Below are 111,734 nucleotides of genomic sequence, written 5' to 3'. Positions count from 1 at the left end.
ACGCTTCACTCTCAACTCCTACCTCTTCACTAGGCCCCTGCCCCGCCTGCAAAACCGGCCACATCCTGCGCGGCAAAACGGCCTTTGGCTGCGCCCGCTTCCGCGAGGGCTGCCAGTTCCGCCTACCCATCGAAATACTCGGCAAGAAGCTAACCGACCCGCAGGTGAAAAGCCTGCTGGCCAAAAGCCGCACGCAGCTGATAAAAGGCTTCGTGACTGGCGCGGGCGAGAAAATAGACGGCGCGCTGACCCTCGACGCCAACTTCCAGCCCGAGCTGGTGCCCGCCGCCGAAAGCAAGCCCACCACCGCCACCGACCCCGGCCAGATTCCGTGCCCCGTGTGCCGGCTCGGCATCCTACTCAAGGGCAGTAGCGCCTTCGGCTGCTCGCGCTTCCGCGAAGACTGCCAGTTTCGCGTGCCCTTCGAGTGGGGCGGCAAAAAGCTGACCGATACGCAATTGCGCCAGCTCCTGCGCCGCGGCGAAACGGGCGTCATCAAGGGCTTCCTCTCGGCTAAAACCGGCAAGAAGTACGATGCCTCCCTCAAGATTGACGAGGGGCGCGTGGTGCCAGTATTTGGGTAGCGTGGTTTCATTCGCCAGAGCGCCCGGCCGGCGAAGCCCGCCCCGCGGCCGCGCCAATAACCCGAATGGTTGAGGGTAAAGACGCGGCCGAGCGGCTGACTTCATTAGCCGGACCAGTCTTTAATTTTCGATTTCCCGCTCCCGGCACCTACTACAGCGGTTTTCAGGCCAGTGTTTTAGAGCAGCTCCCAAGTCGGTGTATAAGGCGGGCTGCTGGCTGTTCGCTCGCTGCCAGACCGAACGGCGCGCCCGACGAGCGGACTGTGTCTTGGGCTTTTCTGCTAATTACCTACGCCACCGTGCGCTTATTGGGGAAAAGTAGTGAGCAGTAACAAACTGTTCATTATTCACTGTTTTTGCCACATCGCCAGCTTAACTAAGCATTCGTATTCGGCGCGAGTCAGCAGGCCGGAGGCAAATTTGACCAACGCAAACGATAGGGATAGGCGACCTATCTTATGTTAAAGATTTGTAAACCAAGCTGGATGTAGCTCAACTATCTCAACTAATTCGGTTTGAACACCAAGTTTAAACTCCTTTAATTTTTCGCACAATAATTCTCCATCGATTAAATCAATAGGTGGCGCACCGTCTCTCGTGGCCTCTTTAGTTGCCTCGCGGCTGAAAGTGCCAGTGGTAATAAACAACCCCTTATCAGCACGACCTTGCATAGCTCCACGGAAGTCACGGATTTGTCCAGAGCTGATAGAACCTTTATAGCGCTTGCATTGAAATATTACGTGGAAGCTTAAAAAACCACTAATACGCACGATGCCTTTGCCATCAATACCGCCATCGTTAGTTTTACCTGTTACTTCAACTTGTACGAAACCACTTTCGCGTAATAGTCTCTGAGTCAATCTCTCAAAGGCATCGGGTGGAATATTAAGAAGAATAATTAGAAGTCGCTCTTGCCAGTTAGGTGCTTCGTCTATGACTTCTTCAATAATTGGAACTTCAGCGTCGGCAGGTAGAGCACTACTATTTCTCTCGCCAGTCTTTTGTCTTGCAAGCTTCGTTATTTCAGCTGAATTGAGTTCACTAGCCCTCGTATTCGTTCTCACGAGTGCCCATACCTTGCGAGCTGAGTTTGTAATGATACCAGCTGCTTTCAAATGAGTTCTAGCCCAAGCTAGCCTGTACTCAATTTCGGAGCGACCATCTGCCCCATGTTGGATTTGTAGAGTCTGAGTCCCGAGTTCTAAAAGACTGTATACCTTTTCGTTAATTTCCTCGATAGTCCCTGAACCACCGAGTTGGATAAGTGCCTCAATGACTGGTTTGAGAAGATTGTCAGTGGTTGGAACATCAATATGTTTGCGGCGAGCCATCAGCAACCAAATATTTTGTAGTGACGCAGTAAGCTGTAAAGCTACTGTTAGTTTTGTGCCTCGTTGTTCATTGACAAAATGACCTGGCCGCAACTCCTCTCTACTCGCCGCTACCCCGACCGACCGGCCGAGGTGCCCATGCCCGGCCGCTCGCCCTACCTCGCTGATTATGACCGGGTAGTATTTTCGTCGGCCTTCCGGCGCTTGCAGCGCAAAACGCAGGTGATGCCGCTGCCCGAAACTGATTTCGTGCACACCCGCCTTACGCACTCACTCGAAACGGCCTGCGTGGGCCGCTCGCTGGGCCGCCTCTCGGCCCGCCGGGTGCTGGAAAATGACCCCGAAATTGCCCGCGCCCTGCCCGACTTTGCCGAGGACTGCGGCGACATTGTGGCCGCCGCCTGCCTGGCCCACGACATCGGCAACCCGCCCTTCGGTCACTCCGGCGAGGATGCCATTTCGGCCTACTTCGCCAGCCGGGCCGCCGAGCGCTTCACCACCGGCCTCAGCGCCGCCGAGCTGGCCGATTTACTGCATTTTGAGGGCAATGCGGCCGGCTTCCGCATTCTCACTCACACCTACCCCGCGCTCAGCAGCGGCTCGGCCGGGCTGGGGCTGACCTACGCCACGCTGGGCGCGTTCACGAAGTATCCGCGGCCCTCAGTTATTAATCCTGAGAAAAAGCAAAACGGGGCCAGCGAGAAGAAATACGGCTATTTTCAGGCCGAAAGCCAGCGCTTCCGGCTCGTGGCCGACGAGCTGAATCTATTGCCCAAAGACGTGGCGGCCGGCTTCTACCACCGCCACCCGCTGGCCTTTCTGGTAGAGGCAGCCGACGATATATGCTACCGCATTATCGACTTTGAAGACGGCCTCAAGCTGGGCCTCATCGACCACGAGCGCGGCCTGGCCCTGTTGCGCGAGCTGCGTGCCACCGCCCCCAGCGTTTCTCCTGCCCGCCCCAAAAGCAGCAGCAGTGGCGGCTTGCAGTGGCGCGCCTGGCAGGAGGAGCTGGGTTACCTGCGCGCCACGCTCATCGGCCAATTGGTGGACGAAACCGCCGGCCGCTTCGCCCAGCACGTACCTGCCATCCTGGCCGGTACCTACGACGCGCCGCTGGTGAAGGAGCTGCACGGCTACGCGCACCTGCAAGAGATTCAGCGCCTGAGCATTGAGCGCCTCTACCGCTCGCGCCCGGTGCTCGAAATCGAGGCCGCCGGCTTCGAGGTGCTCGGCGGCCTGCTCGATGCGTTTCTGTGCGCCATTTTCGATAAGCAAGTCAACCACCGCTCGCGTAAGCTGCTCGATTTGCTACCCCCCCAGTTCCGGGCCATTGGTCCGCAGGCCGGCGCGTCGGCTTATGAGCAGATTCTCTTGCTCACTGACTACGTAGCGGGTCTGACCGACCAGCACGCGCTGAGCTTGTACAAAACGATTAAGGGAATTGAGCTGCCCAGGGGGCTTTAAAGTACTTTATTGAAAGTAGGGTGCGGGGCTTGTGCCCGCCCGTCGTTGAACGAAACAGGCGCAAGTCGTTCAACGACGGGCGGGAGCAAGCCCCGCACCCTACTCACAGCAGCAGCACGTCGATGCGATGAGCATGAACCAGCTGCAATTCTTCTGACCATGAGAAGACGGTGAAATTGCCGTCCTGCGAGGCGACCAGGGCCAGGCTGTCGGGCTGGTCGTGCACGAACTGGGCGGCGGCCAGGTGGCGGGTGCCGCCGTTCTGGGCGGGGGGTAGGAGGGTAGCCTGATTACCCAGCACGGGCTCGGTGAGCAGGATTTGGGCCACGGACGAGCCATCGGCGCGGCGCGTTACCTTGGCCCCGAAGGCCAGTAGTGCGAACTGCCGCGTCACCACCGTGGCCCCGTCCACGGCCGTGAAGCCGCCGAGCACCTCAATGGCTTCGAGCAGGTTTTCGGGCCAGTCGGGGCGGTGGTGGTCGGGCTCGGCTAGTAGGCTGGCAATGAGGGCGTAGGGCGGCACCACGGGGTAGCTCAGGGGCTCCACAATGGAGGCGCGCCAGGCCTCGGAGCCGGGCGGCACCACCAGCAGCAGGCCGCCGCGGCCGTGCGCCCGCATGGCGCGGGCCAGCTCCAGGCGCACGTCCACGGCCGGGCCGTCGTGAGCGGCAGCCACTCGCGCAATGTTCGGCAGCGAGGCGCGCAGGGCGGGGTAGTCGGCCAGGCCCTGGGTTTCCTCGTCCACCACCCGCACGTGGTCGCCGCGCAGCACGGCCACGTTCACAAACTTGCCGAAGCCGTCAGCCCGGCGGTGCTTGGCCACCAGCAGGCCGGGCTCCACCACTTCCAGCACAAAGCACACCGGCGGCACCCGGCTGGCCGTGCCCCACAGGTAGAGGCCCTCCTCATCGTACCCTACCCCCAGGTGCACGCCGGGGTGCTCCACGGCCGGCGCTAGCTTGATGAGCGACTGCGGCGTGAGGCGCAGCCGGTGCCCAAACCGCAGTGGCTGCTCGGCCTCCTCGGGCGTGAGCAGCGCCAGCGAAATGCGCGGCGGCCGGCCCTCCTCGCGCCGCAGGCTGGCCCAGAAGGCCACGTCAATCAGGGCTTCAAGCAGGGCGGCGGGCGGAGTGGGGGGTAGGGCCGGGGCATCGGGCAGCAGCAGCGCCGCCGCCCGGTGCTGGGCAAAGTGCGTTTCGAGGTCTGGGGCCACCATGCGGGCGGCCAGATAGGTAGGTTCGGAGAGCATGGAAAAAAGCGGCAACCAGCGGCGTGTGGCCGGTGAATAAGCACAACCGGGAAAGTAGGCCGAGGGCTTGGCAAGGGCCAGAAAAATAATTAGGCAGAAGGTAAGCAAAGCCGTTCGTCATGGTGAACTGGCATTGCGCGCATCAAGCCGCGTTCAGCGCACCCACACGATGCTCGCGCTGGTCGGTTCGGGTGCGAGGGAGCCTTGATGCGGACCAAGCCATTGCGCCAGACCTACCCACTACAGCGGTGCTATCTGCGCGTTTCGGGTGCGAATAGCTTCTTCGGTTTTGGGGACGAAAAAAGTGCTCAGCATCGTGACGGCGGTGGCTTGCGTTTCCTCCACAAACGGCCGCAGCGCGTGGTTGTACGCTTGAAACGCCGCGTCAAAATTACCGTCGTGCGTTGCCAACGCATCCGCTACGGCCACGGCACCAGTCATGGCTAGCGAGGCCCCAATGCCCGCCGCGGGCGACGCACAATAGCCGGCGTCGCCCACCAATGCCACGCGGCCTTTGGTCCACGAGGGCATCTTTATTTGGCAGAATTTATCAAAGTAAGAAATGCCCGCCTCCGCTACTTCTGCCAGTAATTCAGCGGTTCGCCAGCCCATGCCGGCAAACTGTCTCAGCACAATTTCTTGTTGCTGCGCGGCATCCCGGTAATTGTATGGAATTTCTTGCTCGGAGAAAAACCAAAAAATAATGTCGGTTTTCCCATTGTACGCATTTAGCAGCACGCCCTTGCCCGGCGCACTATACAGTTGGGCGGTGTTTTGTGCTAGCAACAAGTGGTTGACGATGGTGAGCGACGCATAGTGCTCCATAAAACAGGAGTATTCCGATTCGTGCCCAAACCATAGCTGTCGCACGCCAGAATGCAGCCCATCGCAGCCAAATACCAAGTCGAAGGCGCGGGGGGAGCCTTGTTTGAACGTCACGTGGATAGCGTCGGCAGTTTCGCTCAGCCCCGTGATGCGGTTGTCAAACAGGAAATCAACCGTATTCTGGAGCGCACCCAGGAGAATAGTTACCAACTTATCCCGCTCAATCTCGATTTCTTCGGGGTCGTCGTCCGAAAGCAATTCGGGCCCCTCTGGAGGTAGCAGCGGGTTTTCTGTCACATCGTCGGCATTTTTAAATTCAAACTGCAAGGGTGGTAAGCGATAGGCTTTCAACTGCTCAAAAATGCCCATGCGCCGGGCGCTAGCCAGGGCTGCGCCCTGCACATTAATGGCCGCCCCGCCCAGGCGGGGTTCGCTGGCCAATTCTATCACCGTCACGTGGTAGCCCAACTTATTCAGCCAGTAGGCGGTGGAGAGTCCGGCGATGCTGGCACCCGCGACGAGTACTTTTTTTTCGTTTGCTGATTCCATTTTCAGAGGATTTTTGTGGGTTTACTACTTGCTTGTTTACCTCACAAAAGTCCGGCAGGCCCCGGTTTCAGGCTAGAACAAACGCGACAAAATCGGTGCTGACCGCCTGCTGCCAGCGCGTGGCTTTGCGGGCGAAAGCCGCCGGCGTCGTGCCGCAGTAGCGTTTAAATTCCCGGCCCAGGTGCGACTGGTCGGTATAGCCCAGCTCCTGCGCTAAGCCGGCCAGGTTAGCCGCCGGGTGCCGCCAGAGGTGGCGGCGGACCTGCTCAAAGCGCAGCAGGCCCGACACATCTTTCACCGTATGGCTCGCCGCCTGCTTGAACTTCCGCTCCAGGGTCCGCACCGTGGCATGGGCCGCCGCCGCTACTTGGCTCACCGGCAGGGTGCCGTTGGCGGCCCGCATCGCCCTGCCCGCTTTGCTCAGCGTGCCGTCAGGCACACTCGGCGACTGGGCCTGCCCGAAATACTGCGCTACCTGCGCCAGCGCTTCCGCTACGTTACCCGCCTGCAGCCACTTCGCCAACGGAGCTTGCAGCTGGGCGATGGGATGCTCCAGGATGCGCACGCCGTCTTTGCCAGGGGGTAGGCCGAGCAACTCGAACACGGTCCAGGGAAAGCACCGGATACCAAGTAGTTCCACCTGGTTTTTTGCATAAAAATAAACTGGCTTATGGAGCAGCCCCACTAGAAAAGGGGAGGGTAAGGGCTGCCCGCTGCCAGTAGTCAACAGGCTATTGGCGCTCCCGAAATGAAAGATAATCTCCGCGTAGCCATCTGGTACTACCTCAAAGCTTGTCAGCAATTCGCCAAAGTCCTTGCCAGTGTACCAAAAGCTCTGGATGGTAGCGCGGAGTTCTTCAGGCGGTTCAATTTCTTGGTGCTGCATGAGGAAAGATAGCTTACTGAGCTGGGTTAGGTACTATTTTTGACTACTTCCCTTTAAGGGCAAGCTTGCAGCAGCTGCTAGCAGTTGGCCTTCGTCAGGGCTATCAGCCAAAAGCTAGCAGCTTAGATACGGCGGCTGTATGTTTGCCCGCGCTAACTTCTTCTTTCACTTGCTCCTATGAACCCTCTTGTTAAACCCGTGCCCCAGGGGCCATCCGCCGCTTTTATCGGGGCCTCGTGGGTGGCGCTGCTGGCCGGCATGGCGGCCTACAACATCGGCCTCTGGAACGCCACGATGGGCCTCAATGAGAAGGGCTATTATTTTACCATCCTCATGTACGGGCTGTTCTCGGCCGTATCGGTGCAAAAGAGCGTGCGCGACCGCCAGGAAGGCGTGCCCGTTACCAATATTTACTACGGCCTGAGCTGGTTTTCGACCCTGCTGGCGATTCTGCTGCTCACGGTGGGGCTCTGGAACGCTACCCTTACGGCCAGCGAGAAGGGCTTCTACGCCATGTCCTTTTTACTGAGCTTATTCGCGGCCATCGCCGTGCAAAAAAACACCCGCGACGGGCAGCTGGTGGATAAGCCCGGCCGGGAGTTGGTAAATGAGTAGCTGCTGTTACGCAGCGATGAGTAGCGCGAACTTTGTAGTTCGCGTCCCCGCACCGTTAGAATGGCTCTAACGGCGCGGGGAGGCTTGCTTACAGAATATTCACCTCCGGGTGCAGCTCGATGCCGAACCGCTCGCGCACGGCCCGGATAATCTCCTCGGCCAACTCGCGTAGCTCTTGGCCGGTAGCACCACCGTGGTTTACGAGCACCAGCGCTTGCTGCGCGTGTACGCCGTGGGTGCCCGCGCCCGCCCCGCGCCGTAGCCCCTTGAAGCCCGCCTGCTCGATGAGCCAGCCGGCGGGCACCTTCACCCCGCCCGGCAGGGGGTATCCTGGCAGGGCGGGGTAGCGGCCTTTTAGCTCGTCAAACTTGCCTTGCGACAGCTCGGGGTTCTTGAAAAATGAGCCCGCGTTGCCGATTTCGGCCGGGTCGGGCAGCTTCGCACGGCGGATGCGTACTACGGCGTCGCGCACGTCGCGGGGGGTAGGGGCCTCGATGCCCAGGTCGGCCAGCGTCTCGCGAATGGCCCCGTAGCCCACGTTGGCCGGGCGGCCGGCGCTGGCGCGGTGCAGCCGCAGCACCACCGCCATCACCACAAACTGGCCCTTCAACGTGCTTTTAAATACGCTTTCGCGATAGCCGAAGCCGCATTCTTCCTTATTGAAAACCCGTAGCTGCCCGGTAGTCATTTCCAGTGCCTCCAGCCGCTCAAACGTGTCTTGCAGCTCGGTGCCGTAGGCCCCGATATTCTGGAGCGGGGCCGCACCCACCGTGCCGGGGATGAGCGACAGGTTTTCGACCCCGCTCAGGCCCTCGTCCAGGGCATACTCCACCAAGCCGTGCCAGCTTTCGCCGGCCCCGGCCCGCAGCAGCGCGGTGTGCGTGTCCGCCTCTTCACTGCTAATTTCCAGTCCTTTAATCTCGTTTTTCAACACCACGCCTCCAAAATTCTGCGTTAGCAGCAGGTTGGAGCCGCCGCCCAGAATCAGCAGCGGCCCGGCCTGCACTTCGGATAGGGCCAGCAGCTGCCGCAGCGCATCGGCCGAGGCGAAGCGGGCGAAGTAGCGGGCCATCACCTCCAGGCCGAAGGTGTTGAAAGGACGGAGCGAAACGTGTTCTTCGAGCAAGGGCATGGCGCAAAGGTCGGAAAGTAGCGTGGACTCTGCGAGTCCGCGCGTGGAAACGTTGTTTAGTTTAACGGCACCACGCGCGCACTCACAGAGTCCACGCTACTTTCTCGTAAGCTACTTCACGTTCGCCTTCACGTTGAAGCGCGAGTCGGCGCGCACTTTCGTATCCTGGGGCAGAGATTTAGCCAGCTCGGCGGTGGTGAAGAGCGTGTAGTTGCCGCTGCGCAAATACAGGTCGAGCTTGTTGCCGCTGGGTGTGAGGCTGATGGTCGTCTGGCCGGTGGGCACGGGGCTGAGCGAGGCGAGCAGCGTCTTGTTGGTACCGGCCGCGTCGGTGGCGATGTAGAGGCTGATACTCTTCAGAAAATCAAACGTTTGGGTACTCGGGTCGGTGGTAGTCAGCGTGAGCTGGTCAAGGGTCACGTCCTGCACGTAATCGGCAGTCGTGTTGTTACCCGCGTAGGTGCTCGACGAGTTCGACGACACCGCAATGCCCGGCAGCACAAGCGCCGTATTGACCAGCGGCCCCGTGGCCGGAATGGTAAAATTGGTGGAGTCGTTAATTTTGAAATTAAGCAGGCTCACGAGCTTTTTGCAGCCGATAGTCCCCAGCAGCAGCAGGGGTAGGAGCAGCCAGATTTTGGAGGATAAGATATTTTTCATGGGCAGTTGCTTAGCAATAGTCGTGCACGATTGCCACTGGACTTGGGCGGCTGCAAGAGAATCGGAGCATAGTTAAACTTATTCGTTACTGTGAGCAGTGCGAAGTAGCGGCGAATAATTTTGCGTAAGCCTTATTAATCAGCAAATTTGCGCTTCCCACCCGCTGCCCTACCCCATGAAAAACCTCTTACTAAGCGTCGGCCTGCTCGGGGCTAGCCTCGCCGCTGCGGCCCAGCCCACGCCGCGCCAGCTCTACCCCGGCCTGTTTGAGGCAGTGCAGCTCCAGCGCGTGTACCCCGATGGCAAGACCTTCGTGGATGCCCTACCCACCGCCGCACCCGCCGGAATCGTGGCCACCTACGAGCAGCGGCGCAGCCGGCCGGACTTCGACCTGAAACTCTTCGTGGGGCAATATTTCACGCCGCCCGTAGCGGCTACCGACTTGTACCACAGTAACATCCAAGCCGGTATCCGGGCGCACCTAGATACGCTGTGGACGGTGCTGAGCCGGCCGGCCGCCTTGCAGCCGCCGCCCAATTCGTCGCTGCTGCCGCTGCCCCGGCCCTACGTGGTGCCGGGTGGGCGCTTTCGAGAGATGTATTACTGGGACTCGTACTTCACGATGCTGGGCCTGCGTGCGGCCGGCCGCACGGCGCTGGTGCGCGACATGGTGGCCGATTTTGCCTCGCTCGTGGACCGCTACGGGCACATCCCGAACGGCACGCGCACTTACTACCTCACCCGCTCGCAGCCGCCGTTTTTTGCCCTCATGGTGCAGCTGCTGGCGCAGGCCGAAGGGGGTAGCAGCCAGTCGTATACCCAGTTTCGGCCCCAGCTTTTGAAAGAATACGCCTACTGGACTGCCGATGGGGCCAGCCCCAAGCCCGGCACCGCCCAGCGCCTGGCCGTGCGGATGCCCGGCGGCGAGCTGCTGAGCCGCTACTGGGACGACAGCGACCAGCCCCGCGAGGAGTCGTACCGCGAGGACGTGGAGGCCGCCAAAACCAGTGCCCAGCCGCCCGCCGAGTTTTACCGCAACGTGCGCGCCGCCGCCGCCTCGGGCTGGGACTTCAGTACCCGCTGGTTTGCGCCGGGCCAGGGGCTGGGCACCATCCGTACCACCCGCCTCGTGCCCGTGGACCTCAACTGCCTGCTGCTGACCCTGGAGCAAACCCTGGAGCTGGCCGCCCGCCAGGCCGGCGACTCCCTAGAAGCGCCCCGGTTCCGGCAATTGGCGCGGGTGCGCGCCGCCGCCATCCGCCGCTACTGCTGGGATGAGCAGGCCGGTTTTTATTCAGATTATGACCTCGATACCCGGCGGCCTACTCCGGCCCGCACGCTGGCAGCGGTGTTTCCGCTGGCCTTTGGGGTAGCCACGCCCGTGCAGGCGGTGCTGGTGGCCGGGCACCTGCGGCGCGAGTTTCTGCGGCCCGGCGGCCTGCTCACTACCCCCCTCGCCAGCGGCCAGCAGTGGGACGCCCCCAACGCTTGGGCCCCGCTCGAATACCTGGCCATTCTGGGCCTGAACCGCACCCAGCAAACGGCCCTGGCCGACACCGTGGCCGCCCGCTGGGTGCGCGTGAACGTGCGCGGCTTTCAGCAAACCGGCAAGCTGCTGGAAAAATACAACGTGGAAGCCACCGGCCCCGCCGCCGGCGGGGGCGGCGAGTACGCGCTGCAAGACGGCTTCGGCTGGACCAACGGCGTGCTGCTGACCCTGCTCGATGCCGCCCGCACCGATAAGTACATCGGGGACCGGCCGGCGCAGCCGTTGCCAGTGCTTCGGCCTAAGAATAAGGTGGTTAAGCCGGCGCAGTAGCCTTTAGTCTTACGCAAGAGACGTTTGTCATTGCGAGCCCTGCGCTCGCAATGACAAACGTCTCTTGCGTAAGTCCCAACTATTTAACCAGCTTTCCCCTCACTCGCTTTTTGAAAAGCGGGCGCGAACACGGTGCGGGCAAATTCTTCGAGGGTAGTGGGCGTGGCGCTGCCCGGCAGGCGCTCATCGGGTAGGGCCGTGCCGTTGTTCTGGCGCTGAATCATGTCGTCGAAGAGGTCGGCCATGCTTGCGCTCATGCCGGCTTTCAGCAGGCCGGCGCGGGATTCGTCGTAGCTGAGCTGCTGGAAGGGTAATCCCGGCTGGCCGATGGCCTGGCCCAGAATGGTTGTGGCCTCCTGCATGGAGTAATTGCGCGGGCCGAGCAGGTAGTGCACCGAATGGTTCTCGAACGTAGTCGCGCCGAGTAGCGCGGCGGCTTTGGCGGCAATGTCCTTTGTCGCCACCATCGGCATACTGATGTCGGGGCGCATGGGCGAGGCCACGGCTCCGCGAAACTGAATCAGGCGCACGTTGCTGAGTAGGTTTTCCATGAAGAAGGCCGGGCGCAGGTGGGCCACCGTGAGGCCCGCAATGCCGTTGAGGCGCGCTTCCTGCGCCAAAAACAGGGGACCGTTGTTGGCGGGCTGGTCGGCGCGGGCGCTGCTCAGGTTCACTACCCGGCGCAGGCCGGCGGCCTGCACGGCCTGGGCCAGGGTTTTGTTCACTTCCGCGTGATGGGCCAGCACGTCGGCGGCTTTCACGTCGGGCGGGGCCATGAGGAAAGCGGCCTCGGCCCCGCGTAGGACCTGGGTGAGAAAATCGAGGTTGGTGAAATCGCCGGGGGCGATTTCGGCCCCGGCCTGTCGCAGTGCGTCGAGGCGCGGGCTGGGGTTGGCCACGGCCACCACGCGGTGACCCTGGCCGAGCAGGGCGTGCACAATCTTGGTGCCGATGTGGCCCGTGGCCCCAGTAATAACTAGCTGCTGCTGAGACATAAGTAGAATTTGTTAAGAATTAGTTGCAAGTCGGAGGCTTAAATAGATGCTCGTTAAACGACTACAAAGGTCCGGCCCTATCCCCTTCTCCCCTTAGGACGCAGCCGCGTTTGGCTGGTACATTTCGCGGGTAGCTGCCCGGTAAGCCAGCGGCGCGAGGCCGGCATCGCGCCGGAAGAAGCGCCCGAAGTACGACGGGTCCTCAAAGCCCAGCGCGAAGCCGATTTCGGCCGCGCTCAGCTGGGTGTGAAACAGGTAGCGCTTGGCTTCCAGCGACAGCCGGGCGCGGATGTGGGCCAGGGCCGGTTGCCCGCTCAGCTGGCGCACCCGCTCGTTGAGGTAGCCGGGGCTCAGGTGCAGCAGCTCAGCGTACTGCGCTACCTGGTGCCGGGTGGCGTAGTGGGTTTCGACCAGGGCCGAAAACTCGGCGAGCAGGCCCGGCTCGGGCGCGGGCGGGCCGGCAGCCGGCAGCGGGGGTAGGCGGCTGAGGTGGATGAGCAGCGCCCGCAGGTCGGCGCGCAGCATGTCGAGGTGCCAGGGACGTTGCTCCGCGTACTCGGCCAGCATGTGGGCCAGCAGGGGTTCCAGAAAGGCGAGGTCATCGGCGGCCAGTTGCCGGGCGAAGCCGGGGGCACCGGGCACCAGCAGGGGTAGGGGCGCGAAGCTGGCCGGATGGTCGAGGCCCAGAAACTCGGCCGTGAAGCCCAGCGCGGTGCCGGCCACGGGGGTTTCGGCTTCCAGCAGCCGCACTTGGTGCGGAGCCGTGAGGTAGAGGGTATTCGCCCGCAGGTCGTGGGGCTGCATATCCACCCAGTGCCGGCCGCCATCCCGCCGTAGCAGCACCAGGAAGTAGAAATTTTTGCGATGCGGGGCCAGAAACTCCGCCCGCGGCACCGGCCCGGCCGCGTCAGTCGGCACGATGTAAAAATCCGCGTGGCCCGCCGCGTTGCACTGCGCCAGGGAATAAGAAGGAATGGCAGGGGCGCTAGGCCAGGTAGCGAACATACGGGGGGGGTAGGCTTTTTTGCAAAGCTCAAAGAAGCTGCCGGGTAGGGTGTGGGGCTTGCCGCCATCCGTCGTTGAACAATTCTCCGGTAAGATGTTCAACGACGGGCGGGGACCAGCCCCGTACCCTACCGCACCCGGTACCCGCTCAGCGCGTAAAAAAGCAAATACACGTAGCACAACGCCGGCACCAGAAACGCCACCCGCAGCCCGCCGCCGCTGGTCGAAATCAAGCCCATAAGCGGCGGAATAATGGCCCCGCCCACAATGGCCATTATCAAAAACGAGGAGCCTTGCTTAGTGAATGGCCCCAGCCCGGTGATGGCCAGCGGAAAAATAACGGGCCACATAATGGAGTTCATCAGCCCGCAGAGCACGATGAGCCACAGCGCCGCTTCGCCCTGGCTGAGCACCGACGCGCCCACCAGCGCCACGCCCGCCGCGCACACCGCCACCAGCAGCGCCCGGTTGTGGAACCGCAGCAGCAGCGGAATACCCAGCAGCCGCCCCACCAGCGAGCCAAACCAATACGAGGCCACCAGCACCGCGCCCACTGCCTTAGTAAAGCCCGCCGAAGTGTCAATCGGCGAAGGGCTTTGGCCGAATAGCTCACCGGCGAAGTTGGTAGCCACGTTCAGCCCTCGCACCAGGCTTTGGGTGAAGGGCGACAGCGCCCGAATGCCCTGGCTCTCGCCGTAGCGAATGAGGAACGAGCCGAGCCCCACCTCCACGCCCACGTACACGAAAATGGCCCCGATGCCCAGCACCAGATGGCGGTAGTCGAGGGCCGAGTGCCGGCCGGCCGCCACGGGCTGGTGCTCCAGTAGTTCTTCCTCGGGCAACGCATCAATATCGGGCAGGCGCAGCATAAAAAACACGCCCGCCAGCACCGCCAGAAAGGCCGCCAGGCCCAGGTACGGCGCTTTCACGAGCTGCGCCTCGCGCGTGAGGCGCTCGGCCAGGGGTAGGGCCGCCAGCTGCGTCTTCAGCGCCACCGAGCCGCCAAACAGCAGCAGCCCGCCCACCAGCGGCGACAACGCCCCGCCAAAATTATTGGCGACCCCCACGATGCTGACCCGCGCCGCCGCCCGCCGCGCCGGCCCCAGCACGCTCACGTAGGGATTGGCCGCCACTTGCAGCAGCGTGATGCCCGCCCCCAGCACCGCCAGCGCCGCCAGAAACAGCGGAAACTGGCGCGTATTGGCGGCCGGCACGAACAGCAGCGCCCCGCCCGCCATCACGAGCAGCCCCGTCACGATGCCGCGCTGGTAGCCCAGCCGCTCCAGCACCTTGCCCGCCGGCAATGACATGAGAAAATACGCCCCAAAAAACGCCGACTGCACCGCCGACGACTGCAAATCAGTGAGCTGGCACACGTCCTTAAGGTAGGGCATGAGCACGTCGTTGAAATTCGTAACCGCCCCAAACAGCAGAAACAGCAGCGTCATGAGCACCATCGGCCCCGCGTAGGAGCGGGCACTAGTAGCTTGCGCAGTGGGGGTAGGGGTAGTAACGGGAGTAGCCATACGGGGCGGAAGATACAAAAAAGCCGGCCTTGGGGGCCGGCTGAGGATGAAAAGTAGATTGTTTTAGTTTTTGCTAATCCTCATCCGCAAACCAAGCTATACCAATCTTATCAGTATCACAAATAATAATTCCTGAATCAAATGTTTCATCTGTCAAGGATGTCCAAGATGATAAGCCAAATTCAAAGTTCTTATCTTTCCCTTTGTATTCATTTTTATTCCAAGTTGAATTTGAAAAATATACAGCTTGGCTACTAAATAATGAAATAAACGAATCAGCGAGAAGGCGGGCCTTTTCCAATGATGTTATTTCTGCATTATAAGCAAGGTCATGATGCAACAACTCGGTTAGAATATCGCGGGCAAGCTTACTGGCATCTACTTTAATTAAAGAATCCTTAAAATTATCTGGTAAGGCTCCTGCCATTGGGAAGAATCGTAAAACAGATAGTTCCCATTCAGAATGGGTTGGCTTTTCGTACACTACCAAGTAGGTGATGCCAGATGTCCTAGCAGTTCGTATTTCTTGCAGCAATTTATTTGGGTTCATGCACTCAGCATTTATTTTTAAATTTCATAAATTATTTGATTTAAAATTATTTGTAAAATCATGGCTTAATCCGAATAATTTTCTCCTCACGCATCACTACGACCTCACTATTTTTCTGTCGCTTAAATTCCAGCATTCGCTCGTAAGCTATTTTCAAACCGGCTGCAATTTTTGCTTGGCGCTCAAGCTGCTCTTCTAGATTCATAACTATTTTTCAGTTGACTATACAAAATTTCGCTTGTCGTTTGAAAACTAACGGTAGGCTTGCTCGTGGGAATAAACTATTTAACCCATCTGTTTCATCCTTTTCAATGCCCTCCTAACAATGGTTTATACTATTGATTTTACGCTGTTATTACATGGGGAAAATAATAGAATACACATCAATTTTATAAACTTGCTCGTCTTTTTAATGTATCAATATTAAACCCGTAGCTTTGGTTTTTAATACAAATGAATTTAAATTTAATAGTGAAAAATTTCTTCTTTACTAAAAAATCTGTTTGGTTATTATATTTAAGCAAAGTATCACCTATTTGTACAATCTGCTTCATTGGCAGATACATGCCGCCTTCATCTTCATAATAGGATTTATGACCGGTGTTTATGTCAACACCTGAATAATCGATAATACGACCACTAGGGCCAGTATCCTTTATGACAAGAGATGCGTGTTTTTTTAATAAATTTTTTGTAACTTCCTCACAAGAAAATTCATGCACGTAACCAAGTAAGGTGCAGCTAATGATAAAGATGGCAAGGTTTTTTATTATTACCTGCATAAAATTCATCTCAACGCGTTTTGGTATTGATGTCTCCAAAATAAAAATTTTAACTGCACGAGTTATGTTGCGCGAAACTCGCACCAGCGTGGTGGCCAGCATAAGCGCAAGGTAAGGCCAGGAGATAATAAGGAAAGGCTTCGCCCGCCAGGCCCGACCTTTGCCGGATGCACCTTACCGCCACCACCCAGTTTGGCCTCGAAGAAGTATTAGCCGACGAGCTGCGCCAGCTCGGGGCCACCATTGAGCACATCGGCAGCCGCGCCGTGGAGTTTAGCGGCGACAAAAAGCTGCTCTACGAAGCCATTCTCTGGAGCCGCACCGCCATGCGCCTGCTGCGCCCCTTCGCCGATTTCTACGCCCCCGACGAGCGGGCGCTCTACGACGAAGTATATGCTGTTGACTGGGAGCGCTTTATTCGCCCCGGCCAGACGTTCGCCATCACGGCCGTGGTCCATAAATCGAGCTTTGAGCACTCCTTGTATGTGGCCCAGCTCACCAAGGATGCCATCGTGGACCAGTTTCGGGAGCGCACCGGCGAGCGCCCCAGCATCGACACCCGCAACCCCGACATCCGCATTCACCTGCGCATGCTCGAAAACGACGTGATTCTGAGCCTCGACGCGGCCGGCGACTCGCTGCACCGCCGCGGCTACCGCCGGGGCACCAACGAGGCCCCGCTGAACGAGGTGCTGGCGGCCGGCCTTATCCTGCTCAGCGGCTGGGACGGCAAATCTTCGCTCATTGACCCGATGTGCGGCTCGGCCACTATCCTCACCGAGGCCGGGCTCATTGCCCAGCGCATTGCGCCGGGCCTGTTTCACCAGGGCAAGTTCGGCTTCGAAAACTGGCCCGACTTCGACGCCCAGCTCTGGGCCGACCTGCGCGCCGCCGCCGAAGCCCAGCGCCTTGAAGAGCCCCAGGCCTACCTGTCCGGCTCCGACCTCGACCCCAAGGTTATCCGCGATGCCGCCGCCAACGTGGAGGCCGCCGGCCTCGACGAGTGCATCCGCCTGGCGGTGCGCGACGTGCGCGACGCCTACCCCCCCCAAGACCAGCCACCTGGCCTCGTCATCACCAACCCGCCCTACGGCGAGCGCATTGGCGAGGAGGCTCAAATGGACGCCCTCTACAAAACCATCGGCGACGCGCTCAAGACGAATTTTCAGGGCTTTGAGGCGTTTATTTTCACCGGTAATCTGGAGGCGGCCAAGGCGATTGGGTTGAAGGTGTCGCGGCGTATTCCGCTCTTTAATGGGCCGATTGACTGCCGGCTGCTGAAGTATGAGCTGTATCGGGGGTCGCGGCGGGCACCGGTAACCGACGCGCCGCAATCTTAAGCCAAAAATCCCCGATGAGTTACCAGCGAACTGCTTTTTCAGAAATAAAACACCTCCTCCCGCCTGATGCTTGGGCAGCTTGGCGAAACGATTTGCACAAAGGGGAGTTTGAAGCAGAATCAGTGCTGGTTTTCGAAAACTCAACGGAGTTAGAAGAACTAAATTTGGACGCACCTTTTGATGAAGTTGAACACGTCTTTTTGATTTTGGTAAAAGGAAATCTGACGATTCAGCGCTTTGTCTATAACGAGGATACTGACGGCGCAACGGGCCTGATAGTACTGGGTGACTTGCAGGCTGCTACTATGCTCGTTGGTGGTCAGGAAATCTATATTACAGGAAATCTGCTGGTTAGTGAGCTATTTTGGGGCGATTACAACCACGGCGATTTGCGGGTTCTGGGTAACGCTACGGCAGGTGTTTTTGTGGAAACTGACCAGTATAGTGTTTCCATCGCACAGCGCGTCACAATAGGAACTCACCTCACACCTTATAGGGAAGATGGTAATTGGCGCGGCTTGGACGCCGACCTCGCACGTAAGTTGCTGGTCGATGAACTTGTAAATGTCGAAGACGATGAAATTGTGTTAGTTCGTGACGAAGCGATACTCAGCCGCTTACAAGCTGGTCAATCATTACTAAAGAGCAGACCGACTCAGCTTGACTAAATTTATTGGAACTTCGCTCACGCGATTGTTATTTTAATCTTCTGACCGAAGTGCCCTATGTCTGCTGCTATTGCCCCTGCTGCTACTCTCACTGCCGCCCGCCAGGCCCTCAAGCGCTACTACGGCTACGATAATTTCCGGCCCATGCAGGGCGATATCATCGAGCATATTCTGGGGGGTAAGGATACCGTGGTGCTCATGCCCACCGGCGGCGGCAAGTCGGTGTGTTTTCAGATTCCGGCCGTGGTAAGCGAGGGCGTGTGCGTGGTAGTGTCGCCGCTCATCGCCCTCATGAAAGACCAGGTGGAGGCCCTGAAAGCCAACGGTATAGTGGCGGCCTACCTCAACAGCAGCGTGGGCCAGAGCGAGGCTAACGACATTGCCCGCGCCGCCGTGAGCGGCCACCTCAAGCTGCTCTACGTGAGCCCCGAAAAGCTGCTGAGCGAAGGTTTTTTGCAGTTTTTGACGCGAGTTAATATCAGCATTTTCGCCATTGACGAGGCGCACTGCATTTCGAGCTGGGGCCACGATTTTCGGCCCGAATACACGCAGCTTGGCGCGTTGCGCACGCACTTTCCGAGCGTGCCCATTATCGCGCTCACGGCCACGGCCGACCGCCTCACGCAGCGCGACATCCGCACCCAGCTCAACCTGCACGAGCCCAGGGTATTCCTGTCAAGTTTCGACCGGCCCAATATCAACCTGGTGGTGCGCCCCGGCCAGGACCGCATCGGCCAGATACTCGACTATATTCAGCGCCACCCCACCGAGTCGGGCATTATCTATTGCCTCTCGCGCAAGAGCTGCGAAACGATTGCTCAAAAGCTTCAGCAAAAAGGAGTTAAGGCTGGCTACTACCACGCCGGCATGAGCCCCAACCAGCGCGCCGAAGCCCAGGAAAAATTCTTGCAGGATGACTTACAAGTGATTGTGGCCACCATCGCCTTCGGCATGGGCATCGACAAGAGTAATGTGCGCTGGGTGATGCACTACAATTTGCCCAAAAACATTGAGGGCTATTACCAGGAAATTGGCCGCGCTGGCCGCGACGGTACCGATGCCACCGCTTTGCTCTTTTACAGCTTCGCCGACGTGATGTCGATGCGCGAGATGGTGACCAAGGACGTGCCCGCCCGCCAGGCCCAACTCAATACTGCCAAGCTGGAGCGCATGCAGCAATTTGCCGAGGCCGCCAGCTGCCGCCGCCGCATCCTGCTGCACTACTTCAGCGAAGACCTAGGCCATGACTGCGGCAACTGCGACATCTGCCGTAACCCGCCCATTACCTTCGACGGCACTTTATTGGCCCAAAAAGCGCTCTCAGCCAGCACCCGCGCCCAGCAGCGCGTGGCTATTAACTTGCTGATTGACATCCTGCGCGGCATGCGCAACCAGGCGGTGCTGCAAGGCGGCTACGACCAGCTCAAAACCTACGGCGCGGGCCAGGACCTGCCCTACCTCGACTGGTACAGCTATGTGCACCAGATGCTCAACGACGGCCTCTTTTACATTGCCTATGAGGAAGGCTACGCCCTCAAAATAACGGAGCGCGGCCAGCAGGTATTGAAGGGCCAGCTACCCGTGTCGCTCAAGAAATTTCAGGTGGCCGAGAAGGCCGAAAAGCAAACCCGCGCCTCCAAAAAAGCCGCCGCCGATGCCGCCGCGGCCGGCGCCGGCACGCCCGAAGCCAAGCTCTTCGAGCGCTTGCGCCAGCTGCGCAAGCAAATTGCCGATGAGCAGGGCGTGCCACCCTACGTGGTATTTACCGACACTACCCTCCAGGAAATGGCCCGCGAGCAGCCTACTAGCCGGGTGGCCATGCTCTCGGTGTCGGGGGTAGGCATGAAGAAATTCGAAACCTACGGCGAGGCCTTCATTGAGGCTATTATCCAGCACGGCCCGCCGCGCCCCGTGCCCACCACCGAGGATGCCGAGGACTTTGCCCCAGCACCGCGCACTGGAACCCAAAAGGCCGCCGAACGCGACGTGAACGGCACCGAGGAAACCACCTTTCAGCTGCACCGCCAGGGCCTCAACCCGGAGCAGATTGCCGAGCAGCGCGGCTTGGCCGAGAGTACCATCAAAAGCCACCTCGAAAAGGTTTATGCTAAAGGTCTCGACCTGCGGGTGACGGATTTTCTGTCCGATTCGCAGCTGGCCGAAATCGCGGCTGCCCGCGCCCAGCTCGGCGGCGCGCCCCCGCTACGCGACTTATTCGACCACCTGCGCGAGCAGTACGACTACTTCCAGCTGCGACTAGCCAGCCTTTGGGAAAAACGGAGGGGGTAGGAGTTTATTAAAATAAAAATGAATAATTACTGAAATAAATACGTACTTGAGCCGTGTTATTGCTAGCCACGAAGTGATGCTGGGCAAGCCGGTCATCCGCGGTACGCGCCTGATAGTGGAATTATTGCTGCGCAAAATGTCGGAAGGTGCCACGGCCGCCAACCTGCTCACAATGTATCCGCAACTGGAAGCCGCCGACGTGGCCGCCGCGCTGGCCTACGCTACGGCGCTGCTGGCCCAGGAAGAGATTATCGGGCTGGCGGCGTGATTTTGGCGGATGAGAATATCGACCATTCTATCATCTGCAATAGAATTCTACCCCCTGCCTAGCGCCAGCCGCCGCCCAGCGCATGGTAGAGGTCGGTCACGGCCTGGCGCTGTTGCAGCTGGTCATTCACGCCGTTGAGCTGGGCTTGCAGCAAGCTTTGCTGGGCCGTGAGCACGTCGGTGTAGTTGGCGAGGCCAGCGCGTAGCAGCTCGTGGGTGTAGTCCACGGCCCGTTCGAGGGCTTCGAGCTGGCGGGCGCGAATCTGAATTTTATCGGCGGCGCTCTGGTAGGAGAACAGCGCATTGGACACCTCTTGCCCGGCCGTAAACATCGTTTGCTGGTAGGTATACAGGTATTCCTGTTGCAAGGCCAGTGAGCGGTTCAGTCGCAGGCGGTTTAGGCCCTGATTGAAGACGGGTTGGGCCAGGCCGCCCACCACGCTGGCAAAGATAGCCGTGGGCGAAAACAGATTCTGCAGCGTAATGCTGGTGAGGCCGCCATTGGCCGTAACCGTGAAGCTGGGGTAGAAATAGGCGCGGGCCGCATTGCTCTGCTCAAAGGCTGTGGCGAAGGTGTACTCGGCCTGCACCACATCGGGGCGATTGCGCAGCAGCTGGCCGGGCACGCCCGTGAGTAGGGCCGGGGCTGGGTCCTGGCCGGCCAGCGTGCCGCGCTCGATGGGGCCGGGCGCGCGGCCGAGCAGGGTAGCCAGCAGGTTTTCGGCCTGCCGAGTGCTGCGCTGTAAGTCCGGTATCGTCACCTCCACGGCGTAGCGCTGGGCCTCGCTCTGGGCCACGTCGGCCCCGTTCACCACGTCGCCTTCCAGCAGTAGCTTCAGCACCTCCACGTCGTGAATGCGGTTTTGCACCGTTTGACGGGTTATTTCGAGTTGCGAATCAAGGGCTAGTAGCGAGTAGTAGTTGTCGGCAATGTCGGCGATGAGCTGGGTTTGCACCACGCGCCGGTAAGCTTCACTCTGGCGCACGTTAGCAACGTAGGCGCGCCGGGTGCTGCGCAGCTTACCCCACACGTCAGCCTCCCAGCTGCTGCTCAGGCCCAGCAAGTACTGGTGGGCCGCCCCGCCCGTCACGATGGTCGACTGGTCGGTAGTAGTGGTGCCGGTGGTGGGCGTGCTGCCCGGCGCGCCGGGCGTGGTGGGTGCCCCCGGCGTAGAAGGCACGCCGGGCGTGCCGGGGCTGGTAGTGCCGCCCGTGCCGGTGGTGGTGGTGGTGCTGCCCGTGCCCGTGCTCACAGCGGCCCCACCCTGCCGCGAGAGGGTCGTGGTAGCCCGCCCGTTGAGACTGGGTAGAAAAGCCGCCCGGCTCTGGGCCAGCAGTGCCTGCGCCTGGGCAATGCGCGCGTCGGCCACCTGCAGGTTGCGGTTGTTGGCCAAACCCTCCGCAATCAGCTTTTGCAGCAGCGGGTCGGTAAATAAAAGCTGCCAGGGGCGGGCGGCCAGCGTGGTGGTATCAGTGGTGGCCGCGTCACGGTAGAGGCCAGCGGTCGGCGCGTCGGGCTGGCCGTAGGGATGCATAACGCCGCAGCCGCTGGCCGCCAGCAGCAGGGGGGGTAGGAGCAGCCTGAAAAAAGAGCGAACGGTCATGGTAGAAAGCATAAGGCAGGGACGCGGGGGTAAGAGCCGCTCAGGCCTTTTCATTTATCAATTCTTCAATCGGCTCGGGGCGCGATTGCGGGGCTTCCTTGGGCTGCGGCTCGCCGGGCTTGGGTTTGGCCTGGGGGCCGCCCTCGGCCTCTTCTTTCTCAATTTGCTCCTGCGTTTTGGGCGGCCCGCTGATGCGCTCCTGCAAGCCTTCAAAAACGACGAACAGCACGGGGATAAAAAATACCCCCACCAGCGTGCCAAACAGCATGCCGCCGATGGCACCCGCCCCGATGCTCTTGTTGCCGTTGGCCCCCGCGCCGCTGGCAAACAGCAGGGGTAGGAGGCCAAACACAAACGCGAACGAGGTCATCAGAATGGGCCGCAGGCGGGCCTTAGCGCCTTCCAGCGCCGCATCCAGGATGCTCAGGCCGTGGTCGCGCCGCCGGGCCAGCGAGAATTCGATAATCAGAATCGCGTTTTTGGCCAGCAGGCCGATGAGCATGATGATGGAAATCTGGAGGTAAATGTTATTGTCGATGCCGAAAATCTTGGCAAACAAGTACGTGCCGCTCAAGCCAATCGGAATCGAAAGCAGCACCGCAAAGGGCAAAATGTAGCTCTCGTACTGCGCGCTCAGCAGCAGGTACACGAACACCAGCGAGAGGGCAAAAATGTAGAGCGACTGCCGGCCGCTACCCTCCTCCTCGCGGCTGATACCCGAAAACTCGTAGCCGTAGCCGGCCGGCAGCTGCTTGGCCACCTCCTGAATAGCAATCAGCGCTTGCCCCGAGCTGACGCCTTCTTTAGGGTTACCATTTACCGAAATGGCCGTAAACAGGTTGAAGCGCGACAGGCTTTCGGGGCCGTAGATGCGGGTCAGGGTCACGAACTCAGTGATGGGGGCCATCAGGCCGGTGGCGTTGCGCACAAATATCTTGTTCAGGCCCGATGGATTAGCGCGATAGGAGGTGTCGGCCTGCACCATCACGCGGTACTGCTTGCCGAACTGGTTGAAGTTGGAGGCGTAGGAGCCGCCGTAGTATACCTGCATGGCATTCAGGATATCGGCTTCCGTCAGGCCGGCTTGCTTCACCTTGGCCACGTTCACGCTCAGCTGGTACTGCGGAAAGCCGGGGTTGAAGGCCGTGCTGGCAAACTGAATCTCGGGCCGCTGGTTGAGCTTGGCCAGGAAGTCCTGCGCCACCTTGTAGAACTGGTCGGTGGTGTGCCCGCCCTTATCCTGGAGCTGAAACGTGAAGCCGCCCGTGGCCCCAAAACCCGTGATGGTAGGCTGCGAAATACTGCGAATCTCGCCCGCCCGAATGTGCGCCGTAAGCTCGGTTATTTTCTTGATAACAACCTGGTTATCCATCTTGGGGCGCTGGTCCCAGGGCTTGAGGCGCACAATCACCATGCCGTAGGCGCTGCCCGCGCCGGCCAGGAAATTCTGGCCCGTGATGCGCAGCGTGCCCTGCACCGCCGGGATGGTCCGAATCAGGCTATCAACCTGATTATTCACCGCCGTGGTGCGCTCTAGGGTCGAGGCGGGGGGTAGGGACACGTTGACGAAGATGGTACCCATATCCTCGTTGGGCACGAAGCTGCTGGGCGTGGTCGTCATCAAAAAGTACAGCACCACGCCAAAGCCCGCCACGCCCGCCAAAGCCAGCCACTTGCGACTCATCAAAAACCGCACGGCGCGGGTGTACTTGGCCACTAGCGCGTCGTAGGCGGCATTAAAAGCCACGCTAAAGCGCTGCATCAGGGTTAGTTTGGGCGCGTCCGGCGCGGGCTGGCCATTGCTGGCGGCCGCGCCGTTAGCGTTAGTCTGGTGGTGGGGGGGTAGCAAGAACAGCGCCGCCAGCGCCGGGCAAAGCGTGAGGGCGTTCACGGCCGAAATCAGAATCGCAATGGCCAGCGTTATCCCGAACTGCTTGTAAAACACGCCCACCGAGCCCGTAATAAACGTGACGGGCAGAAATACCGCCGCCATTACCAGCGTGATGCTCACGATGGCCCCGGTTATCTCGCTCATGGCATCAATGGCGGCCTTGCGCGGCGAGGTGTAGCCGCTCTCCAGCTTGGCGTGCACAGCCTCCACCACCACGATGGCATCATCGACCACAATGCCAATGGCCAGCACCAAGGCAAAGAGCGTCAGCAGGTTAATGCTATACCCAAAGAGCTTGAGAAAGAAGAACGTGCCGATAATTGACACCGGTACCGACACGCCGTGAATAATGGTGGACCGAAAATCCTGCAAGAAGATAAAAATTACCAGGAACACCAGCGCGAAGCATTCTACCAGCGTGTGAATTACCTTGTCAATGGAGGCATCCAGGAAGTCGTTGATATTCACCAGATTAGTGTAGTGAATGCCGGCCGGAAAATCCTTTTCCGCCGTTTTCAACACCGCAATCGACTTCTCAATCACCTCACGGGCGTTGGAGCCCGGCGTCTGGTTCACCGAAATGCCCACCGAAGGCTTGCCGAAGGTGGTGCTGTTGCTGCTGTAATCCTGGGCACCCAGCTCGATGCGGGCCACGTCTTTGAGGTGCAGCAGCTGGCCCTGAGCCGTGCCCTTGAGCACGATATTGCCAAACTGCTCGGTCGTAATGAGCTTGCCGGTGTACCGGATGACGTACTGAAAGCTCTGGTCGCTGTTCTGACCAAACTGGCCAGGCGCGGCCTCCACGTTCTGGTCGGCCAGGGCGGCCGTCACGTCGGCCGGCGTGAGGCCGTAGATGGCCATTACGTCGGGCTTGAGCCACACCCGCATGGCGTAGTTGCGCGAGCCAAAGGCATTGGCCGCGCCTACCCCATTCACCCGCTGCAGCTGCGGAGTAATGTTGATGAGGGCGTAGTTCTGCAAAAATGTCTGGTCGTAGGCGGGGTTATCGCTGTAGAGCGCAAAAATCAAGAGGTTGCTACTCTGCTGCTTGCGCACCGTCACGCCGGCCAGCGTCACCTCCTGGGGTAGCAGACTGGTGGCGCTGGCCACGCGGTTCTGCACGTCCACGGCCGCCTGGTCGGGGTCAGTGCCCACGTTGAAATACACCTGAATGGTGCCCGAGCCGGTATTGGTAGCCGAAGAAGTCATGTAAGTCATGCCTTCCACGCCATTTATCTGCTCCTCCAGCGGCACAATCACGCTCTTGAGCACCACGTCGGCATTAGCTCCCGCGTAGCTGGCCGACACCTGCACCGTGGGCGGCGAAATATCGGGGTACTGCGCAATGGGCAGCGACAGCAGCCCTAGAATGCCCAGCAGTACCAAAATAACCGAGATAACGGTGGAGAGCACGGGCCGCTCAATGAATATTCTTAGCATAAATGATTTCCTATGTAACGCACTGTATCAAAGCCATTCCTAGGTGGAGTGCGGCAATCTTTTCTGGTCGTTCGCTTCACTAGGGGAGTAATTCTCACGTGAAGGAAAGATTGCCGCGCTCCACTTCGCCCTTACTTAATGCGCAACATGCTCGCAAGGACAACCGATTCTAACTGAATCAATCTGTTTAGCTACCCCGACATCTCCGTTTTGGTATCCTTTGTCACTTTGGGCTTGATTTTCATCCCATCTTTCAGCCCACTAATACCTTCCAGCACCACTTGCTGGCCGGCTTTCAGGCCCTTCTGTACTACGAAGGAGGTGCCGTCGGGGGTAGGCACCACGGTGAGGGGAGCCGCGTAGGCGGCCGTGTCGCGGCCCACCACGTAGGCAAAGCGCTTGCCCTGAAGCTCATACGTAGCACTCTGCGGAATGATGAGCGCATTCTTCACGGGCTGGAAGGTGCGCACCGAGCCGCTGCTGCCGCTGCGCAGCAGGCCCTGCGGATTCGGGAACGTGGCGCGGAAGCTGCTGGCCCCGGTTTCGGTATTTATCTGGCCGATAGCCGTTTCGACGCGGCCGGAGTAGGTGTAGAGGCTACCGTCGGCCAGTACCAGGCGCACGTCGGGCACGTGTGCCAGCTTATCCTGCAAAGTGTTGCCGGGCCGGCGGCGGGCGAAGCTCAGCAGCGCCTTCTCGCTCAGCGAGAAATACGCATACACGCTGCCGATGCTCGAAATTGTGGTCAGCGGGTCGGCCGAAGTGCTGCTCACCAGCGAGCCGATTTTGTTCGGAATGGTGCCCATCACGCCGTTTACCGGGCTCGTAATAGTGGTGTAGTCGAGGTTGGTCTCGGCATTGACGAGCGCGGCGCGGGCTTGGGCCAGGGCGGCTACCTTACTTTCGAGGGTATACTGCGCGGCCTCCAGCTCGTACTTGCTGATAATGCCACGCGCCACGAGCGGCTGCACCTTGCGCACGCCCATGCTGGCGGCGTCCACGTCGGCCTGGGCCGTTTTGATGCCGGCGGCGGCCGTGCGCACGGCCTGCTCATACTGCGGTGCCGAGATGTGAAACAGCTTCTGCCCCTTCTTCACGCTGGCCCCCTCATCCACATAAATGGCCTCCACGAAGCCATCGACTTTGGGCCGGATTTCCACGTTTTGCTGGCCCTGAATGGTGGCCGGGTAGTCCTGAAAGAGCGTCACCGTATCGGGCCGCACCACCAGCACGGGGTAGATTTTGGTTGGCTGCGGGCCGCCCTTACCCCCTTTGCCATTGGCAGTATCGTTTTTTTTAGTGCCGCAGGCGGCCACACTCAGCAGGGCCAGCAAGCCGGCCGCTAGGCCCGGTAGTCGAGTAGTCATTCGCATAGAACGCAGAAAGCCGGCGTGAGGTAACCCGCGGCCGGCCCCCAAAAGACCAAGCCCCCGAGTGTCCCGGCAGACGCCCTTATACGGCCGATAGGCCTAGTAGGTGGTGGGTAATAAGCGGTGGAAGAACGTCATGCTGACGAAGGAAGCATGACGTTCTTCCACCGCTTATTACCCACCACTCCCATCCACTCAGTGATGATGCCCGTGGGGGGTAGGCTTGCCGAATAAGTTGACCAGCGCGCCCACCACAAATAGCGCGGCCCAGCACACGTAGAGCCAGCCGTAGCCGGCGGGTAGGGGCCGGCGCACCAGGTAGCGAATCAGCAACTCGGCTCCGCCGCTCATCAGCAGACCCACGAAGGCAATGAACTGCCAGGAATTGAAGCGCGTGGGGCGGTAGAGCTTGGCGAAATCCATAGGGGGTAGGGAAGAAAACGAGACAAAAGAAACCAGCCGGGTGGCGAAATGGGGCCAACTTCGGCCCGGCCGGCGCGTACAACTCAAGGGTCCCGCCCGGCTCCCTTTTTACGTAACCCATTCCCTCCCCGATATGATACTGAGCGACGAGATTTTTGAAGATGACGATAATAAGACCCAGCCTGCGAGCAAAAAAGTGGATGCCCCCAATCAGAACCCGGTGATTACCATCCCTGAGGCCCACAACGAGGAGCTAGCCAAGCAGCGCGACTATAAGCAGGACCAGAGCAATAATAAGCTCAGCAACGACGCCAGTGCCGCCCGCAACACCGGGGCCAACGGCTACACTCAGCGCAGCAACCAGAAGGACCAGCTCGAAAACCTGCACATTGGCGGCTCCGAGACCGAGCCCCAGGGTGGCAACAACCACACCACTGCCGGTGAGCAGGCCCAGGGCCCTGGCTTCACCGAGGAAGGCAGCTACGAGCTGGGCGCGGGCATCCGCATGAAGGACCAGAAGCTCGGCGACGACCACACCAGCGGCCCCGCCAAAAAGCCGCAGGACGAAACCAGCAACTAGCTTCCGCAACGGAAGCTTACCCCTCTAAAAGCCTCCGGCTGCTCAGTATTTTAACTGAGCGGCCGGGGGCTTTTGGCCGGATGCCGGGTAGGAGTGTAATTTGCGCCGGGCTGCTGTCGTAGCACCCTTTCCCGCCCTCCCAACCTATTCTATGCCAGTACGCTTAACTTCTGCAAAAACTTCTTTTGGCCCCGGTGCCGTGCCGCGAAAAAATACCTGGTGCGGCTGGCTGTTTGCGCCGCTGCTGGCCGTTGGGCTGGCAGGCTGTGGCCAGGCTGGCGAAACCACCGCGGCAACCCCCCAAACTACCGTGGTTGTTCCGCCCCCCATGCCGGTGGTAGCGGTGAGCCCCACCGCCTCGGAAGCGCCCACCGCCCCGGTCATCGAAACCAAGAGCCCGCCGGCCAGCGGTACTCCGCGGGTACTTGCTGCGCGCCGCGCCGCGCCCGCGCCCCCGGAAGCCGTCCCCGCGCCCGAAGCCGCCCCGGTGCCCGAAGCCGCCCCGGTGCCTGAAGCCGTAGCTCCGGTTGCGGCCCCGCCCGCCACCCGCACTCAGGCTGGCCGTGTGCTTGACGAGAACGGCCGGCCGCTGATAGGAGCCACCATCATGCTCAAAGGCAGCACCAAGGGCACCAGCACCGATGCCACCGGCAGCTACTCGCTCGAAGTGCCCGGCGGCGATAATATCCTGGTGGTAGGCTACGGCGGCTACCAGGACGAAACCGCCACCGCCCACGACGGCCAGCCCCTGAACGTGACGCTGCTACCCACCCCCGGCAAAAGCAAGCCGCGCCGGAAGTGAAATGGTGGGGTAGTGATTGAATGAATTAGGGGGAGAAGTGCGCTAATTCCCTCAATCACTTAATCACTTCACCCATCTTCCGCCCAAACAGGAAGTACACCGGTAGGCCCAGCGCCACCAGGCCCAGGCCGTAGCGCGAATATTCAGCCGTGTCGGGGGCGATGAGCAGGATGACGCAGAAGGCCGCGGCCAGCACCACGTAGAGGCCCGGCAGCAGGGGGTAGCCCCAGGCGCGGTAGGGCCGGGGCGCATCGGGCCGGGTGCGGCGCAGTACAAAAATGCCGATTATCGTGATGAGGTAGAACAAGATAACCGAAAACATGACGTAGTTAAGTAGCTGCCCGTAGCTGCCGCTCAGGCAGAGCAGGCAGGCCCAGAGGCACTGCACCCATAGGGCCCGGCCCGGCACCCCGGCCCGGTTGAGGCGGGCCAGCGAGGGGAAAAACAGCCCGTCTTTGGCCATTGCAAAATACGCCCGCGCCCCGCTCAGGATGATGCCGTTATTGGCCCCGAAGGTGCTGAGCATGATGAGGATAGCCAGCACGTAGGCCCCGGCCTGGCCCATCACCGATTCGGCCACGGCGGTGGCCACGCGGTCGTCGGTGGCGTACTGGATGCCGCGGCCGGCCAGCGTGGCCGCCTCGGGCGAGCCTTGCAGGGGTAGGACGAGCAGGTACACCACGTTTATCAGGATGTAGAGCACCGTGACGATGGCCGTGCCGATGGCCATGCTGCGCACCAGCGTGCGCTCGGGGTTCTGAATTTCCTCGCCCGCGAAGCCGATGTTGTTCCACGAATCGGAGGAAAACAGCGAGCCGGTCATGGCCATGCCGATGCCGATGACCAGGCCGCCCGCGCTCAGCGGCAGCACCGCGCCGCCTACCCCCGGCGCGGGCGAGCGTGTGGCGTGCCAGAGGTCGTGAAAATTGGCCTGCACCGCGTCGGCATTCAGCCCCAAAAACAAGCCAAACAGGATAAGCAGCGCCAGCGCCACCAGCTTCGTGGAGCTGAGCACGTTCTGAATCAGCTTGCCCGCCTGCACGCCGCGCGCATTCACGGCCGTGATGGCCACGATGAGGATAATGGCCAATAATTGCACCGAGCTGAACGGGAACGGGCCGAGATTAAACAGCACGTTTTTGACCGAAAACCACGGCACCATGACCCCGGTAAACTTGGCAAACGCCACCGCCACGGCCGCGATAACGCCGGTCTGAATCACCAGAAACAGCGTCCAGCCATACAAGAAAGCCACCAGCCGGCCGAAGGCTTCGCGCAGGTACACGTACTGCCCGCCCACCTTGGGGAACATGGCCGCCAACTCGCCGTAGCTGATGGCCCCGGCCATTGTGATGAGGCCCGTGAGCAGCCACACCACCAGCAGCCAGCCCGCCGAACCCACCTGCCGGCTGATATCGGCCGACACCAGAAAGATGCCCGAGCCAATCATGGAACCCGTGACGAGCATCACGGAATCAAATAACGTCAGCGCCCGCTTGAAGTGCGGCGCGTCGGCGGTAGCGGGAGAAGAGGGGGGTAGGGCGTCGGGCATAAAAGCGGGGGTAGGGCAGTTTTTTGCCAAAGAACGGGCCGTGGGCGCGAATGCAACTTTTGGGCAGGCGCGCGGCTCCTACTTTTGTTCATCCTTTTTAAAATTTAGTATATGCGGGTTTCTTTCCGCCTGCCGCTGCTCGCCGTCGTTTTATTCTGCCTGACTTCGATGAAGGGCTGCCCTAATGGCGAGCCTAAAGGACAATTTACCGTAGCGCAGGGCTACGTGATAAACCGCCGTACCAACCAGCCGCTGCCGGGCATCCGAATGGCTATCGTGTCCGCTCCCACGACCTTGAAATACTACGACTCAGTAGTGGATACCGTGCTGACAGACAGCCAGGGCCATTACGAACTCAGCTTCACTAATTCTAAAGGATTGTTCTACGGTATTAATTGTGAAGTGCTGGATACTTACAACAATTTGCGTCCCAGTACCCTGGACTTCCCCGATTCACTTATAAACGGCCTGAGTGGCTACCCCTCTTTGGCTACCGTAGACTTGGCGCTGGGCCGCACCAATAATGTGAAGTTCTGGCCTTCTCCCCGCCGCGTGTGGCTAGTGCAGTTGAACACGCTTACCACCGGCTACGAGTGGCTGTATTTCGTGCCCCTCTTCAATCAAAGTATGATACGGCCTCTGCCAGCCAATAATCAGCACCGCCAAGTGGTAGTCTATCAATCGGTCCCGTTTACTTCGGCCGCGCCACAGAACTTCTATCAGCCGCCGGGTGTGCTTCTGGAGGGACGCTTCTCCACAGAGTTAGCCACCGGCGGCGCCCGTGACACGCTCGTGCAGCTAAAGCTACGTACGCCTCCAACCGGTGACACCGTGCGGGCCGCCCTCAGATTTGGGCACTAAGCGGCCGGCCGGCCTACTTTTGCCGGCATGTCCCGCAAGCTTCTGGCCCTGCTGGCGGCGGCGCTGGTGCTGCTCTCGCTGGCCACCTACGTTTACTACCGCCGCACGCTGGCCGCCCGGCCCGTGGACCCCTACGCCCTGGTGCCCGCCGATGCCGTGCTGGTGCTGGCCACCCGCGACCACCCCGCCCTGGTGCGCCACTTGCAGGAGGCCGGCGTGTGGGACAACCTCACCGGCGTGCGCTACTACCAGCAGGTGGCCGGCCAGCTGGCCCTGGCCGATAGCCTCGACACCGGCGGCCGGCCCGCCACCGCCCGCCGCCGCGGCCTGCTCGATTTGTTGGGTAATAAGCTGGTATTGACCTCGCTGCACGTGACCGGGCCGGGCCAGGTAGACGTATTATACCAGATTCCGCTGGCCAGCGTGCGCGAGTACCGCCAGGCCCGCGGCCTGCTCGAAACCCTGGCCCGTGACCCCCGCTACACCCTGAGCACCCGCAACTACGAAGGCTATGAGCTGGAAGAGCTGACGGCCCGCGCCGGCGGCCGGCTCACGGTGCTCAACTACCGTAATCACTTGCTACTAAGCACCCACGCCCCGCTGGTGGAAGCCGTGGTACGCCGCCTCGGCCACCCCGGCGCGCCCACCGTGCGGGCGAATTTCGCCAGCCTCGACCTGCTGCGGCTGCCCGACGTGGACGCGACCCTGCTGGTGAGCTTCCGGCGGGTGCCGGCCCTGCTCGACGTGCTGTTTCGGCCCGGTACCCACGCCCAGCTCGACCAGGCCCTGGCTCTGGCTCAGGATGGCCTGTTGGGCCTGAAATTCGGCCCCGGCCAACTCACCCTTACCGGCTTCGCCAACCCTGAAACGGCCGCCGGCGCGGGGCCGCCGGGCGGCGCGCTCGCCCCGCCCCTGCACGCCCTGGCCGACGTGCTACCCCTGCGCACGGCGCTGGTGCTGGCCGTGGCCGGCTGGCCAACTCCGGCTCGCCCGCTGGCCCCTACCCCCTCCTTAGTCCCGGACTCGGCTGCCCGCCCCGTCGCCTACGAGTTTGCCCTCGACAGCCTGCGGGCCAGCCTGCTACCGGGCGGGGCGCTGGCGTATCTGGCCGCGCCCGCGCCCGGCGTGTTGCCGGCCCAGGTGGTGGTGGTGCGGAGCCGCGCCCCGGCCCGCACCGCGCACTGGCTGGCCCGGCTGCGGCGGCTGGGGGGCGCGTCGCCAGCTTTTGGCCGGGTAGGGAGCTACGAGGTGCAGGCGGCCGGCTTCGAACTGACGGCGCTGCTGGGCACGCTGGCCGAAAGGGGGGGGGTAGGTCCGGCCCCTGCCCTGCACACGGCGCTAGTAGATAACTTCTTGATGATGAGCGATGAAGCTGGCCTGCGCCGCTACCTGGGCGACCTGGCGGCTGGGCAGGTGTGGAGCCAATCGGCAGCCCAGGTGGCTTTGCTTCAGCAAACCCTGCCCGCGGCCCGCCTCACGGTGCTGGCCGACGCCCGCCAGGGCTGGAACACGCTGCTCAGCTACCTGGCCGAGGACCGCCGCGCCAGCCTGTTGCGCAACGAGAGCCTGATTCAGCACTTTCCGCAGGTGGCCTGGCAGCTGCTACCCCCCGGCCCGGCCGCCACCTCTGGGGCCGGGGCCGATGCCCAGTATTTTGCCCAATTGCTGCTACGCCACCCCGGCCGCGCCCCGGCCACCGACTCGGCCACCGGCGGCGTGGGCACCCGCTTTGGGGCGGCGCTGGCGGGCCAGCCGCTGCTGCTGCCTGCCGCTGAGGGTGGCGCGCCCGGCCCCGTGCTGGTAGCCGACTCGTTGGGGGTGCTGCGCCTGCTGCCCGCCAGCTCCGCCGCCCTGCTCTGGGCCGATAGCCTGCCCGGCCCCGTGGTGGGCCTGGCGCGCCTGGCGCGGGGCCGCCTGCTGCTGGCCACCGCCCACCGCCTGCACTGGCTCAGCCCCACCGATGGCCAGGAGGCCCCCGGCTTCCCGCTTAATATGCCCGATTCGGTGACGGTGGCCACCGTGGTGGCGGCCGGTGGCACGTCGCCCCGGCTGGTGGTGGCCACGGCCAACCAGCAGTTGTGGCTCTTTGATACCAACGGCCGCCGCTACCCCGGCTGGCCCCGCCGCCTCGAAGCGCCGCTGGCCGGCCCGCCCCTGCTGCTCACCGTGGGTGGGCGCGACGTGGTGGTGGCCGCCCTGCGCAACGGCTACGTGTATGCCTTCGACCAGGCCGGCGAGCGCTACCCCGGCTTCCCGGTGAGCGCTGGCGCGCGCCTCGACGGCCCGCTACTGGCTACGGCCGGCCCCACCCTGGCCCGCAGTCAGGTGCGCCTCGTGAACCAGCACGGCGAGCTGGTGACCATTAGCCTCAGCGGCGACCTTATCAGCCGCCGCCGGGTGGCTACCTGGAGCCGCGGGGCCAGCTTCCGCCTCGTGCCGGACGAGGGGGGTAGGGCCGGCTCCTTCGTGGTGGTGCGCCAGGACGGCGGCCGGCTCGACGTGTTCAGCCCCGGCCGGGTGGCCCCGCTGCTGAGCCGGCAGCTGCTCACCTCGGGCGACAAGCCGGTGCAGTGGTTCGACTTTGGCCTCACCCACCAGGTGCTGGCCCTCACCGAGCCGCTGCCGGGCCAAGTAAGCCTCTTCGACGGGTTGGGCCGGCCACTGGGGGGCGGCTCTACCCCCGCTCCGGCCGCCCAGCCCAGCACCGGCACCGGCGTGGCCCTGCGCTACGATGCCGCCCGCCGCCGCTACCAGCTGCTGCGCTACGTGGGCCGCGAGCTGCGCCAGGACGAGGTGGGGGCGGAGTAGTTATCCAAAATGCCGATATTTACTGCAAACCTCTTTAGCAAGCCATTCCAGGCTTAGTAGTTATGGCCGTCTACACGTATCCCGTTACTGATAAATTCCAGGCCCGCGCTGTCACGGAGCCGGACTTTGAGCCGGACTTATTTGGGGATGGGGGTAGCGAGAAGCAATTGTACGTGAATTTTGATGACGTGCGGGGTACCGACTTTCGGTCGGATGTTTTTTATTCCTTAGGGGTGGAAAATTGTCGGTTGGTAGCACCCACCGATGACTACCTCAAAATTATCTGCTCGGGCCACCGCGGCTGCGGTAAAACTACTGAACTCCGCCGTCTGCACGCCGACTTAAATCACCCTGACCGCTATTTCTCCATCTTCCTGAGTATTGAGGACGAGATGGAATACGGCTCCCTTCAGCCCGAAGACATCTTTGTTTGGATTCTACTCAAGCTAGTGGAGGCAATTAAGCAGTATGATATTCCGACCAGCCACTCCGGCTTCAATGATTTGGCGCACCAGCTTCTGTCGGGCGAGGCCATTGAGAAAGAATTGAAGCACACGTTTGACACCGAAGTGAGTGCCGAAACGGGTGGGGCACTCAACTTTCTGAGCCTGTTTAAGCTAGGACTGGCGGCCAAGGCGGTGTTTGGGAGCACCAACGAAACTTCGACCAAAATCAGGGAGGAGGTGCGTAAAAACCCCTTAGCCATTATCACTAAGATAAACGCCTCGTTGATGGCTATGCGCCAAGCTGTGCGCGACCAAGGGCTGGGAGCCGATATTCTCTTCATCATCGACGGTTCCGAAAAGTTGCGCTTCGAGGTGTACGAGTACTTGTTTATCAAAAACCCCAACTTGTTGCAAACGCTCGCGCTGAACATGATTTTGGCGGTGAGCATCGACTCCTATTATAAAATCGAAACCGGGCCGGGCCAGAATTTTTCGCACAGTCACATCATTCCCATGATTAAGCTGGAAGGCCCTGGTAGTGAGGCCGACCAGTGTTTTCGCCAGGTAATTGAGCGCCGCCTAACTACGGACTTATTCTTCGGCCCCGAAGTGCTGGATGAATGCGTGCGGCGCTCGGGCGGTTGCATGCGCCAACTCCTGCGCATAGTCAACGCCGTGATAGTGAAGGCCCAGGGTGGGCTGGCCTCGCGGGCAGTGGCCGATAGTGCCATCCGAGGCCTGGGCAACACCATGAACCAGCTACTCACCAGCAAGCACCTCGAAACCCTGGGTAAGGGCCTGCATACCCTGCGCCCTGGCGATGCCGAAGTGCGGGAAATGTTATTTCAATTAGTCCTGTTAAAATACAACGGTCACCTGAAACTCAATCCGCTCCTGGAAGGCATTATCAGCGTCCCCGCATGAATACTCTGGCCGCCCCCTACAATGAAACCGCTACCACCGAGGAGTTAGTCTTCGCCCTGGCTCGGCGCGACCAGCCTACCGTGGCCTTTGTAGAGTGCGCCAGCCTGGCGAAGCGCAACGAGCTAGAAACTCTGCTTGCCGCCCGCCTCCCCGAGTATCAGTTTTACACCCTCGATGTTACGCCCTTACCCGTGGTATCGCTGTTGCGCACGCTGGGCGAGCAGTTGCCGGCTGCCGTGCGGGAGTCGCCTTCCGTCAGCTACGTGGTCAACGTCCACGGCCTGGAAAACAGCCTGCTTATCAGCCAGGATGGCCAGTTGGTACCCTCGCTGCTCACCGCCCAACTTAACCTGGAGCGCGAATTACTCTTCCATAACGTACCCTATATCATTATCTTATGGGGAGATGCTCATTTCTTCCGCACCCTTCAGCGCGAAGCTCCTGACCTCTGGCACTGGGTCGCCTACCATTTTCGCTTCTAGGACCATACCGCCCGCCCGGTGGATTCTTTTCCTCCTTTGCCGCCCGAGCGGTTGCCGCAAAGAGGAAATATCGAGGAAAGGCAGGTGCGGATTACTGAGTTGGAAGACCGGTACGCGCACTTGTTACTGGATAATAGCGATAAGAAGCGGCTATTGAAAGACAAGGCTAATATTCAAAAATTACTGGCAGAGGAGTATACAGAAGCATTTGCTTACGACAAAGCAGTGGAAGCTTATAAAAAAGCTATTGCTTTACAAAAGATTCTGCTGGCGAATAATGAAATACAAGGAGAATTACTGTTTAATTTAGCAATGGTATATCATCGAAATCAGCAATTCGATAATTCCCTGGCTCTCTTCCAAAATTGTAAATTAATTTCTACCGAAGAAAATTATGGTGTTATTTACCACGGGATAGGAGTGGTTTACGCAGAGCAAAGGAGCTGGTCATTAGCTCTACTAAACTATCGGCAAGCATTAAGTTGGAATAAAAAAGTTGGTAAACTCCAAGGGCTAGGAACTACCCATTTTCAGATAGGGATTCTTTACGTGGAGCAGGAAGAATGGGTGCTAGCGCTGTACCATTATCGTAAATCCATAACTCTAGACCAGGAAAGTGGCAACGAATATATGAGGGGCAGTACTTATAGTCAGATAGGTAAAGTATATGCAAAGCAGTATCAATGGGGCTTAGCATTAGAAAACTTTAAACAAGCAGTACTTTGGAAGCAAGAGCATGGAAGTGAATTTTCTGTAGGTATTACGTATTATCAAATAGGTCAGGCGTATCAGGAGCAAGGAGAAAGTAACTTAGCGTTAAAGGCTTATCAAGATGCGCTCGAATGGGACACGAAAACGGGTAATGATATACAGTTGGGTACTATTTGCTTTCAAATAGGAACTGTGTATGAGCTGCAAGAGAAGTTTAGTGAAGCGCAAGAATGGTATGAAAAGGCTATGATAAATTTGGCTCGTTATGACCATCCTGCCCATCCTATCGCGGCGGCTGCGCTAGGTCGCGTGTGGGAGGCGCAGGATTAAAAGGCAGCTCCAGCACCCGCGTTACGCTGCCGGGAATGTCGGCCGCGTGGTGGCTCACGTACACCAGCGCCACCGGGCTCAGGGCGCAAATAACGTCCAGCACGGCCCGGAAATAGGGCTGCTGCGCGGCATCGAGGCCCTGGCCGGGCTCGTCGAGCAGTAGCAACGGTGGGTTTTTGACCAGTGCGCGGGCTACCAGGCACAGGCGCTGCACGCTGGCTGGGGCCTGGCGCAGCGGCTGGGCCGCGTGCTCGGCCAAGTGCAGCACGGCCAGCCACTGGCGGGCTTCGGCCAGTTGGGTGGGGGTAGGGCGGCCCGGCCCCAGCGTATCGGCGAAGCCCGAGGCCACCACTTGCAGGCAGGTGGGCTGGCCGGGGAAATACTGCAGCAGCTCGGGCGAGGCGTAGCCGATGCGCCGCTTGATAGCCCAAATGCTCTCGCCCGTGCCCCGCCGCCGGTCGAAGAGCGTGATTTTTTGGCTGTACGCCTGCGGGTTGTCGCCATTCAGTAAGCTGAGTACCGTGGACTTGCCCGCGCCATTTGGCCCCAGCAGCGCCCAGCGCTCGCCGGGCTTGATTTCCCAATTCAGCTTATCCAGAATCAGCCGCTCGCCGTAGCGCACGGTCACGTTTTCGAGCTTCACGAGGGTGGTGAACGCGGGCGGTGCGGGCGGCCACAGCGCCCGCAGGGCAGCTTCGTTGGGTAGTGAGGGGGTAGGGGGCGCTGGGGGCACGTAGTCGGCGGCGGGCCGCAGGTGCCGGATTTTGCCCCCTGCCAGCTCTACCACGTGGGTGATGAGGGCTGGAATCTCGGCCGGCGCGGTGGCCAGTACTACCGTGGCTCCGGCCGCCGCCACTTCGGCCAGCAACGCGCCAAAATTAACCCGGCTGGCCGCGTCGAGGCCGGCTAGTGGATTGTCGAGTAGTAAAAGCAGGGGGTTGCGCAGCAGCGCTTTAGCTAGGCGCAGGCGCTTGGTTTCGCCGTTGGAAAGCTGAATGAGCGGCTGGTCTTGCAGCTGCTCCAGGCGCAGGCGGGCCACCACGCGGGCGTAGGTCCAGGCCACGCCGGGCGCGGGCGGCGTAGCCGCCAGGTACTCGCGCACGGTAGGCACCTCGGCGGCCGTGGCCTCGAAGCGCTGCTGGTAGTAGAGTTCGCTACCCCCCGGCCGCGCCCGGAAGGGCGCGCGCGGCCCCACCAGGCTCACCACCTGCCGCCAACTGGCCAGCGGGTCGGCGGGGTGGCGCTGGTGGGCGGCGGCCGCCAGGCCGGGGTAAGTGGCCGCGCCGCCCGTGAGCAGCAATTGCCCGGCCAGGGCGGCCAGCAGCGCGCTTTTACCCGCGCCGCTGGGTCCCACCAGCGCCAGGTGCCGGCCAGGCTCTACGCGCAGGCTAAGGTCGGGAAACAGCACCCGGTTGAGGTGCCGCACGGTTACGTGCTCGAAGCTAACCAGCAGAAGTGCCATATATAAAAGTAAGGCGCAGTAAAAGCGGGCGCAGGCCGGTGTGGAAAGCCCAGGGCCGCGCGCGGCTACTATATTAGGCCCGCGCCGCCAACTTTCCCGGCGCGCTAAAGCGAGATGCGCGAGTGGGTAGTGCTGATGGTAGTGGCCGGTTGGCCGGTAGGCGCGCGTGCCCAAGTGCTAGCGGCTAAAGCGCCGCCGACGGTGAGCTGGGGCGGCCGGGCGGGGCTCACGTATGCCAACACGGACTTCAACGCGGGTAGTCCGCCGCCGCCTACCCCCCTGGCTACTACCTGGCGGCCGGGCTTCACGGCGGGCTTCTGGGTGAGCATCGCGCTGCCCCACCGCTGGCTGCTGCGGCAGGAATACAGCTTCGAGCAGCTGAGCGGCGAGTTGGTGGGCGGCCCCCGCTACACCCTGCGCTACCTGTCGCTGCCGCTGCTGCTGGGCTACTATGTGCACCCCAGGGTGCAGCTGCTGGCCGGCCCCCGGTTCGACCTGCTGGTGCAGGCCCAGCAGCAGCTAAATGGCCAGACCACCGACATCACCCACGACACCGAGGAGCGCGGCTTGGCGGCCACGGCTGGCCTCGAAGTAGCCCTGAGCCGCCACCTGGACCTGGGAGCCCGGTATATGCAGGGGCTCAACCACATTGGTATCGGGCAGCGCTCAGCGGTGCGCGAGTTCAAGTTTGAGGCCGTGCAGCTGACGACCAGCGTCCGGTTTTAGGGCAGGAGGGGTGGGGTAGGAGGAGCTGTCATTGCTTGTCTGTGAAGCAAGGACAGTTCCTCCTACCCCACCCTATTCCACCTGCCTCCCCCTTTACCCCACCTGCCCTCTCATCTCCCTACCTCTTATGCCTACCCTACCTTCTTCCCCTACGGCCGCGCTGGGCCTCGTCGTGGGCAAGTTCTGGCCACCGCATTGGGGCCACCAGCTGCTGCTCGAAACCGCCGCCGCCCAGGTGGCCGAACTGCTGGTGCTCGTGTATGCCAACCCCGACGACCTGCGGCATCCGGCCCCGACGCGCGCCGCCTGGCTGCGTGAGCTGTACCGGGGCGACGATGCGGCCCTGGGTCCGCGCATCGGCCCTACCCCGCTGCGCATCATCGCCCTCACCGCCGAAGCCGATGCCCTGCCCCCCGATGCTGCCCCGGACCTCATCCACTGCGCGTTCGTACGCCAGTGGCTGGCCCACCACGGCTACCAGCCCAGCGTAGTTTTCAGCAGCGAAGCCTACGGCCCCGGCCTGGCCGCGCACCTCGGCGCAGCGCACGTGATGGTGGATGAGGCGCGTCGGCAAGTACCCGTTAGCGGCACCGAATTGAAGTTGGAATTGGGAATCGAGATGGAAGAATTACCAGCTGAGAATCCCTCCATCTTCACGCTGAATTCCACTTTAATTCACCCCTTTGTGGCGGCGCAGTACGGGGCGGTGCCGCCTACCCCCGTGCCGCGCCTGGTGCTGCTGGGGGCCGAAAGCAGCGGCAAAACGACCCTCTGCCAGGCGCTGGCCGAGGCGCTGGATACCGCGTGGGTGCCCGAATACGGCCGCATTCTGCACGAGCAAAAAAACGGCGCGCTCGCCTACGAGGACCTGCTCTACATCGGCCGCCGCCAGCTGGAGCTGGAAGATGCCGCCACGCCCCACGCCCGCGGCTGGCTCTTCTGCGACACCAACGCGACTACCACGGCGCTGTATTCCTACTATTATTTTCACCGCTGCGACCCCGCCCTGCAGGCCCTGGCGCGGGTGTGCCGGGCGCGCTACGCCCGCACCTTCGTGTGCCGGCCCACGGTGCCCTTCGCCCAGGATGGCTGGCGCGGCCCCGAGGCGCTGCGCCAATTTCAGCACGGCGCCATTCTGATGCAGCTGGATATGCTGGGCATTCCGTATGTTTTGCTCGATGGCTCAGTGGAGGAAAGGGTAGCGCAGGTGCGGGCGGCGTTGGGATGAGTAAATAAATTGTGTAAGTAAAATCTTTATCAATACAAGTTGCATTACGCCAGACTTGTAATTAAACTGGATTCCCTCTGAGCGTAATTAATTATTTAAACGATGTCTGCTCAACTCATTCGATGGAATAAGAAATATTATGAAGATTTAGGCGAAAAAGATGAAAATGGTTTTTTTGACTACGCCTATTATTATTTTATTTATTCGTTTTATCTGCCTGATAAAGAAATAATTAGAGTGCGTCAATACGCCGATACGCTAGGGGCGTGTCATCTGTTTTTATACGGAGATTGTTTGAGAAAGCAAATTAATGAAGTTCCACCGGAGGAAGTAGCGTATATCGCAGCTGTAGTCAACTTTATTCGTGCGACTGGGAAAGTGATTGAATTTACCTATTTCAATGGCAGTTATATACCCCTTGATTTGAAGAAGTTGAAGAGCAACTTAACTGACTTTTCTTTCATAGAGATAACTGATGAGTTAGAACAGTCTTAAAACATTCGTCTAAAAGACCCGTCTTACTAGCTGCCGCAGCTTTACCGGCTGCTCCCGCTGCCATGAAAATTCCGACGCTGCACGGTATCATCGACCGGCGCATCCTTATCAACTTCACCGCCGACCCGGCCGATGTGGCCCGGCTGGTGCCCGCGCCGTTTCGCCCCAAGCTCTACCGGGGGCGGGCCGTGGTGGGCATTTGCCTGATTCGCCTCCAACACATCAAGCCCAAAGGCTGGCCCGATTTCGTGGGGGTAGCGTCCGAAAACGGCGCTCACCGCATTGCCGTGGAGTGGGACGAGGGCGGCCAGGTGCGGGAAGGCGTGTACGTGCCGCGGCGCGACACCTCTTCGCGGCTGAATGCCTGGGTAGGCGGGCGGTTATTTTCCAGCAAGCATTTTTTGGCCAAATTCAACGTGGTTGAAACCGGAAAAGACTACCATGTAGATTTTACCAGCTCCGACGGCACCCACCTCGCTATTGATGCGCAAGCTGCCCCGGCCTTCGCCCCCGATTCTATTTTCGGCACGTTGGAAAACGTCTCCGATTTTCTGGAGAAAGGCGCGGTCGGCTACTCGCCTAACGGCGCAGTTTGACGGGCTGCGGCTGGCTACGTATGCCTGGCGGGTGCAGCCCCTGACCGTGAGCGCGGTAACATCCAGCTTTTTCGAGGATGAAAGCCAGTTCGCCAAAGGCTCCATTAAGTTTGATAATGCCTTACTGATGACGGGTATCGAGCACGAGTGGCACACGTTGCCCAGCAAGCCGGCGCGCGCGCCGGCCACGGCTTAGCATGCGGCTGGCGCGAGTACACTGCGTTAAACTCGCGCCAGCATTTGCCAGAGTTCAGCGCTTGGCTACCAATTATTGGCCTTCTGGTAGGCAAAGAAGCCACCCGTTGGCCCGTCTTCATCCAGACAGGCTAGCCACACAGCCACTTTGGCCCCGTACTCGACGGTGTTGGGCGCGTCGGGGCCGCCCATGTCGGTCTGGGTGCGGCCGGGGTCGGCGCTGTTCACCTTAATGCTGGTGAGCCGCAGCTCTTTGGCCAGCAGGGTAGTAAACATGTTCAGGGCCGCCTTCGAGGCCGAGTAGCCCAGGGGCGTGGCCGCCGCCAGGCGGGGGGTGGTGTGCAGGGTTTCGCCCATCGTGGCAAACGAGCCAATGGAGCTGGACATATTCACGATGCGGCCGGCCGCGCTCCGGTGCAGCAGCGGCAGGCACGCCTGCGTAACGGCCACCTGGGCCACGAAATTGGTATTCAGGTAGTGGTGCAGCAGGTCGGGGGCAATTTGCGAGGGGTTCTGATTTTCGCGGGTGAAGTACACCGCGTTGTTGACCAGCACATCGAGCCGGCCGTAGTCGCGCTCGACCGTGGCGGCGGCCTGGGCCACGCTGTCGGGCAGCGTAATATCGAGCGGCAGGTAGTGGGCCCGCAGCCCTTCGCTCACCAGCAGGGCGGCGGCGGCCCGGCCGGCGGCTTCGTGGCGCGCCCCCAGCAGCACCAGGTAGTGGCGCTGGCCGAGCTGGCGGGCAATTTCGAGGCCCAGGCCCCGGTTGGCCCCAGTAATGAGGGCGATTTTGGGAGAGCTTTCCATAATAATGACGTTCTTTTTGGCTGGTTGTCCTTGCGCTCTAATCAGTAGATGAGGCCGCTAAAAAAGCGATGGTGTCCGTGCGGGCATCATAAACCGTCCAGCAAAACGCGCCCCACCACTCCTGGCCGTCCTCGAAATAGTTGGACCAATCATCGGACCAGGTGAAAATAGTGAGTGCCCCCGCGTCGGCCGGCTGACGCACGCCCAGAAACAAGGCCAGGTAATCGCGCAGCAGCTGGTCGTAGAATTGGGTTTCGCTCGCCGCGTACTCGGCGTTGGCGAAGCGGCCGGCCCTGGCAAAGCGCAGCCCATAGGGCGGGTTGAGCAGGGCGTAGGCCAGGCCCTCGGGGTTCATATGGACGATAGAGTGGCTGCCGGGCGAGTAGTTGAAAAGTCGCAGCTCACGGGTGGCCAGGTCGTAGCCAGGGCCAATAAAATCCGCGAAGCAGACGCGGGTGCCCCGCGGCTCAGGCTCGGGAAAAATGCGGATAGTGAAGCGGTTCGGCGGGGCGGTGGCCGGGTCCCCGTAAAACCGCTCCAACTGGTCGGCCAAAATCGCCATGCCGGCTTGCGTGGCCGCTAGCGAGGCCGCGTACACATCGGCCACGGGCTGGTCAGCCGCTAGGATAACCGTGTCCAGCACCACGCCAAGGCCGCGCAGGTGAAACTGCTGCTGCTTAGCGGAATAACTAATTTCGGTCAGGCGCATAAGACGGTGGCGGCCCGTTGCTGACCACTGGCCGCAACTTACGCAAACTCCAGCACGAAGGCCGTGCCCCGGCCCACCACCGACTCGGCCCGCAGGGTAGCGTGGTGAAAGGTGGCGATGGTTTGGGCGATGGGCAGGCCCAGGCCGTAGCCCTCGGGCGCTTTGGGGCCGGTAGCGTGGAAGCGCCGGAAGCGGTCGAAGAGCAGCGGCAGGTTTTCGGCCGCGATGCCGGGGCCGTCGTCCTCCACCCGCAGCTGGTAGCCGCCGGCGGGGGTAGGGCGGCCCAGCACCCGAATCTGGCCGCCCTCATTATTGTACTTAACGGCGTTGGAAAGCAAATTACGTAGCAGCGTGTGCAGCAGCGTGGCGTTGGCGCGCAGCACCACGTAATCGGGCTTGAGGTCCACGTGCAGCTCAATTTCGCGCTGCTGGCGGCGGTCGTCCAGCTCCTCGGCCACGTCGCGCACGGTGCGGGTCAGGCTCACGTTTTCGTCGCGCAGGTACTGCTCATTTTCGATGTTGGCGATGAGCAGTAGGGTGCGCACGGTATTACGCAGGCGGTAGAGCGTGCGCTGGCTTTCCACTATCTGGCGGGCGTGCGGCTCATCCAGGGTGGGGTCTTGCAGCATGTTCTCGAAGCGCGATTGCAGGATACTGGTGGGCGTGAGCAGCTCGTGGCTCACGTTGCTCATAAACTCGCGCTCCTTCTCAAACGAAGCTTGCAGCTGCCGCATCAGGGCCGAGAGCGAGTCGTCGAGCTGCCGGAAGTCGGTCGTGTCCGTATCCAAGCGCTGAAACGAGAACTCGCCCGGCTGCCGGATGCTACGCAGCTTGCGCGAGAGCAGCTCGCGCAACGGTCCCAGCGAGTAGTGGGCAAAGGCTGCGTCGGTAAACACCGTAACGAGCACGCCGGCCGCCAGCACCCACAGCGCTAGCCGCCGCAGCGTAGTGGTAAGCAGCTCCACGGTAGCTAGGGACGAGCCGATTTCGAGGCGGTAGCGCCGGGGCGCGGCCCCGTTGGGAGTGCTGGTGCCGCGCGCTGGCACCCGCAACGGGGCCACGTAGCTCAGAATCCGGAAGTCTTCTACCTGCTGGCCCACCTGCCGGGGCTCCTCGAAGATACGCTCGGTGGGCGGCCCGGCCTGGCCGCTGGGGTAGGCCGGTAGGGGCGTAATGGTGATGTATTCCTGCTTGAGAATATTGTAGTCGGCGTAGCTCTCGTCGCGCTCAGTCCGCAAAAACTGCGTCAGCCCGTCGCGCTCAATGAGCTGCTGCAGCAGCTGCTTTTTCTCGCGCAGGTGCTGGTCGGTGTGCACGATGGCCACGCGCTGCACCACCGGCGGAATCAGCAGCGCCCCCAGCAGCACCAGCAGCAGCTTGGAAAGCCCATTAAAGAGGCCCAGCTTGGTTTCGAGTCTCATATGGTAATTAAGGTAAGGGGTAGTAAGGCGTTTGTCCTTGCGAGCGCAGCGCTCGCAAGGACAAACGCCTTACTGCCTTTTACTCACTGACCTACACCGCCCGGTAGCCGATGCCGCGCACCGTCTCAATAAAGTCGGGCGAGCCGAATTGGGCCAGCTTCTTGCGTACATTTTTGATATGCACATCGATGTAGTTCGAGTCCGAATCGTCTTCCAGCACGTTGCCCCACAGGTGCTCGCCCAGCTGTAGGCGCGTGAGCACCCGGCCGCGGTGCAGCAGCAAATAATGCAGCAAATCGAACTCCTTTTTGGTAAGCGGCACCTCGGGGCCGGGTACCTCGGGCGTGCTGCCGTAGCGCACGGTGCGGGCCGTCACATCGAGCGCGAAACCATTGCCGAAGGTAATTTCCGACCGCTTCAGCCCAAATTTGCGCCGCGTGATAGCCTGCATCCGGCTGGTCAGCTCCAGCAGTGAAAAGGGCTTGGGCAGGTAGTCATCGGCCCCCAGGTCGAGGCCCTGGATGCGGTCGTCGAGCGCCCCGCGCGCCGTGAGGATAATAAATGAGGCCTCCTGCTTCTCGTTTTGGCGGGCCGCCCGCAGCAAATCGAAGCCGTCGCCGCCCGGCAAGCCCAGGTCGAGCAGCACGAAGTCGTAGGAATTCACATACAGCTTTTCCGACGCCTCGGCGTAGGTGTAGGCCGAGTCAACCAGGTACTGCGCCTGGGTCAGAAACTGGCGCACCTCCTGATGGAGGCTTTTTTCATCTTCGACGAGAAGCACGTGCATGGCAGAGTGGGGTAGGGGTGAAGGGAAAATGACGGGGCAATATTGGGGCCCTGCCCGTTAGGCAAAGATGAAGATTTGCTGTTTGTTTGGTGAAGATGAAGAAATAACGGAATAGCGTCCCGCGAGGCGGTTTGTTTCCCGAAAAAAATCATTTGCCAGCAGAGCGCAGTCAGTAAGTGTCCGCGCCGGGGCCGTTAATGGGGCCGCCCCGCCGGCGCAGGCTGGTTGCGCGCCGCGCCTCAGGGCTAGCGGTTATCTTTGGTGAGCGCGCTACCTGGCCGAGCGCCTTCAAGTAATTGATTGTCCATGAAAATCAGTTTTTTGCCCTTGCTTATCAGCCTGCTGCTGGGCCTGACGGCAAGTAGTCACGCCGCGTCTAAGCCGCCCGTTACCACTATTTACCTCGTGCGCCACGCTGAAAAGGACCCCACCGCCGGGGCCGACGACCCCGCCCTGACGCCCGCCGGCGAGGCCCGCGCCCGGCTGCTGGCCAAGCGCCTGGCCCGCCGCCACCCCGCCGCCCTTTTCACCACCGATACCCGCCGCGCCCGCGCTACGCTGGCCCCACTGGCCCAAGCTGTTGGCCTGGTGCCGCAGTCGTATAATGCCCAAGCTCCCGACGCGCTGGCTGTTCACATTTACCAAGACTACGCGGGCAAAACAGTGGTTGTGGTGGGCCATTCCAACACGTTGCTGCCCCTGCTCAAGGCCTTGGGCGTGCAGACCGCCCTCACCGAAATTAAGGACGCGGAATACGACTACCTCTTCAAAGTAGAGCTGCGCCCCAACGAGCCCGCCCGGCTCAGTATGAGCCACTACGGCGCAGCCCCGGTGCCTACCCCCCCGGCCGCAGTGGGCCGTCCAATGGGCCAGACGCACTGATGGTTATGGGGCTCTTGGCTCCTGCCTAAATAGCCTTAGTAGTGCCTGCTGTTACGCAATAAGCAGCAGCGCGATTTTTGTAAATCGCGCTATTCCCCTGAAGCCGCTTCCAGAAAGCAACGACGTAACAGCAGCTAGTAATCAAAACGAAAGATAACCGCTAAAATTATGGGCCAGATTTCGCTCGAAGGACTCGAATTTTTTGCCTTCCACGGCTACTACGACGAGGAGCAGAAAATCGGCAATAAGTACGGGGTAGACCTGCGCCTGCGCACTGACCTGCACGCCGCCGGGACCTCCGACAAGCTGGCCGAAACCGTGAACTACGAGGTGCTCTACCGCGTGGTGTTCGAAGAAATGCAGCGCCCCGCCCGCCTGCTGGAGCACCTGGCCCACCGCATCCTCGACCGCGTGATGCAGGAGTTCGGGCAGGTGCGCCGGGCCGAGGTGAGCGTTTCCAAGTTCAACCCGCCGCTGGGCGGCATCTGCCACCGGGCGCGGGTCACGCTGGCCCGCAAGCGGAAGGTAGGGGTAGGGTAGGGGCGTTTTCAACGCTGGCTGGCCCCGGCTATTGCTGCCCGGTGCGCTGGTAGGCGGCCGCGAACTCCTGAGCAAAATCTTCCAGCTTCACCTGGCCCAGGGCGGGCTTGTGGCGCTCATAATCCGCGCCCAGTTGGCCAGTGCGCAGGCTGATGTAGATGTCCACCACGCCATCGGCAGTGCGGGGGGGTAGGCCGTTTCGGAGGAGGTTTTCGCGCATTTGCTTGTCCGAAAATTCCACCCAATGCAGGTCGGGCCGGCCGATGGCGGCCCCCAGCACGTGCGCTACTTCGTCGGAAGTTCGCTCGTCGCTGGCTACGTAGCGCACGGTGCGGCCGGGCGCGGCGGGGTTAGTCAGCTCTGCGGCGGCAGCAGCGGCAATATCGCGCGGATGCACCAGCGCTCCCCGGTGGCTGCCCGCGATATTGGCTCCCAGGAAGCCGGCGTTTTTTATAAGGCCCAAAAACCCGTAGTAGTTGGTGTAGAAGGTGGTAGGGCGCAGGTGCGTGAGCGCCAGGCCGGGCACCGCCGCCAGGATTTCCTCCACGTCGTGCGGCCCCAGGATGTTGCCGGTGCCGTGGTCGCGGTCGGCTCCCCAGCTGCTGAGCTGCACCACCCGCGGCACGCCCGCCCGCCGGATGGCCCGCGCGTAGTGGCGGCCGAGGCGCTGGAAATAGCCCCGCAAATCGGGCGCGGCAAAGTTGGGCGGCACCATCGCGTACACGGCATCGGCCCCCGCGCAGGTGGTGGCCAGGAAGTCCGCGTCTTCCAGCGAGCCGATGGCGGCGGTGGCCCCCAGGGCCGCGATGGCGGCCCGCCGGGCGGGGCTGCTGCTGATAACCGTAACGGCGTGGCCCTGCCCCACCAGCTCGGTGGCCAGCGGTTGGCTGATGTTCCCGAGGGAACCAGTGACGATAATTTTCATGGCGCAAAGGTCCGCGTTGCCTACCCCGGTGCGAAAGGGCCAAACGGCGGAAAAAGCGGGCCCAAGTGCGGCAATCGCGCAGCGGACGGCTGATGGCGGAGGCTGGCTTGCCTACCCCCCCAGCCGGGACGGAGCCAGCCCGTAGGCTTTTTTGAAGGCAAACGAAAAGTGCGACAGGTCCTCAAAGCCCACTTCGAGGTACACCTGCGCCGGCGTTTGCCCCTTTTCTAACAGCAGAAAGCGGGCTTCCCGCAGGCGGCGCTGCACCAGCCAGCGGCTGGGCGGCTGCCGGAACAGCCGCGCGAAATCCCGCTTAAAAGTAGCCAGGCTGCGGCCCGTCAGGTACGCAAACCGGCTCAGGTTCACGTTGAAACGAAAGTTCTTTTCCATGAACGCGGCCAGGTCAAGCTTCCCCGGCTCGGCAAAATCGAACAGCACGGCTTGCAAAGCCGGCGTGGCTTGCAACAGCAGCAGCGCCGCCTCGCGCACCTTGAGGTCTTGCAGGGGTAGCGGGAAGTGGACCAGCTGCTGGTAAGGCCGCAGCGACTCGAAGTAGCTCTCCAACAAGGTGTTGGGAGTCAGCGACCAAATAGCCGGGGCCGGTGGCGCGTGCCCCGCCGGGTAGCCTTGCTCCTGGCTGAGGGCCTGGAGCACCGATTGGCCCAGGCACACGGCCACTGTGCGAAAATCGCCCCCGCTGGCCGGGGGCTGCTTCGTGAACTTAAACAGGTGGTTGCGGCGAATCAGCCGGAAGGAACCGGGCGCGAACACGTGGGTTTGGTCACCGTCGCTGACCACCGTTTGCCCGGCCAGCTGGTGGCTGAACACGTGCTGCGGCACGAACTGCTCGCCCGTCCGGCGGCAGTGGCCGTAGCAGGCATAGCTGATGCGAGAGGCCGCCGCCGGGCCTAAAGGAGCAGACATGGACAGAGCGCGGGTCGTTACGTCGGAAAAACAAGGCCGGTGGCCTGCTCAGCGAGCTGCCAGAGCGCCTGGGCTACGGGCTCGTTCAGGGCGTGCGGCGCGATGCTGGCTTCGGCCGGGTAGCCCCGGAAGCCGCCGTTCTGGTCGGGGCTGTAGAGCTTGCCGCCTGCGGCCTCGGCGGCGACGGCCGCGTAGAGCGAAGTCAGGGCTCCCTGCCAGGGTTCCATTGCTGGGCCGCCCCAGCGCGCCTCGGCGGCGGCCAGGTACTCGGGGCTGATGTCCTTGACCCAGGAGGTGCGGTTCGCGCCGGGCTGGGCGGCGAGCGACTGCACCCGCCCATGTATGGCCCTAATCCGGCGCTGAAGTTCCAGGGCAAACAGCAGGTTGGCCAGCTTGCTCTGTCGGTACTCGCGCAGGGCGTCATACCCGTTTTCCGACTGTAAATTAGCGAAATCGAGGCGGCCGTCGAGGTAGCCCATGCTGGTCACGGTCACCACCCGCGCGCCGGGCGTATGGTTGAGCAAGAAATACAAATGGCCGGTCAGGGCAAAGTGCCCCAGAAAATTCACGCCAAACTGCAGCTCGTAGCCTTCGGCGGTAGTGCTGGCAAGCGGCGGGGCCAGCACGCCGGCATTATTGACCAGCACGTGCAGCTGCGGATACTGCTGCCGAAAAGCGTCGGCAAACTGGTGGACCTGGCGCAGGCTGGCCAAATCCAGCTGCGCCACGGCCAGCGTGCCGGCGCGGCCGGGTTGCTCTTGCATGGCCGCCTGGGCCTGCCGGGCGTTGTCGAGGCTGCGGCAGGCCAGCACCACGTGCGCACCGGCCCGATAAAAAGCCAGCGCCGTTTCGTAGCCAATCCCCGTATTCGCCCCCGTAACGAGAACAGTTTTGCCAGTCAGGTCCGGCATATTCTGCGTAGTCCACATCGTATATGTGCGAGTTGATTGCCCGGCAAAGGTCCGGGTGAATGCGAGGGCTAGCTTTGTTGAGCGGCTCAAAAACCATTTGTTGAGCGGCTCACTTTTGCGACGACATAACGCAGGCTAAAGTGGTCTGCTCTGGCGGTAGCCCACCGTCACAACTGCTGCCGGTAGCGGGCCGGCGTCAGCCCGGTGTGGCGGCGAAAAAACCGCCCGAATGTGGACGGGTCGGCAAAGTGCAGCGCCGCCGCAATCTGGCCGATGGGGAGGGCAGGGTTTTGCAGCAGCACGTGGGCCTCCAGCAGCACGGCTTCGGCCAGCCACGCCCCGGCGCGCTTGCCAGTGGCCGCTTGCACGGTTTCGGCGAGGTGCTTGGGGGTGATGCACAGCTGGTCGGCGTAAAAAGTCAGGCTCCGCTCGGTGGCGTAGTGCCTGTGGACCAGCTGCTTAAATTCGGCGGTAATCAACTGGCCGCGCGTCCGCCCGGCGGGCGCGGCCCGGTGCTGCGCCTCGTAGAGCGGTGCCGTTTCGTGCAGCAGAATATGGAGGAAGCTGCGCAAAATTTCCTCCCGATACACGTGCGGAGCCTCATATTTCTGCCCAATGGTTCGCAGCAGGGCCGCGAGGCTCGCGGCCGCTGCGGGGGGTAGGGTGAACACGGGGCGGGCATCGCGCTCAAAAAAAGCGAAGTCATCCGGGTTTAGCCCGCCGCCCGCCGCCACAAATTCCTTCGTGAAAAAAAGGTTGAGCGCCGCGCAGTCGGCCGACCGAAAGCCCCACTGCTTGATGCCGTGGGGCGAAAGCACCACCAGCGAAGCTGGGGCTAGTTCGTAGGTTTCGAGGTTGACTTGCAGGCGGGCGCTGCCGCGCAGGCAGAGGCCAATCTTGTAAAAATCGCTGCGGTACGGCCGGTCGAGGGGTAGGTGGGGCGTCGGCCGGGAATCAGGCCCCACGAAGAACACTGCCGGCCTTTCCTGGGCTTCGGCCAGCGCATTCAGTTGAAAAACGGGAATGGTCGCGTTCATGGGGCTGCTAGAAGCAGTAAAGGTTGGCTACCCGGCGGCTACTTGGTTAGGGAGTACCCCGCTGCTTGGTTGAATTCCTAAACCGATTAGCGGACGGCTATGGTTGCCTTCCGCGAAGCAGCTAAAAATAATCTGGTGAAAAACAGAAAGTTAAGCCGTAATACGACAAGTTTCGTACATTGCTTTTGCAAGTACGACAAGTTTCGTATAATCTTTGACCTACGAACTATTTCGTACTGAACTTTTCCCGCCTTTCCCATGCCCAAGCCAATCCCTAAACCGACGGATGCCGAGCTGGAAATCCTGCATGTGCTCTGGCAGCACGGCCCGGCCACGGTGCGCACCGTGAACGAGCAGCTGAGCCGGCAGCGAGAAATCGGCTACACCACGACCCTAAAAATTATGCAGCTGATGCTGGAAAAGGGCCTCGTGCAGCGCGACGACGAGGGCCGCAGCCACATCTACCGGGCCGCTGTGCGCGAGCACGATACCCAAGGGCTGCTCCTGGATAAGTTCGTGGCGGCCACCTTCGGCGGCTCGGCCCTGAAGCTGGTGCTGCAGGCCCTGGGCCACCGCAAGACCTCGGCCGACGAGCTGGCCCAGATTCGCCGCCTACTCAACGATATTGAGATTCAAAACGCTAACTCCTTAACTTCCAATTCCGATGACGACGCTCCCGTGGCTTAACGAAGTGCTATCGCCCGCCCTGGTGCGGGGGGTAGGGTACGCGCTGCTGCACTCACTGTGGCAGGGTGGGGTGCTGGCGCTACTGCTGGCCGGGGCGCTGCCGCTGCTGCGCCGCCACCGCGCCGAGGTGCGCTACGCCCTGGCGGCGGGTGCACTGGGCACGCTGCTGCTGGCGGCGGGGGGCACATTTGGCTACTATTATGACCGTGCGGTGCCGCTCGCCGAAGCCGCGCCGGTAATCCTGGCCGGCGGGCCGGGTCCGCTGGCTTCGGCTACCCTGCGGGGGGTAGGGACGCCCACCCACCTAGCCAGTGCCGCGCCCGCCGCGCCGCTATCCTGGCCGGCGGCCACCCGCCAGCAATTGGAACCCTACCTGCCCCTGGTGGTGCTGGCTTGGCTGCTGGGCCTGGTGGTGCTGAGCGGCCGGCTGGCCGGGGGCCTGCTCTACGCGGACCGGCTGCGCCGGACGGGTACGCGGGCGCTGGGCCGTGAGTGGCAGCAGCGCCTGGCCGCGCTGGCCGCCCGCGCCGGGCTGCGCCACCCGGTGGCGTTGCTGGAGTCGGCGCGGGTGGCGGGGCCACTGGTGCTGGGCCACCTGCGCCCGGCCATTCTGCTGCCGCTGGGCGCGGTGGCTGGCCTTAGCCCCAGCCTGCTCGAAGCCCTGCTGGCCCACGAGCTGGCCCACGTGGTGCGCCGCGACTACCTGCTAAACCTGGGCCTGGCGGTGGTGGAGGTGCTGTTTTTCTACCACCCGGCGGTGTGGTTTATGGCCGGCCGCCTGCGGGCCGAGCGCGAAAACTGCTGCGATGACCAGGCCGCCGCCCTCTGTGGTGGCGACCGCCTGCGGGTGGCCCGCGCCCTGGCCGCCCTGGCTGAGCTGACCACCGCCGACCCGGCCACCCCGCCGCGCTTGGCGCTGGCGGCCACCGGCGGGGGTAGGGGCCAGCTGCTGGCGCGGGTGCGCCGGCTGGTGCTGAGCCGCCCCCCGGCCCCCACGCTGCGCGAGCGCCTGCTGGCTGGCGCACTCACGCTGCTGGGCCTGTTGGGCCTGAGCACCGGGGTAGGGCTGGCCGCCCGCCCCGCCCTGGCTGCGCCGGTCCAGACGGTGCCCGCGCCGGGAGATACGGCCCGGCGAGGGGCCACGGTTCCTATGCCCATTATGCCCAATAGCCCGCGGGAAATTGCCGAAACCGAGCAGAACGAAATGCCAGCCAGGGAGCCGCGCCCGCACCGGGGCCGGGCCAGCACGGTCGTGATGGAGAAGGATAAGAAAGGCCGGGTAGTGAGCCTGACCGTGGACGGCCAACCGGTAGAAACTGCCTCGGCGGGCAAGAAACACAAGCCCGGCAAAGTCGCCAGTACGGAAATAGTGCAGGTGCCCGGCCCGGCCGCCGGCCCCGAGCGACTCTCGCTAAGCTTCGATTTTTCCACGGATGAGCTGACGAGCCGCGCCCAGCGCGAGCTGGCCAAGGCCCAGCGCAACCCGAGCCTGAACGAGGAGCAGCGCCAGCAGATGCAGCGCGAAATGGCGAAGCTTCAGCAGCGGATGCAGACCTTTCAGGCCGAAATGGGCCAGCAGTTCCAGCATTTTCAGTTCGACTTTGACCGCGATACTATCCGTCGGTCGTTGCGCAACCGCCTGCGTTTTGATATCAATAGCCAGACTGTTGATGATAATGCTGCCGACCAAACTGAAGCTAATATCCGCCATGCCGAAGCCAATATCCGCCGCGCCGAAGCTGATAGCCGCTTGGCTGATGACCAGGCCGAAGCCAACATCCGTCGCGCCGAAGCTAATGGCCGCTTGGCCGAAACTAATACCCGCCGCGCCGAGCTACGCGCCCGCCTGGCCGCCGACGCGGCCGAGCTGCGCGCACTAGAGCGCGGGGACGGGCAGACGCCTCCAATGCCCGTTCCGCCCCGCGCCCCAATGGCCCAAACGGGGCCACCGTTGCCACAGACCCCACCGCCGCCCGCACCTGCGCCCAAAACGGAGGAATTGCGCGCCGCTCTGCGCCAGGATGGCCTGATTGGGAAAAATGACCGTAGCTTTTCCTTCAGCCTCAACGACAAGGGGGGTAGGGTGAATGGCCGAGCCCTCACGCCGACCCAGGTGGCGCGCTACCGCCAGCTGCTGGGCCAGCCGGTGAGCGGCCAGGGGAAGTCCTCGACGTTTAATATTCACGTGGATGAGAATTAACTGATTGGCTCACAAAGCCGTGGCTCGCGGGCCGGCCGTCTGGAAAACAGGCGGCCGGCCCGCTTTTTTGGGCCCGGCGCGGTTGGCCGCGGGCTTTTTGAAAATAATTTTACCCCCGCTGTAACGTATGGCTACCCCGCCGGTACTCCCTGCAAACCCCACCACTTCCGACTCTATCCCAGCCGCCCGGATGCCCGCCGTTTCTGCCCCCACTTTCAGCGACGAAGCCTTAATGGCCCAGGTGCAAGCCGGCGACCTCGACCAGCTAACCGGGCTGTTTGAGCGCTACCACGGGCCGCTGTTTGGCTTCCTGGCCCGCCTGGCGAATGGCGACCGCGAGCTGGCCCAGGACCTGACCCAGAACGTGTTTGTACGAGTGCTGCGCTACCGCACCAGCTACCAGCCCGGCCAGCCGTTTCGGGCCTGGGTGTACCAAATGGCCCGCCACGTGTGGGCTGACCACTACCAGCGCCAGCGCCCCACCGCCGACCTGGAAGAAGTGGAAAAAACCGCCGCCCACGGCCGCGCCGCCCAGGCCCAGCGCGCCACCACCGACCAGCACCAAGCCCTGCACGAAGCCCTATCTCTGCTGCCCGCCGCCCAGCGCGAGGTACTGGTGCTGCACCGCTTCCAGGGCTTCGACTACGCCGAAATCGGCGAGCAGCTGGGCTGCACCGCCGGCGCGGCGCGGGTGAAGGCCCACCGCGCGCTGGATGCGCTACGCAAGATTTACCTGAGTTAATCAGCTGTCAATAATGTATTTGTCTTACGTATTTATTTACCTGGTTTTATTGTTGCTACCTGGTTCAGCATCGGCACAGGCGAGCCAAATCCAACTTGCGAAGCCAACTATTTTCACCCAGGATATTACTAATTTCTGGCAGGCCTACGATAGTGTGCGCGCTACCCCCGATACCGCTCGGCAGCGGCAATTGGTGCAGCGCCTCTACCTCGACCGGGCCACGCCGGGGCTCCGGGATTTTGCCAAAAGCCAGGAGTTCCGGGCCCGTAGCTACGTGCGAGCAGTAAACCGCTACCCCCGGTTTTGGGCCTCGGTGCGGCCGGCTACGCTGGCGGTCAGCGAAAGCGTGTCGCAGATTAAGCAGGTTCTGAGCCGGTTTCAGCAGCTATATCCATCCTACAAGCCGGTGGAAGTATTTTTTACCATTGGCGCACTGAATTCTGGCGGTACGGTGAAGGGGCAGCGGGTGCTGATTGGGACCGAAATCGCGGCAGCCACGGCTGTAACCGATGCGACGGAGCTAGGAACCTGGCTGCAAGGGGTATTTAAGAACCACGCCAATGGCGTAACAGAACTGGTGGCACACGAGGCCGTGCACACCCAGCAGCCCGACGGCGATGCGGAGTTGGATGGAAAAACCGACCTGCTCGGCTACTGCTTGCAAGAAGGCGCTGCTGATTTCATTGCGGAGCTGCTGCTGGCCAAGCCTTATACAACACCCTACCTCACCTACGGCCGCCAGTACGAGCGGACTCTTTGGCAGGAGTTTGAACCCGTGCTGAGCAGCCCTGACGCCAGCCAGTGGCTCTATAACGGCGACCAGGCCCAAGCGCAGCACCGGCCCGCCGACCTAGGGTACTTCATAGGCTACGCCATTTGCCGGGCGTATTACCAACAGGCTCGCAATAAGCGACAAGCCGTCGCCGACATCATTGAATTGCGCCACGATTTTACTGCGCCCCACGAGTTTTTAGCCAAGTCGGGCTACGCGGCCCGTTGGCAGTAAAGCTGTTCCGCCCTCTTGATTCTACTCTTATGTCTTCTTATTAAGTATGAACTCTATTAACAAAAATCCGACTTTCGACCCGGCTTGCGCAGAGCTGCGGCTGTGGCTGCCAGAGCTGGCCGAAGGCCAGCCGCTGCCGCCCGCGGCGGCGCATCTAGCGGCGCACCTGCCCGCCTGCCCCGCCTGCCAAATTGAGCTGGCCGAGCTGCGCCAGCTCTTCAATGACCTCGACGCCCTACCCCCCGAATTGCCACCGCTCACCATGCGCGATGACTTCCAGGCCCTGCTGAACGAGGAAAAGGCGAAGCTGGCCGCGGCTTCGCCCGCCGGCCTGAGCGCCCAGCGCGGCGGCCAGGCGCTACCCCCTGCTTTCCAGGCGAACTCCATCAATCAAAAACTAGGAGCCAGAAACCAAGAGTCACAAACCCAAACCTGGTTGCGCATGGCGGCCAGCGTGGCGCTGGTGGCCATTGGGGCAGTGCTGGGGCTGCTACTGCGCGGCAGTGCGCCCGGTGCCAGCGCGCCGCTGGCCCAAGTCGAGGAATCCCGGCCCTCGCTTTCGGTGCAGCTGGCGGCGGCGCGGCAGCAGCCGGGCACGGCCAGCCAGCGCTTGCAGCTGGTGAGCCAGGCCCCGGCCCTGGTCACGGAGCCCAACGACCCGGCCGTGCTCACCCTCATTCATACCCTCGATACCGACCCCAACCCCAACGTGCGCCTGGCCGCCTGCGAAGCCCTAGTGCGCCTGCGCCAGGACCCCCGCGTGGGCCCCGCCCTGGTGGAGGCCCTACCCCTGCAAACCGACCCCAACGTGCAGATTACCCTCATCGACGCCCTGGTGACGCTGCGCGAAAAGCGCGCCGTACCCAGCCTCGAACAGCTGGCCAAAAAGCCCGAGGCCTTACCCGCTGTGCGGCTGCAAGCCGAAAACGGGCTGGGCCAATTGATTTAATAAATGCCAGGAGCCATTTGTCCTTGCCGCACTGCGTTCGCAAGGACAAATAGCCTCCTACTCCCGCTTCCCTTTCGCTCTTGCTCTATCATGAAAAAAATAGCTCTTTTCCTCCTGCTGGCCCTGCCGGCCGCCGTGCGCGCTCAGGAGTTCAAAATGAAATTCAACAGCCCGACCAACCGCAAGGTGGTGCTCGACATGCGCGGCTCGGACGTGACGGTGGAGGGCTATGATGGCGACGAGCTGCAACTGCGGGGTACCGGCCACTTTGAGGCACCACCCGCGCTGGCCAGCGGCCTGCGGCCCATTTATAGCGGGGGCAACGACAATACCCGCCTGGGCGTGGCCGTGACCGCCGAAGGTGATAACGTGTTGCGCGTTACACACACGGCCCGCAGCGAGGGCCATTACACGGTGCGGGTGCCGCGCCGCACCGATGTAGCTATGGTGCGCGACGCGATGGGCGGCTCCGACAACCTGACGGTGCGCGACCTGGCCGGCCGCGTGGAAGCCACGCTGCTTTCGGGCGATATCCGCCTGCTCAACGTGAGCGGCCCAGTGGTGGCTAACACCGTGAGTGGTGATGTTAAAGTACAATTTAGCGCTACCCCCACGCAGCCCTGCGCCGTGGTTTCGGTGAGCGGCAATGTGGATGTGACCCTACCCCCCTCGGCCAAGGTGAGCCTGTCCATGCGCTCAATTTCGGGGGAAATCTACACCGATTTTGACCTCAGCCTGGGCGGTGAAAGTGGCTTGCGCCACGTGGGCGGCCAGACCGTGGAGGGCCGCGCCAACGGCGGGGGCACTACCCTCTCGCTGCGGTCAGTGAGCGGCGACATCTTCGTGCGCAAAGCGAAGTAGGTTCCAGGTCAATAATTAATTACTAACAATCAATAATCCATTGCCATGCCTCGCTTTTTACTCGCCACCCTGCTGCTAATCAGCAGCCTGGCTCCGGTCCTGGCCCAGCGCCTCGTGACCCAAACCGCTACGCTGGCCGCCGGGCAGGGCGTATTTCTGGACCTCAAGTACGCCCACAGCATTCGGGTGCGGCCGGGGGCCGGGCTGAAGGTGGAGGCCAGAGTGAACATCAACGACAATGCGCAGAACGACCTGTACAGCCTGGGGCTGGAAAAGGGCGGTAATGAGCTGAGTGTGGTGGAAAAGCTGGACGAGGACAAGCTGCGCGAGAGCCACTATACCGGTGACTGCGAGGGGGGTAGCCGCAACAATTCCAGCGGCGGGGTGCACGGCGGCTACACCCGTTCGGGCAAGTCGGGCGGCGTGCGGCCTACCCTCAGCTACCACCAGGGCGAGTACAGCTACTGCGCTAAGATTGACTACGAGGTGACTTTGCCCGCCGGCACGGCCCTGCGCCTGAGCACCATCAGCGGCGACCTCGACCTGAGCGAGCTGAGCGGGGCCATCACGGCCAAAACCATCAGTGGCGACGTGCAGCTGAGTGCCCTGACCGGCCCCGTAGTGGTGCGTAGCGTGAGCGGCGATATCAAAATAAACAACCTCAGCGGCAACGAGATAGAAGCCAAAACCGTGAGCGGCGACGTGGACCTGAGCTGGCCCCCCGCCAAAGCTGCCGAGCTGAGCCTGCACACCGTGACGGGTGAGGTGTACGCCGACCCGGCCGTGACGTTCAGCAACCTCAAGCAGCGCAGCTACGTGGGCTACGAGCTGCATGGCAGCTACGGCAGCGGCAGCGGGCCGCTGGTGAAGCTCGAATCAGTGAGCGGCGACGTGTTTTTTCGGAAGGAGAAGTAGGGACGCGGCCCTTCGCGTCTCTCTTGGCGCGGGCATCGTTCGCCCGTGTTGTTCAATGGGGAGAGACGCGAAGGGTCGCGTCTCTCCGGCACGACTGGCTGGGGCGGCCTGGGGAGTTCGTCAAAAAATCGGGAGCCAGGCAACGGCCGGGCTTACTGCCGCGTCTATGGCCTTGCCTGACAATTCTTCACCTATTTATCATGTTGTTCTCACAAGCTAAGCGCGGGCTTATCTGCCTGTTGTATAGCTGCTTACTTATTGCTAGTGTAGCCCCGGTGGCCAGTGCGCAGCAAGCCCCGGCTACCGCGCCGGCCGCGGCCGCGCCGCGCCGCCAGCTGGCGGCCCAGCGCACGCCTACCCCCCTCAAACTCGACGGGGTGCTGGATGACGCGGCCTGGCAGACGGCCCCGCTGGCCGGCCAGTTTGTGGAGCGGCGGCCCCACCCCGGCCGGCCCGAGCGCCTACCCACCGAAGTGCGCGTGCTCTACGACGACGCGGCGCTGTACGTGGGCGCTAAAATGCTGGAAGCCAGTCCCGACAGCATCAAGCGCGAGCTGACCCAGCGCGATAACAGCGGCAACACCGACTTTTTCGCCATCTTTCTGGACCCCTACCGCGACCACCTCAATGGCTACGGCTTTATTGTGCAAAGCACGGGGGTGCAGATAGATAACCGCTATTCGCCCGCCAATGGCGAAGACGGGGCCTGGAACGCAGTGTGGGAGAGCCACGTGGCCCCGCTGCCCGGCGGCAAGGGCTGGAGCGTCGAAATCCGGATTCCGTACTCGGCCATTCGGTTCGCGGCGGCCCCGGTGCAGACCTGGGGCGTCAACTTTATGCGCCAGCGCAAGGCCAGCAACCAGCAGTTTTTCTGGAACGAGGTGCAGCCCAGCGTGGATGGCTTCGTGAACCAGTGGGGCGAGCTGACGGGCCTCGAAAACCTGCACCCGCCGCTGCGCCTCTCGCTCACGCCCTACGTGAGCACCTACGCCAATCACTACCCCTATAATTTGGAGGGTAAGCAGAACACCAGTACCAGTTTCAACGTCGGGGCCGACGTGAAATGGGGCATCAACGAGAGCTTCACGCTGGATGCCACGCTGATACCCGATTTTGGCCAGACTATCAGTGATAACCAGGTGCTTAACCTCTCGCCTTTTGAGGTGCAGTACCAGGAAAACCGGCCGTTTTTTACCGAAGGTACCGAGCTGTTCAACAAGGGCGGCCTGTTTTATTCGCGGCGGGTAGGGGCGCAGCCGCTGGGCTTCAGCGACGTGAGCGGGCAGCTGGGCAAGGGCGAATTCTTGTATCAAAACCCCGGCGTGACGCGCCTGCTGAACGCCACCAAGGTGTCGGGGCGCACCAGCAAGGGCCTGGGCATCGGGGTGTTCAATGCCGTGTCGGCGGCCACCTACGCCACGGTGCAGGACTCGGCCAGCGGCCGGCAGCGCGAGATATTAACCTCGCCGCTGACCAACTACAACATCGTGGTGCTCGACCAGAGCCTACCTCATAATTCCTACGTGTCGCTCATTAATACCAACGTGACGCGCGCCGGCAGCACCTACGACGCCAACGTGACGGCTGGCCTGTTTCGCTTCGCCGATAAAAAGAATCAGTACGCCTTCAATGGCCAGCTCAACTACTCGATGCGGCGCGGCCAGGCCATGTACTCCGAAACGCCCGTCAGCGACCCCAGCGGCTACAAATACTACCTCAACTACGGCAAGATTTCGGGCAACTGGACCTGGAACGTGGACCACGGCATCGAGTCGAATACCTACAATCCCAACGACTTAGGAATTTTATTCGGGAATAATAACGTGAGCCAGTCGGCCACCGTGAACTACAACAAATACCAGCCCTTCTGGAAGGTGAATAACCTCTCTACCACGCTCGGCGTGTACCAGTCGCTGCTATTCCGGCCGCTGCTGTATCAGGACGCGGGTATTTACGGCAGCGCCAATACCACCTTCACCAAGAGCTTTCTGACGGTGGGCGGCAACCTGAACCTAGACCTACAAAAGCACGACTACTACGAGCCGCGCACCGCGCCGCTGGGCGGCTACTACGTGCGGGTGCCCACCAGCTTCAACCTGGGTACGTTCGTGTCGTCGGACTACCGCAAGAAGCTGGCCTACGACATGAACGCCGGGATGCGCGTCTACGCCCTCGACGAGCGCCTGGACCGCCCGCGCCGCCTGGCCTACGGCCTCACCCTGAGCCCGCGCTACCGCGTGAGCGATAAGTTGAACTTTCGCTACACGTTTGACTACGCCTTGAAAGTGAACCAGATAGGCTACGTGAATGACGGCTTCGACCTCACGCAGCCCATCGACCAGCAGTACAGCGCCCTGCTGGGGCCCGATGTGCTGCTGGGCCGCCGCCGGGTGGCTACGTATACCAATACGCTGACGACCAACTACACGTTCACCAACCGCCTCTCGTTCACGATGCGCGTGCGGCACTACGTGAGTGCAGTGCACTACCTGGCCTTTGCCCGCCTGCGGCCGACTGGAGCGGAAGAACAACTACCTGACTACCAGCGCGCCCACGACACCAGCTTCAACGCCTTCAACGTGGATGCCTCGCTGGTGTGGTGGTTTGCGCCCGGCTCGCAGGTGAGCTTGGTGTGGAAGCAAGCCGCCGCTACCTCGCTGCTCGGCAACGCGGCTACCCCCCTCTACTTCGACAACCTCGCCAACGTGGCTAACACGCCGCATAATAACAACGTATCGGTCAAGGTCTTGTATTATCTGGATTATCTGAGTCTGCGCTCGCGGCGGGGGTAGGGCGCGCGCGACTAGCCAACCGGCTCAGACTGGAATCAACTTAGAAATCGTTCCGTCTTTGTGAAAAATGATAATTAGGTCGTTATGCAAATTGCCCCCCAAGAGGTGAGTTATCAGTATTTTCTTGCTTCTACCCTGCTCATCAACCTCGACGGTATAGGCCGGCCGGGGGGCGTAGGTATATACTCGGCCACCGACCACCTCATCCATGCAGGTGCGGCGGGCGGCCTCGTTGCCCACGGAGGGAATTATCCGGCTGGTACTGTCGCCGCGATAAACCACGATAACATCGTTATTATACCGGGCATATTGCGCGGGCGGCTGGGCTTGGTAGCGGTCATCAATAAGGGCCCTTAGATACCAGCAGGTTTCGCCCTTATCATTTTGATAGACAACGAGTTTTACTACGCCCTTGTCTTCAACGAAGTAGCGCCCTGTTCGGCAGTTGTTGAGGTAGTCGCGGAGTAGTTCCCGTTGCTGCGGGTTGGTGGCTACTGCCACTTCCTGGCAAACCTGAGCACTTACTTCACGCAGCCCCAGGAGTAGAAATAAAGTTGAGAGCCAGCGTTTCATAGGGATTCTCCTGCTAAAAACGCTCGTTGGTATTTAGTAAAAATTAAGTTACGGCAAGCTAAAGCGTACCCTACCCTTGCCCCTGCCACAAGCCGTGAAAGCCCAGCGGAATGTGGTGCGGCAGCCGCAGGCGGGCCAGCGGGCGCAGGTCGGCGGCATCGGCCACGAGCAGGTCGGTGGCATCGTCGGGGGCCGAGTAGCGGAGGTACACGAGGTAGCCGTCGTCCTCGGCCGTGGAGCCGGGGCGGGGCACCACCACGGGCTCACTGCACAGCGTGCCGGGTGCGTAGGCGTGGCGCAGCGCGCCGGTTTGCACGTCGAGCTTGAGCAGGTGGTCGAGCAGGGGCGAGGGCGAGGCGGCGGGCCTTCCGATGGTCCAGGTGTAGCGGTAGGGGAGGCCCAGGCGGTCGGGGTGAATTTCGGGTAGCTCGCCCTCGCCGTCGGTTAGTGGCTGGCGGACTACGGTGCCGGCGGCCAGGTCCAGCCGAAAGCGCACGAAGCGCGCCTGCGGCTGGTCGTCGGGCAGGTGGCCGGCCAGGTAGCCCTTGATGGCGGCCGCGTCGGGAAAGTCGGCCATTAGCAGCGCATCGGCTACTAAGGTGCCGTCGGCGGGGTCCTGGTAGCCATTCACGAAGTGGAAAGCGAAGCCAAACTCCGTATGCAGCCGGTGCACCGCGCCATCGGGGGCCACCACTACAATCTGGGTATCCTGCTGCCGGTTTATCTTAATGGAAGCCACCGGCGAGGTCAGCCCCGACAAGGCCCGGAACACGTCAAACGCCACCGGCGTGAGGAAAAAAATGCGGTGGCCGCTCTGCGTCAGCACAAAATCGTGGGCGAAGTGGGCCTGCGCCAGCGGCAGCACGTGGGCCACCCGCGCCGCGCCGGCCGGGCTCACCTCATACAGCACCAGCCGGTGCTGGCGGCCCGCCACGGTGCCAAAGTTGTGCAGCACGCCCGTGACGGGGTGCACCTTGGGATGGGCCGAAAACGGCAGCTCGGGCGTAATGCGCCGGTCGAGCCAGCCGAACGGGTTGCGCAGCACCCCGCCGTAGTCGAAGCGCCCCCGCGTGGCCAGCGACTCCGGGTCGAGGGCGTGGGGTAGGCCGCCTTCCCAGAGCGCCAGCAGGTGGCCGCCGTGCGCCACCAGGCTGGTATTGGCGGTGTTCTTAAACTGCGTTTTGCCAAAATTAGCCCGCAGCCCACCCGGTAAGTTGGTGCCGAAGCTGCGGTAGAGCATCCGTCCGGCGGCCTCTTCTGCCACGAATTCCTGAGTCCGCACGTAGCGGTTGCGGTAGACAACCCGCTGGCCATCAAAGGTAAAGCGCGCCACCATGCCGTCGCCATCAAACAAGTGGTCGTACTTCACGCCGTGCTGCTCGAAGTGGCCGTTGCCATTGCGCAGCAGCGTACCCAGCAAATCGGGGGGTAGGGCGCCCTCCACTACTTCCAGCTCCACATCGTCGTATTCGGGCGTGGTGCGGCGGTTGGCTTCAATATAAGCGCTCAGGGTAGGGTAGTGGCGAACGGGCATGGGGTTGGTTGCTGATTGTTAATTTCAGGACTTACGCCATGACAAGCGATTTGCGTAAGTTCTTCATTCTTAAATATTACTTGGCTGCTGGCTGGCCTTCGCCGCCAGGTGCCGCTCTACCACCGCCGCCATATTGGCAAATGACTGGTCGGCGGCCGGACGGGTGGCCAGGTCGGCGGCGATTTCGCGCAGAGTGAGGCGCATACTTTCGCCGGCCAGGGTGGGCTCCAGGGCCGGGTAGGGGGCCAGCAGGGGGGTAGGGCCGGGCTCAGCCGCCAGACTTTGGCTGCGGGCCGCCAAGGTAGGCTGGGCCGCCAAGTCGCTGGCCCAGAAGCGCACGCGTGGCAACCAAGCCCCGATGCGCACGCCCGCGTACAGCAGGTCGGCCTGGCCGGGCGCGCAGCCGCCCGCCAGGCAGGCCCGGTAAAACATGTGGTCGGCGTCGAAGCGCGCTACGCCGGCCGCGTCCACAGCCGCATCGTGCACGATGGCCGCCCGGCGATACGGCCCCGTGAAGGGCGAGCCGATGCTGGACCAGAGCGGGGCCGGAATGCTGGCCCCGTCCGTGATGCCGCCCGCCGGGGCCAGCCAGCGGCGGCCATTGGGGTCGTCGTACCAGAAATCGCGGAGTAGCCGCATCAGCCGGTCGGGCGGCCCGCTGAGCCATTCCAACTGCGGGTCGGGGCCGAAGGTGCCGAGGTTAAGGGTCATGGGGAGGGGTAGGGAAAGCCGAAGAAGAAACCAGGATAAGGGGCTAACGTTTGCGGACGCGCGCGGAGTGGCCCCGCCACGCGCCGTAGTAGGCGACCGCAGTAGTTACTTCGCGCTATGCACTTGCTTTCCATCAACACGTCGCTCCCGCGGGATATCAGCTGGCAGGATAAAACCGTGCGCACCAGCATTTTCAAGCAGCCCGTGGCTGGCCCGGTGGCCGTGCTCGCCACGCACCTCGCCGACGATGGCCAGGCCGACCTGCGCGTGCATGGCGGCCCCGATAAAGCCGTGTACGCCTACCCCCAGGAGCACTGGGCCTACTGGCGGCAGTATTTATCCGAGGACCAGCTCGTGCCGGGAGCCTTCGGCGAAAACCTGACCACCGCGGGCCTGCTCGAAACCGACGTGCGCGTGGGCGACTGCTTCCGGCTCGGCACGGCCGTGCTAATGGCCGTGCAGCCCCGCCAGCCCTGCTTCAAGTTGGGTATTCGCCTGGCCCGGCCGGGCATCGTGCGCGAGTTTGAGCTGGCGCGCCGCAGCGGCATTTATTTTCGGGTGCAGCAGATAGGTGTTATGCAGGCCGGGGATGAGATTACGCTGGTGCAGGCGTCGCCCTACCCCGTCACTATTCAGGATATGGCGGATTGTCTGGCTCCTGGTCCGCACGACTTGGAGAAGGTACGGGCGCTGCTGGCCACGCCTTATTTGTCGGCTTCCTGGCGCGAGCGGCTGACCGCCCTGCTAACCAAGCCTACTTTACTCGACCAGTAACTGGTCAGGGTAGAAAAGGTTAATAATAATATACTTATTTATATAAAAATAAAACTCAAAGCAACGTGCTGTTACCAATAAGTACAATCCCAATTCCTAGCTTATCAGCTGTTTTAGATGAGTGAACAGGAGTTCAAAGTATCGTATCGTACCAGCTGGGTTATGAATAAAATCAACCGTGTACTTAGGTAGCAGCCAGCTCATACTAAGCAATATACCTGCTACTGGGAGCATGAAGTAAGTCCACAAAGGATAGGAAAAACGGGTAGTCACGCCCAATGCGAGCGCCCGGAATACCACCACCATCCGGCTGCGGTAATGATTTATGATAAGGAAAATAAGCCCTAAATAGAAGGGTAATGCATAGCGAAAGGCCACAATTTCATTAAGATAGGTCAAGTCAATAATGAAAATCGTAATGGCAATGGGTAGCAGTAGCACGGCTCCTACTAAAGCTGTGCGATTCCATAGCAATAACAGGCTTGCCAAGACTTGCGAAATCCCTACAAAAGCACTAAAAGGCTCATGCCCAAAACAATACCACGCTACGTGAGCAAGACTTACTTGTCCTAGCGGTTGAGCTAATATTTCTGAGGTAACACCAAATTGATAACCAGCTAGTTTAGCTAATCCATAGCTCATGAATATGAAAGCTAGCGCGACCCGCGCCATCAGGATAAAGTAGTCCCAGTAGTGAGCCTTGGTAAAAGAGGAAATGGTCATTAGAAAAGGTGGGATAAGAACTGAGCAAAAAATAGTTAATTTCAGCGAAATTCAGCTAATCGTAACAACTGAATCTGTTTAGTGTCCTAGTACTGTAGTACACGATAAAGATACATTGGTTTTCTCGAACCGCTACGCTGATTCTTGCCAAATCTTCAAAAGCGCCTTCAGCAAACTTCCCTAAAAACCAGCCCGCTACAAGTAGCAGTGTCCCTAAAACCTGCTATACTAATTGCTCGCCCCGATTAAACCAACTGCCCACTACCCCCTCCCCAGCAGCTGCCCCGCTGCCGCCCACGGCGTGAGCTGCCCTTCGGCCACGGTCGCCCGCACGCCCGGCAGGGCGCTTTACACGCCGGCCCGGCCGTAAAACTGTGCCTCCGGGGCCTGGCGCACGGCCTCTTCCAGCCACTGGAACTGCTGCTGGGCGCGGCGCTGCTGCCAGTAGTCGCTGGCCTGGGTTTGGGCGGCGTACTGCGCTATCAGGTTCCAGGCTTCGGGCAGGCCCGCGCCGCTTACCGCCGGGTAGGTGCGCACGGGTACGGCCAGCTTCTTACCCAGCTTTTCGACAACCTGGCTATCCTAGCCCGTACTTTGCCCGGCACCCGCCGCGACCCCGGCCGCCCAGCCGACTTCCACCGTTGCCGTATCTTAGGCCCCGCCGGGACTTGCCGGCGCTAGCGCCCGACGCGGGGGATATGGCCACGGAAATCAAAGCAATTCAGTGCCCGAAGTGCGGCAGCATTCAGAAGACGGAAATTCGGCCCGGTGTTTTCCGCTGCGACAGCTGCGGCACCGAGTATTTCCTCGATAACGATGACATCAACATCAACGTGCGGCAGGTGCCGGCCACCCCGGTGCCCGCGCCGGCTGCCCCAGCGGGGAAGGCGTCGGTAGGCGTGCTGCTTATCCTAGGGGCCGTGCTGCTCGTCATCATCGTGGGGATTTACCTGACTAATGCGTTCTTCGACAACCAGGTTACCAGCTCGGCCACTAGCTCGGCTACCGCCGCCCGCCACCCCTGGCACTGGCACACCACCCAAACGGCGCTCGTATCAGGCAGTGGCCAGCAACCACTGCTGCTGGTGGCGGGCGACCGCGAGAACGATGACCTGGATGGCAACCCGTCTAGCCGGGACTCGGTGGGCTTTTACAACGCTGCCACCGGGGCTAAGCTGAAGCTGGTGGGCTTGCCTGGTAGCCCCACGGGCGGAATCACGCTACGGCAATTTTCCAACGGCACCGTTTTTTTGCTGTTCGGCACCACGACGGTGTACCGGGTGAACGCGCAAAGCCTGACCGTGGAAGACGTGAGCAAGACCCTGTTTCAGGACCAGCCCGCGCTGGCCAGCGGCGTGGCCAGCATCGGCACCGGCAACAACGAGGACGATAGCTTTTACCTCTTTACCAACGACGGCCACCACTACAACTACTACCCGCTCATCCACCAGCTCTACACCAACGACGAGCAGAGCGAGGCCAAGTTTGGCATCAAAAGCCTGCGGCCCGGTAGCACGTTGCAAACCGGCTTCGCCTTTAGCCGCGCCAGCGATACCTACCCCGACGACCCCATTCAGCTTATTACCTACCAGTATCACGACAACGGTAGCGGGCCGAAAGCGGGCCCCAATTTTGAATGGGACGACGATTACGGCGGCTCGGGAGTATTCACCGATGCCGACCCGCACGTAAAGCGCCTCATCACCCCGTACTGGGTGCAGCTGGACCGGCTCACGGGCTACCACGACTTCACGCCCGGCCGGCTTTATTTCAGCCCCAGCCTCCTGTATTATGATGCGGACTACGTGCTGATTACCTTGCGGCCCACGGCGGCCGGCGACAGTCCGCTCAATTTGCAGGCCCTCGACGCGCACACCGGGGCCATCCGGTTCACCACGCCCTTGCCCGGCGAGCTGAGCCGCGATGCCGACGTACTGCGCTACCCGGCGGGCTTGATTATTGCCAATGGCCTGACTACGTACACCCTTAGCCCGAGCGGGAAGCTGGGCTCACCCGTATCCATTCCGTAGCCATGAGCTTTTCGTTGTTTGGCCACCAGTTGGCCACCGTCATCCAGTGGCCCGACCAAGTGCCGGGCGTGCTGCTCTACAAGTTTCCGTCGGCCAACGGCGACGAGGTGAAGAACGCCAGCAAGCTGCTGGTGGGGCCGGGCCAGGGCGTGCTGCTGGTGTACGAAGGTGCCGTGAGCGACGTGCTCGATACGGAGGGCATCTACGACCTGGCCACCGATAACCAGCCCTTTATTACCACGCTCAGCAAGCTGCGCACTGGCTTCGAGAGCGAGCACAAGCTGGGCATCTACTTCTACCGCCGGGCCGACAACGTGAACCAGAACTGGGGCACCGCCACGCCGGTGAAGTACCTCGACCCAGTGTATAAGTTTCCGGTGCAGTTGGGGGCCAATGGCAATTTCTCGTTTCGGGTGAGTGATGCTCGGCAGTTTTTTACGCAAGTAACCGGGCTGGCCGACTACTACACCACCCAGCAGGCCCGCACGCTGCTGCAGGGCCGCATTGCCCAGGACCTGGCCACCCAGCTGGCGTCGGCCGGCTTCTCGTACCAGCAGCTCGACGCGCAGCTCACGCCGCTGGCCGCCAACCTGCGCACCCAGCTGGCCACCGAGTTTACCCCCCTAGGCCTGGAACTGACTGACTTCCGCCTCAGCGGCACCGTATTCGACCAGGCCACTCAGCAGCGCATTGGGCAGATAGCCGACGTGTCGGCCGAAAGCCAGGCCGCCGCCGCCGGGGGGCTCAGCTTTACGGACCTCGAAAAGCTGCGCGCCCTGCGCGATGCTGCCCGCACCAGCGGCGGCCTGGCTGGCGCGGGCATGCAGCTCGGCGTGGGTGCCGAGCTGGGCCGCCTGCTGGCCAACCAGCCCGGTAGCCCCCCACCCGCCGCCGTCACTGCCGACCCCGCCGCGCAGCTGCAAAAGCTAAAGCAGCTACTCGATGAGGGCGTGTTAACTCAGACTGAATATGAAGCCAAGCGCCAGCCCTGGCTGGATAAGCTTTAGCGCCTAGGGGTAGCTTCGCCCCTAACCGTTAGTGTATTAGTTTGTAATCCATTTCTTATAACCCACTTCTTTATGAAACAGCTAATTGGTGCGTTGATACTGTTGCTGGGGGTAGTGCTGGGAGGGCTACTAGTGTTGCGCATCTGGGGCGTGGTGCCGGTGAGCGGGCCAACGCTGGTGCGGAGCGGGGCCACGCTGCTGGTGCTGGCGGCAGTGCTGGTCATGCTGATAATAGGGTGGTTTGCCTTTTTTAAAAACCCTTCGGCCAGCTACGACGCACGGGTGGGAAACCGGGCCCACCCCCGGCAAGGCCCCGAAAGCCAGTTATAACTATACGGTTGATTACTTGGCCCTTGTGTAAGCTCCCTCTTAGAGGGAGTAGGGAAAATCAATCGCTATGTTTAGGTGGCGGCCCTTTGGCCAGTCGTCGGAGCATGAGATGACAAAAACAGGCTTTGATAATAGCCTCACTGACACGGGGATTGGTTTCGTAATCTCGGCCTGCCACGCGGCGGTACTTGCTCAGCCAGCCGAAGGAGCGTTCCACGACCCAGCGCCGGGGCAGTATCACAAAGCCCTTGGTGCCGGGCGGGGCCCGGATAACCTCCACGCGCAGGCCCAGCGCGGCGGCGGCCGTGGCCACCAGCGGTCCCTGGTAGCGGGCGTCGGCCCAAAGCACCTGCAACTGTGGGGCGTTGGCTTTGGCCTCGGCCAGCACCGGGGCTGCGCCCACGGGGTCTTGCACGCTGGCCGCCTGCACCAACACGGCCAAGGGTAGGCCCTGGGTATCGACCGCAATATGTCGCTTACGCCCAGTTACTTGCTTGCCGGCATCGTAGCCGTGACAGCCCCCCTTTTACCGCCCGTGCGCACGGATTGCGAATCGATGGCCCCGGCCGTGGGTTCGGCCTCGCGGGTGAACTGGCGCAGTTGCTGACGCAGGCCGGTGAGCAGGCGGTCCCAGGTGCCGTTCTCGCGCCAGGCCTCGAACTGTTTGTAAACCGTACGCCAGGGCGGCAAATCGTGGGGCAGCAGGGGCCAGGCCCCGCCGGCCCGCAATTGGTAAAAGATGGCGTTGAGCAACTCGCGCTTACTGTGGAGCGGCGGCCGACCGAGACCACTACTACGCACGTAAGGCTCAAGTAATTGCCACTCGGCATCCGTTAAATCAGTAGCATAAGCAGCGCGAAACATAGACCAAATTTACATAGCGCTTTCTTTTCCCTAACCCCTCTAAAAACAAGCCAGCCCAAAACAAAGACGCTGGTACGCCTGCTATGCTGATGGACTACCCCAATTAGAGTAGCCACCCGCTAACTGGTGCTCAGCAGCTGCCCCGCCGCCGCCCACGGCGTAAGCTGACCCGCCGCCACGGCGGCCCGCACGCCCGGCAGGGCGCTTTGCACGCCGGTCCGGCCGTAGAACTGGGCCTCCAGGGCCTGGCGCACGGCCTCTTCCAGCCACTGGAGTTGCTGCTGGGCGCGGCGCTGCTGCCAGTAGCCGCTGGCCTGGGTTTGGGCGGCGTATTGTGCTATCAGGTCCCAGGCTTCGGGCAGGCCCGCGCCGGTTGCGGCCGAGCAGGTGCGCACGGGTACCGTCCAGCCCGAGGCGGCGGGCGGGAAGAGGTGTAGCGCGCCTGCGTAGTCGCGCACGGCGCGGCGGGCGGCCTGCTCGTTGCCCGCATCAGCCTTGGTGATGAGCAGGGCGTCGGCCATTTCCATGATGCCGCGCTTCACGCCTTGCAGTTCGTCGCCGGCGCCGGCCAGCATCAGGAGCAGGAAAAAGTCTACCAGGCCGTGCACAGCCACTTCGCTTTGCCCTACCCCTACGGTTTCGACGAAGATGACGTCGTAGCCGGCCGCCTCGCACAGCAGCAGGGCCTCGCGGGTAGCACGGGCTACCCCTCCCAGGCTGCCCGATGCCGGCGAGGGCCGGATGAATGCCCGCGGGTGCAGCGTGAGCTGCGGCATCCGGGTTTTATCGCCCAGGATGCTGCCGCCGCCGCGCGGCGAGCTGGGGTCCACGGCCAGCACGGCCAGCTTCTTGCCCAGCTTTTCTACTAAATAAAGCCCTAGCGCCTCAATAAACGTGCTTTTGCCTACCCCCGGCACGCCCGTGATGCCCAGCCGCAGCGCGCCGCCAGTGCGCGGTAGCACTGTTTGCAGCACCTGCTGCGCCAGCGCCTGGTGCGCAGGCAAGGTGCTTTCTACTAAGGTGATAGCACGGGCTAGTACGCCGCGCTGCCCGGCGGCCAGGCCCTGGGCGTAGTTGGCGGCGGAAAGAAGAGGAGCGGGCACGGCCGCAAAATACGGGGGAAGCGCCTCTACCTGACGAAATTTCCCGCGGAGGACGCGGAGGTAGGCGCGGAAGCCGCGGAGTCGTTCGCTCTGCGGGCTCCGCGTCTGCCGTCGCGTCCTCCGCGGGAAATACTACCAGGCTTATTTTACGTCCGTCACTTCCACGTCGAAGCGCAGTACGGAGTTGGCGGGCACAGCGGTACTGCTGCCTGCCAGGCCGTAGGCCAGGTTGGAGGGGATGAGCAGGGTGGCCTTATCCCCTTTGTGCATGAGGGAAATTCCCTCATCAAAACCCGGAATAGCTTGCTTAGGCGTAGCTCCAACCATGAATTGGAACGGCACGTTACCGTGCTGCGAGGAGGCATCGAAGACGGTGCCATCGAGCAGCTTACCGGTGTAGAGTACCGATGCCGTTTTGCCGGCCGCGGCCGCGGCAGTAGCATTCGTAACACCCGGCACGAAATACAGGCCCGAGGGCTGCTTTTGGGCAGTGGTAATGGAATTGGCTTTCAGATAATTCTGAATGAGCTTATCGTCGGTGAGGGCAAAATTGATGTCTACCAGCTTCACGTTGAAGCGGATAACCGCATTGGCCGGGATAGTTGGGGCGCTGCCGCCCGGCCCGTAGGCCAGCCCCGACGGAATAACGAACAGGGCCGAATCACCCAGGTGCATCAGCGACACGCCCTCATCAAAGCCCGGAATGACTTGCTGCTGCCCCAGCGCAAAGCTGACGGGCACGTTGTTGTGCAGCGAGGAGGCATCGAAGACGGTGCCATCGAGCAGCTTACCCGCGTAAAGCAGCGATACCGTGTTGCCGGCCGCGGGCTTCGCGGCGTTCGCGTTGGTTACCAGCGGCACGTAGTACAGCCCCGAAGTCTGCTTCTGCGCGGTAGATATCGAATTGTCGGCTAGGTACTTAGTGATAGTCACGTTGTCGGCCGCCGAATAATCGGGGGTCGTCATGGTGTCATCCTTCTTGCAAGCCGTGGTGAGCATACCCGCTGTGAGTAGCCCTAGTAGCGCCAGGGGTAAGCGGCGCAATTTCCCCGAAAAAAATGTTCTCATACCTAATTTTTTGCACAAAAATAACTCCGCCGGGCCGCAGGTGCCGCGTGCCGCGCCAAAGGCGGCCAAAATAACGCCCTACCCTATGGCTCGGTAATGAAGCCGGGTAGCCCCAGCTTGCTGCGTCGGCCGCCCAGGTTCAGGCCATCGTCTACGTAGCCGCAGGCCGGGCCGGCGGCGTTGGGGTTCTCAATCACGCCCAGGAAGGAATTATCCTCGCGGGCCACGTAGATTTTACCGTCCGGCCCGCGCTGCAAGGCCCCGATTTTGTGGTTGCTGGAGCGGCCCACCGTCTCGGCCTTCTTGGTTTTCAGGTCAATTTGAATAAGCTGGGTTTCGCTTGCGCCGGCCCGGCTGATGGCCCCAGCGCTGTTGCCGTTGCAGGTGCCGTAGAGCTTGCTGCCATCGGGCGAAAACTCCACGCCATACGCTTCTTGGTAAGGCCCAAAGCCGCGCGGGTTACTCACCTTGCCGGTGGCGCGGTCGAAGTCGTAGACTTCAAACTTATTGTTGTCGCGCCACAAAGCGGTGCCTACCTGGCGGCCATCGGGCGAGAACTTGAGCGCCCCAATGGCGTTGCCGCCGGGGCCGGCGTTCATGCTACCCACATTACTGAGGATGGGCTGGGCGGCCTGTACGCCCTCGGCCGTGACGAGGTAGGCCACGAAGGCGTTGGAGCGCCAGCGGTGGGCCAGCACCCACACGTCGCGGCCGTTGGCATGGCGCACGGCGGCCAGCTTCTCCGCCACCGGGCTGAGTAGTAGCAGGTTGGCGCGGGGCACGTCGCCGAGGCTATTGGCGCGGGTCATATCTACCACCGAATAGCGCAGGCCATCGGGCGCGCCCTGCGCAGCTACCGTGAAGACGTAGAAGATGTTGCCCGAGCCGGGGTCGGGCACGATGAGCGCCGATTGGGTGCTGCTGCCGCTGCCCATGAGGTGGCGGCCGCCGGGCATGGGCTGGTGCAGGCGGTTCCACACGGTTTGGCCATCGGTGTAGAAGAGCAGCTCGCCACGCCGGGTGGTGGCCACGGCGCAGCCCTCGTAGGTCGTCATGGCTCCGTTGAGCAGGGGGGTAGGCGCGCCGTTGGCGAAACTCAGGCCCGCCTGTCGGCCAAAATACCAGAGGTCAGTAGGCCGCTGAGCGGCAGCGGGTTGAATGAGAAAGAGTAGCGTGGAAAAAGCTAGTAGCGGAAGGTGTCGCATAGGTAAAATAGGGGGGTAGGGAATCGCTAAACGAAAAAACTATGCCGGACAGTGCCCCGCCCAGAGCCGTAGCTTTGCCAGCCGCTCTGCTCCGCCTGGCTTCGCCCTACCAGCCTCCCTACCCCCATGAACCCCGCCGCCCTGCTCGACTTTCTCGACAACCTCGCCCAGCATAACGACCGCGACTGGTTTCAGGCCCATAAAGCCACTTTCGACACGCTGCGCGCCGACTTCGAGCAGGACGTGGCCTACTGGCTGCGCGAGCTGGCCGCCGATGAGCCCGCCCTGGCCGGCCTGGACCCCAAAAAGTGCGTTTTCCGCATTTACCGCGACGTGCGATTTTCTAAGGTTAAGGTGCCGTATAAGACGCACTTCTCGGCCTACTTTGCGGCCGGCGGCAAGCACGGCGATGCGTCCGGCCGCTACGTCCAGATTGGTCCAAATGGCCAGACTATCGTGGCCGGCGGCCTTTATGAGCCTACCAAGGAGCAGCTGGCCGCCGTGCGCCAGGAAATGGATTATGCGCCCGAAGGATTGCACGCGCTGCTGGCCGCGCCCGCCGCCCGGCAGTTTTTCCCGCGCGGCCTCCACGGCGAGCAGCTCAAAAAAATGCCGCCCGGCTACGACCCTACCCACCCCGAGGCCAACTGGCTGCGTCACAAGCAGTTTCTACTACTGCACGAGCTACCTGACGCGGACGTGCGCTCCCTCTCACCAGAAGCTCTTCGGGCTCACATCCTGGCCGCGTTGCGGGCGCTGGGGCCGTTCTGCCAGTGGCTGGGGGTTAGTGATTAATTCCTAAAACTAATCAATTCCTCTTCGTGACCATTGCGCAGTAGGGCGCTGATTTTCTTGCCGTTGCCCTCGGCGTTCACGATATTCATCTGGTCCGAAAACGATTCCAGTAGCACGCTTTGGTTGAGCAGTAGCTCCTGAGTGGGGCGCGGTAGGGGTATTTTGGCGTAGAGCCAGTAGGCTTCCTTATCGGGTTGCAGGCCCAGGAACTGCACATCGAGAGGTAGGCGCGGTTGGCGCGGGCTGGCCGGGATGCTGAGCTTCAGATGCTGATGTAAGTACAATTCGGCCAGGGGTAGGGCGGCTGGTGAGCGCAAGTCCACGGCCTTGGGCCGGCCTTGCGAGAGGGCCTGGGCGAAGTCGTCGGCAAAAACCTTCAGGGCCAGCTCTACCTGCTGCTTCTGCGGGTTCAGGCGCAGCTCCAGAATGCTAGTGTGGTAGGCGTGGCGGGTGCCGGCTACGCCGGGCAGACCGAGGAAGAGCGCCAGGAGCAGGTAGCTGATTGTCAGTAGCTTTCCTTTTTTATTCATAACCGCTGTATAGTATATAATGCAGAATGTCATGCTGAGCTTGCCGAAGCATCTCTACCGAACGACACCCGAACGGCGCGGTAGAGGTGCTTCGGCAAGCTCAGCATGACGTTCTTTTTGGCTTTCTCCAACTTCAAAAGCCAGCAATTAAAAAAAATTAAAACAGCTTCATTACCTGCTTAATCACAATCACATACACCATCAAAGCCAGAATAAGCACTGTGCCTACGCGTTGCGCGCCCTCCAGGAATTTCTCCGACGGCTTGCGGCGCAAAATAATTTCGTAGAGCAAGAACAGGACGTGGCCGCCATCGAGGGCCGGAATGGGCAGTAAGTTCATGAAAGCCAGCACCATGCTCAGCATCCCGACCAGCGTCCAGAAGTGCGGCCAGTCCCAGTGCCCACCGAATTGCTGCGCAATTTCGACCGGGCCGCCCAGGCTTTCGGAAGCCGAGGCTTCGCGCTTGGCAATTTTAGCGAATGCCTTGGCTTGCAGCGAGATAACATCGAACGCCTTCTTGGTGCCCTGCGGAATGGACTGGCCCAGTGAGTACTGACGAGTACTGAAATGCAGCATTGGCTCGGGCCGGATGCCAATTTTGCCGGTTTCGCTGATGGTCACGGGTAGCGTCAGGGTCTGGCCGGCGCGCTCCACCACCACGGGTACCGTTTGGCCCTTGAGGGGGGGTAGGGTGCGCAGCAGCTCGTCATAATACCTAATGGGCGTGCTGCCGATGCGCATAATGCGGTCGCCGACCCGAATGCCGGCCTTGGCGGCCGGGTTGCCGGGCACTACCTCCTTGAGGGTGAAGGGCTGGCGCGGCTCCACAAACAGGCTGTCGCCCTGCTTGGCCATGCGGTCCATGAATCGCGGGGGTAGCTTGGGCAAGTCCAGCAGCTGGCCGCCGCGCTCCACGGTGTAGTAGCTCTCGTTGTTGAGCAGCACGTTGGGGTCGTACACGTCGTTGAACTCCGTGAAGGGTCGGCCGTTGATTTTCACAATCTGGTCGCCGTCACGGAAGCCCATGCTGCGGCCCAGGCTGGTCGTGACCACCCCGTAGCGGGCCTCTGAGGCAGGTAAGTAGCTCTCGCCCAGCTTATACGTAAGGGCGGTGAAGATGACGATGCCCGTAATCACGTTCATAATAATGCCGCCCATCATCACCAATAGGCGTTGCCAGGCCGGCTTGGCCCGAAACTCGTCGGGCTGCGGCGGGCCGGCCAGCGCGTCGGCATCCTGGGTCTCATCCACCATGCCGTGAATGGCCACGTAGCCACCCAGCGGAAACCAACCGATGCCGTATTCGGTGTCGCCCACCTTCTTTTTCAGCAGGCTGAAATTCCAGACGTGGGGGAGGGGAAAGAGGAAGTCGAAGAAGATGTAAAACTTCGTGACCTTAATCTTAAAAAGCTTGGCGAAGGCAAAGTGTCCAAACTCGTGCAAGCCTACTAGCAGCGACAGGCCCAGCACCAGCTGGCCAATCATAACAAGAATTTCCAATTTCTAAGGAAAAATTTTAACAGAAGATTTTACAATGTTCGTCCTTGCGAGCAAAGCGAAGCAAGGACGAATTATTCAATTTGTCAACAACCCAGTTGCCACCCTGCGCGCTTCTCTATCAGTAGCGGCGTAGTCGGCCAAGGTTGGGGTTGCAAGATACGGAACCCGGTCCAGGGTCCCGGCCACCACGTCGGCCATGCCCAGGAAGCTTACGCCGTCCTGCAGGAAGGCCGCCACGGCCACTTCATTAGCGGCATTGAGGACGCAGGCGGCGGTGCCGCCGCGCCGCATGGCCGCGTAAGCCAGCGGCAGGTGGCGAAACGTAGCTTGGTCGGCCGCCTCAAAAGTGAGGGTAGGATAATCTAAAAACGAAAATCGCGGAAAATCATTGCGCAGGCGCTCGGGGTAGCCCAGCGCGTACTGAATGGGCAGCTTCATATCGGGCCGGCCCAGCTGCGCCTTCAGCGAGCCGTCGCGGAATTGCACCAGCGAATGCACGATACTCTGCGGATGCACGATAACGTCAACCTGCTCATTATCAAGGCTGAATAGCCACTTGGCTTCTATCACTTCCAGGCCCTTATTCATGAGCGTGGCCGAATCAATGGTGATTTTAGCCCCCATCGTCCAGTTGGGGTGCTTTAGCGCCTGCGCCTTAGTGATATGCGCCAGCTCGGCCGCCGTGCGCCCCCGAAACGGCCCGCCCGAGGCCGTGAGGATGACCTTCTCCACGGGGTTCAGCTCTTCGCCCACTAGGCACTGGAAGATGGCCGAGTGCTCGGAATCGACGGGTAGGAGCTTGACCCTATGCTCACGCACTAAGCTGGTTATCAGCTCACCAGCTACTACCAGCGTTTCCTTGTTGGCCAGTGCAATATCTTTGCCGGCCCGGATGGCGGCCACCGTGGGGGGTAGGCCCGCGTAGCCGACCAGCGCCGTGAGCACCACGTCCACGTCGGGGCGCTGCACCACTTCCAGCAGGGCGGCCGCGCCGGCCAGCACCTGGGTTTCGGGCTGGCCCGCCAGGGCGGCTTTCACCTCGGCATAAAACTCGTCGCCGATAACTACGGCCGCCGGCCGGAACTCCTGGGCCTGCGCCACCAGCGCCTGCCACTGCCGCCCGGCCGTGAGCACCGCCACCCGAAACCGGCCCGCCTGCTCGCGCACCACGTCCAGCGCCTGCGTGCCGATGGAGCCCGTGGAGCCCAGTAGTGCCAGGTTTTTGGGCGGCGCAGACGGAGAAGAATTCGCCATTAACTAGAGATTGAAACTATAATACAGGACTTACGCAAAAGACGTTTGTCCTTGCGAGCGCAGCGCGGTAATTGTACCAGAACGAAATCGTTCGGGTGTCGTTCCGGGGCGATTGCCGCGCTGCGCTCGCAAGGACAGGTGATTCGCGGACTCGCAGCGTCTACCCTACCCCAGCTTATCCAGCGCGGCCCGAAGGCGGGGCAGCGCGGCCTCTACCGAGGCCCGCGACTCGGCCCCAACCGAGAGGCGGAACCACGGTGCGGTGGCTGCCGCTCCGAAGGCGCTGAACGGCACCACGGCCAGCCCGGCTTCGGTGAGCAGGTAGGCGGTGATTTCTTTGGTGGTGGCCAGCACTTCGCCGGCGGCCGTGCGGCGGCCCAGCACGTCGATTTTGGCGGTGAGGTAGATGGCCCCGGCCGGCGCGATGGCATCCACCGGGTAGCCCTGCTCACGGAGCTGCTTCAGGCCGTGGTAGGCGGCATCGAGGGTGGCTTGCAGCTTGGTTTTGAAACCCGTCACGAACTCATCTACAGCTTCCGTTTGGGGTAGGAACTTAGCAGTGGCTACCTGCTCGGCCTTCGGTGCCCAGGCCCCGACGTGCCCCAGCAGGCCCTTCATTTTCTCGATAACTACTTTAGGTCCAAACGCATAGCCCACCCGAACGCCGGTAGCCGCGAAGCACTTCGAGATGCCGTCAATGTACACCACATAGTCGCGCAGGGCGGGCCGCAGGCTCACCGGGTCGTGGTGCTCGGTTTGGCCGAAGGTCAGGAGCCAGTAAATCTGGTCGTAGAGGATGTAGAGTGGCTTCTCATCAGGCCCGCGGCGCTGGTTTTCGGCCAGCACCAGGTCGCATATTTGTTCCAGGCTCTCCTTTGTGAATACCGTACCCGTAGGGTTGAGCGGCGAGCATAAGGCCAGTAGCGTGGCCCCGCGCAGCTGCGGGGCCAGCTCTTCGGCGGTGGGCATGAAGTCGTTTTTGGGCTGGGTGGGCACGGCCACCGCCTCGGCCCCCGACAGGTAGCAATAGTGGTTGTTGTTCCAGGACGGAATCGGGAACACTACGCGGTCGCCGGGGTCCACCAGGGCCAGGTAGGCGGTGTAGATGAGCGGGCGCGAGCCACTGGCCACCAGCACCTCATCGGCGGGCGAGTAGCTAAGGCCCAGGCGTTTCTGTAGGAAATCGGCGGCGGCCTGGCGCAGGTCGGCGATGCCGGCGGCGGGCGGGTAGTTGGTTTGGCCAGCCTGGTAGGCGGCCACTACCCCCTCGCGCAGCCCCGCCGGAATGGGGAATAATTGCGGGTCGAAGTCGCCGATAGTGAGGTTGCAGATGGTCGCGCCCTGGCGAATCTGCTCGCTCACGGCGTTGCCAATTCGGATAATTTCGGAGCCGCTCATCTGGTCGGCCAGCCGGGAAATACGCATGGGTAGGAGGGATGGAAAGAAGCAAAAAGTCCCGCAAAGGTACCACCGGTAAAGGCAGGGGTAGGGAAAACGTAGTATAAGCTCCAGCTTATGCGTACTTGCACCCAGCAAAATCCCTACCCCCCTTCATGCGCCTGGCATTACTCCTACTATTTCTGCTCGCAGCGGCCCCGGCCAGCGCCTATTCGGTGCTCACGCACCAGTCGGTAATCGACTCTACCTGGGCCGATTACCTGCTGCCACTGCTGCGCCAGCGCTATCCCGGCGGCGATACTACCGCCTGGAAAGAAGCCAAAAGCTATGCCTACGGCGGGGCCATTATTCAGGACATGGGTTACTACCCGCTGGGCGCGGAATTTTTCACCGACCTCACCCACTACGTGCGGGCGGGCGATTTTGTCCAGAACCTGCTGCGCGATGCCCACGGCCGCAACGAATACGCCTTTGCCCTGGGCGCACTCGCGCACTACGCCGCCGACAACGTAGGCCATCCCGAATCCACCAATCTCATCCTACCCCAGCTCTACCCCAAGCGCCGGGCTGAGTACGGCCCGGTGGTGACGTATGAACAAGCGCCCATCAACCACACCGAGCTGGAATTTTCGTTCGACGTGGTGCAGATTGCGGCCGGCCGCTACCGTTCGCAGGACTACCACAAGTACGTTGGCTTTCGGGTGAGCAAGGCGCTGCTGGAGCAGGCTTTTCAAGAAACCTACGGCCTGGAGCTGGGCCAGGTCTTGTTCAACGTGGATGCCGGAATCGGGGCGTATCGCTTTACCGTTAATCAGCTAATGCCGGCCGCCGCCCGTGCTGCCTGGGTCAACCAGCGCGCGGCCATTCGCAAGGTTAGCCCCCGCGCCCGCCGCCGCGACTACGTGTACCGCACTAACCGCCGCCAGTTTCGCCGCGAGTACGGTCAGAACTACGAGCGGCCGGGCTTCGGGGCGCGGGTGCTTTCGGGCCTGCTCAGCCTGCTGCCCAAGATTGGCCCGCTCAAAGCCTTTGCCTTCCGGGTGCCCAGCGCCGCCGGCGAGGCCCGCTTCCGGCACAGCTACCGCGCTGTGCTGGCCAGCTACCGCACCCTGGTGCGCGCCCTACCCCCCGACACGGCCGCCGCTACGCCCGCCCTGCCCGATACCAACCTTGACACCGGCCGCCCTACCCGGCCCACCGAGTACATCCTAACTGATGTAACCTATAAACAACTATTGCGCGAGCTGCAAAAGCATCATTTCGAGCATCTTACTCCCGCGCTACGCCAGCATATCCTGGCTTACTACGTCGCCGGCCCCCCGCCCACTGCCCCGCCCGCCCGCTTTACCGAAGCCACCGAAGACGAGCAGAAAAATTCTAAAAAGAACCGCCGCCAGCGCGAGGAAGCTGAGCAGGCGCTGGCTGCCTTGCGCGCCCTACCCCCCGCGGCCATCGGCAAGCCCGCGAGCCGGGACTAAAAACAAAGCGAGCCCGCCCCCAATCTGGGGCGGGCTCGCTCTTACTATCGCTAAAAGCAACGCGGCTTACGCAGCTACTTCCTTCGCGATGTCGCGGCGACGCTCCTTGATGCGGGCGGCTTTGCCCGAGAGGCCACGCAGGTAGAACAGGCGGGCGCGGCGCACTTTGCCGCGGCGGATAACCTCGATTTTGTCGATATTGGGCGACAGCAACGGAAAGATGCGCTCGGTACCAATCTGGTTGGAAATCTTGCGCACGGTGAACGTTTCACCATTGCTGCTGGGGTTGCGGCGCTGAATCACCACGCCCTGGAACTGCTGCACGCGCTCCTTATTACCCTCGCGGATTTTCACGTGCACGTTAATGGTGTCGCCGGCAGCAAACTTGGGAAAGCTGGCGCGGCGCTCCTGGCCTTCGGCATTAATAAAATCGAGTAGTACGCTCATGGCGAAAAAAGAATTACAAGGTGAGCAGCGCCGCTGCCTACCAATTGGTATTTTGCGAAACGGAGCGCAAAGATAAGAAATTAAGCGCGTAAATGCAAACGGGTGAAGCCGTGACAGTCAATTATCCCTGCCCCAGCAAATCGGGCCGCTTGGCCTGGGTGTGGGCCAGCGCTTGCTCGTGCCGCCACTCCTCAATGCGTGGCGTATTGCCCGAGAGCAGGATTTCGGGCACGGCCCGCCCGCGCCACTCGGCCGGCCGGGTATACACCGGCGGGGCCAGCAGCCCATCTTGAAAGGAGTCGGATAGCGCCGATTCCTCGTTGCCGAGCACGCCGGGCAGCAGCCGCACCACGGCATCTACCAGGATGGCCGCCGCCAGCTCGCCGCCGCTCAGTACGTAGTCGCCCACGCTGATTTCGTGGGTCACGTACTCCTCCCGAATGCGCTGGTCTACGCCTTTATAGTGGCCACAAAGCAGGATAATATTGCCCAGCAGCGAGAGCCGGTTGGCCAGCGGCTGGCGCAAAGTTTCGCCGTCGGGCGTGAGGTAGATGATGGCGTCATAGGGCCGTTGCGCCCGCAGTTCGTCAATCCAGGCCGCGATGGGCTCCACGCGCAGCACCATGCCCGCCCCGCCCCCAAACACGTAGTCGTCGAGCTGCCCGTGCTTGTTGATGGCGTAGTCGCGCAGGTTGTGCACCCGGATTTCGGCCAAGCCCTTGTCCTGCGCCCGCTTCACAATGGAATGGGCGAACGGGCTTTCGAGCAGCGCCGGCTGGCAGGTCAGGATATCTACACGCATCTGTACTAAACCGCGGATTGGTCGGATTGGTCGGATTTTGAGAACGACCATCTGTTTTTTGGAATGATGCCGGTAGTTAATCCGCGTTCGGATTTTTGTGCGCGCCGGGGTTGAGGTAGATGTCCAGCAAGCCCTCGGGCATGTTGACGAAAAGCTGTTTCGCCTCCATATCGGCGTGGCTCACCAGCTCATCCACCACGGGCAGCAGCACTTCCTGGCCCTGGTAGCGCATGGCCAGTACATCCTGCTGCGGCAGCTCGTAGAAGTTTTCGACCACGCCCAGCGGGCCTTCTTTGGCATCAATTACTTGAAAGCCAATAACATCGTGGAAGTAAAACTGATGCTCGGCCAGCGGCGGCAGTTCGGCCAGTGGCAGCCAGAGCTTGGCCCCACGCAGCGGCTCGGCCTCCTCAATGCGCTCGATGCCGCGCAGCTTGAGCAGCACCCGCAAGCCCCCCTGCGGGTTTACGCGCTCGATGGGGTAGGGCGTGAGCGTGCCCGGCGCGGCGGGTAGGGCCAGGTACAGAGTCTTGAGCTTGTCGTAGGTGGCAGCATCGTCCACGTCTAGCTGCGTGACCATCAGGCCCTTCAGGCCGTGGGGCTTCACGATGAAGCCCAGCTCAAAGCACTCGTCGCGGGTCATGGGGTAGGGAATGAAAATTTAGAGTACAATAACATGAAAAGAACGTCATGCTGAGCTTGTCGAAGCATCTCTACCGAACGATATCCGAACGGCGCGGTAGAGATGCTTCGACAAGCTCAGTATGACGTTCTCTTTAGGTACTTAAACTACCTGAGCTTAGGCGGCATCCTCGGCCGAGATTTCGGCGGTTTCCGTCGTCTCGGTTTCCGTTTCGGCCGGGGCGGCGGGGGTAGCGGCGGCCAGGGCGGCAGCCTGCTTCTTTTGCTGCGCTTCGGCGCGGGCTTCCTTCACCTTGGTTTCGGCGGCAAGCTGCTGCTTGCGGGCATCGGCCTTGGTGTCGGTGAGGCCAACTTTCTTAGCTTCAATCTTGGCATCTTTGTCGCTCAGCCAGTCCTGGTAGCGCTGGTCGGCAACTTCTTGGGTGAGAGCACCTTTGCCTACCCCCAGCTGGAGGTGGCGGCGCAGCAACACGCCGCGGTAGGCAAGCATGGCCCGCACGGTTTCGGTAGGCTGCGCGCCGGCCATTACCCAATAGAAGGCGCGGTCGCCGTCGTAGTTGATGGTAGCGGGGTTGGTGTTGGGGTTGTAGGTACCGAGCTTCTCAATGAAGCGGCCATCGCGCGGGGCGCGGGCGTCGGCTACTACGATGTCGTATGTCGCGGCCTTCTTGCGGCCCCGACGGGCGAGGCGGATTTTAACTGCCATAAACCTTGCGGGTTGTGCGACGCAGCTCGTGCGTCTGATGAAAAAAGAAGTATTTGGGGCCGCAAAGGTACGGCCTACGCGAGCAATAAAAAAGGCCGAAGCAAAACTTCGGCCTTTCTCGGTAGCGAGGGGGTAGGGCGCGGCTACGCAGCCTGCGCCAGCTTCTTGGTGCGCTGCTTGGGCTGCACGTCGCGGCGCTTGATTTTAATAATCCGGGCCTTATCCAGCGTCCAGATGGCCACGTAGGTCGGGTCGAACTCCCACCACTTCACGCCGAAGTTGACGCGCATCGGTAGCTTGTGGTGGTTGTTCTGAAACAGCTCGCCGAAGGCCAGGAAGTCCATTGCCAGCGTGTTCTTGCTGTGGTCGTGGTTGTCGAAGTTCTGGTAGCCGTACTTATGGCCGCCCCAGTTCACGATGGCCCCGTGAATCGGCCCCATCAGGAAGTGGATGGGTAGGAGCAGGTACATCCACCAGGCGGTGGCGAAGTTGATGTAAAACAGCACGTAGGCCGTGCCCCAGCCCAGGCGCGAGTACCATTTATCGCCAAAGTCCTCGATGGCCTGCCACACCGGATAGTCGCCCTCGAAGCGCTCGGCCAGTTCGTGCTGATGGTTTAGCACGTCGTTATAAATGCCCTTCGTCTTCCACATCATGTCAAACGCGTTGTTGGAAAACAGTGGTGAGTGCGGGTCCAGCTCCGTGTCGGAGTAGGCGTGGTGCATCCGGTGTAGCAGAGCGTATGCCCGCGGCGACAGGAAGGAGCTACCCTGGCAGATATAGGTGAAGAGGAAGAAGAATTTCTCCCAGAACTTATTCATCGTAAACATCTTATGCGCCGCGTAGCGGTGTAAATAAAACGTCTGCGTGAACAGCGAGAGGTAGTAGTGGGCAACGAAGAAAACCAGGATAATCATTCAGGAATGAGGTAAGCGTGAGGATAACCCGCCCGCACAAGCCATTTGCAATGGGCTTGGTTCACCGGTAACACAAAATTACGGTTCCTTATTAGCCCAAAACTGCCCCGTGCTTCACAATGCCATAATGTTACACCCCGTTTGAGAAGAGTAGAAAGGCGCAGGAATAGTTCCGGACCTATCTTGCGCCATGCGAAACGCTTTGCTATTACTGCTGAGCCTGGGCTGGGGCTTGGCTGCTCAGGCCCAAGCTACCCCACCCCCGCTCCGCAACCAAGCCTTAGCGGCTTACCACGACAAGCAGTACCGCGAGTCAGGGGAGCGCTATGAGGAGAGCTTTCGGCAGCCGGCAGTCCAGCCCACGGCGGGCGACTTTTATAACGCCGCGTGCAGCTGGGCGCTGGCGGGCGAGCCCGCGCGGGCTTTTCAAAACCTGGACCGCGCCATCCAGGCCGGTTGGGATGACACAACGCACCTCCAAACGGATAGCGACCTCAACTCCCTGCACGCCTATAAGCGCTGGCCGCCCACGCTGCGCAAGCTGACCGCCGCCGTGGCGCGGGCCGAGGCCAACATCAACCAGCCGCTGAAGCGTGAGCTAGCCGAAATACTGAAATCTGACCAGGTACCGCGTCGTAGCGTGGTAGCTACGTATAAGAAATTCGGGCCAAAATCACTGCAGATGGATTCACTGAATCAAGTGATTATCCAGGCTGACGCACGCAACTTACCTCGCGTGACGGCTATTATTGACCACTACGGCTGGCCCACCAAGAGCCCTACGGGCAGTTCGGGTAGCTATGCGGCCTTCCTTGTTATTCAGCACTCCAACCTGGCCACCATGCATAAATACCTGCCCCTGATGCGCCAAGCAGCGGCCAAAGGCGAACTGTTGAAACAAAATTTAGCGCTGACGGAGGACCGCGTGCTAACGTACCAGAATAAGCCGCAGCTTTACGGTAGCCAGTACCGCTACAACGCCACGACGGGCAAGCCCGAATTTTTTCCTATTGCTGACGAAGCGCACGTGGACGAGCGCCGGGCCAGCATGGACCTGGAACCCCTGACCGATTACGCCCGCGGTTTTGGCCTGAACTACCAGCCGGCAAAAGAGTAAGGCGGGTAATTCAAGTAATGGAAATAATGTCGTTCAAGCGTGAGAACGATATTATTCCCATTACTCGGATTACCCGCCTTACTCCTTATAAAAGGCCCGTGCCGCGTCCCAGTGCAGGGCATCGGGAAGGGGAGCCACGAATTTCATGGTCTCTTTCGTGACGGGGTGCTGCAACTCCAGCTGCCGGGCGTGCAGGGCAATGCTGACGTCGGGCAGGGGGTTGAGGAAGCCGTACTTCACGTCGCCCACGATGGGGATGCCCAAGCCAGTTGCCAGCTGCACCCGAATCTGGTGCGGGCGGCCGGTCACGGGGTTCACCTGCACCAGGTAGCGGTTGGCGGCGGGGCCCAGCAACTCGTAGCTCAACTCGGAGCGCTGGCCCTGCGTGTGGCGCTCGGGGTAGGCTTTGGTGACGTTGCGCATGGGGTCTTTCACCAGCCAGTGCACCAGTGCGCCGGCCTCGGGCACGGGGGGCTTGCCGGTGAGCGCCCAGTAGGTTTTGTGCACTTTATTATCCCGAAAAAGCTCGTTGAGCCGGCTCAAAGCCTTGCTGGTTTTGGCCAGAATAACGATGCCCGATACGGGTCGGTCGATGCGATGCACCACGCCCACGAAGGCTTCACCGGGCTTTTTATACTTGAATTTCAAGTACTCGGCGGCTTTGTTGGAGAGCGGCTCGTCGCCGGTTTCGTCGCCCTGCACCAGGATGCCGGCGGGCTTGTTGATGACGAGCAAATGGTTGTCCTCGAACAGAATTTCTTTCTGCTCCGACCAGAGATTGGGGCGATTCACGCGGCGGTAACGACAGGCTTGAAGGGACGGCAAACCGGGCTAGGGGGCCGGGCAATTACGCTGCCGCACAAAACCCCCGCACCACCTTAAAAATCGGCGGTGCCCCGCTGCTGCGTACAAAGGTACGCCGCCCGGCCGGACTAGCTACCCGGCGACGCTTGCTCGACTGCCTCCGTAGCATACCAGTTGATATTGCGCGACAAATACATGACCACCGCCAGCACCACGACCAGCCCGATGCTACCCACCAGCAGGGCGTAATCCTGCAATTGCAGCACCACGAACACGAAGCCGTAGACCAGCGCCAGCACCCCGGCCGTGGCCAGCGTGGGTTGCCGCTGCCGGAAGCTGGCCGCTGCGTAGGCCGTCACCAGCCCCACAATGGTGGCCGCCGCCAGCGCGTAGGCCGCGTTGAAAGGCATCTGCTCGGCCAGCGCTAGCAGCAGCACGTAGAAAATAATTAGCGCCAGCCCCACTAGCAGGTACTGAAACGGGTGAATGCGCCGCCGATTAAGTAATTCTACAAAGAAAAAAACCAGGAACGTGAGCCCCAGTGGCAGCAGGGCGTACTTGGCCGTGCGCATCGTCTTCTGGTACTCATTCACCGGCACCAGCAGCCGCACCCCAAACGTGGAGCCGTCCACGTTGGGCCGCTCGGCGTCGGTGCGCCAGTGCTGCGGGTAGTTGCGGTTGAGGTGAAATACCCGCCAGTCGGCTGCGAATTGCTGCTCGCCCAGCGTGCGGCGCACTGGCAAAAAGGCCCCGATAAAGCTCGGGTCGGCCCAGGGTGCGGTCAGGTGCAGGGTAGTCTGGCGGCCCAGTGGAGCCACTAGCAAACCCGTGCTGCCGTTCAGGTCGAGGTCGAGGGTGAAGCGGTGGGGTAGGGCCAACGCCGCCGCGTCGGGCAGCGGTACCAGGGCACTCAGGCCATTGGCCGTGGCTCCTGGCCCGCCGTCCTCTGGGTCGCTACTGCTCCGCGAGTAGCGCTGGCGCTCTTCTACTACCGTCGCCACCTGCGTGCTTACCGAAGGAGCTGAGCCGGCAGGCAGTACCGCCGCGTCGGGCACGCCCGGCTCGAAGGGGTGCGCCTGCCCGTCCCAACTGAGGGTAAGGCCGTTGCGAATGCCCTTGAGGTCGGATAAGCCCAGCGCCACGAACGCCTCGCCCCAGCGCACGTCGGCGGGGCGCACGCCCAGGTCGGCCAGCGCGGGGGCCCGGAATACGCCCCGCACGCGCAGCCGTGCCCGGTACACCACGGCCTCGTAGATGCCCCGGTGCCGCCGCTCGGGCAGTAATTCTCCGGTGCTGGCCAGCGTGTCGGGTAGCATACACGCATAGTGCGTGCGGCTGGTCGTCACCGACTTACCGTTCTCGGTGGTCGTTTCGGTGGCAGTGTAGGGCAGCACCAGTACCGGCCCCAGCAGCAGCTGCGCCCCGCCCCACTGCGCGCTAATATCGGCGGTAGCCGCGTCGCGGTTGGCCGCCCGCTCGGTTATCAGGCTTTCCACCATGCTGCTCGGAATCAGCAGCAGCCCCAGTAGCAACGCGATGCTCAATAGCTTGAGCGTGACGGACGTGCGCACCCAGGCACCGGCACGTTGGGGCAGAGAGGGGGGTAGTGAACTCATTTTTTACGAAGAACTTTGATTTGCAAAGCGAAGGTAGCAAAAAAAGTTAATTTACCATTAGAACCTTTTTTAGAAAACCTAAAAACATCGCTGCCGAACGTCATGCTCATCTGACGTCCGTGACAGCTTCCCAAACAGTTTCCTTAATACGCCTCCTCGCGGCTCGGAAAATCGCGGCTCTTCACGTCGGCCACGTAGTGCTGCACGGCCTGGGTCATCACGTCGTGCAGCTCGGCGTAGCGGCGCAAAAAGCGTGGCTGAAACTCCTTGGTGATGCCCAGCACGTCGTGCACCACCAGCACCTGGCCATCCACGTCGGGCCCGGCCCCAATGCCAATGACTGGGATGGTTAGCTCCTCGGCCACGCGCTTGGCCAGGGTGGCCGGAATTTTTTCCAGCACCAGCCCGAAGCAGCCAATTTCCTGGAGCAGGTGGGCATCCTCAATCAGCTTCTGCGCCTCGGTTTCTTCCTTGGCCCGCACGTTGTAAGTGCCAAATTTATAGATGCTTTGAGGGGTAAGGCCAAGGTGGCCCATCACCGGGATGCCCGCCGTAAGAATGCGCACGATGCTGTCCTTAATCTCGGCCCCGCCTTCAAGCTTCACGCCGTGGCCGCCGCTCTCCTTCATGATGCGGATGGCCGAGCGCAGCGCCTCGCTGCTGTTGCCCTGGTACGAGCCAAAGGGCATATCGACCACTACGAAAGCCCGCTTCACGGCCCGCACCACGCTCTGGGCGTGGTATATCATCTGGTCGAGGGTGATGGGTAGGGTCGTTTCGTGGCCGGCCATCACGTTGGAGGCCGAGTCGCCGACCAGCAGCACGTCAACCCCCGCGCCGTCCAGAATCTGGGCCATCGAGAAGTCATAGGCCGTGAGCATGGAGATTTTTTCGCCCCGCTGCTTCATCGCCAGCATTTGGTGGGTAGTAACGAGCTTGACTTCTTTGTGCTGCGACATGGGGTAGGGGTGGTAAGGATTGGGGCGTAAAGCTGGCGACAATTTTGGAAATACGCCGCTTGCGGGAACGCTGCGCCCTCCGCAGGCGTAACCTTAGGGCGAAGTGCCTGTTACCTTCGCAGCTTAGTGCTTAGTTACCCCGACCATTAATTCTTGTGAATGAAATCACTAACCCTCTGGATTGCTAGCCTCCTTTTCCTGGCCGGACCCGCCGCGGCGCAAACTACTGCCGAGCTGCGTGGCCACTTACTAAATACTGGAACCGATAAATTATTGCTGCGCTGGTGGGGCCAGCCCCTGGCTACCCACGAGCAGCAGCGGGCCGTGCACATAGAGCCCAATGGGGATTTCGACCTAACCGTGCCGGTGGCCCAGCCTCTGCTGGCTCAGCTGAGCTACGGCGACGAGGAGCTAACCGTGTTCCTGGAGCCCGGCGACGTGCTAATGCTCCACGGAGATGCGCCCAACCTGGCCGGCACGGCCCGATTCGACTCGGGTGATGGAGCCACCCACCGCCCCGCTGCCGCTGCCAATAACTACTTACAAGAGTTTAGCCGGCACTATGGTAATAGTGATGATTACCAGGTGCTTCCCGAAAATATTAAGCTGCTTGAGCGAGGTTTTCTGACCTTTCTGAACTACCGCCGCGACCGCGAGCAGGCCTTGTTGAAACAGGCCGACCGGCGCGGCCACCTGACCTCCGCCTTCCGGGCCTACGCCGAGGCCGACATCGCTTACACCTACGCCGAAGACCGCCTCACCTACGCCGACCTGCGCGAACAAACCGTGGCCGGGCAGCCGCGAATTATGCTCTCGCCCGACTACTTTGATTTTCTGAAGGAGCCCGGCCTGCTGCCTGGTAATGAGGTGGCGATAGCCAGCCCGCACTATCAGGATTTTCTGCTCGACTATGTGCACTACCAGGCGCGCGTTGGGGGTACCCAGCCCAGTGACCCGGCGTATTTTCCGGCGTGCTACCGCCTGGCCGACAACATCTTGCACGCCGAGGCCCGCCCCGTCGTGCTGGGCCGCCTTGTGCTCGAAACCATCCGGCAGGGGCATATCGCCCACGCTCAGGCTCTGCTCACTACCTATGCTGCCTCGGCTCAGGCCCCGGCGAGCTGGGTAGCTCTGCTGCGCACCGACCTGGCCGACCACCAGTCGTTTGCCATCGGCAGCCCCGCCCCCGAAATTTCGCTGCGCCTGGTTAATGGCCGGCCACTGTCGCTGCGGAGCCTGCGGGGTAAGCTCGTCTACCTTATGTTCTGGGACAGCCGCTATCCGGCCGGCCAACGTGAAATCCCCTATTTGAAGGAGCTAACCGCCGCGCTCGTGGGCCAACCCATTGAGATTGTGATGGTGGCCCTGGATGAGAACCTGAGCAGCTGGCAGCAGGGTATCGCCTGTGCAAGCCCATCCCTGGGTGGCATTCAGGTGCACGTGCCGGCCGGTAGCCAGTCGGCCGTGCGCCAAGCCTATAGCGTCGAGCGCCTGCCCAGTGCCATCCTCCTTGCTGAAGATGGCACCCTGCTCGACCTGCACCCCCGTATCCTCAGCAGCCGCCCCCTGCAAGACGACCTAAAAGCCGCCGTGGGCCGCGCTGCCGCCTACCGCGCTGTAGCTCTGAGCGGATTGTAAGGTTAGAGTTAAAAGTTAAGGGCAAAGAGCCAAAAAGGCCCGCCTGATAATTCAGGCGGGCCTTTTTGGCTCTTTGCCCTTAACGCTAAATTTAAAGCCGCGGTACGCGCAGCATCTCTCCGATGTGCAGCAGCGTAACATCGGTGCGCTCGTTTTGGGCAGCCAGGGTAGCCACGGTGCAACCGTAGCGATGAGCAATGCTGTAAAACGTATCGCCGGCCGCCACGGTATAGAGGGCGCTAGCTTCGGCGGCCAGCACTGGCTCGGCGGCGGGCGGGCTAAGGTGTAGCATCTGGCCGGCGCGCAGGCCGGCGTCGGGCGGCAGGTTATTCCAAGCGGCTAGCTCAGCGGGGCGCACGCCTACGCGCCGGGCTAGGCCGTAGAGCGTTTCGCCGGGAGCCACCAAGTAAGGGTGCGTAAAATCGGGCCTGGCCGCGGCTGGGGGGGTAGGGGCTGGCGCTGGGGCCAGCACTACGGGCCGGCTCGGGGGGACTGGGGGGGTAGGGGCGGGCTGGGTACGCGAGCTGGGCAGCGGCTGCACGGGCGGCTCTGGTACCTCCGGGGGCAGGCTATTGACAGTTGCCAATGCCTTGTCTGGGTCTTCGGGCGTAGGGGAGGGGGTAGGGCGCGCCGCGACCACCGGCGGCGCGGCAGCCAGGGGCACCAAAATGGTGTAGGCGTGGCCGTCTTCGGGTATTTCGCGGGCTAGTAGCCAAGGGTTTAGCTGAGCCACGGTGCTGGGGTCAACGGCCAGAGCGGCGGCTTGCTGAGCCAGCGTTTGGCCGGCGGTGGCGGGCACCTCACGCCAGGGCACGAAGGGCACCGTTTGCTGCGCGCAGGCCGGCTCAAACACCACCTTCTGCGCCACAAAATCGAGCAGGTACTGATTGGTGCGGCTCGTGAAGCGCATATCGTGGGCCTCGGCATCGTCGGGTCGGGTGTAGGCGCGCACGCCGCCCAGGCCGGTGTAGTAGCTCAGTAGCGCGTTGGTCCAGTTGTGCAGGGTCGCGTTGTTGCGGGTGAGGTAGCGGGCGGCGGCGCGGGTGCTGGCCGTGAGGTGGCGGCGCTCGTCGATGCTGCCGTTCACGGTCAGGCCCAGGCTGAGGGCAGTTTCGCGCTTGAGCTGCCAGTAGCCTACGGCCCCGTGGGGGCTCTCGGCGTTGCCCTGCAAGGCGCTTTCCTGCAAGGCCAGGTAGCGAAAGTCGGTCGGCACGCCTTCTTCAGCCAATACCTTGTCAATGAGCGGAAACGCGGCCTCGGCCAGCGCCACGCGGGCATCCAGCGAAGATTGGTGGCGGCACAGGCTGTTCACCTTGGCCTGCACCAGCTGGCGGGCATCGTCGTCGAGCGTCAGGCGCAGGCCCACCAGGTCGAGGGTGGCGGGCACAGTGGGCGGAGCCGCGGCCAGCGCCGAGCGGCTGGCCAGCCCCAGCAATAAAGCCGGGAATAGTCTTTTCATAACGATGTGCCAGTCAGTGTTTCACCCTGCTTACAGCGGGCAAGTTAGGCAAAAAAAGCGGGGTAAGAATTTTGAGCCACTACTAGCCGCCGGGTGGGCCCCCGAAGCCGCCGCCCCCCGGCCTACCCCCGCCGGGCGAGCCATCGAAGCCGCCGCGCCCGCGCCGCCCGCCGCCCGGTCCTCCTTCGGGCGCGGTGGGTAGGGCCGTCATGTTGGCCGAACGAATGTTATAAGTAAACATCAGCATAAGGTATTGTTGCAGGACGGTCGTTTGCACGTCTTCGTAATACGCCACGCTTACGTTGCGCTGAATGGCGCGGTTCTGCTTCAGGATATCAAAGGCGTAGAGCTTGATTTCGCCGCGCTGGCCGGGAAAGAGCTTCTTACCGAGCGAGGCATTCCAGAGCACGTAATTCTGGTTGTAAGCGGCGCTCAGGCCCCGGTAGAGCTGGTGCGCCACGTCGGTCTGAAATGAAATGCCCGGCCCCACTATCCAGCTGAATTTCAAACGGGTAAGCTGGTTGAAATACGCATTATTGAGCTGCTTGCTGAGCGTGTTGCGCACGTAGCTCTGGGTCGAGTTAGAGGAAAGCGTAAAGTCTACCTGCGGGCTGATGTTGCTGCTCAGCGTGAGGCCGCCGGTCAGGGCCGGGGTACGGGCGTAGTTGAGCGCGTTGTTTACCAGACCGGGGTTTTGGCTAAGCGTGGCCCCCAGCGACACGTTGATATTCGATTTGATAACCGTGAGCGGCCGGCCGTAATTAGCCAGCGCGCGCAGCGTGTACTGCTGCTGCAGGTTAGTAGACTGCGTAAGCTGGCCGCCGGCCGGCAGGCGCACGGCGCGGTCGGTGCCGGTGGGCACCACCGAGGTATCGCGGATGGCCACCAGCGTGCGGTTCGAGATAGGATTCTGGGTGTAGCTGCCCGAAAGCAACGCGAAAAAATTACTATTCTTATCGGCCCGTGCGGCTGTGTAGCGGGCCACTAGGTTGTGGGCGTATTCTTGGCGCAGCGCCGGGTTGCCGATGGTTAGCTGCAAGGGATTGGAGTTGTTTACCACGGCCTGCAACTGATTGATGCTCGGTGCATTGGTACTGGTGCGGTAGAAGAGCCGCAAGTTGTGCGAGCGGTCGGCCCGCCACGTTAGGTTAGCCTGCGGCAGCACGTTCCAGAAGGTATAATCTACCGGGCCAGGCCTCGGGAAAGTCTGGTCGCCTTGCAGCCGCGCTACCTGCGCGCTGGCCCCCACCGAAGCTTGCAGCTTGCGCGTATTGTAGCGGTAGCTCAGCCCGCCGCCCTGGGTTAAGTAGTAGTTATTGAATACGTTACTCAATACTGTGTCGAGGCGCGAGTACTGCTGGTCGCCGGTGTTGAAGTCGTAGGTGCGCTTGTCCGAGTTATTGGGCGCGTAGCTCAGCGCGTAGTTGGCTTGCAACTGCGCGTGCTGGCCCACCGGCTCGGTATAGGCCAGGTTACCGGCCAGGGTGCTGCCGTGCTGCGTCAGCAGCGACTGCTGATTGAGGTTGGTACCCGCGCCACCGTTACTGGTCGTGTTCAGCAGCGAAGTACCATTGCGCGAATTATACGCGCCATTGAGGCTCAGCGAGAGCGTGCGGCCGGCGCGGCGGCCCACTTTGCGGCGCAGCAGCAAGTCGCCGGCCGGGTTAGCGCCTTGGTTATTCGAGCCGTACAGCGTATTAATCTGGCTTTGCGTCACGCCTTCGCGGGCCGTGACGCCGGTCAGCGTCTGGTTGGCATCGTTCTGCTGCCACGACAGCCGGGGCCGGAACAGTACCGACGTCATCGAGTCAATCTTCTGGTCGAAGCGCACGTTCGCCCGGTGGTTGGTATTGGTGCTGCCCGACAGCGAGTTGGCGCGGTACGTCGTGTTGCTCTGGCCGGGCAGCACATATTGACGCAAGGTATTGGTATTAAGCGTATTAGTAGAATGATTAAAAAAGTAGCTACCCGTCAGCTCGGTTTTTTTATTCCACGAGTTCGAGTAGTTCACCCCCGCCGCCGTGGTCTTGCTGATGCCCCCGTTCTGGCTCACCAGAAAGTCGCTGGGGCTGGAGCCCGCGCCGCCGCCCCCGCCGCCCCTACCCCCCCCGCCGGGGGCCGAGTTGCCGATGACACCCAATAAGTCATCAGTGCCAAAATTTTGCTCGTTCACGTTGTTGCTCTGGGCTAGCACCGTGGTACGCCGGTCGTTGTGGAAGTCGTTGAGGTTCAGGCTAGCGCGGTAGCGATTGGTGCCCGCGCCCACCACCGCCCGCCCAAACTGCCCGTTGCGAAACGAGGGCTTGGTAATGATGTTCAGCGTCTTCTGGGTGTTGCCGTCGTTGAAACCCGAAAAGCGGCTCTGCTCGCTCTGCTGGTCGAAAATCTCCACCCGGTCGATGGCGTCGGCGGGCAGGTTTTTGAGCACCGCGTCGGGGTCGGTGCCAAAAAAAGGCTTGCCATCTACCAGTACCTGCTGCACGGCCTCGCCTTGGGCCTGGGTCTTGCCCGTGGCATCCACCGAGATGCCCGGCATCTTGGTAATGAGGTCGCCGGCCGTGGCATCAGGGTTGGTTTTGAAGGCTTTCGCGTTGAGGCTGGTCGTGTCGCCACGCTGCACCACCGCCACTTCCTGGCCGGTCACGACCACCGTTTTCAGGGTCACGCCGCCGGCTTGCAGCGCCACCGGGGGTAGCACTACGGGCGCGCCGCCGGCCGCCACGGTTACTGGCTGGCGCTGGTCCTGGTAGCCCACGTAGGACGCCACGAACAGGTAGCGGCCGGGGGCCACGTTATCCAGCTGAAAGCCGCCATCGGGCCCCACTGCCGTGCCCGTGCGCACCGAGTCGGGCAGGTGCACGAGCACCGCGTTGGCCCCGATGAGCGGGCTCTGGTCCTTGCCATCGAGCACCTTACCCCGCACAATGCTTTGGGCAAAGGCGTTGAAGGTCAGTAGGTAGGATGAGAGTGCGAAGAGTAGAAAACGCATAGGGGAGGGGTAGGAGTTGAGCCGTTTGTCATTGCGAGCGCAACGAAGTGGAGCGCAGCAATCTTTCCTAATCGTTGGATTAGTGAACCGCGTTATGCGAACGACCAGGAAAGATTGCCGCGCTTCACTTCGTTGCGCTCGCAATGACAAACCACCTCATTTTTAAACTATCCGTCGCAGCAGCAGCAAGCCGTCGCGCACGGGCAGCAGCAGGGGCACCACGCGCGGGTCGCGTTGCACTTGCTCATTAAAGGCACGCACGGCCCTAGTATCGTGGTCGTTGGCTTTAAGCGGGTAGGTGGGTAGGGCCTTGCCGCCCCACAGCACATTGTCTACGATAACCAGGCCGCCGGGCCGCACCTGATTGATTACCAGCTCAAAGTACCGTGCATTACTGATTTTATCCGCATCAATAAAGACTAAGTCCCAGGTTTCGCCGACCAACCCGGCCAAACTATCGGCCGCGTCGCCGAGGTGCAGCGTCACGCGCTCGGCTAGGCCCGCCGCCGCCACGTAGCGCCGGATGCGGCTCGCCCGCTCGGGGTTAATTTCGATTGTGTGCAGGTGCCCGTCCGGGGCCATTCCTTCGGCTAAACACAGCGTGGCGTAGCCCGTAAACGTGCCGATTTCCAGCACCTTACGCGGCCGAATGAGGTGCGTAAGCATACTCAGTAGCCGCCCCTGCCAGTGCCCGGTGGCCATGCGCGGCATCAGCAGCTGCAAGTGCGTTTCGCGCCAAAGCTGGTGCAGCAGTGGCGGCTCCGCTTCAGAGTGGGCTTCGGCATAGGCCTGGATTTGGTCGTCAGTCATAAGAAAGGGGGGTAGGGGCCGCCGGCCACGGCTCCAGCCGAAAGCGGTACACCCGAAAGCCCGACTTGCCCGGCCCGTACTCGTGCGTCCCCACGCGCCACAGCCCCTCGTAGCGAAACTGCCACGGCGCGGGAGCCACCTCGATACGCCGGTATACGCGCACCGGCCGGCCGGTTTCCTGGCTGCGCAGCAAACCCTGGTTGCGCGCATCGAGCTGCTGGTCAGCTACCTGGTGGCCGGTTTTGGCGTCGCGCCCGCCGTGGCCGGCGTACCAGAAGTAGTCGTCGTGGATTTCGTCGTCCTCGTACTGGTCGGCCAGAATAATGCTTTCGGCCCCGTGCGCGGCCGTGGCGCACACGCCCGCCCGCCGCGGCCGGTGCTGCCCCAGCAGAGATAATTCCAGCCGCGAGTGAAACAAGTCGCCCGCCTGGGCCGAGCCTACGTGGCCGAAGGGGGGTAGGGGCATAGAAGGTAGCGCGAACTTTCCAGTTCGAGCGCGAGCGAAGCGAGCAGGCAGAATCGAACGACTTCGAGTGCGAGCTGCTCGCTTCGCTCGCGCTCGAACTGGAAAGTTCGCGCTACTTCTCCGGCACGTAGCGCAGCACGCTCAGATTTTCCTCCGTCAGCACCTCATTCGCCAATTCGCGCAGCTCGGCGGCCGTGACGCGCTCGATTTTGCCGAAAATCTCGCTTAGCGGCTCCACGCGGCCCAGGTCCAGCGTGCTTTTGCCCAGCAGCTGCATCAGGCCCGAATTGCTCTCCTCGCTCATAGCGAGCTGGCCCATGAGCTGGTTTTTGGCCACGTGCAGCTGGCTGGTGGTCAGCTCTTTGTCGCGTAGTAGCTTCAACTCCTTCTGTACCAGGCCCAGTGTGCGGTTCAGCTGCTTGGCCTCGGTGCCGAAGTAAATGCCGAACAAACCCGTGTCGGTGTAGGGCGAATACGAGCTGTCAATAGTATACACTAAGCCGTATTTCTCGCGCACGGCCAGGTTAAGGCGCGAGTTCATGCCGGGGCCGCCCAGGATGTTGTTGAGCATGAAAAACGGCACCCGCCGCTCGTCGGTGAGGGGGTAGGCGGGGCCGCCCACCAGGCAGTGCGCCTGCGAAATGGGCCGCGCCTCGGTGCGGTCCTGGCGCACGTAGCCGCTGAATGGCCGGCGGGCGTGTGGCCCCAATCGGGGGGGTAGGGGCGCCAGAAACCGGTCGGCCAGCCGCTTCACTTCCTTAAATGGCAGGTTGCTGACCGAGCTGAATACCAGCCGGTCGGTGCGCACGTTTTCACCGTAGAAAGCGTGGAAATCAGCCGTTTGGAAGCTGCTTACGCTCTCGCGGGTGCCTAGGATATTGACGCCCAGCGGGTGCTCGCCAAAAATCACCGCGTCAAAGTCGTCCACTATGGCATCTTCCGGCGCGTCCTGGTACATGCTCATCTCTTCCAGAATCACGCCGCGCTCTTTTTCAACCTCTTTCTCAGGGAATATCGAGTTGAAAGTCAAATCAGTAAGCAGCTCGAACGCGCGCTCAAAGTGCGTACTCAGTAGCGTGGCGTAGAAGCAGATTTTCTCCTTGGTGGTGTAGGCGTTCAGCTCGCCGCCCACGGTTTCGAGGCGATTCAGAATGTGAAACGACTTGCGCTTGTGCGTGCCCTTAAAGGCCATGTGCTCCCAAAAATGGGCCAGCCCCTGCTGGTGCGCCTGCTCATCGCGCGAGCCCACATCGAGCAAAAAGCCGCAATGTGCGATTTTAGTATGCGGTACCTCCTTGTGCAGCAGGCGAATACCATTGGGGTACTCGAATTGGTGATAATCAGTCATGGAAAGGATAAACCATCGAAAGGCACAAAGGTCGCGCCCGTAGCGTGGACTCTGCGAGTCCGCGCGTGGTAGCACTAAACAACATTACGCACGCGTGGACTCGCAGCGTCCACGCTACCGCACCAGCTTCTCGGCCCGAAATAAGTCGTCGGCCGCTTGCAGCAGCTTGGCGCGCAGCTGCGGGTTGTAGCCGGAGGTAGGGTGCGCCGCCAGAAAGTCGCGCACGACCCGCGCCGCGGCCGGCGACTGGTACGCGCCGAGCGTACCCTGTAACCACGCGCCCGGAAAAAAGATGTCGCCCGTCTGCTGAATCTCACTCAGTAAATTCAGACTCTCAGGTAAATATTTTTCCGACGTGGCCTGCCGCAGCGGGTGGTGCAGGTAGCCGAGCGCGGCCGTGACCCAGGCTTCCTTCTCGCGGTTTTTTTCGTCTTTTAGCGAAGCAAAAAACTGGTCGCGCACCGCCACGTCGGGCGAGAGGGCGGGCATTAGAAACTCCAGTCGTTGCCGCCGGTCGGGGTTTTTGATGCGGGCAAGCTGCTGGGGTAGAATGGGTTGCGGCGCGGGGTAGTCGCGCACGGCCAGCACTAGGGCTAGGCTGGTGTAATCGTCCTCGGTTAGCTTCACCAGGCCGGACGCTTTTTGCGCAAGCCAGATTTCATAGAGGCGCTTTTGCGCTCCGGGCGTGAGCGCGATGTTTTGGTACGCCTTGAAATACAGCTTTTGCTCGCCGGGGCGCGGCTGGGCCTGCATGGCTTTCCAAAGAGCTTGTTCCACGGTCGGGGCCAGGGCCCGGCGCTCGGCGGGGGGTAGAAACTTCCAGAAAATATCGCTCAGCTGTCCGGTCAGCAGCTTGATATTGAGGTCGTTGGTTTCGTGGGCGGTTTGGGCGAGGTAGCGGTCTAGCAGCGGGCGGGGGGCCAGGCCGCGGCCGTTCAGCATGTTCTCGTAGAGGGCGATGTAGGTGCTGGCACGGGCCACCGGGTCCGTTAGCGCGGCCAAGTTATCGGCCACGGCCGGGGCCACCGGAAACACGCCGTAGCCGAGGCCCTGGGAATTGAGCAGCACGGAAGCGGGCGCGCCGGCTGGCAGCGGCAGCCGCACTTCGCGCTGATTCATATTCACGGTCAGTTCCTTAGCGCCGGTGGGGTAGGCGAGCCGCACCTCAAACTGCTGCGGCCAGAGGCGGTCCGAGCCATCCTCGGCGCGCTGCCGGATGACGAGTTGCGCGGGCTGGCCGGCGGGCGTTTCCACGGCGTAGTCGAATACCGGGCGGCCGGGCTGGTTCACCCACACCTGGTTCCAGGCCACGAGGTCGGCGGGCGTGTGGGCGTCGAGAATCGTGATGAGGTCGGGCCAGGTGGCGTTGCCGTGGGCGTACTTTTTGAGGTATTCCCGCACGCCGTCCTGGAAGGGTTGCTCGCCCATTAGCCGCTCCAATTGCCGCATCATAATGGGCGCTTTGTGGTAGATGATACCGCCGTAGAGCGAGCCCGCATCCTGCAAGTTATCAAGAGGTTGGCGAATGGGATTGGCCCCGGCGGTGCGGTCCACGGCGTAGGCGGCGGGGTAGTGGTCGGTGAGGAATTTGAGCAGCTGTAGTTGCTGAACTGGAAGCTGATAACCAAGTTTTCTGCCCAGCCAATAATTTTCTTCAGGGTCAATGAATCGTGGTTTTTCTTCTGGAATCATCTTATCGGCCATAAAATTGGCGAAGACCTCCTTCATCCACACGTCGTTGAACCACTGCATCGTCACGAGGTCGCCGAACCACATGTGGGCCGTTTCGTGGCCGATGAGGTTCTGGCGGGCCAGCAGCTGGTCCTGGGTCGCGCCCTCATCCAAAAACAAGCTAGATGCCTTGTAATCAATGTTTCCCACGTGCTCCATGCCGCCGTACTGAAAGTCGGGGATAGCCGTGAAGTCGAACTTCTGGAAGGGGTAGGGCAGGCCGGTATAGTTTTCCATAAACACCAGCGCCGCCCCGTGCAGCTGGAAAATAACCGGCACGCTGAGCCGGATTTTGGTCGAGTCCGTCTCGCGGTGCAGCAAATTCATTTCCCTACCCCCCACCGTGCGGCGAACCGGCGTAAACCTGCCCGCCGCAAACGAAAACAAGTAGGTGCTGATAGAATCGGAGGGTAGGAAATGGTAAGTTGTTTGCCCTGCCGTGCGCAGCGAGTCGTGCAGCGCGCCATTGGCCACCGCCTGCCACGCCGCCGGCACGGTGAGCGACAGCGTAATGGTCGCCTTCAGATTGGGCTGGTCGAACACCGGCACCACCGTGCGGGCGCGGTCGGGTACGAGCAGCGTGTAGAGGTAATCGGGATTGCGGTTCAGGGATAAGTCGCCGGCAGTCAGGCCAATGTGCACTACGTTGTGACCTGCCCGCAGCGCGGCGGCGGGCAGCACCAAGTGCTCCTGGCGGTAGTCGGGGGCGGCGGGCTGGCCATTGATGGTGAGGCTGCGCAACTGGCTGGCCTGGCCCTTAAAATCGAGCTGCACCGGGTGGCGGTTGCCGCGCAGCTCGAAGCTGACGACTTCCTCAGCGCGCACCGGCGCGGCTTGGTCGGCGGGCACCGTCAGGCTTAGGTCGTAAGCCACCCGGCTGATGGTTTGCTGGCGAAAATCGGCTAGCTCGCGGCTCACGCCGGGTACCACGGGCGGGGCGGCCGTGGTGGGATAGGCGGCGCGCTGGCAGGCGGCGGCCAGCAGCAAGCCGCCGAAGGCGGCGCAGGTGCGGAAGGAAAAAGGCATGGAAAAGGCGAAAGTATGCGCAATTTCGCCCGCCATGCGCATCCCTACCCCCCTCGTCCGCTGCTACCCCCTCGGCGACGCGGCCGTGACGCTGGAGCTGGGCCAACGCATTGACCCCGCCATGCACCGGCTCATTCAGGCGCTGGCCAAGTTGCTCGACCAAAACCCGCCGCCCGGTCTGCGCGAGTATGTGCCCGCCTTCACGACCCTCACCGTGTATTACGACTCGTGGGAGTTGAGCCAAAACGCTGAAATTTCGCCTTATGAGCAAGTAGCCAGCTACTTGCAAAGCCTGTTGCCCGCCGCCCAGGTCCTCGCGGCCGACTACGCGCCCGGCCCGCTGGTGGAGATTCAGGTGTGCTACGGCGGCGACTTTGGCCCCGACCTGGCGGCCGTGGCTCAACACAACGGGCTGAGCGAAGCGGCGGTAATTGAGCTGCATTCGGCGGCCGAATACCTGGTGTACATGCTGGGCTTCGCGCCGGGTTTTCCCTACCTCGGCGGGCTCGATGCGCGGCTAGCCACCCCGCGCCGGGCCGTGCCCCGGCCGCTGGTGCCGGCCGGCGCGGTGGGCATTGCGGGCGCGCAAACGGGCATTTACTCGCTGCCCACGCCGGGCGGCTGGCAGCTCATCGGCCGCACGCCGCGCCGGCTGTTCGCGGCCGGCCGCACCCCGCCCAGCCTGCTGCAAGCCGGCGACCGTCTGCGCTTTGTGCCGATTTCTGAAACTGATTTTAAGAAGATGGAGGCATGAGCATCAGGGTCTTGTCGCCCGGCCTGCTGACTACCGTGCAGGACCTGGGCCGCTTCGGCTACCAAAAAGTCGGCGTTGTGCGCGGTGGTGCGCTCGATGCGGAAGCGCTGCGTACGGCCAATTTATTGGTGGGAAATCCTGAAAATTACGCGGGCCTCGAACTCACTTTGCGCGGCCCTACCCTGCATTTTGAGGCCGATGCGCTGCTGGCTCTCACCGGGGCCAACCTGGCGGCAAGTATCGGCGGGCAGGCGGTGCCGCATGGGCGGCCGGTGGCGGTGCGGGCCGGTGCGACGCTGGCTTTCAGAGCCGGCCCGGTGCCTGGTCGGGCATGGCTGGCGGTGGCCGGCGGCGTGGCCGTGCCGCCGGTGCTGGGTAGCCGCAGCACTTATTTGCGCGCCGCTTTGGGTGGAATGGGGGGTAGGGCGCTGCGAGCCGGTGACGTGCTGCCGGTGGGCGAGTGGCCGGCCACCAGCCGCCGATTATTCGCCCAATTAGCCCCGGCAAAAGCCGTTGGCTGGGCTGCCGCGCTCTGGCATATCGCGCCGGTTCCTACCCCCCGTCTGGGGGCGGAAGTGATGTTGCGGGCGCTAGCCGGCCCCGAATATGAGCAATTCGCGCCGGCCAGCCAGCAGGCTCTTTGGGCAGAAACCTTCACCGTCACCACTGAGGCCGACCGCATGGGCTGCCGCCTCCGCGGGCCGGCGCTGGCCCGCCTGGATACGGCCGAGCTGCTGTCGAGCGCCGTGACGGCTGGCACGGTGCAGGTGCCGGGCGGTGGCCAGCCCCTGCTGCTGCTGGCCGACTGCCAGACCACCGGCGGCTATCCGCGCCCGGGGCAGGTCATTTCGGCCGATGTGGGCCGGCTGGCGCAGGCGCTGCCGGGCGCGCAGCTGCGTTTCCAGCAAGTGGCGCTGGCCCAGGCGCAGGCCCTGTATCTTGCGCAGGAAGAGCGGCTGCGGGTCTTGGCGCGGGCCGTTTACCTGAAATCTCTGCTCTGAACCTGCCGTGGACCCTGCCCTGAACCTTGCCCTACGTACTGCCGCTACCGTTGACCTGAACTGCGACTTGGGCGAGAGCTTCGGGGCCTGGACCCTGGGCCAGGATGCCGAGATTATGCCGCTCATCACCTCCGCCAATGTGGCCTGCGGCTTCCACGCCGGCGACCCCGGCGTGATGCGCCAGACCGTGCGCCTGGCCCTGCGGCAGGGGGTAGCAATTGGCGCGCACCCCGGCCTGCCCGATTTAGTAGGCTTCGGCCGCCGCAACATGGACATTTCGCCCGATGAGGCGTTTGAGATGACCGTGTACCAGCTCGGTGCGCTGGCCGCCGTGGTGCGCGCCGAGGGCGGCCGCCTGCACCACCTCAAGCCCCACGGCGCGTTCTATAACATGGCCGCTACCAACGCCCGGCTGGCCGAAAGCATCGCCGAAGCCATTTATAAAGTGCAGCCTGAATTAACACTCTACGGTCTGGCCGGCTCCGAACTGACCAAAGCCGGCGAGAAAATCGGCCTCACCACCGCCCACGAAGTCTTCGCCGACCGCACCTACCAGGCCAACGGCACCCTCACGCCCCGCCGCCAGCCCGATGCCCTGATTACCGACGCGTCCACGGCTATAAGCCAGGTAATCAAGATGATAACCGAAGGAAAAGTGCGGGCGCAGTCGGGTGAGGAAGTTGCCATTCGGGCCGATACGGTGTGCCTGCACGGCGACGGCGCGCACGCGCTCGACTTTGCCCGGCAGCTGCGCGCCGCCCTGGCCGCCGCTACTATCGCGGTTAGCGCCCCGCGCCCTACCCCCGCCCGATGAGCCCGCGCCGTACCGACTGGGGCGTGCTGCTGGGCGCGGCTTTCCTGATGGCGACCTCGGCCGTCGGTCCCGGCTTTCTTACCCAAACCACCGTTTTCACGCAGCAGCTCGGGGCCAGTTTCGGCTTTGTTATTCTGGTGTCGATTCTGATTGATTTGGTGGTGCAGCTCAACGTCTGGCGCATCATGGTGGTGGCCGAGCGCCGGGCCCCCGACCTCGCCAACGCGGTGCTGCCGGGCCTGGGTAGCCTCGTGGCGGGGCTGGTGGCGCTGGGCGGCCTGGCCTTCAATATCGGCAACGTGGCCGGCGCGGCGCTCGGTTTGAACGTGCTATTCGGCCTGTCGCTGCCGCTGGGCGCGCTGCTCACGGCGGGGCTGGCCATCGTCATTTTTATGGTAAAAGAAGCCGGCCGGGCAATGGACCGTACCACCCAGGCGCTGGGCGCGCTACTGCTGTTAGTCATTGTGTACGTGGCCGTTACTTCGCACCCACCCGTGGGCGAGGCGCTGCGCCGCACGGTCGCGCCCACGCATATTGACCTGCTGGCCATCATCACGCTGGTGGGCGGCACGGTAGGCGGCTACATCACGTTCGCCGGCGGCCACCGCCTGCTCGATGCCGGGGTGCGCGGGCCGGCCGCCGTGCCGCAGGCCACGGGCAGCGCCGTGCTGGGCATTTCGGTGGCGTCGGTTATCCGGGTGCTGCTGTTTTTGGCCGCGCTGGGCGTCGTGAGCCAGGGGCTACTTATTGATAAAGCCAACCCGCCGGCCTCGGTATTCCGGCTGGCGGCCGGGCCGCTGGGCTACAAATTATTTGGAGTCGTGCTATTCGCGGCGGCCATTACGTCGATTATCGGCTCGGCCTACACGTCAGTGTCGTTTTTGAAATCGCTGGGTCCAATTATTGGTCGGCACGAGCGGCTGGTCACGCTCGCCTTCATTCTGGTTTCCACGCTGATTTTCATCACCATCGGTAAGCCGATTCGCCTGTTGGTGCTGGCCGGCACGCTCAACGGCTTCATCCTGCCGCTCACGCTGGGCCCCCTGCTGGTAGCAGCCTACCGGCCCGCCATCGTGGGTAACTATCGGCATCCGTGGTGGCTGACCGCGCTGGGGGGGGTAGTGGTGCTGGGCTTGGCCTGGCTGAGCGTGGCGGTGTTGATGGGTAATTAAGAACCCGAAACCCGAAACTTCAACGCCTCCTCCAGCACCGCCAGCAGCTGCAGGGTTTCGATTTCCAGCGCGCAGCGAAAGTGCCCCAGTGGGCAGCGCGCGTGCCCGTGCAGCCCGCACGGCCGGCAGGCCAGCGGCCCCGGATGCTCCACCACCCGCGAAAATGTGCTCAGCGGCCCAAACCCGAACCGTGGCACCGTGGAGCAGAAAATGGCGCACACCGGCGCATCTACCGCCGAGCACAAATGCAGCGGAGCCGAGTCGTTGACGTAGTTCAGCACCGCCCCGCGCATCAGCGCGGCCGAAGCCAGCAATGATAATTTGCCCGCCAGATTCACCAAACCCGGCCGCCCCGCCACCCGTGCCAACCGCTCGCAGGCGGCCGCGTCGGGCGGCCCGCCGAGCAGGTACACCAGCAAATGGGGGGGTAGGGCGGCCAGTAATTCCAGCCACTTTTCCTCGGGATACTGCTTGGTAAACCACACCGAAGTAGGCGCGATACATACGTATTGCCCCACGGCCGCGTAGGGCGCGGCAGCGGCCTCATCGGCGGTGGTAGGGTAGAGGCGAGGTTTTGAATTAAAAATTAAAAATGAGGGATTAAAAATTGCGTTTTCAGAATCAGTGTCAATTAATTCCCTGACGTAATTCCCTGGTTCATTTTTACTCTTTAATTTATCATTTTTAATTAAATTTAAATTCCGTTCCACCTCGTGCGTGCCGTCGCCGATAACGTGCGGTACGCGGCGCGTAAAAAATCGACTAAATGGATTCTCCGCGAACCCTACCCGCTCCATCGCGCCCGAAAACGCCGTGAGAAAACCCGTGCTGGCGAAGCGCTGCAACGTGACGACACGCTGATATTTCTCCCGTCGAATTTGCCGCAGCAAGCGCAGCAGGTTCGGGTATTTTTTATCCTTTTTATCCCAAATCAGCACCCGCCGAATGTGCGGGTTGCCGGCCAGTAAACCTTCATTGCCGCGCCGCACCAGCACATCGAGCGGCGCGCCGGGCTCGTGGGCGGCCAGGTACTCAACCAGCGCCGTGGCTAGGATAACGTCGCCGATAAAGGCGGTCTGGATGAGTAAGGTAGCGGGTCGGGGGGTAGGCATAGCGTAGGTTCCAAAGGTAGACGTGGGCAGTAAAAATGCCGACGCAGAACGGACTGGCTTTTACGGTGCCATAGTCGTAAATTCGTTTTATGAACTACCTCACGCGCATAACTATCAACCCCGAAATTTGTCACGGCAAGCCCATTGTGCGTGGAATGCGCTGGCCGGTGGTCGTGCTGCTTGATTTATTGGCTTCGGGAATGACCAACGAAGAAATTCTGAAAGAACACCCGGAGTTGGAGCGCGAGGATATATTAGCCGTGCTGCAATACGCGGGCTTGCTGGCCAGTGGGCGGCCATTGAGCGAAGTGCTGGCTAATCCCCAATGAAAGTGCTCTGCGACGTGCATTTATCGGTGCGGCTTACCAAGTTTCTGAATGCACGAGGCGTGAGTGCGACTCATGCCAACGTCCTACCCCGTAAATCAGAAAGTACTGACGCGGAAATAAGCGCCTATGCTGACCAGAACGACTACGTAATTTTTACGAAGAATGAGGATTTTCGCAACAGCTATTTACTGCGGCGTAGCCCTCGAAAATTAGTGCATATCCGCACGGGCAATGGCTTGCGCGACAAGGAGTTGCTGAAGATTATTGGGCGGCATATGGAAGAGTTAAAGCAATTGGACAACTGCGCCAGCTTCTACCTGGAAATAAATGCGGAACAGCTAACAGTTATTATGGCCTCTTGACACTAAAAAGGTCCTGCTGAAACACTCAGCAGGACCTTTTTATGTTTTTAAACGCCAGCTGCTTACGCTGCCGCACTCATTTTATCCAGCGCGTCCATTACCTCCTTCACGTGGCCGCGCGAGGTTTCGAGCATTGCTTTTTCCTCGTCATTCAGCTGAAGCTCAATCACGCGCTCCACGCCGTTTTTGCCCAGGATAACCGGGGCTCCGAGGTACACGCCGTTGATGCCGTACTCGCCTTGCAGCTCCAGGCACACCGGAAACACGCGGCGCTGGTCACGCACGATGGCTTCCACCATTTGGGCGGCCGCCGCGCCGGGCGCGTACCAGGCCGAAGTGCCCATAAGCTTCACCAGCTCGCCGCCGCCCGACTTGGTGCGCTCGATAATGGCGTTCAGCTTCTCTTTATCAATGAGTTCGGTCACCGGAATGCCGCCCACGGTGGTGTAGCGGGGTAGGGGCACCATCGTGTCGCCGTGGCCACCCATGAGCACCGCCTGAATGTCCTTGGGGCTCACGTTCAGCGCTTCGGCCAGAAAGGCGCGGTAGCGGGCCGTGTCCAGGATGCCGGCCATGCCGAATACCTTTTCGCGGGGCAGCTTGGCGGTGAGGTGGGCCTGATAAGTCATCACGTCGAGCGGGTTGCTCACGATGATGATAATAGCGTTGGGCGAGTGCTTCACCACCTGCTCGGTCACCGATTTCACGATGCCGGCGTTGGTCGAAATCAGGTCGTCGCGGCTCATGCCGGGCTTGCGGGGCAGGCCCGAGGTGATGACGACCACCTCCGAGCCGGCGGTGCGGGCGTAGTCGTTGGTTACGCCCACCGTGCGGGTGTCGTAGCCGATGATGGGGGCTTTCTGCCAGATATCGAGGGCTTTGCCTTCGGCGAAGCCTTCCTTGATGTCAACCAAAATGACTTCGTTGGCAATTTCACGGGTGGCGAGTACGTCGGCGCAAGTAGCGCCCACGTTGCCCGCCCCAACTACGGTAACTTTCATAGGACTAGCGTGAGGGTAAGAGGAAAAGTGCCAGCAAATCTGGCCCGGTAAAAGTACGGCCAGCGGCGCATTATGGGTTACTCAGGATTCGCACGAAAGCCGTTTGTCATTGCGAGCAAAGCGAAGCAATTTTTCCTGGTCGTTCGCATCGCTAGGTTTGCTACCCCTGACGGGAGGAAATATTGCTTCGCTGCGCTCGCAATGACAAACGGTTTAAATAGCTCCCAACTCACAATGACAGCCGCATTACCGCCAGCACCTGCGCCGGCCGCAACTGGTAGGTATTCTGTACTAAGGAGAACTGATTGACGAAGCCGTATTGGTACTGCCGGGTATCGAAAATATTATTCCAGCGCACTTCCAGGTCGATTTTGCGGGCCGTGGGCAAGGTGTAGCGGTAGGTGAGGTCAGCAAAAAAGGCCCGCACCGGGGCGGCCGGCCCCCGGCTGGCGTAGTAGTCGGCGGCGGCCGTGAGGGCGTGGCGGCCCACCGGAAACACGCTCACGCTGGCGTGGTGGTCTTGCAGCACGGCCAGCGGGGGGGTAGGGCCGCCGTCCACAGTGCTACGCAACGCCGTGAAGCTGGCGCTGTAATCCAGGCTGCCCCAGTCGAAGGCCGAGCAGCTGGCCTTGAACGTGGCCGTGCCCGTGCGGCTGGTAGTGCGGGCCAGCGTGCCATTCAGCACCTGCGGCTGGCGGCTGAGGCTGCCCGTCAGGTTCAGGCTGAAATTGGTTTTCCAGGGGCTGCTGAACTTGCTCACGCCGCCAAATGCCGAGTGGCTCACGCGGCGGCTGTCCTGGTCCAGCGCCACCGTAGTAAGCGCGCCGCTGCTGTCTACCTGGTTGCTGTACAAGCGGTTGGTCAAGGTCGAATTCAACGAATAATTGGCATTGAAAAACAACGACTTGAGCGGATTTTTGAAATAAATGCCCGCGTGGTAATTCTGCCCAATGCTGCGCGGCAGCGGCGCGTCGTTGCGCTGCAAGGTGCGGTAGTCGCGTAGCAGGTAGGCGTAGTTGAACTGCGAAATATCGCCGAAACCATTATTCAGCCCTACCCCCCCCGAAGCGTACCAGAGTGCCCCCAGGTCGCGGCGCAGGTTCAGGCGCGGCGCGGCCACCAGCACCCGCGAGCGCTGCCCGGCCTCGAAGCCAGGGTCACTAGCCCGAAAATCGTAGTAGCTAATGGGTGCGTCGAGGCTCGCATTCCAGGTGTCGGCCTTGTAGCTGAGGCCGGGCTGGGCGTAGTAGCGGCCCCGCGCCCAGTGCAGGTCGTTGCGCAGGGGCAGGGGGGTAGGCGGCGGCTCCGGCGCGGTCGTCAGGTTTGAGGTCAGGCGCTGGATTTCCTCTGAGAAGCCCACCGTGCCCGAATACGCCCAGTGGCCCCGGCTGGCGGTCAGGCCCAGCGAATTACTCGTGAAAAACGACCCCTGCCGCACCTGCTGCCGGGCCGTGTCGGTGGCCGCGCCGCCCGTGAGCGCCGCCGCGAACACGCCCGGACTCACCGCCAGCCGCTGCGGCGAGTTGGTGTAAAACACCAGCGACGACACCTGCAAAATCTTCCCCCCGCGCAACGGCCGCACCAGCCCCAGCCGGTTCGTAACCCCGAAAAACGGGTTGCGCGCCGCCTGCGCGACGCGCGTCTGCGCCTCCTCCCGGTAGATGTCACCGGTCTGCGCATCCCAGCGCCCTTCCAGGCTCAGCGTATTCTTGAGGTAGTAGTCTTTAACGTTTTTGATGTAGGCCAAATCGGTTTGCAGGGTGTTGAAGCGCAGCCGGTCGGTTTTGGCTTCGGTCAGGGCCACCGTGCGGCCGTCGGGCAGGTAGTAGGCGGTGCGGGTGCTGCCGCGCCGCGTTTGCTCGTCGTGCAAATACGAGGCGTTCACCCGCAGCTGCTGCTCCTTGCTGATGGTCACTAAGTGGTTGGCGCTCAGCAGCTGCACTTTATTGAAGAGGTAGCGGTTGGCGGCCACCGGCGGCTGGCCCAGGCCCTGAATGTGGGTGAGGTCGGGCTTCTGGTTGCTACTCTCGCTCTGCTGCTGCAAGTCGGCCAGGGTCAGGGGCTTCAGCTCGGCGGCCACGTCCTGGCCGGTGTTGTTGCTCTGGTAGGTGTCAATGAGCTGCTGCCGGGGCGTGTAGAGCATCGGCGACACGTTGGCGTTCCAGAGCGCCGATGCGGGCGACGGCACCAGGCCCGCGCCCAGCCGCGCCTGCCCGGTGGCGGTTACTTTCTTCTTGAGCTGGAGATTCAAGGCCGCGTTGTCGGGGTGAATCAACTTGTCGAGCGCCCGGATGGGCTGGTGGTTCTCGAGCACCTGCACGCTCTGCACGGCGTCGGCGGGCAGGTTGTCGCTGGCCAGGTTGTAGCGGCCTTCCAGCAAATCCTGCCCGTTGATGTAAAACTTGCTGATGGGCCGCCCCTCGTAGCTGATTTGCCCGTCGCTCGCCACCTCAATGCCCGGCATTTTCTTAAGCACGTCGGCAATCACCCGGTCCTGCTTATTGGCAAAGGCAGCCACCTGGTAGCTGAGCGTGTCGTGGCTGCGCGTGATGGGCGCGCCCTGCACCACCACTTCCTTGAGCACGGTGGCCTGCTCACGCATAGTCAGCGCCACCGACTGGCTGCAGTTGGCCAGGCGCACGAGCTGCTCGGCGTAGCCCAGGGCGCGGGCCGAGAGGCGCAGCGAGTCGCTGGCCGGGGTGGGGGGTAGGGTGAGGGTAAAGCCGCCATCGGCCCCCGAAATCACGAAGGCCGAAGCCGGCGGCGGCGTCTTGGTCTCGACCTCAATCAGAATGCCTTCCAGTGGCTGGCCGGCGGCGTTGCGGGCGGTGCCGGTGAGGATGGTTTGGGCGTGGGTGGTTTCACAGCTAGCTAGTGCAAGCAGTAGAAGTAGATAAGGAAGAAAATCAAATCGATTACGGTTTTTTGTAATCAAGTTCAATGGGATTATTGCGATGCTTTAATTTTTCTCGATAAGATTTGACAAGGCCATCTTCATCATTAAACCTGGCCATTCCACTAGCTACGGCTTTACCAAAAAAATTTTCTTGATAATCATAGTAGCTGCGGTAATACTCAAGTTTGGATACAAATTTACCAGGCTGTTTATAGAATATTGCATTTCCAGGAAATACTATATGATAACTTTCATCGGGTTGATACACGCGAGTTAGCTCAAATTTGTAGCTGTCCGTTGCATCACTGATTGAAACTATTAATCCTGGTAAACCTCCAAATACGTAGGGACCATTGCTAATTGGAAGCTGGCGAGTAAACCAAGCAGTATATTTTCTGCCTCCAAATTTCGTGAATGCCTTTTGACATTTATAGTCATTCACACTCGCAGTGTCTGAAGATATATGCCAATTAACGGGATAATTATTCTCTTTGTAATAATACAAAACTTTATCAATCATTCCATAATAAAAACAATTATGTAATTTTAAGTTTTTTATAATTACACCTTTCAAATTATATTTAGGTAAGTTTGTTACAGCGTTCATTCCTTCACTAAAATTGCTATTATCTGTAAATCAATAAGTTGACTGATTATGTTTAAAATAGGCTAATTCAGCGCATAAGGCAAAGGCTTCGGCTAGCTTCTCTTTTTTTCGCATTCTATTTTCTATTCGTAGAATAAAAAACGCTTTTAATTGGGCAATAACATTTTCTACGACTACCCGCAGATGAGCCAGGATTTGGTTTGCCGTTCGTTCAAAAGGAGAAAGTATTTGATTTTTTCGAGCTTTAAACGGAATAAATACAAATTTACAATCACTGAATTTTTTAATTCCTACGAAGCCCGCATCTACGTGAAGTCGATACTTTTTTAAGTTAATCTCAGCAAAAATTTCTTTATAAATGGTGAAATCGTGCGTGCGGCCACTATACATCTTACTCACCCATAGTAAGCGTCGGTCAAGGGTACAGACAAGGAGCCATTTTACGGTGTGAAATTTTTTTTACCGCCGTAGTATTCTCGTTGAATATCTTGATTGCTAGCTCGTTCAATTGGCACTTCGGTTACGTCAAGTACTAAATCAGTTATGCCTGCAAACTGCTGGTCGAATTCTTCCTGATTCTTAAACAACTGCTGCTTATCTATCCCCTGCGCGTTTAGCGCTGCCTTCAAACAAGGTTTTAGACGTTCTAAACAAACACTAGCCGCGAAATCTGAAAAGCCAAAATACATGCCTATGTTTTGTAGAGTGGGATAGGCTTTAAAGTAATGCAGAATAAAAAATAGAGCTTCGCGCTTGTCCGTTAAAACGGGTTTTGGTTGATTCGGATAAAGAGACTCGTTTTTAGGTTCGTAATAAGGAGCAAAGACGCGATAAAGGGCTTCAAAAGCCAACTTACTTAATCCTGTCGCTGCCTTGTATTGCCGGTCAGTCCGGGCGTTTTGATAAATACTGGATGCCATTAAATAATAACCTGGAAAATTTACATAAAGTTCTGACTAACACTTAATAGCAAATCTACTTAAGGCAGGAGTATTGAAGCCGACATTCGCGTACTTAGTTATTAGTGAGTCACCTTTATAACGAACCGAGCTTCTAAATTCTGATGAGCTGTCTGAAATGGCTAGTTGAGTAAATTCTTCCCGTGTTATTTTAGAGGTAGAATCTAGTCTACTACTCATACGGTATAAACAAATAATTTTAACACATGGAGAATGTATATTTATTGCTCTACCCGTAAAAATTAAAAATGAAAAAAACACGAACACAAAAATAAAGTTAAGTTTCATGGGAAAAAGTATAAAGCATTAGAATTTCATTTTTAATTAAATTTTGACACAAGGCCGCACTCGTGCGAACGCGACCTTGTGTCAAACATTGTTAGCCGCCGCAATATTGGTCGAAAGTGCTCATTTTGGCAAAGAGAACGTCACCCGCATTGCAGGCATATACACTACCAAGAAAATCGTTACCGCCACCGCAGCCAATTTCATAGTATTGAAAGCCACAATTTTGGGGTTTCAACCTTTTCGGCTCAGTCGTATTGCGAGCAGTTGTTTTGTGCACAATTGCTCGGGAAGAAGGCTCTGCTTTTTTATCAGGCGTATTAGATGCCATACTTGAAGACGACACACCGCTCAGCAGAACCACAAGTGACATTAGCTTTTTCGTGGAAAAGAAGATTACTGGTTTTTGGCCTCGTAAACCCCCGGAACCACGTGGGGCTGCCCGCTCGATAAAGCCCAGGTGCAGAACCTAGTTAGGCCGTCGCATCGAAACCGGGCTGCCAACCCAACGTCTGACGCGCAGTAAAGCGGGCTATGCTGGTTCCCAGCAGTGGTGCTAGGCAGCTAGGTCGCTTTCTGCTGATAATAGTTGCGAAAAAAAATAGACTACCAAACTTTTAAGGAAAATAATTTTTAAATACTCTAGTCCCGACAATTAGCTAAGTCGGGCACAATTATTGCTAGCTAATGAATGATAGATAAAGCTGATAATCAGCGTTTTGAATTGGTATAAGGCCAGCAGTCACTGCAATTCCAGCGGGTTAGTTTTGTGCTTGGCCCAGTCTTGCATCTTCTGCTGTGCGGCGGCCGCGGCTTCGGGGCTGCTGTAGTGGATGTTGCCGCTAGCCATGAGCTGTACGAGGCCATTGCGGTCGTCCTCTGTTTTGCCGCGCCGGAACTGAGGCTTAGTGATGGGTTTCGCGCCGGTTTTGGTCGCACAGGACCGACCGCCAGCACCGCGCCCCTACAGCCGCTGCACTTGCAGCACCCGTGCCGTACTGTCCTCCACCTTGAAGCGCTCGTCCACGCGGAAGCCCACGACCCAGCAGATTTTGCCGTCGGCCGAGGTCAGTACCCGCACGTCATCTTTCAGATTGAGCGGCACTTTCTGGTCAATGAGAAAGTCGCTGAGGTGTTTTTTGCCCTTCATGCCGAGCGGCATAAACCAGTCGCCGGCCTGCCAGCGCCGCAGCGTGAGCGGGAATTGGAGCTTATCCGCATCCAGCGCCGCCGTGCTGCGCGAGCGTGGAATGGCGTAGTCCGTGCCGTCGTGGGGGGTAGCGCGCAGGCGCAGGCCATCGGCCAATAAATCCTCCTGGCCCTTCGCCAGCTGAAACGTGCCGTACTGCGCCAGCCGGCGCGGGGTAATCACGAGCTGGTCGCGGTCTTTCACCAGGCGGTGGGTAGGCGAGTCGAACTGCTTGCCCGCCAAGCCCTTAAAGCTGGCCGCAATGTCCTTGCTCACGGCCCACGAGAAGCCGAAGGGCCGCAGCAGCTCGTGTAGCACCAAGGTAGTAGCGGCCGTGT

Annotated in this window: 105 protein-coding genes (2 of these 105 cut by a window edge); 44 read left to right on the top strand and 61 right to left on the bottom strand. The window is 61.2% G+C overall.

The features are described 5' to 3' along the window. Window positions 1-584 carry the 3' portion of a type IA DNA topoisomerase gene (locus LC531_RS11230; protein WP_223650386.1) on the top strand. Its footprint begins 1,987 nt before the window's first position, so only the last 584 of its 2,571 coding nucleotides appear in the window; its start codon lies off the left edge, out of view; its stop codon occupies window positions 582-584. A 461-nt stretch (window positions 585-1,045) separates the two neighbouring features. Here the strand turns inward: LC531_RS11230 and LC531_RS11225 are convergent, their stop codons facing one another. Next, a complete protein-coding gene (locus tag LC531_RS11225; protein ID WP_223650385.1) occupies window positions 1,046-1,915 on the bottom strand; it encodes a restriction endonuclease in 870 nt (289 codons plus the stop codon). Between the two features lie 78 nt (window positions 1,916-1,993). On the opposite strand from LC531_RS11225, the gene dgt reads away from it, so the two are divergent. Next, window positions 1,994-3,382, top strand: a complete 1,389-nt coding sequence (gene dgt, locus LC531_RS11220) for a dGTP triphosphohydrolase (protein WP_223650384.1) — start codon at window positions 1,994-1,996, stop codon at window positions 3,380-3,382. 103 nt (window positions 3,383-3,485) lie between these two features. Here dgt and LC531_RS11215 read toward each other — a convergent pair whose 3' ends face one another. The 3 genes from LC531_RS11215 to LC531_RS11205 form a co-directional block, all read right to left on the bottom strand. Then, on the bottom strand, window positions 3,486-4,631 hold the full coding sequence (locus tag LC531_RS11215) for a putative sensor domain DACNV-containing protein (RefSeq protein ID WP_223650383.1): 1,146 nt from the start codon (window positions 4,629-4,631) through the stop codon (window positions 3,486-3,488). 240 nt (window positions 4,632-4,871) lie between these two features. Then, the gene (locus LC531_RS11210; protein WP_223650382.1) at window positions 4,872-6,005 is read right to left on the bottom strand and encodes an FAD-dependent monooxygenase; all 1,134 of its coding nucleotides are present in this window, start codon (window positions 6,003-6,005) and stop codon (window positions 4,872-4,874) included. Window positions 6,006-6,072: 67 nt separating this feature from the next. Then, window positions 6,073-6,891 (bottom strand): AraC family transcriptional regulator, encoded by an 819-nt coding sequence (locus LC531_RS11205; RefSeq protein WP_223650381.1) that lies wholly within the window; start codon window positions 6,889-6,891, stop codon window positions 6,073-6,075. A 177-nt stretch (window positions 6,892-7,068) separates the two neighbouring features. Here LC531_RS11205 and yiaA point away from each other — a divergent pair, with 177 nt between their 5' ends. After that, complete coding sequence (gene yiaA, locus LC531_RS11200) at window positions 7,069-7,506, top strand: inner membrane protein YiaA (protein WP_223650380.1); 438 nt, start codon at window positions 7,069-7,071, stop codon at window positions 7,504-7,506. Window positions 7,507-7,594: 88 nt separating this feature from the next. On the opposite strand, the gene murB is transcribed toward yiaA, so the two are convergent. Further along, complete coding sequence (murB, locus tag LC531_RS11195; RefSeq protein ID WP_223650379.1) at window positions 7,595-8,638, bottom strand: UDP-N-acetylmuramate dehydrogenase; 1,044 nt, start codon at window positions 8,636-8,638, stop codon at window positions 7,595-7,597. A 111-nt stretch (window positions 8,639-8,749) separates the two neighbouring features. Then, window positions 8,750-9,298, bottom strand: coding sequence for a hypothetical protein (locus tag LC531_RS11190; RefSeq protein WP_223650378.1), 549 nt, complete (start codon window positions 9,296-9,298; stop codon window positions 8,750-8,752). Window positions 9,299-9,473: 175 nt separating this feature from the next. On the opposite strand from LC531_RS11190, the gene treF reads away from it, so the two are divergent. Continuing rightward, a complete protein-coding gene (treF, locus tag LC531_RS11185) occupies window positions 9,474-11,117 on the top strand; it encodes an alpha,alpha-trehalase TreF (RefSeq protein WP_223650377.1) in 1,644 nt (547 codons plus the stop codon). Window positions 11,118-11,200: 83 nt separating this feature from the next. On the opposite strand, the gene LC531_RS11180 is transcribed toward treF, so the two are convergent. The 6 genes from LC531_RS11180 to LC531_RS11155 form a co-directional block, all read right to left on the bottom strand. Continuing rightward, window positions 11,201-12,112 carry an NmrA family NAD(P)-binding protein gene (locus tag LC531_RS11180; RefSeq protein ID WP_223650376.1) on the bottom strand — a complete coding sequence of 304 codons (912 nt, stop codon included), beginning with the start codon at window positions 12,110-12,112 and terminating at the stop codon, window positions 11,201-11,203. Between the two features lie 93 nt (window positions 12,113-12,205). Beyond that, a complete protein-coding gene (locus LC531_RS11175; RefSeq protein ID WP_223650375.1) occupies window positions 12,206-13,117 on the bottom strand; it encodes a helix-turn-helix domain-containing protein in 912 nt (303 codons plus the stop codon). A gap of 128 nt (window positions 13,118-13,245) precedes the next feature. Then, window positions 13,246-14,643 carry a sugar MFS transporter gene (locus LC531_RS11170; protein ID WP_223650374.1) on the bottom strand — a complete coding sequence of 466 codons (1,398 nt, stop codon included), beginning with the start codon at window positions 14,641-14,643 and terminating at the stop codon, window positions 13,246-13,248. Window positions 14,644-14,716: 73 nt separating this feature from the next. Next, window positions 14,717-15,193 carry a hypothetical protein gene (locus LC531_RS11165; protein ID WP_223650373.1) on the bottom strand — a complete coding sequence of 159 codons (477 nt, stop codon included), beginning with the start codon at window positions 15,191-15,193 and terminating at the stop codon, window positions 14,717-14,719. Window positions 15,194-15,251: 58 nt separating this feature from the next. Next, window positions 15,252-15,398 (bottom strand): hypothetical protein, encoded by a 147-nt coding sequence (locus LC531_RS11160; RefSeq protein WP_223650372.1) that lies wholly within the window; start codon window positions 15,396-15,398, stop codon window positions 15,252-15,254. A 184-nt stretch (window positions 15,399-15,582) separates the two neighbouring features. Continuing rightward, window positions 15,583-16,077, bottom strand: coding sequence for a hypothetical protein (locus LC531_RS11155; RefSeq protein ID WP_223650371.1), 495 nt, complete (start codon window positions 16,075-16,077; stop codon window positions 15,583-15,585). 65 nt (window positions 16,078-16,142) lie between these two features. Here LC531_RS11155 and LC531_RS11150 point away from each other — a divergent pair, with 65 nt between their 5' ends. Genes LC531_RS11150 through LC531_RS11135 form a run of 4 tightly spaced genes read left to right on the top strand, consistent with a single transcriptional unit; the run spans window position 16,143 to window position 20,540 of the window. Next, complete coding sequence (locus tag LC531_RS11150) at window positions 16,143-17,315, top strand: THUMP domain-containing class I SAM-dependent RNA methyltransferase (RefSeq protein ID WP_223650370.1); 1,173 nt, start codon at window positions 16,143-16,145, stop codon at window positions 17,313-17,315. A 14-nt stretch (window positions 17,316-17,329) separates the two neighbouring features. Then, the gene (locus LC531_RS11145; protein WP_223650369.1) at window positions 17,330-17,983 is read left to right on the top strand and encodes a hypothetical protein; all 654 of its coding nucleotides are present in this window, start codon (window positions 17,330-17,332) and stop codon (window positions 17,981-17,983) included. Between the two features lie 57 nt (window positions 17,984-18,040). After that, window positions 18,041-20,272, top strand: coding sequence for a DNA helicase RecQ (recQ, locus tag LC531_RS11140; RefSeq protein ID WP_223650368.1), 2,232 nt, complete (start codon window positions 18,041-18,043; stop codon window positions 20,270-20,272). A 46-nt stretch (window positions 20,273-20,318) separates the two neighbouring features. Continuing rightward, entirely contained in the window at window positions 20,319-20,540 is a 222-nt protein-coding gene (locus LC531_RS11135; protein WP_223650367.1) for a DUF433 domain-containing protein, read from the top strand. A 58-nt stretch (window positions 20,541-20,598) separates the two neighbouring features. Here the strand turns inward: LC531_RS11135 and LC531_RS11130 are convergent, their stop codons facing one another. The 4 genes from LC531_RS11130 to LC531_RS11115 form a co-directional block, all read right to left on the bottom strand. Continuing rightward, on the bottom strand, window positions 20,599-22,143 hold the full coding sequence (locus LC531_RS11130) for an efflux transporter outer membrane subunit (protein WP_223650366.1): 1,545 nt from the start codon (window positions 22,141-22,143) through the stop codon (window positions 20,599-20,601). 40 nt (window positions 22,144-22,183) lie between these two features. After that, on the bottom strand, window positions 22,184-25,474 hold the full coding sequence (locus LC531_RS11125) for an efflux RND transporter permease subunit (RefSeq protein WP_223650365.1): 3,291 nt from the start codon (window positions 25,472-25,474) through the stop codon (window positions 22,184-22,186). 191 nt (window positions 25,475-25,665) lie between these two features. After that, window positions 25,666-26,841, bottom strand: a complete 1,176-nt coding sequence (locus LC531_RS11120; protein ID WP_223650364.1) for an efflux RND transporter periplasmic adaptor subunit — start codon at window positions 26,839-26,841, stop codon at window positions 25,666-25,668. 198 nt (window positions 26,842-27,039) lie between these two features. Continuing rightward, window positions 27,040-27,267 carry a hypothetical protein gene (locus LC531_RS11115; protein ID WP_223650363.1) on the bottom strand — a complete coding sequence of 76 codons (228 nt, stop codon included), beginning with the start codon at window positions 27,265-27,267 and terminating at the stop codon, window positions 27,040-27,042. A gap of 133 nt (window positions 27,268-27,400) precedes the next feature. Here LC531_RS11115 and LC531_RS11110 point away from each other — a divergent pair, with 133 nt between their 5' ends. Next, the gene (locus LC531_RS11110) at window positions 27,401-27,847 is read left to right on the top strand and encodes a hypothetical protein (protein ID WP_223650362.1); all 447 of its coding nucleotides are present in this window, start codon (window positions 27,401-27,403) and stop codon (window positions 27,845-27,847) included. Between the two features lie 199 nt (window positions 27,848-28,046). Beyond that, complete coding sequence (locus LC531_RS11105; protein ID WP_223650361.1) at window positions 28,047-28,649, top strand: carboxypeptidase-like regulatory domain-containing protein; 603 nt, start codon at window positions 28,047-28,049, stop codon at window positions 28,647-28,649. Window positions 28,650-28,704: 55 nt separating this feature from the next. Here LC531_RS11105 and LC531_RS11100 read toward each other — a convergent pair whose 3' ends face one another. Continuing rightward, a complete protein-coding gene (locus LC531_RS11100) occupies window positions 28,705-30,231 on the bottom strand; it encodes an APC family permease (RefSeq protein ID WP_332874881.1) in 1,527 nt (508 codons plus the stop codon). Between the two features lie 81 nt (window positions 30,232-30,312). Between LC531_RS11100 and LC531_RS11095 the strand changes: the two genes are divergently transcribed. The 5 genes from LC531_RS11095 (at window position 30,313) to LC531_RS11075 (ending at window position 36,763) form a co-directional block, all read left to right on the top strand. Beyond that, entirely contained in the window at window positions 30,313-31,062 is a 750-nt protein-coding gene (locus LC531_RS11095) for a hypothetical protein (protein ID WP_223650360.1), read from the top strand. A 27-nt stretch (window positions 31,063-31,089) separates the two neighbouring features. Beyond that, window positions 31,090-33,870, top strand: a complete 2,781-nt coding sequence (locus LC531_RS11090; RefSeq protein WP_223650359.1) for a hypothetical protein — start codon at window positions 31,090-31,092, stop codon at window positions 33,868-33,870. 62 nt (window positions 33,871-33,932) lie between these two features. Then, window positions 33,933-35,240 carry a hypothetical protein gene (locus LC531_RS11085; RefSeq protein WP_223650358.1) on the top strand — a complete coding sequence of 436 codons (1,308 nt, stop codon included), beginning with the start codon at window positions 33,933-33,935 and terminating at the stop codon, window positions 35,238-35,240. Next, window positions 35,237-35,722 (top strand): hypothetical protein, encoded by a 486-nt coding sequence (locus LC531_RS11080; protein WP_223650357.1) that lies wholly within the window; start codon window positions 35,237-35,239, stop codon window positions 35,720-35,722. The genes LC531_RS11085 and LC531_RS11080 overlap by 4 nt, the downstream gene beginning before the upstream one ends. An 18-nt stretch (window positions 35,723-35,740) precedes the next feature. Then, window positions 35,741-36,763 carry a tetratricopeptide repeat protein gene (locus tag LC531_RS11075; protein WP_223650356.1) on the top strand — a complete coding sequence of 341 codons (1,023 nt, stop codon included), beginning with the start codon at window positions 35,741-35,743 and terminating at the stop codon, window positions 36,761-36,763. Here the strand turns inward: LC531_RS11075 and LC531_RS11070 are convergent. After that, complete coding sequence (locus tag LC531_RS11070) at window positions 36,717-38,225, bottom strand: ATP-binding cassette domain-containing protein (protein WP_223650355.1); 1,509 nt, start codon at window positions 38,223-38,225, stop codon at window positions 36,717-36,719. The two genes, LC531_RS11075 and LC531_RS11070, sit on opposite strands and share 47 nt — an antisense overlap. A 114-nt stretch (window positions 38,226-38,339) precedes the next feature. Between LC531_RS11070 and LC531_RS11065 the strand changes: the two genes are divergently transcribed. The 5 genes from LC531_RS11065 to LC531_RS11045 all read left to right on the top strand — a co-directional run bounded on the left by LC531_RS11065 (window position 38,340) and on the right by LC531_RS11045 (window position 41,466). Continuing rightward, entirely contained in the window at window positions 38,340-38,951 is a 612-nt protein-coding gene (locus tag LC531_RS11065) for an outer membrane beta-barrel protein (protein WP_223650354.1), read from the top strand. A gap of 127 nt (window positions 38,952-39,078) precedes the next feature. Then, entirely contained in the window at window positions 39,079-40,179 is a 1,101-nt protein-coding gene (locus LC531_RS11060; protein WP_223650353.1) for an AAA family ATPase, read from the top strand. Between the two features lie 102 nt (window positions 40,180-40,281). Continuing rightward, the gene (locus LC531_RS11055) at window positions 40,282-40,674 is read left to right on the top strand and encodes a hypothetical protein (protein WP_223650352.1); all 393 of its coding nucleotides are present in this window, start codon (window positions 40,282-40,284) and stop codon (window positions 40,672-40,674) included. Window positions 40,675-40,736: 62 nt separating this feature from the next. Further along, window positions 40,737-41,270 (top strand): DUF2071 domain-containing protein, encoded by a 534-nt coding sequence (locus LC531_RS11050; RefSeq protein WP_223650351.1) that lies wholly within the window; start codon window positions 40,737-40,739, stop codon window positions 41,268-41,270. 31 nt (window positions 41,271-41,301) lie between these two features. Continuing rightward, on the top strand, window positions 41,302-41,466 hold the full coding sequence (locus LC531_RS11045) for a hypothetical protein (RefSeq protein ID WP_223650350.1): 165 nt from the start codon (window positions 41,302-41,304) through the stop codon (window positions 41,464-41,466). Window positions 41,467-41,531: 65 nt separating this feature from the next. Here LC531_RS11045 and LC531_RS11040 read toward each other — a convergent pair whose 3' ends face one another. From LC531_RS11040 to LC531_RS11025, 4 genes are all read right to left on the bottom strand, one after another. After that, window positions 41,532-42,272: an SDR family NAD(P)-dependent oxidoreductase gene (locus LC531_RS11040; protein WP_223650349.1), complete on the bottom strand. Its 741-nt coding sequence runs from the start codon at window positions 42,270-42,272 to the stop codon at window positions 41,532-41,534. Between the two features lie 37 nt (window positions 42,273-42,309). Then, on the bottom strand, window positions 42,310-42,981 hold the full coding sequence (locus tag LC531_RS11035; RefSeq protein ID WP_223650348.1) for a hypothetical protein: 672 nt from the start codon (window positions 42,979-42,981) through the stop codon (window positions 42,310-42,312). Window positions 42,982-43,019: 38 nt separating this feature from the next. Then, window positions 43,020-44,402 (bottom strand): sensor histidine kinase, encoded by a 1,383-nt coding sequence (locus LC531_RS11030; protein ID WP_223650347.1) that lies wholly within the window; start codon window positions 44,400-44,402, stop codon window positions 43,020-43,022. A 91-nt stretch (window positions 44,403-44,493) separates the two neighbouring features. Further along, window positions 44,494-45,189: a response regulator transcription factor gene (locus tag LC531_RS11025; protein WP_223650346.1), complete on the bottom strand. Its 696-nt coding sequence runs from the start codon at window positions 45,187-45,189 to the stop codon at window positions 44,494-44,496. Window positions 45,190-45,495: 306 nt separating this feature from the next. Between LC531_RS11025 and LC531_RS11020 the strand changes: the two genes are divergently transcribed. After that, complete coding sequence (locus tag LC531_RS11020) at window positions 45,496-46,071, top strand: SixA phosphatase family protein (protein WP_223650345.1); 576 nt, start codon at window positions 45,496-45,498, stop codon at window positions 46,069-46,071. Window positions 46,072-46,239: 168 nt separating this feature from the next. Then, window positions 46,240-46,611: a dihydroneopterin aldolase gene (gene folB / locus LC531_RS11015; protein ID WP_223650344.1), complete on the top strand. Its 372-nt coding sequence runs from the start codon at window positions 46,240-46,242 to the stop codon at window positions 46,609-46,611. A 28-nt stretch (window positions 46,612-46,639) separates the two neighbouring features. Here the strand turns inward: folB and LC531_RS11010 are convergent, their stop codons facing one another. From LC531_RS11010 to LC531_RS10995, 4 genes are all read right to left on the bottom strand, one after another. After that, the gene (locus LC531_RS11010; RefSeq protein WP_223650343.1) at window positions 46,640-47,536 is read right to left on the bottom strand and encodes an NAD(P)H-binding protein; all 897 of its coding nucleotides are present in this window, start codon (window positions 47,534-47,536) and stop codon (window positions 46,640-46,642) included. A 111-nt stretch (window positions 47,537-47,647) separates the two neighbouring features. Beyond that, window positions 47,648-48,460, bottom strand: coding sequence for a helix-turn-helix domain-containing protein (locus LC531_RS11005; protein ID WP_223650342.1), 813 nt, complete (start codon window positions 48,458-48,460; stop codon window positions 47,648-47,650). Window positions 48,461-48,477: 17 nt separating this feature from the next. Continuing rightward, on the bottom strand, window positions 48,478-49,389 hold the full coding sequence (locus LC531_RS11000; protein WP_223650341.1) for an oxidoreductase: 912 nt from the start codon (window positions 49,387-49,389) through the stop codon (window positions 48,478-48,480). A 149-nt stretch (window positions 49,390-49,538) separates the two neighbouring features. Further along, window positions 49,539-50,408 carry an AraC family transcriptional regulator gene (locus tag LC531_RS10995; protein ID WP_223650340.1) on the bottom strand — a complete coding sequence of 290 codons (870 nt, stop codon included), beginning with the start codon at window positions 50,406-50,408 and terminating at the stop codon, window positions 49,539-49,541. A gap of 258 nt (window positions 50,409-50,666) precedes the next feature. On the opposite strand from LC531_RS10995, the gene LC531_RS10990 reads away from it, so the two are divergent. The 8 genes from LC531_RS10990 to LC531_RS10955 all read left to right on the top strand — a co-directional run bounded on the left by LC531_RS10990 (window position 50,667) and on the right by LC531_RS10955 (window position 60,560). Next, window positions 50,667-51,095, top strand: coding sequence for a BlaI/MecI/CopY family transcriptional regulator (locus tag LC531_RS10990; protein WP_223650339.1), 429 nt, complete (start codon window positions 50,667-50,669; stop codon window positions 51,093-51,095). Continuing rightward, window positions 51,073-53,295, top strand: coding sequence for a M56 family metallopeptidase (locus LC531_RS10985; protein ID WP_223650338.1), 2,223 nt, complete (start codon window positions 51,073-51,075; stop codon window positions 53,293-53,295). The genes LC531_RS10990 and LC531_RS10985 overlap by 23 nt, the downstream gene beginning before the upstream one ends. Window positions 53,296-53,422: 127 nt before the next feature. Then, window positions 53,423-54,037: an RNA polymerase sigma factor gene (locus tag LC531_RS10980; protein WP_223650337.1), complete on the top strand. Its 615-nt coding sequence runs from the start codon at window positions 53,423-53,425 to the stop codon at window positions 54,035-54,037. Window positions 54,038-54,086: 49 nt separating this feature from the next. After that, on the top strand, window positions 54,087-55,043 hold the full coding sequence (locus LC531_RS10975; RefSeq protein ID WP_223650336.1) for a DUF2268 domain-containing putative Zn-dependent protease: 957 nt from the start codon (window positions 54,087-54,089) through the stop codon (window positions 55,041-55,043). Between the two features lie 46 nt (window positions 55,044-55,089). Beyond that, window positions 55,090-55,992, top strand: a complete 903-nt coding sequence (locus LC531_RS10970; RefSeq protein WP_223650335.1) for a HEAT repeat domain-containing protein — start codon at window positions 55,090-55,092, stop codon at window positions 55,990-55,992. 90 nt (window positions 55,993-56,082) lie between these two features. Next, the gene (locus LC531_RS10965; RefSeq protein WP_223650334.1) at window positions 56,083-56,853 is read left to right on the top strand and encodes a DUF4097 family beta strand repeat-containing protein; all 771 of its coding nucleotides are present in this window, start codon (window positions 56,083-56,085) and stop codon (window positions 56,851-56,853) included. 45 nt (window positions 56,854-56,898) lie between these two features. Next, window positions 56,899-57,768: a DUF4097 family beta strand repeat-containing protein gene (locus LC531_RS10960; RefSeq protein WP_223650333.1), complete on the top strand. Its 870-nt coding sequence runs from the start codon at window positions 56,899-56,901 to the stop codon at window positions 57,766-57,768. A 200-nt stretch (window positions 57,769-57,968) separates the two neighbouring features. Beyond that, window positions 57,969-60,560: a DUF5916 domain-containing protein gene (locus tag LC531_RS10955; RefSeq protein ID WP_223650332.1), complete on the top strand. Its 2,592-nt coding sequence runs from the start codon at window positions 57,969-57,971 to the stop codon at window positions 60,558-60,560. A 24-nt stretch (window positions 60,561-60,584) separates the two neighbouring features. On the opposite strand, the gene LC531_RS10950 is transcribed toward LC531_RS10955, so the two are convergent. From LC531_RS10950 to LC531_RS10940, 3 genes are all read right to left on the bottom strand, one after another. Beyond that, entirely contained in the window at window positions 60,585-61,133 is a 549-nt protein-coding gene (locus LC531_RS10950) for a hypothetical protein (RefSeq protein ID WP_223650331.1), read from the bottom strand. A 70-nt stretch (window positions 61,134-61,203) separates the two neighbouring features. Continuing rightward, on the bottom strand, window positions 61,204-62,667 hold the full coding sequence (locus tag LC531_RS10945) for a carotenoid oxygenase family protein (protein ID WP_223650330.1): 1,464 nt from the start codon (window positions 62,665-62,667) through the stop codon (window positions 61,204-61,206). 69 nt (window positions 62,668-62,736) lie between these two features. After that, window positions 62,737-63,378 carry a DUF1353 domain-containing protein gene (locus LC531_RS10940; RefSeq protein ID WP_223650329.1) on the bottom strand — a complete coding sequence of 214 codons (642 nt, stop codon included), beginning with the start codon at window positions 63,376-63,378 and terminating at the stop codon, window positions 62,737-62,739. A gap of 117 nt (window positions 63,379-63,495) precedes the next feature. On the opposite strand from LC531_RS10940, the gene LC531_RS10935 reads away from it, so the two are divergent. Next, the gene (locus tag LC531_RS10935) at window positions 63,496-64,152 is read left to right on the top strand and encodes an MOSC domain-containing protein (protein ID WP_223650328.1); all 657 of its coding nucleotides are present in this window, start codon (window positions 63,496-63,498) and stop codon (window positions 64,150-64,152) included. A gap of 96 nt (window positions 64,153-64,248) precedes the next feature. Here the strand turns inward: LC531_RS10935 and LC531_RS10930 are convergent, their stop codons facing one another. Then, window positions 64,249-64,875, bottom strand: coding sequence for a DoxX family membrane protein (locus tag LC531_RS10930; protein WP_223650327.1), 627 nt, complete (start codon window positions 64,873-64,875; stop codon window positions 64,249-64,251). 348 nt (window positions 64,876-65,223) lie between these two features. Next, window positions 65,224-65,412: a hypothetical protein gene (locus LC531_RS10925; RefSeq protein WP_223650326.1), complete on the bottom strand. Its 189-nt coding sequence runs from the start codon at window positions 65,410-65,412 to the stop codon at window positions 65,224-65,226. A 161-nt stretch (window positions 65,413-65,573) separates the two neighbouring features. Between LC531_RS10925 and LC531_RS10920 the strand changes: the two genes are divergently transcribed. The 3 genes from LC531_RS10920 (at window position 65,574) to LC531_RS10910 (ending at window position 68,242) form a co-directional block, all read left to right on the top strand. Beyond that, window positions 65,574-66,905: a transposase gene (locus LC531_RS10920; protein WP_223650325.1), complete on the top strand. Its 1,332-nt coding sequence runs from the start codon at window positions 65,574-65,576 to the stop codon at window positions 66,903-66,905. A 2-nt stretch (window positions 66,906-66,907) separates the two neighbouring features. Beyond that, on the top strand, window positions 66,908-67,912 hold the full coding sequence (locus LC531_RS10915; RefSeq protein WP_223650324.1) for an SPFH domain-containing protein: 1,005 nt from the start codon (window positions 66,908-66,910) through the stop codon (window positions 67,910-67,912). 72 nt (window positions 67,913-67,984) lie between these two features. Next, entirely contained in the window at window positions 67,985-68,242 is a 258-nt protein-coding gene (locus tag LC531_RS10910) for a hypothetical protein (RefSeq protein ID WP_223650323.1), read from the top strand. Between the two features lie 58 nt (window positions 68,243-68,300). On the opposite strand, the gene LC531_RS10905 is transcribed toward LC531_RS10910, so the two are convergent. The 4 genes from LC531_RS10905 to LC531_RS10890 form a co-directional block, all read right to left on the bottom strand. Further along, window positions 68,301-69,106, bottom strand: a protein-coding gene (locus LC531_RS10905; RefSeq protein ID WP_223650322.1) for an IS5 family transposase whose coding sequence is annotated in 2 segments (ribosomal slippage) — window positions 68,301-68,756 and window positions 68,759-69,106 — 804 coding nt in all. Because the reading frame shifts where the segments join, the coding sequence is not laid out codon by codon here. 119 nt (window positions 69,107-69,225) lie between these two features. Then, window positions 69,226-70,209: a methylmalonyl Co-A mutase-associated GTPase MeaB gene (gene meaB, locus LC531_RS10900; protein ID WP_223650321.1), complete on the bottom strand. Its 984-nt coding sequence runs from the start codon at window positions 70,207-70,209 to the stop codon at window positions 69,226-69,228. A gap of 141 nt (window positions 70,210-70,350) precedes the next feature. After that, window positions 70,351-71,253: an FKBP-type peptidyl-prolyl cis-trans isomerase gene (locus tag LC531_RS10895; protein WP_223650320.1), complete on the bottom strand. Its 903-nt coding sequence runs from the start codon at window positions 71,251-71,253 to the stop codon at window positions 70,351-70,353. A 107-nt stretch (window positions 71,254-71,360) separates the two neighbouring features. Continuing rightward, window positions 71,361-72,482, bottom strand: a complete 1,122-nt coding sequence (locus LC531_RS10890) for a YncE family protein (protein ID WP_223650319.1) — start codon at window positions 72,480-72,482, stop codon at window positions 71,361-71,363. Between the two features lie 126 nt (window positions 72,483-72,608). Between LC531_RS10890 and LC531_RS10885 the strand changes: the two genes are divergently transcribed. Beyond that, a complete protein-coding gene (locus LC531_RS10885; protein WP_223650318.1) occupies window positions 72,609-73,277 on the top strand; it encodes a DUF2461 domain-containing protein in 669 nt (222 codons plus the stop codon). Here LC531_RS10885 and LC531_RS10880 read toward each other — a convergent pair. From LC531_RS10880 to LC531_RS10865, 4 genes are all read right to left on the bottom strand, one after another. Next, the gene (locus tag LC531_RS10880) at window positions 73,274-73,807 is read right to left on the bottom strand and encodes a DUF6702 family protein (protein WP_223650317.1); all 534 of its coding nucleotides are present in this window, start codon (window positions 73,805-73,807) and stop codon (window positions 73,274-73,276) included. The genes LC531_RS10885 and LC531_RS10880 overlap by 4 nt on opposite strands. A gap of 157 nt (window positions 73,808-73,964) precedes the next feature. Beyond that, a complete protein-coding gene (rseP, locus tag LC531_RS10875) occupies window positions 73,965-75,308 on the bottom strand; it encodes an RIP metalloprotease RseP (RefSeq protein WP_223650316.1) in 1,344 nt (447 codons plus the stop codon). Between the two features lie 75 nt (window positions 75,309-75,383). Then, window positions 75,384-76,562: a 1-deoxy-D-xylulose-5-phosphate reductoisomerase gene (locus LC531_RS10870; RefSeq protein WP_223650315.1), complete on the bottom strand. Its 1,179-nt coding sequence runs from the start codon at window positions 76,560-76,562 to the stop codon at window positions 75,384-75,386. 165 nt (window positions 76,563-76,727) lie between these two features. Further along, entirely contained in the window at window positions 76,728-77,987 is a 1,260-nt protein-coding gene (locus tag LC531_RS10865) for a pyridoxal phosphate-dependent aminotransferase (protein WP_223650314.1), read from the bottom strand. A gap of 128 nt (window positions 77,988-78,115) precedes the next feature. Between LC531_RS10865 and LC531_RS10860 the strand changes: the two genes are divergently transcribed. After that, a complete protein-coding gene (locus LC531_RS10860) occupies window positions 78,116-79,438 on the top strand; it encodes a zinc dependent phospholipase C family protein (RefSeq protein WP_223650313.1) in 1,323 nt (440 codons plus the stop codon). Between the two features lie 66 nt (window positions 79,439-79,504). Here LC531_RS10860 and rplS read toward each other — a convergent pair whose 3' ends face one another. From rplS to LC531_RS10835, 5 genes are all read right to left on the bottom strand, one after another. Continuing rightward, complete coding sequence (gene rplS, locus LC531_RS10855) at window positions 79,505-79,885, bottom strand: 50S ribosomal protein L19 (protein ID WP_223650312.1); 381 nt, start codon at window positions 79,883-79,885, stop codon at window positions 79,505-79,507. Between the two features lie 121 nt (window positions 79,886-80,006). Next, window positions 80,007-80,687, bottom strand: coding sequence for a tRNA (guanosine(37)-N1)-methyltransferase TrmD (trmD, locus tag LC531_RS10850; protein ID WP_223650311.1), 681 nt, complete (start codon window positions 80,685-80,687; stop codon window positions 80,007-80,009). 76 nt (window positions 80,688-80,763) lie between these two features. Further along, on the bottom strand, window positions 80,764-81,330 hold the full coding sequence (gene rimM / locus LC531_RS10845; protein ID WP_223650310.1) for a ribosome maturation factor RimM: 567 nt from the start codon (window positions 81,328-81,330) through the stop codon (window positions 80,764-80,766). A 156-nt stretch (window positions 81,331-81,486) separates the two neighbouring features. Further along, a complete protein-coding gene (locus LC531_RS10840) occupies window positions 81,487-82,035 on the bottom strand; it encodes a 30S ribosomal protein S16 (protein WP_223650309.1) in 549 nt (182 codons plus the stop codon). Window positions 82,036-82,178: 143 nt separating this feature from the next. Beyond that, window positions 82,179-82,952: an acyl-CoA desaturase gene (locus LC531_RS10835; RefSeq protein WP_223650308.1), complete on the bottom strand. Its 774-nt coding sequence runs from the start codon at window positions 82,950-82,952 to the stop codon at window positions 82,179-82,181. A gap of 190 nt (window positions 82,953-83,142) precedes the next feature. Between LC531_RS10835 and LC531_RS10830 the strand changes: the two genes are divergently transcribed. Beyond that, entirely contained in the window at window positions 83,143-84,069 is a 927-nt protein-coding gene (locus LC531_RS10830) for a DUF6624 domain-containing protein (protein ID WP_223650307.1), read from the top strand. A gap of 78 nt (window positions 84,070-84,147) precedes the next feature. On the opposite strand, the gene LC531_RS10825 is transcribed toward LC531_RS10830, so the two are convergent. The 3 genes from LC531_RS10825 to panB all read right to left on the bottom strand — a co-directional run bounded on the left by LC531_RS10825 (window position 84,148) and on the right by panB (window position 87,448). After that, window positions 84,148-84,861: an RluA family pseudouridine synthase gene (locus LC531_RS10825; protein WP_223650306.1), complete on the bottom strand. Its 714-nt coding sequence runs from the start codon at window positions 84,859-84,861 to the stop codon at window positions 84,148-84,150. 140 nt (window positions 84,862-85,001) lie between these two features. Further along, the gene (gene creD / locus LC531_RS10820) at window positions 85,002-86,489 is read right to left on the bottom strand and encodes a cell envelope integrity protein CreD (protein WP_223650305.1); all 1,488 of its coding nucleotides are present in this window, start codon (window positions 86,487-86,489) and stop codon (window positions 85,002-85,004) included. A gap of 143 nt (window positions 86,490-86,632) precedes the next feature. Then, on the bottom strand, window positions 86,633-87,448 hold the full coding sequence (panB, locus tag LC531_RS10815; protein WP_223650304.1) for a 3-methyl-2-oxobutanoate hydroxymethyltransferase: 816 nt from the start codon (window positions 87,446-87,448) through the stop codon (window positions 86,633-86,635). A gap of 159 nt (window positions 87,449-87,607) precedes the next feature. Between panB and LC531_RS10810 the strand changes: the two genes are divergently transcribed. Beyond that, window positions 87,608-89,086: a TlpA family protein disulfide reductase gene (locus LC531_RS10810; protein WP_223650303.1), complete on the top strand. Its 1,479-nt coding sequence runs from the start codon at window positions 87,608-87,610 to the stop codon at window positions 89,084-89,086. 91 nt (window positions 89,087-89,177) lie between these two features. On the opposite strand, the gene LC531_RS10805 is transcribed toward LC531_RS10810, so the two are convergent. From LC531_RS10805 to LC531_RS10780, 6 genes are all read right to left on the bottom strand, one after another. After that, window positions 89,178-90,545, bottom strand: coding sequence for a lytic transglycosylase domain-containing protein (locus tag LC531_RS10805; protein ID WP_223650302.1), 1,368 nt, complete (start codon window positions 90,543-90,545; stop codon window positions 89,178-89,180). A gap of 82 nt (window positions 90,546-90,627) precedes the next feature. Further along, the gene (locus tag LC531_RS10800; protein ID WP_223650301.1) at window positions 90,628-93,534 is read right to left on the bottom strand and encodes a TonB-dependent receptor; all 2,907 of its coding nucleotides are present in this window, start codon (window positions 93,532-93,534) and stop codon (window positions 90,628-90,630) included. Window positions 93,535-93,696: 162 nt separating this feature from the next. After that, the gene (locus tag LC531_RS10795; RefSeq protein WP_223650300.1) at window positions 93,697-94,344 is read right to left on the bottom strand and encodes an O-methyltransferase; all 648 of its coding nucleotides are present in this window, start codon (window positions 94,342-94,344) and stop codon (window positions 93,697-93,699) included. Further along, entirely contained in the window at window positions 94,337-94,810 is a 474-nt protein-coding gene (locus LC531_RS10790) for a YDG/SRA domain-containing protein (RefSeq protein ID WP_223650299.1), read from the bottom strand. The genes LC531_RS10795 and LC531_RS10790 overlap by 8 nt, the downstream gene beginning before the upstream one ends. Window positions 94,811-94,922: 112 nt before the next feature. Beyond that, on the bottom strand, window positions 94,923-96,158 hold the full coding sequence (locus tag LC531_RS10785) for a M16 family metallopeptidase (RefSeq protein WP_223650298.1): 1,236 nt from the start codon (window positions 96,156-96,158) through the stop codon (window positions 94,923-94,925). Window positions 96,159-96,272: 114 nt separating this feature from the next. Further along, on the bottom strand, window positions 96,273-98,915 hold the full coding sequence (locus LC531_RS10780; protein WP_223650297.1) for a M1 family aminopeptidase: 2,643 nt from the start codon (window positions 98,913-98,915) through the stop codon (window positions 96,273-96,275). A gap of 34 nt (window positions 98,916-98,949) precedes the next feature. On the opposite strand from LC531_RS10780, the gene pxpB reads away from it, so the two are divergent. From pxpB to LC531_RS10760, 4 genes are read left to right on the top strand one after another with little or no spacing between them, the layout of a single operon-like run. Further along, window positions 98,950-99,669: a 5-oxoprolinase subunit PxpB gene (pxpB, locus tag LC531_RS10775; protein ID WP_223650296.1), complete on the top strand. Its 720-nt coding sequence runs from the start codon at window positions 98,950-98,952 to the stop codon at window positions 99,667-99,669. Further along, window positions 99,666-100,670, top strand: coding sequence for a 5-oxoprolinase subunit C family protein (locus LC531_RS10770; protein ID WP_223650295.1), 1,005 nt, complete (start codon window positions 99,666-99,668; stop codon window positions 100,668-100,670). Before pxpB ends, LC531_RS10770 begins: the two co-directional genes overlap by 4 nt. Window positions 100,671-100,677: 7 nt before the next feature. Then, a complete protein-coding gene (locus LC531_RS10765; RefSeq protein WP_223650294.1) occupies window positions 100,678-101,484 on the top strand; it encodes a LamB/YcsF family protein in 807 nt (268 codons plus the stop codon). Further along, window positions 101,481-102,656 carry an NRAMP family divalent metal transporter gene (locus LC531_RS10760; RefSeq protein WP_223650293.1) on the top strand — a complete coding sequence of 392 codons (1,176 nt, stop codon included), beginning with the start codon at window positions 101,481-101,483 and terminating at the stop codon, window positions 102,654-102,656. Before LC531_RS10765 ends, LC531_RS10760 begins: the two co-directional genes overlap by 4 nt. On the opposite strand, the gene LC531_RS10755 is transcribed toward LC531_RS10760, so the two are convergent. Beyond that, on the bottom strand, window positions 102,653-103,768 hold the full coding sequence (locus tag LC531_RS10755; RefSeq protein WP_223650292.1) for a glycosyltransferase family 9 protein: 1,116 nt from the start codon (window positions 103,766-103,768) through the stop codon (window positions 102,653-102,655). The two genes, LC531_RS10760 and LC531_RS10755, sit on opposite strands and share 4 nt — an antisense overlap. Window positions 103,769-103,857: 89 nt before the next feature. Between LC531_RS10755 and LC531_RS10750 the strand changes: the two genes are divergently transcribed. Both LC531_RS10750 and LC531_RS10745 read left to right on the top strand, forming a co-directional pair. Next, the gene (locus LC531_RS10750) at window positions 103,858-104,097 is read left to right on the top strand and encodes a DUF433 domain-containing protein (RefSeq protein WP_223650291.1); all 240 of its coding nucleotides are present in this window, start codon (window positions 103,858-103,860) and stop codon (window positions 104,095-104,097) included. After that, complete coding sequence (locus LC531_RS10745; RefSeq protein WP_223650290.1) at window positions 104,094-104,459, top strand: DUF5615 family PIN-like protein; 366 nt, start codon at window positions 104,094-104,096, stop codon at window positions 104,457-104,459. Before LC531_RS10750 ends, LC531_RS10745 begins: the two co-directional genes overlap by 4 nt. 62 nt (window positions 104,460-104,521) lie before the next feature. Here LC531_RS10745 and mdh read toward each other — a convergent pair whose 3' ends face one another. From mdh to tilS, 7 genes are all read right to left on the bottom strand, one after another. Further along, entirely contained in the window at window positions 104,522-105,460 is a 939-nt protein-coding gene (gene mdh / locus LC531_RS10740) for a malate dehydrogenase (protein ID WP_223650289.1), read from the bottom strand. Window positions 105,461-105,689: 229 nt separating this feature from the next. Continuing rightward, window positions 105,690-108,395 (bottom strand): carboxypeptidase-like regulatory domain-containing protein, encoded by a 2,706-nt coding sequence (locus tag LC531_RS10735; protein WP_223650288.1) that lies wholly within the window; start codon window positions 108,393-108,395, stop codon window positions 105,690-105,692. After that, window positions 108,376-108,963: a GLPGLI family protein gene (locus tag LC531_RS10730; protein WP_223650287.1), complete on the bottom strand. Its 588-nt coding sequence runs from the start codon at window positions 108,961-108,963 to the stop codon at window positions 108,376-108,378. The genes LC531_RS10735 and LC531_RS10730 overlap by 20 nt, the downstream gene beginning before the upstream one ends. A gap of 30 nt (window positions 108,964-108,993) precedes the next feature. Continuing rightward, the gene (locus LC531_RS10725; protein WP_332874882.1) at window positions 108,994-109,362 is read right to left on the bottom strand and encodes a transposase family protein; all 369 of its coding nucleotides are present in this window, start codon (window positions 109,360-109,362) and stop codon (window positions 108,994-108,996) included. A gap of 41 nt (window positions 109,363-109,403) precedes the next feature. Continuing rightward, window positions 109,404-109,883, bottom strand: a complete 480-nt coding sequence (locus LC531_RS10720) for a hypothetical protein (protein WP_223650286.1) — start codon at window positions 109,881-109,883, stop codon at window positions 109,404-109,406. Between the two features lie 418 nt (window positions 109,884-110,301). After that, window positions 110,302-110,580, bottom strand: coding sequence for a hypothetical protein (locus tag LC531_RS10715; RefSeq protein ID WP_223650285.1), 279 nt, complete (start codon window positions 110,578-110,580; stop codon window positions 110,302-110,304). Window positions 110,581-111,171: 591 nt separating this feature from the next. After that, window positions 111,172-111,734 carry the final stretch of a tRNA lysidine(34) synthetase TilS gene (gene tilS / locus LC531_RS10710; protein WP_223650284.1) on the bottom strand. It continues 766 nt past the right edge of the window, so the window shows 563 of its 1,329 coding nt (coding positions 767-1,329); its start codon lies beyond the right edge, outside the window; it ends in the stop codon at window positions 111,172-111,174.

It is taken from the genome of Hymenobacter psoromatis (assembly GCF_020012125.1).
GTDB lineage: Bacteria > Bacteroidota > Bacteroidia > Cytophagales > Hymenobacteraceae > Hymenobacter > Hymenobacter psoromatis.
Note: the sequence above shows the minus strand (reverse complement) of the source record. Positions and strands in the feature narration are given on the sequence as shown.

What these genes read in the sequence shown, in the direction of transcription:
- LC531_RS11120 (WP_223650364.1), bottom strand. Translation starts at nt 26,841, where the DNA reads ATGACTACTCGACTACCGGGCCTAGCGGCCGGCTTGCTGGCCCTGCTG.
- mdh (WP_223650289.1), bottom strand. Translation starts at nt 105,460, where the DNA reads ATGAAAGTTACCGTAGTTGGGGCGGGCAACGTGGGCGCTACTTGCGCC.
- pxpB (WP_223650296.1), top strand. Translation starts at nt 98,950, where the DNA reads ATGCGCATCCCTACCCCCCTCGTCCGCTGCTACCCCCTCGGCGACGCG.
- LC531_RS10930 (WP_223650327.1), bottom strand. Translation starts at nt 64,875, where the DNA reads ATGACCATTTCCTCTTTTACCAAGGCTCACTACTGGGACTACTTTATC.
- LC531_RS10970 (WP_223650335.1), top strand. Translation starts at nt 55,090, where the DNA reads ATGAACTCTATTAACAAAAATCCGACTTTCGACCCGGCTTGCGCAGAG.
- LC531_RS10915 (WP_223650324.1), top strand. Translation starts at nt 66,908, where the DNA reads ATGAGCTTTTCGTTGTTTGGCCACCAGTTGGCCACCGTCATCCAGTGG.
- LC531_RS10980 (WP_223650337.1), top strand. Translation starts at nt 53,423, where the DNA reads ATGGCTACCCCGCCGGTACTCCCTGCAAACCCCACCACTTCCGACTCT.
- creD (WP_223650305.1), bottom strand. Translation starts at nt 86,489, where the DNA reads ATGAGTTCACTACCCCCCTCTCTGCCCCAACGTGCCGGTGCCTGGGTG.
- LC531_RS10955 (WP_223650332.1), top strand. Translation starts at nt 57,969, where the DNA reads ATGTTGTTCTCACAAGCTAAGCGCGGGCTTATCTGCCTGTTGTATAGC.
- treF (WP_223650377.1), top strand. Translation starts at nt 9,474, where the DNA reads ATGAAAAACCTCTTACTAAGCGTCGGCCTGCTCGGGGCTAGCCTCGCC.
- LC531_RS11110 (WP_223650362.1), top strand. Translation starts at nt 27,401, where the DNA reads ATGATACTGAGCGACGAGATTTTTGAAGATGACGATAATAAGACCCAG.
- LC531_RS10860 (WP_223650313.1), top strand. Translation starts at nt 78,116, where the DNA reads ATGCGCCTGGCATTACTCCTACTATTTCTGCTCGCAGCGGCCCCGGCC.
- LC531_RS11060 (WP_223650353.1), top strand. Translation starts at nt 39,079, where the DNA reads ATGCCTACCCTACCTTCTTCCCCTACGGCCGCGCTGGGCCTCGTCGTG.
- LC531_RS11085 (WP_223650358.1), top strand. Translation starts at nt 33,933, where the DNA reads ATGGCCGTCTACACGTATCCCGTTACTGATAAATTCCAGGCCCGCGCT.
- LC531_RS10840 (WP_223650309.1), bottom strand. Translation starts at nt 82,035, where the DNA reads ATGGCAGTTAAAATCCGCCTCGCCCGTCGGGGCCGCAAGAAGGCCGCG.
- LC531_RS11180 (WP_223650376.1), bottom strand. Translation starts at nt 12,112, where the DNA reads ATGTCTCAGCAGCAGCTAGTTATTACTGGGGCCACGGGCCACATCGGC.
- LC531_RS11215 (WP_223650383.1), bottom strand. Translation starts at nt 4,631, where the DNA reads ATGCTCTCCGAACCTACCTATCTGGCCGCCCGCATGGTGGCCCCAGAC.
- LC531_RS10785 (WP_223650298.1), bottom strand. Translation starts at nt 96,158, where the DNA reads ATGACTGATTATCACCAATTCGAGTACCCCAATGGTATTCGCCTGCTG.
- LC531_RS11205 (WP_223650381.1), bottom strand. Translation starts at nt 6,891, where the DNA reads ATGCAGCACCAAGAAATTGAACCGCCTGAAGAACTCCGCGCTACCATC.
- LC531_RS11035 (WP_223650348.1), bottom strand. Translation starts at nt 42,981, where the DNA reads ATGCGCCTGACCGAAATTAGTTATTCCGCTAAGCAGCAGCAGTTTCAC.
- LC531_RS11125 (WP_223650365.1), bottom strand. Translation starts at nt 25,474, where the DNA reads ATGCTAAGAATATTCATTGAGCGGCCCGTGCTCTCCACCGTTATCTCG.
- LC531_RS11145 (WP_223650369.1), top strand. Translation starts at nt 17,330, where the DNA reads ATGAGTTACCAGCGAACTGCTTTTTCAGAAATAAAACACCTCCTCCCG.
- LC531_RS11165 (WP_223650373.1), bottom strand. Translation starts at nt 15,193, where the DNA reads ATGAACCCAAATAAATTGCTGCAAGAAATACGAACTGCTAGGACATCT.
- LC531_RS11090 (WP_223650359.1), top strand. Translation starts at nt 31,090, where the DNA reads ATGTCCCGCAAGCTTCTGGCCCTGCTGGCGGCGGCGCTGGTGCTGCTC.
- LC531_RS10870 (WP_223650315.1), bottom strand. Translation starts at nt 76,562, where the DNA reads ATGGCGAATTCTTCTCCGTCTGCGCCGCCCAAAAACCTGGCACTACTG.
- LC531_RS10865 (WP_223650314.1), bottom strand. Translation starts at nt 77,987, where the DNA reads ATGCGTATTTCCCGGCTGGCCGACCAGATGAGCGGCTCCGAAATTATC.
- LC531_RS10945 (WP_223650330.1), bottom strand. Translation starts at nt 62,667, where the DNA reads ATGCCCGTTCGCCACTACCCTACCCTGAGCGCTTATATTGAAGCCAAC.
- LC531_RS10880 (WP_223650317.1), bottom strand. Translation starts at nt 73,807, where the DNA reads ATGAATAAAAAAGGAAAGCTACTGACAATCAGCTACCTGCTCCTGGCG.
- LC531_RS10890 (WP_223650319.1), bottom strand. Translation starts at nt 72,482, where the DNA reads ATGCGACACCTTCCGCTACTAGCTTTTTCCACGCTACTCTTTCTCATT.
- LC531_RS11080 (WP_223650357.1), top strand. Translation starts at nt 35,237, where the DNA reads ATGAATACTCTGGCCGCCCCCTACAATGAAACCGCTACCACCGAGGAG.
- LC531_RS10995 (WP_223650340.1), bottom strand. Translation starts at nt 50,408, where the DNA reads ATGAACGCGACCATTCCCGTTTTTCAACTGAATGCGCTGGCCGAAGCC.
- LC531_RS10830 (WP_223650307.1), top strand. Translation starts at nt 83,143, where the DNA reads ATGCGAAACGCTTTGCTATTACTGCTGAGCCTGGGCTGGGGCTTGGCT.
- LC531_RS11055 (WP_223650352.1), top strand. Translation starts at nt 40,282, where the DNA reads ATGTCTGCTCAACTCATTCGATGGAATAAGAAATATTATGAAGATTTA.
- dgt (WP_223650384.1), top strand. Translation starts at nt 1,994, where the DNA reads ATGACCTGGCCGCAACTCCTCTCTACTCGCCGCTACCCCGACCGACCG.
- LC531_RS10920 (WP_223650325.1), top strand. Translation starts at nt 65,574, where the DNA reads ATGGCCACGGAAATCAAAGCAATTCAGTGCCCGAAGTGCGGCAGCATT.
- folB (WP_223650344.1), top strand. Translation starts at nt 46,240, where the DNA reads ATGGGCCAGATTTCGCTCGAAGGACTCGAATTTTTTGCCTTCCACGGC.
- LC531_RS10960 (WP_223650333.1), top strand. Translation starts at nt 56,899, where the DNA reads ATGCCTCGCTTTTTACTCGCCACCCTGCTGCTAATCAGCAGCCTGGCT.
- LC531_RS10990 (WP_223650339.1), top strand. Translation starts at nt 50,667, where the DNA reads ATGCCCAAGCCAATCCCTAAACCGACGGATGCCGAGCTGGAAATCCTG.
- LC531_RS10950 (WP_223650331.1), bottom strand. Translation starts at nt 61,133, where the DNA reads ATGAAACGCTGGCTCTCAACTTTATTTCTACTCCTGGGGCTGCGTGAA.
- LC531_RS10885 (WP_223650318.1), top strand. Translation starts at nt 72,609, where the DNA reads ATGAACCCCGCCGCCCTGCTCGACTTTCTCGACAACCTCGCCCAGCAT.
- LC531_RS11010 (WP_223650343.1), bottom strand. Translation starts at nt 47,536, where the DNA reads ATGAAAATTATCGTCACTGGTTCCCTCGGGAACATCAGCCAACCGCTG.
- LC531_RS10790 (WP_223650299.1), bottom strand. Translation starts at nt 94,810, where the DNA reads ATGCCCCTACCCCCCTTCGGCCACGTAGGCTCGGCCCAGGCGGGCGAC.
- LC531_RS10715 (WP_223650285.1), bottom strand. Translation starts at nt 110,580, where the DNA reads ATGTCACTTGTGGTTCTGCTGAGCGGTGTGTCGTCTTCAAGTATGGCA.
- LC531_RS10755 (WP_223650292.1), bottom strand. Translation starts at nt 103,768, where the DNA reads ATGCCTACCCCCCGACCCGCTACCTTACTCATCCAGACCGCCTTTATC.
- murB (WP_223650379.1), bottom strand. Translation starts at nt 8,638, where the DNA reads ATGCCCTTGCTCGAAGAACACGTTTCGCTCCGTCCTTTCAACACCTTC.
- LC531_RS10985 (WP_223650338.1), top strand. Translation starts at nt 51,073, where the DNA reads ATGACGACGCTCCCGTGGCTTAACGAAGTGCTATCGCCCGCCCTGGTG.
- LC531_RS10730 (WP_223650287.1), bottom strand. Translation starts at nt 108,963, where the DNA reads ATGAACGCTGTAACAAACTTACCTAAATATAATTTGAAAGGTGTAATT.
- LC531_RS10780 (WP_223650297.1), bottom strand. Translation starts at nt 98,915, where the DNA reads ATGCCTTTTTCCTTCCGCACCTGCGCCGCCTTCGGCGGCTTGCTGCTG.
- LC531_RS11025 (WP_223650346.1), bottom strand. Translation starts at nt 45,189, where the DNA reads ATGCACGTGCTTCTCGTCGAAGATGAAAAAAGCCTCCATCAGGAGGTG.
- LC531_RS11030 (WP_223650347.1), bottom strand. Translation starts at nt 44,402, where the DNA reads ATGAGACTCGAAACCAAGCTGGGCCTCTTTAATGGGCTTTCCAAGCTG.
- LC531_RS11115 (WP_223650363.1), bottom strand. Translation starts at nt 27,267, where the DNA reads ATGGATTTCGCCAAGCTCTACCGCCCCACGCGCTTCAATTCCTGGCAG.
- LC531_RS10940 (WP_223650329.1), bottom strand. Translation starts at nt 63,378, where the DNA reads ATGACCCTTAACCTCGGCACCTTCGGCCCCGACCCGCAGTTGGAATGG.
- LC531_RS10810 (WP_223650303.1), top strand. Translation starts at nt 87,608, where the DNA reads ATGAAATCACTAACCCTCTGGATTGCTAGCCTCCTTTTCCTGGCCGGA.
- LC531_RS10745 (WP_223650290.1), top strand. Translation starts at nt 104,094, where the DNA reads ATGAAAGTGCTCTGCGACGTGCATTTATCGGTGCGGCTTACCAAGTTT.
- LC531_RS11005 (WP_223650342.1), bottom strand. Translation starts at nt 48,460, where the DNA reads ATGTCTGCTCCTTTAGGCCCGGCGGCGGCCTCTCGCATCAGCTATGCC.
- LC531_RS10800 (WP_223650301.1), bottom strand. Translation starts at nt 93,534, where the DNA reads ATGCGTTTTCTACTCTTCGCACTCTCATCCTACCTACTGACCTTCAAC.
- LC531_RS11155 (WP_223650371.1), bottom strand. Translation starts at nt 16,077, where the DNA reads ATGCTGGCCACCACGCTGGTGCGAGTTTCGCGCAACATAACTCGTGCA.
- LC531_RS11000 (WP_223650341.1), bottom strand. Translation starts at nt 49,389, where the DNA reads ATGTGGACTACGCAGAATATGCCGGACCTGACTGGCAAAACTGTTCTC.
- LC531_RS10910 (WP_223650323.1), top strand. Translation starts at nt 67,985, where the DNA reads ATGAAACAGCTAATTGGTGCGTTGATACTGTTGCTGGGGGTAGTGCTG.
- LC531_RS10770 (WP_223650295.1), top strand. Translation starts at nt 99,666, where the DNA reads ATGAGCATCAGGGTCTTGTCGCCCGGCCTGCTGACTACCGTGCAGGAC.
- LC531_RS11170 (WP_223650374.1), bottom strand. Translation starts at nt 14,643, where the DNA reads ATGGCTACTCCCGTTACTACCCCTACCCCCACTGCGCAAGCTACTAGT.
- LC531_RS11065 (WP_223650354.1), top strand. Translation starts at nt 38,340, where the DNA reads ATGCGCGAGTGGGTAGTGCTGATGGTAGTGGCCGGTTGGCCGGTAGGC.
- LC531_RS10720 (WP_223650286.1), bottom strand. Translation starts at nt 109,883, where the DNA reads ATGGCATCCAGTATTTATCAAAACGCCCGGACTGACCGGCAATACAAG.
- rplS (WP_223650312.1), bottom strand. Translation starts at nt 79,885, where the DNA reads ATGAGCGTACTACTCGATTTTATTAATGCCGAAGGCCAGGAGCGCCGC.
- LC531_RS11150 (WP_223650370.1), top strand. Translation starts at nt 16,143, where the DNA reads ATGCACCTTACCGCCACCACCCAGTTTGGCCTCGAAGAAGTATTAGCC.
- LC531_RS11160 (WP_223650372.1), bottom strand. Translation starts at nt 15,398, where the DNA reads ATGAATCTAGAAGAGCAGCTTGAGCGCCAAGCAAAAATTGCAGCCGGT.
- LC531_RS11095 (WP_223650360.1), top strand. Translation starts at nt 30,313, where the DNA reads ATGCGGGTTTCTTTCCGCCTGCCGCTGCTCGCCGTCGTTTTATTCTGC.
- rimM (WP_223650310.1), bottom strand. Translation starts at nt 81,330, where the DNA reads ATGACCCGCGACGAGTGCTTTGAGCTGGGCTTCATCGTGAAGCCCCAC.
- LC531_RS11130 (WP_223650366.1), bottom strand. Translation starts at nt 22,143, where the DNA reads ATGACCGTTCGCTCTTTTTTCAGGCTGCTCCTACCCCCCCTGCTGCTG.
- LC531_RS10760 (WP_223650293.1), top strand. Translation starts at nt 101,481, where the DNA reads ATGAGCCCGCGCCGTACCGACTGGGGCGTGCTGCTGGGCGCGGCTTTC.
- LC531_RS11225 (WP_223650385.1), bottom strand. Translation starts at nt 1,915, where the DNA reads ATGGCTCGCCGCAAACATATTGATGTTCCAACCACTGACAATCTTCTC.
- trmD (WP_223650311.1), bottom strand. Translation starts at nt 80,687, where the DNA reads ATGCGTGTAGATATCCTGACCTGCCAGCCGGCGCTGCTCGAAAGCCCG.
- LC531_RS10935 (WP_223650328.1), top strand. Translation starts at nt 63,496, where the DNA reads ATGCACTTGCTTTCCATCAACACGTCGCTCCCGCGGGATATCAGCTGG.
- LC531_RS11020 (WP_223650345.1), top strand. Translation starts at nt 45,496, where the DNA reads ATGAAAATCAGTTTTTTGCCCTTGCTTATCAGCCTGCTGCTGGGCCTG.
- recQ (WP_223650368.1), top strand. Translation starts at nt 18,041, where the DNA reads ATGTCTGCTGCTATTGCCCCTGCTGCTACTCTCACTGCCGCCCGCCAG.
- yiaA (WP_223650380.1), top strand. Translation starts at nt 7,069, where the DNA reads ATGAACCCTCTTGTTAAACCCGTGCCCCAGGGGCCATCCGCCGCTTTT.
- LC531_RS11040 (WP_223650349.1), bottom strand. Translation starts at nt 42,272, where the DNA reads ATGGAAAGCTCTCCCAAAATCGCCCTCATTACTGGGGCCAACCGGGGC.
- panB (WP_223650304.1), bottom strand. Translation starts at nt 87,448, where the DNA reads ATGTCGCAGCACAAAGAAGTCAAGCTCGTTACTACCCACCAAATGCTG.
- LC531_RS11210 (WP_223650382.1), bottom strand. Translation starts at nt 6,005, where the DNA reads ATGGAATCAGCAAACGAAAAAAAAGTACTCGTCGCGGGTGCCAGCATC.
- LC531_RS10750 (WP_223650291.1), top strand. Translation starts at nt 103,858, where the DNA reads ATGAACTACCTCACGCGCATAACTATCAACCCCGAAATTTGTCACGGC.
- LC531_RS11175 (WP_223650375.1), bottom strand. Translation starts at nt 13,117, where the DNA reads ATGTTCGCTACCTGGCCTAGCGCCCCTGCCATTCCTTCTTATTCCCTG.
- LC531_RS10835 (WP_223650308.1), bottom strand. Translation starts at nt 82,952, where the DNA reads ATGATTATCCTGGTTTTCTTCGTTGCCCACTACTACCTCTCGCTGTTC.
- LC531_RS10805 (WP_223650302.1), bottom strand. Translation starts at nt 90,545, where the DNA reads ATGAAAAGACTATTCCCGGCTTTATTGCTGGGGCTGGCCAGCCGCTCG.
- LC531_RS11070 (WP_223650355.1), bottom strand. Translation starts at nt 38,225, where the DNA reads ATGGCACTTCTGCTGGTTAGCTTCGAGCACGTAACCGTGCGGCACCTC.
- LC531_RS10965 (WP_223650334.1), top strand. Translation starts at nt 56,083, where the DNA reads ATGAAAAAAATAGCTCTTTTCCTCCTGCTGGCCCTGCCGGCCGCCGTG.
- LC531_RS10795 (WP_223650300.1), bottom strand. Translation starts at nt 94,344, where the DNA reads ATGACTGACGACCAAATCCAGGCCTATGCCGAAGCCCACTCTGAAGCG.
- LC531_RS11190 (WP_223650378.1), bottom strand. Translation starts at nt 9,298, where the DNA reads ATGAAAAATATCTTATCCTCCAAAATCTGGCTGCTCCTACCCCTGCTG.
- LC531_RS11050 (WP_223650351.1), top strand. Translation starts at nt 40,737, where the DNA reads ATGAAAATTCCGACGCTGCACGGTATCATCGACCGGCGCATCCTTATC.